Consider the following 115,343-nt stretch of genomic DNA (forward strand, 5'->3'; position numbering starts at 1 on the left):
AAAGCTCAACAGGATCACCCCATTGTGCTTCACCTGTGCGCACAAGATAAGGTGCTTTCACACCGGAGAAATCGAATTTGTTGCCTTTATTAGTCGTGATCGTACCTTTGATTCCATCTCCCGTTAATTCACCTTCGATCGTGAAGAATCCGTCTCCCCCTTCCCATTGCGGTGGAATCTGAAAAGAAAACTTGCCTTCTTTGAGTTGAATATGTGAAACCGGACGTGCGCTTCCAGCATCTGCCACAAATGATCCCACCAATACATTGAAGCCGGACAATTTGACTTCCAACCAAGATGGTGCCTCTTTTCCCTCTTTGTTTACCGTGAGGTCCCAGCGACCAATTAATCCTTCGGCTTCCTCCGGAACAACCTGGGTAGCAACATTATGTATCTCTTCTTCTTGCTTTTGTTCTGTGGTACCGTTATTACACGAAACCACACCTGCTGTTAATAAGCACATCAACGTGCTGTATCCTAGATATTTTTTTAGCATAGCTTTAGTTAGGGTTTTTAAAGGCACTAATCTACAAAAATTATTTATATAGATAATAAATCGATAATTTAGCCAAAAACAATGCGTAGCACATCATGGGCAAAGTCAATATAAAATCTATTGCAGCGGCACTTAATCTATCTCCGGCAACGGTTTCCAGAGCATTAAATGACAGCTATGAAATAAAAAAGGAGACTAAAGAACGTGTTCTTGCGTATGCGGCAGAGCATGACTATAGACCCAATCCTTTTGCAAAACATCTCAAAACAGGAAAAACCAATCTCATCGGTGTCGTGATCCCTTTCTTATCCAGTCCATTTTTTTTGGAATTTATTGATGAACTGTACAAAGCCGTTTTACCGCAACACTATACACTTATCCCATTTCAGACGCAGAACTGTGAGAAAATTGAAAAAGAAGCACTGGATTTTCTGATTCGTCAGCATGTGGCGGGAATTATCATTTCGCCCGCTCATGAAAACTCCAACACCGAATTACTGAAGCATATCCATCATCATACTTGTCCTGTCATTCTTTTTGACCGTATCCAACACGACTTGGACACTTATAAGATTGGTATCCACAATAGCTTAGAAACTTATAATGCTACAGAAGAGCTGATCAGGAAAGGGCGGACAAAGATAGCGCTGCTTTGTGGTAAAGATATTGGAAATACCAAAGACCGCATACGTGGTTATAAGAATGCGCTCCATAACTACGCTATTCCTTTTCGAGAGGAATACGTTATCCATGCAGACTATCAAGATCCCGCTGAAAACATTGACAATGAACTAAAAGAGGTTTTCAATAAACTAAATGATACCGATAAAATGCCCAATGCTATTGTCGGTGGAACGGATACACTTTCCATTAAGATATTAGGTGTGTTAACCAATCTAAACCTGACTGTTCCCGAGGACGTCGCCGTTATTGGTTTTACCAATACAAATCTCGCTAATTATTTAAACCCAGCACTATCCACGATTCGGCAGCCAACACAAGAAATGGCTGGACTAGCATTGGAATTGCTATTAGCATTAATTGATAAAGATCACGACAGACGTGATTTGACATATAAAAATTTCTTGCTTCAGGCGACCACTACTTATCGGAAATCAACGGATATTTAGTAAAAAGTACCGTTTCACTCCAAAAAACAAAATAAAATAAAATGAAAATCTTGCATACCGATATTTTTAGGCTAAGCATAAAAATGGAGCCCTTTAACATAGCAACTGGAACAATGGACTACGCCCAAAATGTGTTCATACGTATACATACGGATAGCGGTATATATGGTGTGGGTGAATGTTCTGCCTTTCCGGTGATTACAGGAGAAACACAGGAAACCTGTTTGGCGGTTGCAAAGGATTTTGCCAAATTATGGAAAAGTAAAGATCCCAGTGCAATAGAAGAGCGTTTAGCGGAATTGGATTTGTTTATAGCCGGTAATAGAACCATAAAAAGTGCTTTCGATATGGCCTTATATGATATTGCAGCAAAAGCTAACGGACAACCCTTATATCAATACCTTGGTGGAACGAAAAAAACAATAGAAACCGACATCACCATCGGAATTGGCGACATAGATAGTATGGCAGAAAAAGCATTGGCTTTCAAAAAAAGTGGTGCGACCTGCATTAAAGTGAAGCTAGGTAAAGAAGTTGAGCAGGATGTAGCAAGAATGCAAAAAATAAGAGCGGTCGTCGGCGACGCGACAAAGCTACGGATAGATGCCAATCAAGGATGGAGTTTTGAAGAGGCACAGTATGCATTAACAGCTATGAAGGATTTACAAATCCAATTTTGTGAGCAACCTATGCGGGCGTGGAATGATGACTATTTACCGGAACTCAGGAAGGTATCATCTGTTAAGATCATGGCAGACGAAAGCTGCTATACCCACCACGATGCAAGAAGGCTAATAAGAGCAGGAGCTTGCGATTATATCAATATCAAACTGGTGAAGTCGGGAGGAATTTGCGAAGCAATAAAGATCCAGGAACTAGCAAAACAGGCCGGTATCGCCTGTATGTTAGGAGGCATGCTAGAGAGTCGTTTGGCTTTAAGCGCCAAACTACATTTTGCTTATGCTGCAGACAATGTCATCTTTCATGATATGGATACCTGTTTAATTGGTCATCTTGAAGATCCGGTAATCAATGGAGCAAAGTATAATGGATATTTCCTAGATATAGATGATCTGCCGGGTATCGGAGCCGATATAGATGAAGATTTTTTAAAATCATGTGACCATTGGACCATATAAAGCGAAAAATCCAATAAATATGAAGGGTGAGCCTCGCCGTTAGTTAAACTGGCGGGGCTCGTCTTTCCTAAAACTTCTCGAACTCTGCATCAGAAGATGACTGTATATCCGCTTCGCTAATCATTTTTCCATTTATTAACACATTATCAAACTGCATTCCTTTGGTAAAATTAGCTTGGATAGGCACATCAACTCCTTCTATTGTCGAATTAATGATTTTTAAATTCTCAGCGGGAGATTCTTCATATGCATTGATTAAGATCCCAAACTTTCCACCCTTTTTCACATTTAGATTCTCGACAGTAATGTTGCGTACAGTAGGCATAAAATCACCTGGGTTTTCATAAAACATATCTACCAAAACTGCTGCTTCTTTATAGGTGCCAACCTCTACATTACGCATGTATATATTTTCGATGACACCTCCACGAAGCGAGCTCGTTTTAATTCGTAATATTCTATCCAATTCTGGACTGTCCATTTTAAGATTTTGTGCAAATATATTCTTCGCTCCGCCTGAGATTTCACTGCCAATCACGATGCCACCGTGGCCATCTTTCATCTCACAATTTTCAATGATGTGATTTTCGGCAGGGCGCCCAATCGAGCGGCCATCTTCATTACGACCGGATTTAATGGCTATACAGTCATCGCCTGTATCAAAATAGCAATCGGTTATCAGCACATTTTTACTGGACTCCGGATTACAACCATCGTTGTTCGGTCCGTGCGTAACCACGCTTACATTGCGTACCGTTACATTCTCGCACAACACCGGGTTGATATTCCAAAATGGAGCATTGATAATTTTAACATCGGCAATTAATATATTCGAAGAATTATATGGTTGGATGAAAGGCGGACGTAAGAAATATCCGTCGCCATGTACCCTGTCTTCTACAGAAACGCCGTCTTTCACTTCCTGTGTTAGTTTTTTTACTGCTGCTAGTTGACTATCCATGCCTTCTGTCCATCCATATTCTTTCTTCGCCTTCCATGGCCACCAATGCTCGCTATTCGCATTTCCATCGAGAATCCCCTTCCCTGTTATGGCGATATTTTCTTGTCCATACGCATAAATTAAAGGTGAGTAATTCATGCACTCCATGCCTTCCCAACGTGTTTTTACCAATGGTTTATAGTCTTCTGTATTTCTGCTGAACAACAGTTTGGCATCATCTTCCAAATGTAAATTGACATTGCTTTTCAGATGGATAGCGCCTGTCAAAAATGTTCCTTTGGGAATTATAACGCGTCCACCACCATCCAGATGACAAGCCTCGATAGCTTGATTGATAGCAGTAGTACTTAGCTTCGTACTATCAGAGCTCGCGCCGTAATCGGTAATTACAAAATCTTTCTTTGCAAAGCTGGGTTCTACAATTAGCGTACGAATACTATCTGCCACTTCCCATGCCCGATCATCGGTTTGCTCTTGTTTTTTTTGATTCTCTCCACAACCCGCCAACAAACTAAAGGGCAAAATTGCTGCGATCAACAAATTACGTATTACCTTCATATACCATTTATTTGGTTCAAAATTTAGTTATGTTCATAGTCCTAAAAACCGTGCCGCCATTGCATTGAATGCTTTTGGATTCTCTGCTTGCACCCAATGTCCTGCATTTGGGATCTTCTCGATTGACGAATGCGGAAACATCTCTTTTATCATCGGATAATCGGTGGGTAAGATATAGTTTGATTTTTCTCCCGCTATAAATAGCGTTTCTCCCTCATAAACGCCTGGCTCAACGCCGACGGTGATAAAATCTGTATATTTCTCCGTTAAAACTTTCAAATTGAACCGCCAATCCAACGTTCTGTCCTCCTTTATATAAACATTTTTGAGTAAAAACTGGATGACACCAACTTCATCTAAATACTGCCGCAATTGTTCTTCCACCTCTTTACGATTGCTCAATTTGCCGATCTTAACGGCGGCCAGTGCTTCCAATATCTTTTGATGGTGCGGGGGGTAGGCTTTTGGTGCGATATCAACGATAATAAGTTTTCGAATATTTGTCGACTTCGAAATAGCATATTGCATAGAAACTTTACCACCAAGCGAATGTCCAAGTATATCGACTTCTTGAAGCGCGTGGTGCTGTAAATAAGCTTCCAGATCTTCTACCATGACCGACAACGACATATCATCGTCGTGAAAACTATGTCCATGGTTGCGTAAATCAATTAAATGTAGCGGTGTTTTTTCTCCAAACTCCCGTCCGAAACTTCCCCAATTATCGGACATGCCAAATAAGCCATGCATAACCAATAAAGGTGTGCCCGGTTTGTCTTCTCCGTATATTCGTGAATGTAAAATCTCCATAAGGGGTAAAGATAAGGTTTATCTTCTTCTTTTTTTCCCTCAAAAAAAGAAGCAAAAAAAATCGCCACTTTAAAATTTTGAATGAGGGGATAGTACATTTATAACATTTCTACATATTTCAAAATTTCACATGTGGCATTAAAAGGTTAAGAATGAGACAATACAATTGCATAGTCCCCCCTTAATATTCAATGTCGCATCCGGATTTTTGACAACTGCAGAAACTCATCCTTAGTAGAATCCCTTATGTCAAAGATCCGAAGCGAGGAGCTTTTTGCTTCTTTTTCGCGGAGAAAAAGAAGATAAAATATATTATTCTTCGTTCTTTTGTATAATAGCTATAAGTTCGTATAATGTATAAAAACATGACGATATACATCAAAAACATGGTCTGTAATCGCTGTATCATGGTTGTTCAACAAGAGATAGAGAAACTTGGTTTCCATATACAGGCGATAAAATTAGGAGAAGTGGTGTTGACGGAGGCATCGGAGCAAGTGCAGTTAGACAAGATTGCAGACGTTCTGGAGCCACTCGGATTTGAGTTAATAGACGACAAAAAGAGCCAACTCATTGCGCAGATAAAAGCCATTGTAATACAATGGGTGCGCAATCAAAGTAGCGAAAGAAACAGCAATCTATCGGATTTCCTAGCGGCGGAGCTACAGCATGATTACAATTACCTATCTAATCTATTTTCTGAAGTAGAGGGGATTACGATTGAGAAATACCACATCGCTCAAAAAATTGAACGTGTAAAAGAACTATTGGTATATGATGAATTATCGCTGAGCGAGATTGCCTATCAACTCCATTATTCCAGTGTAGCCTATCTCAGCAATCAGTTCAAGAAAGTTACAGGACTTTCACCAAGTCATTTTAAGCAGATAAAAGAAGATAAGCGGAAGCCTTTGGACGAAGTTTAGAAAAGTAAATCTTACAACTCTTTCCTGAAATAGTGTAACAGATAACCAACCGTTTATGCCGAATTTTGTTCTTGTAACAACGAGAATAAAGATATGGCAAATGACAACAAACAAACTATAGCCCTTCCATTGGAGGGTGTACATAGCGAGCATTGTGCTATGATTGTCGATAAAGGTTTGGCACAAGTAGAAGGTGTCGAAAGTCATCGTGTGGAATTAAATAACGAACAGGCTAAAATCGTGGTAAACGATGTATCCGTTGTAGACAATGCCATCAAAACCATCAAAGATCTCGGTTATGATGTAACCACCGTAAAGCAATCATTTCCCGTACTCAATATGACCTGCGCCGGATGTGCTGTCAGTTCAGAAAGTGCGGTAAAAGCCTTGCCTGGCGTATTAAAAGCTTCAGTGAACTTTGCGAATGCAACCTTAACGGTGGAGTATCTTCCCAATATGACCAATGCATCGGCTATGCAAAAAGCGCTGCAAGATGTTGGTTATGATTTATTCCTGGAAAACGAAAACACTCAACAAGAAACGCTCGAAGCGATCCATGAGAAAAAATATAAAAAGCTAAAAAACAAAACTATCTGGGCGATTATCTTAGCACTGCCCGTTGTTGTTATCGGTATGTTTTTTATGCATATGCCTTATGGCAACGAAATCATGTGGCTGTTTTCAACTCCGGTTGTTTTGTGGTTAGGTAAAGACTTTTTTGTCAACGCGTGGAAACAGGCAAAACATCGCTCAGCAAATATGGATACCCTCGTTGCACTGAGTACCGGAATAGCTTATATATTTAGTGTATTCAATATGCTATTTCCAGAATTCTGGTTAGAAAGAAATCTGGAACCTCACGTGTATTTTGAAGCGGCAGCTGTTATCATCGCTTTTATTTTGTTAGGTAAATTATTAGAAGAAAAAGCAAAAGGGAATACATCTTCCGCTATTAAAAAGCTGATGGGATTACAACCGAAGACCGTCGTTATCGTGCAGCCAGATGGCGCAGAAGAGCAAGTTGCCATTGACGATGTAAATGTCGGAGATGTGATATTGGTTAAACCAGGCGAAAAGATTGCTGTCGACGGGATGGTTATATCCGGCAATTCTTATGTAGATGAAAGTATGCTTAGTGGCGAGCCTGTTCCGGTACAGAAAAAAGAAAATGAAAAAGTATTCGCCGGAACAATAAACCAAAAAGGTAGTTTCCAATTCAAAGCCACCAAAGTGGGGAAGGAAACGATGCTTGCCCAAATCATAAAAATGGTACAGGATGCACAAGGCAGTAAAGCTCCGGTACAAAAATTAGTGGATAAAATTGCGGGCATATTCGTTCCGATCGTTATCGGCATTGCCATCCTCACATTCATCCTTTGGTTAACCCTAGATGGTAATGAAGGGCTTATACACGGGCTTTTGGCTGCAGTCACCGTTTTAGTTATCGCCTGTCCATGTGCGCTGGGATTAGCAACTCCTACTGCGATTATGGTGGGCGTAGGGAAAGGTGCAGAACAGGGTATTCTTATTAAAGATGCCGAAAGCTTGGAACTGGCGAAAAAAGTTAACGCTATTATTTTGGACAAAACAGGAACGATTACCGAGGGAAAACCCCAAGTAACGGATATACAATGGTCACATGATGATCCAATCAGTCAACAGATCTTGCTCAGCCTGGAAAAACAATCCGAGCACCCTTTGGCGGATGCTGTGGTCAAACATATAGAAAACGTGCAAACAATTCCGCTCTCCTCTTTCGAGAGTATTACCGGAAAAGGCGCAAAAGCAACATATCAAGGTGCAGATTATTATGCAGGCAATAAAAAACTATTGTCGGAAAACGGTATTCGAATCGCTTCGCAACTTCAGCAGCATGCGGACACATGGAGTGCAGCATCCAAAACGGTAATCTGGTTTGCCAACAGTAAAGAAGCTCTTGCGGTATTGGCAATCTCCGATAAAATCAAAGAAACATCCGTGGAAGCTATCCAGCAGTTAAAAGAAATGGATATTGAGCTATATATGCTTACAGGTGATAATGAAGCCACTGCTAAGGCTATCGCAGAGCAAACGGGTATACAGCATTACAAAGCTGAAGTATTACCCCAGCAAAAAGCGGATTTCGTCAAGGAGTTGCATAAACAAGGCAAAGTGGTGGCCATGGTAGGCGACGGGATTAACGATAGTACAGCGTTAGCTACCGCCGATGTAAGCATCGCGATGGGTAAGGGAAGTGATATCGCCATGGATGTAGCTAAAATGACTATCATTTCTTCCGATCTGAAGAAAATACCGGCAGCCATTAAATTATCCAAACAAACGGTGGCCACCATCCGTCAAAATCTGTTTTGGGCATTTATCTATAATCTAATTGGCATTCCGATTGCAGCAGGTATATTGTATCCAATAAACGGATTCCTGCTCAACCCGATGATAGCGGGCGCAGCCATGGCACTCAGCAGCGTCAGTGTAGTAAGTAACAGTTTGCGGTTAAGACTGAAAAAGTGATGAACGATGAATCAGCCACAAGTAAAACATAAAGAAGTATTCATAAGACATAACATATAAATAATAGACATGGAAAATAAAACATTTAAATTCAAGACAAACATCAATTGTAGCGGTTGTGTATCCGGTGTCAGTTCTTTTCTGAATGGATTGAACGGTGTGACCGAATGGGAAGTAGATACCAACAATAAGGATAAAATCCTGACCGTTGTTACAGATACCGCAACCAAACAGGACGTGATCGACTCGGTACAAAAAGCGGGTTTTAAGATAGAATCCGTACAAGATTAATAAACTAAAAAACAGAAAAATGAGAACATTATCTTATATCATCACCACATGCCTAGTGCTTCTATCTACACTATCCTTCGCACAGATTAAAAATGCAAAAACAGAGACGGCGAAAGTTAACGGTAATTGCGGGATGTGCAAACGCACAATCGAAAAAGCGGGTAATGTGAAAAATGAAGCGCAGGTTGTTTGGGATGCCGATAACCAAAGAGCTTCCATTACTTACGACGCAGAAAAGACCACAATGGACACCGTCCTTAAGCGTATTGCACAGGTGGGTTATGATAATGAGAAATATCTAGCGCCTGATGAAGTTTACGCGAATTTACATGATTGCTGTCAATATGATCGTAAACTGAAGCAATCGAAAGTCAATAAAGCGACTGATGAACGTTCGCATCATCAATCCAATCAAGGTTCATCGCACCAAGGAAAACATCATTAAAAAGCGTAATATTTAAAAGAATATGTATAATCGGTATCTGTCCCTCCTATTCACGTTACTATTAGCTGTTTCCGTTACTTTTGCCCAAGACATAGTTCGGTACGACCTGTATGTTACCGATACCTTGGTTAACTATAGCGGAAAAGAAAAACACGCTATTGCGGTCAATGGACAGATCCCGATGCCTACATTAACATTTACGGAGGGCGACACCGCTGAAATCGTATTGCACAACCAGCTTAAAGAAAGCACCTCATTGCACTGGCACGGGGTTCAATTACCTAATCGGGAAGACGGCGTTCCTTTTCTGACACAAATGCCGATTCCCGCCGGCGAAACATATACCTATCGTTTTCCGGTTAAGCAGAACGGTACGTATTGGTATCACAGCCATTCTGGATTTCAAGAACAAATAGGTATGTACGGCTCTCTTATTTTTCTCAAACGAAAAGGAGATATAACATTTCGAAAGGGGATTGACGACGTCCCAACCGTCCCCATCGTATTGAGTGAATGGACAGATCTCCATCCCCACAACGTACAACGTATGTTAGCTAACGGTAACGATTGGTTTGGCATTAAAAAAAATACCGTCCAAAGTTATGCTGAAGCTATCAAGGCAGGACATTTTAAAACAAAAGTGACTAATGAGTGGAAACGCATGGAAGCCATGGATGTTAGCGATGTATATTACGAAAAGTTTCTGCTAAATGGGTCAAGCGAACAGCAACTTTCTCAGTTTAAAGCGGGTGACCGCGTACGTTTACGCCTTATCAACGGAGGAGCTTCTTCTTATTTTTGGATAACCTACGCAGGTGGCAAAATAACCGTTGTCGCCAACGATGGCAATGACGTTGTTCCTGTGGAAGTGGATAGGCTTATTATTGGTGTATCGGAAACATATGATATTATCGTCGATATTCCTGCTGCGCATACTGCTTATGAGTTGATGGCAACAGCAGAAGACCGTTCGGGATCCACTTCTATTTATATCGGAGAAGGTATCCGTCAACTCGTTAAGCCGTTACCTAGACTACGCTATTTTGAGGGCATGAAGATGATGAACGATATGATGAAAATGAATGGTGACATGGACGATATGGGCATGGACATGGGCCTTCAGAAGATGGATATGAATGCCGTGATGTACCCAGAAATCCCTGCGGAAGATGCGCATCAGCATCACGATGCTGTGCCATCGGACGATAGCTCACATGACATGCACCAGCAGGGACATCAGCAACATAGTGGTCATCAACGCAAACAGTCGCTAAAGAAAGACGAGCATCATCAAGAGCACAGATCTGCTCATGACCATGATCACCACCTTGACCACAAACAACATAACAAACATGAGCCATCGTCCCAGAAAATAGTAACTTTAAACTACGCGATGTTGAAGTCGCCTCACAAGACAACCTTGCCTAGTGATGCACCTGTTAAGGAACTTCGTTTTGAATTGACGGGGAACATGAATCGCTATGTATGGAGTATGGACAATAAGGTCTTATCGGAAACGGACAAAATCCCCGTGGATAAAGGCGAAATTTTGCGGATCATTATGTACAACAATTCTATGATGCGCCACCCCATGCACTTGCATGGTTTTGATTTCCGTGTCCTCAACGGCCAAGGCGAGCACGCGCCATTAAAGAATGTGCTCGACATTATGCCCATGGAAACGGATACCATCGAGTTTATGGCGAACACGGAAGGAGACTGGTTCTTCCATTGTCATATCCTATACCATATGATGGCCGGCATGAACCGTGTATTTGCTGTCGGTGATTACCAAAACGATTTACTTCCCGACAAGGAAAAGGCTTATAAAGTGCTACAGCGCGAGAGCAATATGCTACATTTTATGGCAGAAAATGATTTCGCAACCAACGGTAATGACGGACAGGCCATGTTGCAAAATACACGTTGGAGTTTAGGTACGGAATGGCGGTTAGGTTATCATGACACGCATGGTTATGAAGTCGAAACCCACTTTGGTCGATATATTGGCAAAATGCAATGGCTTATGCCCTTTGTTGGTTTCGATTGGCGGTATCGAAAAATGGGCGAGCATGAACAGGAAAAAAATATGTTCGGACAGACGAACAAGAAAAATAGCCGAAGTGCTTTTAGTCTAGGTGTAATGTATACTTTACCTATGCTCATCAATTTTCAGGCAGAGGTCTATCATGATGGGATCGTGCGATTAGCTTTGATGCGTGAGGACATACCCATTTCCAGACGGGTACGGGCAGGTTTTATGGTCAATACCGATAAGGAATATATGCTGGATCTGCGCTATATCATGACCCGAAATCTCGGTATCCGCACACACTACGATAGCGATATGGGTTTTGGTGTGGGATTGGCTGTGAATTACTGATTCTCGAAATGGGATTCGATGAATCCCATTATCTCTTCATAGTCTTTAGGATCATAGGAAACCCCTTCGTCCCTATAATAATAACCATCTTCAGTCCTGTCCGACATTTCCAGATTGGCTTGCAGGTTAATCTGAATGAGACTCTCGCTAATTTGTTTTAAGAAAATATTATAGGTGATTTTATTGCCGGCTCGTTTCGCAAATATACCTCGCTGTTTTACCAAAAAAAAATTAATTAAATAGGACAAATAAGTCCTAACAATTTTTATATTTTATGATGATTTTCAATTCACGGCCGAAAAGCAATATCGAGATCAAGAATATTTAGAAAAATTGGGGAAGCATCTAAAAGATGTTCGTGAGGATCGAGGGATGTCTCAAGAAGAATTTGCTGACTTCTGTGACCTTGATACACGTCAAATCGGTCGAATAGAAAGGGCAGAAACTAATTCTACTATTTCAATATTAAAGAAGATAGCCGACAAACTAAATATGCCTGTTTCCAAGTTATTAGATCTTTAGCCGTGTCCCTATTATAATCAGACGCCCTTTAACCTAACAACCAACAGACTTGCGACGTTAACAATAGCGAGGTTTTGTTCAGCAAAAAAGGTGCTTCCTTTATCGAAAACACCTTCAAGATTATGCTGTTTTAAAGCTATTTCAGCTTTTCAATTTCCTCTATGACTAGCCCCAAAATATCAAAAAATCATATCGACACGCTAAAGTGTGCCATTTTTGGGAACACTTTTTGGCTTTTCGTGAACTCTTTTTGAGCATACTATATCCCTGTTTTGCCAAACGGTGGTACGTTTTGCTGATATGGGAACACAAATCGCGAAATAGGGGGCACGTTTTACCAATAGGGGTCACAGGCAGCAAAATACCGTTCACTTGTTCTAAAGGTGTGATCACTTCTTCCTAAATGAGGATCACGTTTTAACCATAAGGGATCCCAAGTAGCAAAACGCCGTTCACTTGTCACAAAAGCGTCATCACTTTTTCCTAAAAGGGGATCACGTTTTAACCATAAGGGAACACATTCTGCAAAAAAGGGAACACATTTTCCCAAAATGTAATCACATCTTCTGAAAAAGGCAACACGTTTTACCCATAAGGGATCACGAAAAGATAAAAGGGGAACACCTATTTGTGTGTTGTAACACCTATTTAGCAAAAGGGTAACACACCTTCTGAAAGAGGCAACACATCTTTCCAATAAAGGATCACGTTTTTCAATAAGGGATCACAAGTTCGAAATAGGTGACGCCCTATATTCAACTTGTGATCCCATTTTCTGGAAAAGGGTTCACAGAACGCTAAAAACCGTTCCCATATTTGGGGGTTATCGGCGGGAACTGTTACGAGTTTCCGAACTACTTGTCACAGCCCTTTTAGCAGATTCGAAGATTTCCCTCACCTCGCTATCAACGGTATACACGACCCATCCGTTATATTTCTTGCGCTTGCCTTTCAAGTAATCGAAATAAGATTTGGTGAGATCGACATTGAACATCTCGACAGAATTGTGCTGATCGAAGTTAATATTCTCGTTGAGCATCGCGTTGGTCGCTTCCAAATACATTTGCAGGTTATTTCGGCGTTTATCGCTGCCGTAGATATTGTAAATCGACATATCTACCGTGTCGACATTAATATTTACAGATACCGTAAAATACATAGAGAAGTCAGATTTACTGACCCCCAATTTAAAATTGTATTTCCTAACCGACTTGCCAACCAATGTTCCGGTTTCCCGATCGTCGATCTGAATCACATTTTGTATGTCTGGAAAATTGTCTACAAACCACCGTTTTAAAGCAATGTAAGCTTTGTCCTTATCTCCTTGATATGTTATAACTTCACGGTATACGACTTTTCCATCTTTTAATGGGATGTAGGAGGCTACGCTGTCTATCTGGTGATAACTTGGCTTATACACTTTATCGAAAATACCCGCGTCCTGAGAAAAAGACCATAGAGGCAACAACCAGAGTAATAGAGAATATACGAATTTCATTTTTTTACATATTTTGGAATAAACTAGGCGATTTTTATCGACAGTAAAATAAGAGAAACACATTACCTGTAAATCAAAAAATCATTAATTTAATAATTCGTAAAACATTACGCTTACAGTTTTGGTCTTAATCGACTGTTGCAATAAAAAACCGGCTCCTTTATAAGAAACCGGTCTTTGAGAGGTATTATAGTTTTATTGTTCTGAAGCGTATCTGCTTTCTTCTTGCTTAGAAACCAATAGTCCAACCTTGTGCCCATGTTGGTTGGTCCACACCATTTCCAGCACCGGTAGCGTCATTATTCTCCGTAAACATACTGTTGATATCTACACTACCACCTGCAGTATTTGTACCTTTTGCTTTTGTAGGCACGTTGATAAAACGCACATTCGTTGCTTTCAACTGACCGGCAGTGATAAATGCCAAACTTTCATCGTGCTGAATATCAAAACCAGTAGCCCAGTTGCTTAAAACCACGTTATCAAAGTTACCATTCGTACCCACACGCATCTTGATCGCTTGCGGTTCTGAACCACCAGCACCGGCACCAACTAACGTCAAGTTTTTGATAGTTGGGTTAGAGATAGGAGTTCTCGTGTGCGTATTTGAGTTATTATCAGCCTCGATACCTCTATTACCGTTGTTCGTTCTTTTACCGTACCAGTTTTCACCTGTACCGCTCCAGCCCTCTGTCCAGTCAAAGATATCGTCTCCAACTGATGAATGTGTATTGATTGCCACCAAGAATTTTGCATTTACCGTTCCACCGAACCACTCGAAAGCATCATCAGAGCCTTCATAAGATTGGACGTACTCAATAGTCGTTCCACTTCCAACACCGAACAAAGAAAGTCCGTTAAATTCTTTCTCGCTATTGTATGAATAGCCCGAATACTCAATTCTCAAATATCTAAGGGATCCCGAGTTATCACTAGCATCGGTACCGCCGTATGCCAAATCAGATACTTCAGCTGATGCAGTTGCCCCTACGTTAATCGGAGCCCGTCCACAGATTACCAGACCACCCCACGCACCTGGAGTTTTTGTTGTTGAAGTCATAACAACAGGACTCTGTTGTGTACCCTCTACATTAATTTTTCCACCTTGTGCTACCGCTATATAGCGAATTTCCTTACGGTCACTAGCAGGATCAAGATTAGTCGCTTCAATTGTTACTCCTGGCTTAATTGTTAACGTAGCTCCATCCTTCACAACAATTTTCCCCGTGAGTTTATATGTACCTGAAGCTAAAATAACTTCGCCATCCGTGATTTCACCTTGAAAATCATCGCGCACTAACTCAAATGAAGAGTCTCCATCTGGTTCTGGATTATCGTCATCACTACATGAAGTGAATGCTAATGCAGTAGACAAAAGTCCTAAACAGAACATCTTAGCCAATTGAATAGTAGATTTTTTCATCATCTCTCTAATTATTAAAATTTAGTAATACAAATATCTATCGTTTAAATTTCTATTACATTAATGTAATATTACATTTTTGTTAAGTTGTATTATAATATGTATTTTACACCTAACGAAAAGCGAACACCTCTTTTGTAAGAAAGTACCGTAAGCGGTCCGTTAGCGCTTTCCTGAAACCTTTCGTAGGTTGGATCCAATAGATTTCTAGCTCCTAAATCGACACCAAAATGTCGATTGATTTTATACTTCAATATGAAATCCAATGTTCCTACGCCTTTATCAAGCTGATTGCCTCTTCCTTGTGACCCTAAAGAATACAGCCGATCGGAGAAGTGATTATACAAAACCGTCGCCATAATATCCGATTCGTTATTCCATTTTTTGATATAAGAAAGATCGGCGTTCATCAGAAAATCCGAAGCACCTGTAAAACTTGCCTGATCATGTGTTAAACTAACATTATAAGCCGATCCATTCTCTTTTCTTACTTTGTCGGCATCTAATTCCTGATCGGTTTTCATATAAGCCGCGTTTCCCCCTACCGACAGTTTGCTATCGCCATTATCAAAAGAGAACAAGTCTTTCTTCACTTCTATTTCCACACCGTAAACAGTTCCGTAATCGCCTGTATTTAGATAAGAAACATCATTGCTTGATGAAGCTAAAGTTACTTGGTTCATCGGATCTTTGATATACTTCCCGAAAGCGGTGACTGATAGTAGCTCCGACGAACGCGGAAACATTTCCCACTTAATGTCCAGGTTATAATCTTCCGACGCGTACAGATCCGGATTCCCTATACGGGTCTCTGTTACATCCATATATTCGAAACGGGCACGTTCTTTAAATTGAGGCATGGTGTAGGTTTTACTTGCACCGAAACGTAGGTTTTGCTTTTCATCCAACTCATACTTTAAGATTATATTAGGCAGAAAGCTGTTACGCTTGAACGTATTCGGCGTTCCACTATCTGCTAAGACAGTAGAATAATGGATCGATTGCATAATATTCTCATAGCGCAACCCCAGCATTCCCGTCAATTTATCCGTCAGCTTATATTCTCCATTCGCGAAAACAGCATGGATATTTTGCTTTCCTTCATAAGTTTGTGGAAGGGTACTCCTAAAGCCATGTATTTCAAAAAGATCTGGATGAAAATTATAGGGGTTGAAAAACGCATCGAGATTATTTGGATTGATTTCCCACTGCCGTCCCGGTTCTTTAATATTAAAGTTAAACTGAATATCCTCGAAATCCCGATCTTTTATTTTACCATTATAGCCCAGCGATATCCGACCTTGATTGTCATCTCCTAGTTTATAATGTGCCGCAACGTTAAATGCAACTTCGTTTTCGGTCAGATCTTGAAAATAATGGTGATTATCGGCTTGCTGATTCTGCGCTAGTACCCGATATTCTAACTGATCATCAATACGCGTAATATTTTGTGTACGATCGGGCATTCTACTGACCACATTATTGTAGGATATCCCCCAGTCTACATCTATTTTCTCCGTTAATACGTGGTTACCTAGAAGCTGATTAACGAATAATTTAGTTTGTCGAAAGGTGTTACGTTGCACCATTCCACTCCCGTTTTCCGCCATATCCCGAATAAAGCCGTAATAATGATCAGCAGATTGATCGGATGAATTGACAAACAAGAAGTTGTAGGAAAATCGATGACTTGGATTCAGTACATATTCTGCATTGAACATTCCCGTGGAGTTCGTAGTGTATTCATAGCGTATCTGATCAAAATCTTTCAGCTGCTCTCCTCCCGAGCTCAATTGTCTATTTACACCCTCTCTATAATTATAATCACCGGTAAAATTTGCTACCGCAAACAGGTTCAGACGACTTCCATCAAAAAAACTAAAGGACTTCCCGCCTCGTAAACCAATATTCCCAAAAAGTGGCGTTTGCTTTTTCGGATTCAAACTATTCTGGAAATTATACCCACCCAATGGATCGTTTGGAACACCGTAATTCACAAACCCACTGCGTGTCGGTCCTTGCTGCAGATAAAAATTATCCCATTGGCCGAGGACATTGGTATTCATATTGCTCCCCAGAGTCACTTCCAACATCCCGTCGCCAGAATATCTTTTTGATGCGATGTCCACATTTCCTCCGGCAAAATCGCCAGACATATAATTACTATATACTTTATCTACCGCTACATACTCTACAATATCTGTTGTAAAGAGATCCAAATCAATATTCTTTCGTTCGGGGTCATTCGATGGAATCGGTAAACCATTAAGCGAAGTCGTATTGTACCGATCGCCCAATCCACGCACATATACCTGGCTGGTGCCTTCTATTCTCGAAACCCCGCTCATTTTCGCTAAAGCTGAGGCGGCATCACCAACACCTTTCCTCGACAACTCCTGTGCACCAATCTTCTCGACCATCAAATTGGATGCTTTACGCTCTGCAAGCAACGCAGCTTCACTGATATGTTCCCGTCGCCTCGTAATAACTACCTCCTCCAAAGTTGAGTTGGCATTGACTAATACGACCGGTACAAACTCCCACTCTTTCTGTTCGAGGCTGAATGCCGTAGAGTCTGTGTTATATCCTACAAACGTACTCACAAGAGTGTATTCTCCTTGTTTCTCCGGCAAAGTAATAGAGAATTCCCCAGCGTTGTCAGTGGATGTAGCATACTGGGTGTTGGCGATTTTGATACTAACTCCGGAAATGGGTTGGTAGGTTTCGATATCCAAAACTTTACCTTTTACCCCAAATTGTTGTGCTTTAGCGCTCACAACTTGTATCGCAACCAACGCAACAACTAAAGCAACGTAATAACTAAACTTAATCATGGTGTGTTAATATTATGTTGCAATATTATGAGCATAATATTAGCTGACCGTTAACAATAGATTATTAAAACGTCACTTGTTTGTTAATAAATTATGAACCGCTATTCGTATGGATTGTATTTTTTTCGTTAAATCCCAGCCTTCGCCATTTGAATATTCGGAGTTGTCTATAATAGTTAGTAATTTGGCAGCTTAAAACAACAGACTATGGTAGATACGGTATTATCGTCCGTCCAGTTAAGTTACCAATACCCACAAGGCACCAAGCTGGAATTTCCGGATATCCATATAGCAAAAAACCAACATAGCTTGCTCTTAGGGGACTCAGGAACAGGTAAGACCACGCTTTTGCATTTACTGAGCGGCCTGTCTAAACCTACTACCGGGGAGGTTCACCTCATGAACCAGTCATTATACGCAATGAACGGAACTACGCTGGATGCCTTTCGAGCGAAGAATCTTGGCTTTATATTTCAAGAAGCACATCTTTTGCGAAACCTCACCGTAACAGAAAATATCAAGTTGGCACAGAGCCTAGCTAAAAATCCAGTAGACGAACAAGCTGTTGTCGAAATATTGGATTATTTGCAATTAAAAGATAAAGCCCATGTATTGCCGAGCCAATTGAGCCGGGGACAAAAGCAACGTGTCGCTATCGCCAGAGCGGTCATTAATCGTCCCGGTCTATTGTTAGCAGATGAGCCTACGGCATCGTTAGATGATAAGAACACGGATCTGGTATTACAACTGCTTTTCGGCATCGCTAACAATTACGGTTCTACCCTGCTCATCGCCACGCACGATAAGCGTATAAAAGATCAATTCACGAACTCCTATCAACTGTAGCCATGAATAATTTGCAACTCGTCTGGAAAAATATTACCCAACAGCTGGGTTCTACCCTACTCAGTATATTACTCACCGCCTTCGGTGTAGCCATATTATGTGTCATTTACATTACCGGCGATACCTTTGAGAAACAACTGACAAGCAATACAAAAAATATAGATCTAGTCGTTGGAGCAAAAGGAAGCCCACTACAGCTCATTCTGAGTTCACTTTACCATGTAGACAACCCTACCGGAAATATTGCTTTGGCACAAGCTAGGCAACTCGGCGAAAACCCTTTTATCGAAATGGCCGTTCCCATCTCGCTAGGGGATAACTTCAAAGGACATCGCGTTATTGGTACAGAACCATCCTATCTGGAGTTATATGACTTATCCATACAAAATGGTGAATTATGGAAAACTTCTTTTGAAGCTGTAATAGGAAGCGAGGTAGCACGTAAAAGAGGTTTGGGGATAGGAGATGAATTTTTCACCGCACACGGTCTTTCGGAAGATGGACATGTACACGATGATCATCCATTTAAAATAGTTGGTATTCTGGAAAAATCAGGGTCTATTGTGGACAATCTTATCCTATGTAATCTGGAAAGTGTATGGGATGTCCATGGACTCCACCATGGTGACCATGACCACAGCCACGATCATGATCACGAACATGAACATGGGGAACAGCATGCCCACGAGCACAGTCACGAAGACGGACACCAACATGATCACGACCACGATCACCATGCACATAAGCACGAACATGAGGAACACCATGCACATGAACATAAGCATGACGCTGAGGTAACCAACCCTGAAGAACTGGTTTCTGAAAAACCGAATGATATGTTTGTCAAAAGTATTGGAGCAGACATGTTAGAAGATCGTGGAGAGGAAGTGACCGCGTTGCTAATCAAATATAGTTCTCCGGCCGCATTAGGCGTAATCCCACGGTTAGTAAACGAATCGACAGATATGCAAGCCGCTTCTCCTGCAATCGAAAGTACACGACTGTTCTCGTTATTAGGTGTAGGGCTGGATTCACTTGCTATATTGGCTTATATTATCATGCTCATCGCGGGCTTAAGCGTATTCATTAGTCTTTATAACGCGTTGAAAGATCGAAAATACGATCTTGCTATCATGCGCTCGATGGGTGCATCCCAAACTAAACTTTTCGGTCTGGTATTAGTCGAAGGATTAGTGATTACATTGATAGGCGGTATAGTAGGATTATTACTTGGGCACGGGGCATTATATCTAATCGGTCAGCAAACCACGGAAAGTGCTGATTTTATAGAGGCATTTAACATTCGCGGACAAGAGCTGGTTTTAATCCTTGCTGCATGTCTATTGGGCATCTTAGCAGCGATCATTCCAGCTATTAAAGCCTACAAAACATCCATTTCAACAATTTTAGCAGATAGGTAATTAGAAAGTTAGATTAGTTAGTTAGACACCATGAAGAAGACCACGATATTAGCATGTATTATCACACTATTCACCTTCGGTATAGCGAAAGCTCAAATCGGGCAATTTCCAGAGATGAACGTGCCCGACCATACACCCATGATGAACAGCACATGGGAAGCCATCGACAAAATGATGTATAAAGTAACCACGGAGAACAATAAAAAAGTATACACCCCTCATTATCCTCCTGCTCTAAAATCGTTAGAGAATAAAGTGGTGGAACTTCCCGGCTACCTTGTACCGCTAAACAGTGGCCGCAACCACCAGACATTTATGCTTTCGGTGCTTCCCGTCATGCAGTGTGCTTTCTGCGGAAGCAACGGTATCCCACCCATGGTCGAAATCTTTATGAAGAGCGAATCTGTAAGATTTACGGAGGAACCTATTAAGATAAAAGGAAAAATGGTATTCAATCCGGAACCTCTAAAAGGGAATGCGGAGATTCAAATAGTAGATGCCGTGTTGATAAAGTAACATCAACGGTTTAAAACCGCAATCTCCAAACAGCAAGCTACGGCAGCAGTTTCGGTACGAAGGCGGCTATTACCCAACGAAACAGGTAGATATCCTAGCGATAACGCCTGTGCAATTTCGTTCTCGGAAAAATCACCTTCTGGACCTATCAAAACAAGATACTTACCTGCCGGAGAGCAAATATCTGCTAAATATTGTTTTTGGCCTTCCGCACAATGCGCAATAGTTTGCGTCGTATATTCTTCCGTCTTTATCTGTTCGAAAAACTGTCGAAGGGAAATTGTAGGATTTATTTTTGGGAGATAAGCTTTAAGAGATTGTTTCATTGCCGAAACTACGACTTTATTCAGACGCTCTAATTTTACGTCTTTACGTTCGGAATGATCTGAAATAACCGGTGTAATTTCCTGTATGCCAATTTCCGTGGCTTTCTCCAAAAACCACTCCATCCTATCCATATTTTTAGTTGGTGCTATGGCTACATGCAGGTAATAAGTTGGTTTTTTATAACCTTGCTCTACGTGACGTATAGATAAAGTCGTTCGCTTGGGATGCGCGTCTAGAATGTTGGCGGTATACCATCCACCGACGCCATCAATTAGGTATATCTCATCCCCCGCCCCTAAACGTAACACTCGGATAGCGTGTTTGCTTTCATCTTCGCTAAGTATAAATTCGCGGTAATGCGGCTCAATAGTAGGCGTGTAAAACAAATGCATGCTACAGGGAAATCTTACTCTTCATCAATATCGTCGTACGGTGTCTCCATCAACTCCAACTTCACAAATTCTATGTTTTGTTGGGTTTTCTTAATAATCGTGAATGAATATCCAGCTGCTTCCCGCACTTCTCCAACATCCGGAATCTTCTCAAAATAATGGCTAACTAAACCTGCCATGGTATCATAATCAGAACTTTCAGGTAGTTCTAGTGGCAGATATCCATTGACATCATGTACACTCGCTCCGGCATCCACCATATATTCAGTTTCCGAAATTTTCTCCACAACTGGTGTTTCCTCATCATATTCATCTTGAATCTCCCCAACCAATTCCTCTACGATGTCCTCTAGGGTCACCATTCCAGCCGTACCACCAAATTCATCCAAAACGATGGCAATCTGAATTCGCTTTTGCTGGAATTCAGCCATCAAATCGTTAATCTTCTTTGTCTCAGGAATGAAATAAGGTTTACGTATAATATTTTTCAGGATTACCTCCTTACCCTGTACGATAATTGGCAGTAAATCTTTGGTGTGTACAATACCTACAATTTGATCTATATTATCGTCATAAATTGGAATTCGGGAATAACCTTCTTCCGTAGCGGTAGTGATGAGCTCTTCTGGTGTGTCTGTAATTTCCACGGCAACAATTTTGGTACGTGGAACCATGATATTCTTTACGATCCGCTCGTTAAAATCAAAAACGTTCTTAATGAGCTCATGTTCGGCATTATTCAGTGCTCCACTCTCTTTTCCTTTTTCCAACAGATACTGTAGCTCTTCGGAAGAATGATGGGCTTCGTGGGCGTTCACTTCTATGCCGATTAAGCGTAACAAGAAATTAGCGAATCCATTCAATAACCAAATAATGGGTTTGAAAATATAGTAAAAAAATTGAAGCGGTGCAGCAATCCGCATAGTCGTTGCTACCGGTCGCTGTATGGCGATGGATTTCGGAGCCAGTTCACCAAAGACGATATGCAAAAAAGTAATAATACTAAATGCGAGGACATGTCCCAGGTTTTTTGCTACCGTTCCGGTCAGTTCAACATTGAACAATCCAAAAAACTCATGAACAATACGCGTCATTACAGCCTCTCCCACCCAACCGAGTGCAAGAGAGGCCAAGGTAATCCCTAACTGTGTAGCTGCTAAATAGCCATCTAAATGTTCGGTGATATTCTTGGCAATTTTGGCGACTTTACTTCCCGATTTTGCTTGAAGCTCAATCTGTGAAGCCCGAACTTTGACAATTGCAAATTCCGCAGCTACGAAAAAACCATTAGCCAAAACCAAAAATACCGTCCAAAAAACATCAAGAGCCATGCTACAGATTATTTGTTACCGAATTCTTTTTTATATAGTTCGATACTTTCCAATAAGATTTCTTGTGCACGTTCACGTCCGTGGATACCGTCTACACTCACTTTTTTCTTCTCCAATGCCTTATAGCTTTCGAAAAACTGCACGATCTCCTTCATGATATGTGGTGCCAAATCTTCCATCTCATTCAGATAGCTGTATTTCGGATCGTGTTTAGCTACAGCAATAATCTTATCATCCTGTTCTCCGCCATCGATCATATTCATTACACCAATTACTTTAGCCTCTACCAACGTCATGGGCAAGATATCTACCGAGCAGATAACTAAGATATCCAACGGATCTTTATCATCACAATAGGTTTGTGGAATAAAACCATAATTGGCAGGATATACAACAGACGAACTTAAAACACGGTCCAATAAAAGAAGACCAGTTTCTTTATCTAACTCATATTTTCCTTTTGAGCCATTTGTAATTTCAATGATTGCATTGACCGAATTTGGCACGTCGCTCCCAGGAGCTATCTGATGCCAAGGATGTTGTTTGTTCATTAATTAATTAACGTTACTGTTATTACTGTTTGTTTTATTTGTTTCTTTTTTTCTGTTCTTTAACCATCTCTTAAACAACGCAATTACAATAGGCAAAAATGCGATGGCAATTAATCCGACGATGATATACTCTACATAATTGATGATTTCAGGAAATTTAATGCCTAGGAAATAACCTGTTAATGTCAGTAAACTCACCCATAACAGAGCGCCTGCAACATTGTAGAAAACGAATTTCCGAAAGTTCAACTTGACTACGCCCGCAAATATAGGAGCAAAGGTACGAACGATTGGCACAAAACGACCGATAACAAGCGCCGTTCCGCCATATTTTTGGTAAAACTCCTCTGCCATGATCACGTATTTACGTTTAAAAAGAAGAGAATCTTTTCGTTTGAAGAGCATGGGCCCCGTTCGATAACCAAACCAATAGCCCGTAAAATTTCCTAAAATTCCGGCTCCGAGAATGCCGAAGTACATCGTTACGATGTCAACATCAATTTTTCCCAATGCGCAAAATAAGCCTGCGAGAAATAGCAAATAATCTCCTGGCAAAAAGAAGCCAAAGAAAAGGCCTGTCTCAGCAAAGACAATCAGCACTACGATATAGAACCCGCCATGGCTTAATAAATATTCCGGATCCATCAATTGCTGAAAGGACAGCCAAAAATCTTGCATAATTTCTATTTAGTATATCAGCAAAAACTGATCTAAAATCTTTCGTTTCTCAATTAGATATTATTAATTACGAGTTAGTCACCTCCGAAATGGCTTCCCTTATATCTTCTGCCATTTTCGTCATTTCATCATTTGGCAGACTCAATTTAGGGCGAGCAAAGTTCATGTCGTCCACCTCATTTAAAGGGATTAAATGAATATGAGCGTGCGCTACCTCTAAACCGACTACGGCAATTCCTATCTTGCGACAAGGGAACACCTTTTTTATACCTTGGGCCACAATTTTCGCAAACACCCACATGCCCATATATTCGTCGTCATTAATATCAAAGATATAGTCTGTTTCTTTTTTCGGAATAACCAATACATGGCCTTTCGCCAAAGGACTAATATCCAGAAAAGCTAAATAATCAATACTTTCAGCTACTTTATAAGCTGGAATCTCACCCGACACTATCTTTGAAAAAATTGTTGACATCTTTTATCTCTTTTAAAGAAAAACAAACAAATATAAAAAAACCCACACGAAATACGCACATCAATAGGGAGGATTTAGAAAAAAAACGGTTGCTGTATGTTGGCAACCGTTTCAAACTATATTTCTTAAACGATGTGCGGTTATGGCAGAAACCGCACATAACCGTTCATCTTATTACCTTGATATTTCCAAGATTTCGAACTCCAAGACACCTGCAGGAGCTTCTACTTGGGCTATCTCTCCTACCGATTTCCCAAGAAGCCCCTGTGCAATTGGCGATTTCACGGAAATCTTGCCCGCCTTTAAGTCAGCTTCCGTCTCCGAAACCAGCTGGTACGTCATCACGGCATTGTTTTTCTTATTCTTAATCTTCACGTAAGATAAAGCCAATACCTTGGACGTATCCAAATTAGATTCGTCAATTAGGCGTGCGCTAGCTAAGACGCCTTCTAACTTGGCTATCTTTGCTTCATGCAAACCTTGTGCTTCTTTTGCGGCATCATATTCCGCATTTTCGGATAAATCTCCCTTATCCCTTGCCTCTGCTATCGCTTTGGCGATATTCGCCCGGCCTTCTGTCTTTAGATACTGTAACTCCTGCTTCAGCTTATCTAATCCCTCTTGTGTGTAATAAGTTACTTCTGCCATATTTTTACTTTATTTATTCCAAAAAAAATTAAAAAAAGACAAGACCATACCGCCCTTTGTCAGGACAACATGGTCTTGCTCATTGTCTGCTAAGATAGCAAGCAACTTCTAAAAAAGCAAATTTCTTTTGCTATTCTTCTTCGTCTGTATCAACAAACTTATACCCTAATCCGCGGACAGTCTGTAAATAATGCGGTTTATCAGGGTTAGTTTCGATCTTCTTACGAAGACGTACCACGTGCATATCTAACGTCCGCGTATTTACATTGGAACTATACCCCCAAACAACTTCCATCAGCTCTTCCCGTGTAATCTCCTTACCTACATTTTGAAGAAAATAAAGCAATATCCGATTTTCCAAAATCGTCAATTCTATTTTTCGTCCGTCCCTTACCAAGGAATGTATAGTGGGATGATGTTCCGTTTTGCCAAAAGTGTAAACATCACTGTTTTTCGGCAAAAAGAATCGTACTTTGTTTTCAATCATGGCCACTAACACATCCATGTTAAAGGGCTTCGTAATATAGTCTGTCACACCATAGCTATAAGCATCGATTTTGTCTACATCCTGTGACTTCGCTGTCATCATAATAATGATATTCTCAAAACCAGATTTGCGTACAGATTCACAGACATCAATGCCTTCTTTTCCAGGAAGCATCCAATCCAAGAGAACGACATCGGGCTTCTCTTGTAGTATTTGCTGCTCAGCTTCCAAGCCATTAGCAGCTTGAATAACTTTATATCCTTCTGTTTGCAAACGGTGTGTTACCAAAAAACGTAAGTTTTCGTCGTCTTCTATTACAGCAATAGTGATATCTTTACTCATAATATTATTTAGTTCTTTTCGGTCCTAAGGGCAAAAACAAAGTAAAAGTGGTGCCTTGTCCTGGCATGCTATCCACTTTAATTTCTCCCCCCATGAAATCTACAATTTCCTTACAGAACGCTAAACCCAAACCAATACTTCCTTGCTGGTTGAACTGGTTCTTTACTCTATAAAATTTTTTAAAAATACTATTAAATTCCTTTTTATTTATGCCTATTCCTTTATCTTTAAATCTTATAACAAAATTTTTCTTACTTTGTTGCACATCAATATGTAGGAATTTCCGTTGCGGCTCCGAATATTTGTAGGCATTGTCAATCAGATTTTGAAACACGCTCAATAAAAGCGTTGTATCCACCATCATATTGTTTTGGACATCGATCGTATAGGAAAAGTTTAAATCAGGATATTTTAGTTTTACCGCTTCAAAAATAGGTTCGCAAAATTCCTCTACCCCTACCTCTTCTTTATTGGGTTTAATAGATTTGTTTTCGATTTGTGCAAATGACAATAATTTGTTCATCAAACTGTTCAGTTTATCCGCTTCTTGATCCAAAATCTTCCCATACATACGCTGTTCTTCTGTCGATAGCTTTTCACTGCTTTGAATATTGTTACCAGCAATCTTAATAACACTGACAGGTGTTTTAAACTCATGTGTCAGATTATTGATAAAGTCATATTGCAGTTGAAACAGCCTACTATTGATCGTGACATTCCGATAGATGAGATAAGCAATCAAAATCAATATGAGATATACGCCAGATATGCCTAGGCTGACTGGAAAGAATCGTCTATTAATTTCTTTACTGATAAACACCTCGGAACTTGTATACTGCAATTTGTAATCGGATAATGCTCCAGGAAGAGGGAGTTCCGTTTGCAAATAAAAACGCTGATCACTCACGCTACCGGATACAATAGGTAATATCTCTATTTTTTCATATAAATTTAAAGCGACATTCTTAATTTGAATCTTGCTCGGATCGATTAAGAACATGAACATATCTTGATCATACGACACCACGGTGGTATCTGGAGCGGACATCATACGCTTATAAATCAATAAATCGGAAATACGCGGGATATTCATGTAAGTCACCTTTCCCGGATTTAACGTATAAAAAACCCGATATATCTCGTCGTCTGACATACTGGTCGATTCATTCACACGATCTAAAAAGCCAACGAACTTCAACACCATGGTATTAAAGTCATCTATAAACGCACGTGTCTGTGTGTTTTCCGGACGTTGGGTAATAAGTCTATTATTTTGGTCCAGATGAAAGGAGGTAATACTTTTTGGATAAACAAGCAGGTGATTATATTTAATACCCGCTTCTATAGAATCGGAGTTCGTAATAGCGATATCATAAAAAAGAACACGATCGACAAAAGTATATTTCCGGATTACGTCGCTGACATAAGACGCCGCTTTTACGGAATCTAAATATCCTTGATAATATGATATTTCCGGGATTTTATCGTTAAAGAACTCGTGAAAAGGTTGTACTGACCTATCGAATACTTCTACTTTTCTGTTGTTAAATTCGGTTTCAATGAAATTGGCTATCATGGAACGTGCAGCGAGCATAGCGACACCAAATAACAACGTCACCAATATTACAAAAGCAATCAGCAACCCAAAGTTCTTTCGGTATTTAAGCTGGTTATACGCCATGCTGCTTATAGATATTGCTTCAAAAAAGCCTCTACTTCTTGATAATAGTTTATAATGTTTTCTTCACTTCTAAATCGTCGCCCCTCATCTTCTCTATATATATACTTAATCGGCACGTTATTGTTTTTCAATTTCTGTACAAATTGGTTGGCATCCGTCAACGAACTAAATTTATCTTTACCCCCTTGTGCAAAAAGCACTGGAATCTTTACTTTATCGGCATGGAAAACGGGAGAAATTGCTTTGAATAGCTCATATTCCTTACTTGGATTACCTATTATATTATAAAATAGGCGGACATATTGCTGATGATGAGGCGGTATCTCTCTAAAATACGTAAAGAGGTTTGTATACCCCGACATCGAGATAGCACATTTATAAAAGGACGAGTTATATGTGGCGGCATGTAGAGCCGAATAGCCCCCAAAACCACTCCCCATAATGGCTACCCTATTTTTGTCTACGATTCCCTGATGTATCAACCATGTAACCCCGTCAATCATATCAGCTTGTATCTTCCCTCCCCATTCTTTAAAACCAGCTGCCCAAAACTTCTTCCCATAACCAGCCGACCCTCTATAGTTTAATTGAAAAACCAGGTAGCCCCTGTTTGCAAGAAATTGCACCTCGGCATCGAAATTACTAGTTTCGCGTCGATATGGTCCATCATGCACTAACACGACCACCGGCAATTTTTCCTTTTTTTGGGTCAATGGATAAGTAAGATATCCGTGCAATGTTAAGCCATCCCGACTTTGAAAACTAACCGTTTCTTTCGGAGACAAGCTTGCGGTTGATAATTTGGGATTCATTTCCTCCAACAGTTCCGCTGTATCGGCTAATACATTATAATGATAAATTCCGCCTGCATGCACATCGGTATAGACTTTAACAATCCAATGGTGCATGCTTGTATCGGTATCTAAAATATCAATGGATTGGTTATCGAATTTAGCCGATAGCTTGTCGAAGTATTGCTGAAAGGTTCGGTGGAAGAAATGTCTTTTTACTTTATTAATAGTATACTGGCTAAAAATAAGTTCCTGCAAATGGTCGAAATAACCCACCGGTTCAAGGTCTACCTCCGAATTTTCGAATATTAACCGTTCTTCCTCTCCAGTAGAAACATTGTATTCCACTAACGAAAATCTATCTCTATTGTGATTAGACAGCGCATAAATATGAGTATGGGAATCCTTCACAAATCCTAAAGGTCTTATCGATGTTTGATAATCTGTATTGGCAATCTGCTGAAAAGGCATATTTTCATCGGCCCTGTACAAGATGTTTTCTTGCACGCTATCATTAGTCATCGCCAATCTCACTTTCCCGTCTGGCGAAGCAAACCATTTAGAGATATTACCAGGATTACGTGTCAACAATTGTGGAGCAGAACCATCTACAAAAATTTTATACAAATCAAATGCAGTTGAATCTCGGTCGTTCAAGGTGGCAAGCAAATAATTATCATGGAGAGTGTGCGGAGCCAACCACCGTAATCGTGCTTTCTTAACCGGCAACAATGGTATAGTCTTTTCAGAATCGACAAAAATGCTATAAATGCGCAGGCTGTCTTGTGGAGAATGGCTATTGGAATATACAATTAAGGAATCTGACGCCCAGAAAAAATACTGAACATTCATATCCGACTGATACGTAAGTTGCTTCGATTTGTTTTTATTTTGCAAATCCAAGACAAAAATATTCTTACAATGATCGTCTACGCCCAAGTAAGCGATCCGACGACCATCCGGTGATATTTTGAAGTTACTCTTTTCTGGTTTTACGAAAAAATCTTCAATGGGGATTAATTTGTTCGTATTTTGCTTATTTCCACACGAAACCGAAACGACAAACAAACACACCGCATATATCCAAAGCAAAAATCTAAACATATTCCAATCCTATTGCAGTTTCAAATATTGTTATTTTTTTATAAAATATGCCATGTGCAACCTTATTTTTACAAGCCTTATTCGTGATCTTTTCCAACTCGTAACGTATAACTTATAATTCCAATCTTGTATCTTTGTGCATGATTCTGTATAACATTTCCATTATTGTTGAGGACAGCAGCCATGAACAAGTGGTCAATTGGCTGAAGTCATACTTACGCACAAGTTCTTTCGAAACAAAGTTTTTGAAAATGTTGGATTCCCCACATGAAGGGAATACATATTGCGTACAATTTCTGGCTACAGATGACATTACGATCGTCAAGTTTCAAGAAGATGTGGTGGCCGAATTGCAAGCGTATCTCATTGCTCATCACTCCGAGAAAGCTTTTATTTTTGAAAGTAAGATGCAATACCTATCATTGGAATAACGGATCAATCAAAACGTTATTCTAGTCTTTTGTCCCGTGCCTCTTCGTAAGCTGGGTTATATACAATCTTGGGCGAAAGATAATGCAATAATACCAAGCGAGAATATCGAAGATTAAAAGGTGCAAAGATCAATATAGCCGCAAAAAGAACAGAAACATATACCCAGGGTGATTCGCTTTTTGTTAACATTGCGGTTGTCAAACCCAATGTGACCACCTCTGCAACAGAAAAAGCATAGCTCACATACATCGCCGCATAAAAATAACCTGGCTCTACTTCAAACTTTAGTCCGCAATGCGGGCAATGCTCATGCATCTTCTGCTTTTTAAAGCCGTATACCGGTCCCTCAAACACCTTTCCGACTCTACATTTCGGACATTTGGACTGCGCCATAGCAGTGAACCTAGATGTTGCCATGTAATTAGATTTGTTCTCCAAAGGGTGAGACTTTTTTAGCGTTGTTCTTACGGTATTTTTTATACCACAATATACCTATTCCTATGGCAATCAAATAAGGAATAGCCAACAGAAAGAGGATACCATCGTTTAATCCCTTCCCTTGTGTATTACCGTTGGCAGCACTATTTTCTGCATTTAAGGAACACATAGCGCATTGAGCGGATACGTCCGTATAACACAAGATACTCAACATGGCTACAGCCAGTATAACGAAAAAAGGAGTCCATTTTGAAATCATATACAAAAATACCAAAATTTTATGGTTTAGTACAATTTTGAAATGAATGAACAAACAAACATAGCATTACGCTGTAAACCATGTTATCACGAATAATCTATAATAGAATTTTTTACATGTATAATCTTATTTTTCAGAAACAACATCTGGTTGTTGTTTTATCAACCCAAAAGATGTAAATTAGTATCATACACCACATAAACAAATATTATGAAAGCCGTAGAATATAGATTACCAAAGGAGTTTGACAAATCATTTATTGTATTCAAAGAGCAAGGTCTATACTTTCCTTGTCCATGGCATTATCATCCGGAATATGAGTTTGTTCTGGTTAACAAAAGTAGCGGCCGTCGTATGGTTGGGGATCATATTGGCACCTTTGTAGAGGGAGACCTTGTGCTCATGGGACCTTCTCTCCCACATGTATGGGTAAACGATCAAAAATACTTTGAGAAAGAAAACACTGAAACTGCTGATGCCGTAGTTGTACACTTTTTGAAAGACTTCTTAGGCGAAAACTTTTTCAATTTACCCGAGAGTGGACCTTTAAAAAAAATACTTAACCTTTCTAATAGAGGATTGGTTATCTTGGGACATACACGTTATCGGATTGCAAAAATCATGAACGACATGCCCAGCCAAAATGGGTTGAAACGACTTTCCTCTCTTTTCGAAATATTTGATATTCTTGCTAATAGTTCGGAATACGAGCCTCTTGCCAGTCCATCCTATATGGAAAACACGAGAGATATGTATTCCGATAGGTTCAGTAAAATAACGGAATATATCCTGCGTAATTTCCATCGGGACATCACACTTAAAGAAGTCGCTGACCAAGCCAATATGGCGACTACAACGTTCTGCAATTTCTTCAAGGAACACTTTAGGATGACATTTGTAGAATATCTCAACGCTATACGTATTGGTCATGTGTGCAAGCTTTTGGCAGATAAGGATAAAACGATTATATCGGTAGCGTACGAGTGTGGATTTAATAACTTAGCAAATTTCAACCGACAGTTCAAACGGCTTAAAGATATGACACCAAAAGAATATAGGAAGGCACTGGAAGGCGAACCGATGATGGTTTAGGCATTCAACCCACCATCCAATAGTATATTTTCGCCATTGATGTATTCCCCTGCCTTTGACATGAGCAGTACCACCAACCCTTTAATATCATCTGCATTGGCCATTCTGCCTAACGGTACTTTTTTACAATAGTTTGCAACGAATTGTTCAGGTTGATTGTTAAACAATCCGCCTGGGCTGATGCAGTTGAATCGCATATTTTTACCAGCCACCATCTTCGCCATATAACGCGATAGATTAATCAATCCTGCATTATGAAAGAAGTAGTCTGCAGGCAAGTCCCCCATTCCTGTTGTTCCTTCATAATTGCTCAAGTCAGGTCCTTTCATGCCCATCATAGAAGCAATACTTACCACACTCCCTCCGCCCGATTGAATAATCAAATCGCTTAATTCACGCAGCAAAAAAAACATGCCAGTCGCATTAGAGCGCATAGACGCTTCAAACTGTTCGATAGGTGCACGGTATCCTTTAACAGGGCGGGAAACCGCATTGTTCACAAAACCATCCAATCTGCCGTAACGCGCCAAAATATTGTTCTTTAATGCCAACATCGATTCGTAATCATCCTGATCGACTGCCATAGCATGAACATCCAAGCCATGCTCTCTGAATCCCTTCGCCGTAACCTCTGCCCGTTGCAAATCACGGGATGTAGTAATTACTGTAGCGTCCGCTTCCGCAAGACCTTCGACAATGCACTTACCGTAGTTGCCCGATCCACCGGTAACAACAATAACCTTATCTTTTAAACTCAATAATTCTTTTACGTTCATCTTTTTACAATAAAATTGTTTTACCTCCTTGCAAAAAGCTCTCCTGTGCCCCAATGACAACCCGCATCAATCGATGTGTCTTTTTAAAATCCAACCGAGGTTTTCCTTCCTGAACCGAACGAATAAACTCGATCATATTGTCCCGAAACATGGAATAGGAATTGCGAATATCAATTAGTTTCCATCCTTGTCGCCCGAAAAATGTCACTTGAAAAGTTCCGGAAATATGCTGGTATAGATGTAACATAATGTCAGTCCCATTTGCTAACCGCACATGGACTATTTCTTTATCTAGTTCGCCAATATGCTTTATACTGACGGGAAGCGGATCATCTAAAACACTGAAAACAGCTTCCAGCAAATGGATACCATATTTCTTCCAATCTTTTTTGCCCACCGCCGTTACGAGTTCGATTTCACCTAATGTTGCCAGTTCTTGTTTCGCTATCCGGCATTCGTTAGCGTATCGCATAGAAGAACAGGACATAATAAAACGGCCTTGAGCAACGCCATCTGCAAACCAATCTAAATCATTTTGTGAATAAGCCAATGGTTTATCAATAAAAACCGGAACACCAGCCTCTACAAAAGGTTTTGCCATCTGCACATGATTTTCTGGATCGTCGCGTCCTAAAATAACCGCATCCACCTCTCCTATCATATCTACTATATTATCGACAACATGTGTAATGCCAGATGAATGGGCTATGCTTTCCGCAATCTTCCTTTCCTGACACCACACATGCGTGACTATCGCATCAGAAATACCTAATGTATCTTTATTTGCTTCTAAATAGGAGGCGACCGCAGGATAGCCTATCCTACTAATTTCATCCCCGTCAAACTGACCATTGATAATGGACGACCATGAATAAGGATGGGCATTCCCCTCACTCATACCAATTATTCCCAACTTTATCATAACCAACCCTTTCTATCCCATTCCGCGAGATTTAAAAATGAAGGATCGGGATATTGTATATTCTTTGATTGCACAAAAATTTCGGTTGAAAGTTCATCACCTTTAAGATTATCAATACTGGCATGCAAATATTCCTCTTTATCAATCCCGACTAATACACTAGATACTTGCGGGTGTTTCAAGGCAAACTTGGTAGCATATTCCGGAAAATTACGAAAATGTGTTTCGGCAATAGTACGATAAGCTTCTAAATGGTTATCTACCTCTTTCAATGCTTCATGCATCTTAAACTTGCGTTCTGTAAGCATACCCCGCATCAACACGGAGCGAACAATAATACCTACACCTTTCTCGCTAGCATCTTGAAAACAATTGCCGTGCGACTGATCCATGAGGTTAAACGGTAGCTGGACAGCATCCCAGATACCTGACTGTATCGCTTTAGCTGTCTCTTTTACTTTATAAACCGAAACTCCGATATTTTTAACATGACCTTCGTCTTGTATTTCCGAAAACACACGAACTACATCTTCATTTTGGAGGATATCCATATCCGCATAATGTACCATGAACAAATCAATGTAGTCCGTTTTCAAGTTTTTTAAACTCAAGTCCAAAGATTTTTCGATAATGTCTTTCAATTCCGAATAAACGGGGATATTTCCTTCTTCATCTTTAAGATGTACACATTTAGTCGCCAAAACCACTTGATCACGAATACCTTGAAATGCTTCGCCCATCAACCGCTCACTTTCACCATAATGTCTTGCGGTATCAAAGAAATTAATACCAGATTCCACCGCCTTCTGTAACAACTGGATAGCAGAATCTTCATCTGGCATCTCGTGTGCCCCCAAACCATAGGGCATTCCTATTTCCACCCCACCAAAAGCAATTTCGGAGACAGAAAGACCGGTTCGTCCTAAAATTCTTCTTTTCATCCTATCTATTCTTCTAAATAAGACTTTCCTTTATCACCCATTGTTTTACCAAATGTTTTCACCATATCCCTACAGTAATTCGTCAATCCAACCACATCAGCTCCCATACTCACAAAATGATACCCCATATCCAAAAGCTCCTGCAAATTTGCGGGCGAACCTACCGTTCCTGCAAATTTTCCATTTTTTCTTGCTACCGCCGCCACGCGCTTGCGTGTTTCTATTAACAACGGATGATCCCATTGTCCAGGTGCACCTATGCCTTGGCTGAAATCACCAGGTCCGAAAAAAAGCATATCAAAACCTTCGAGTTGCGCAATTTCTTCCAATTCAGCTAAAGGCTCTGGGTCTTCGATCTGTAAAACAACAAAACGCTCTCGATTGGCAGTTTCCAGATACGTATTGAAATCCATTGCCGTATACGCACCATCTGCGTTTCCACCATCAATAGGTCGCTTTCCTTGCGGATGAAACCGTACTGTATGGATTACTTTTTTCGCGTCTTCTACTCCCATAACATGGGGAACCATGATACCCGCAGCATCTAATTCCAACGGTTTAATATAATCACTGTAAGCTCCTCTCGGTACTCTTACCATCAAGTCTGTATCATGCGCCTTTGTCGCCCAAACATGGGAAGCAATAACTGACCAATCTTGCCCAATATGTTCCAAATCCACCCATATACAATCAAAGCCGCTGATTGCAGCTATTTCCACAGATTGTGTATCTTTTAGATTAATTTTAAAGCAACTTGCCGTCTCTCCGGCACGTAATTTTTGCAAAACCTTGCTTCTTCTCATCATTTTATTCGTTTCATTAATCAACCTCGGTTTTTGGTTTCAAACGGAACAACAGGAACGCACAAATAATCATGCTTAACGCCGCTACTTGAAAGATCACATTGAGATTAACCTGTCCATCTCGTAATGCACCCGCCACATAGATACCCACACCGCCAACGATACAACTACATAGATTTAAAAAACCATAACCTGTAGCAAGATACCGCTTATCGGATATTATTCCCAAGATAGGCATCATATTCGCATCGATAAACGGCCGTGTCAGCGCATATATTAAAAAACCTCCTACCGTAACCCATAAGATTGCTGTGTAACTTGCTATAAATACAGCCGGAACGGCAATCAAAAAACCAATAGCCGGCAACCATATCCGGGCTCTACCGTTTGTCTTCGACCACCAATCCGCTATCGCTCCGCCCAAAATCACACCGACTAGCATTACCGGAAAGAAATACGCCGTGGAATACAACCCCGCTTCTGTCTGTGACAGATTGAACTGCTCTTTATAATAAGTCGGCAGCCAGCCATTTATCATCCAACTGATAGCACCCGCCAGTCCCCATATCACGACAACTGCCACAAACGCTCGATTACGGAATAGGTTCTGTATAGCCAATTTAAAATCTATTTTTTCTGTTACTTCATCCGTAACAACATCTGTTTTAACAGGGACTTCCTTACGGTCTTTCAATAAGAAAATCAAACACACCGCGTAGATCACGCCAATAACTCCAAAAATGTGAAAAGCATAATGCCAAGTATGTGTTTCGGCAATCCAACCACCGATAAAGCCTAAACTTTGTCCAATCATAATCCCTCCTACATGCAATCCAACAGCTGTGGATTTTGTCCTATCCGAATGCCAATCCATAATTAATGCCATTGCTGCCGGTATATAAAAAGCTTCACTAATACCCATCAATGCCCTTGCTGCTAGCAAATATTCAAACGAAGTTGCTAAAGAAGTCAACCACGTCACTAATGACCAAACGAATAAACTACCGATAATGACAATGCTTCGATTAAAACGGTCAGCAATATAACCTGCTATTGGACTAGTAAAACCATATACCCATAAAAAAACGGAGGTCAACAATCCAAACTGTGCGTCTGTCATTGGTATCTCTTCAATTATACTGCTGCGCATCGTGACAATCATCATGCGGTCCAAATAATTGAGACAGCCAATGATACATAGCAAAGCAACAAGTAACCAGGGGTAATATTTTTTATTCGTCATCAATATGGTAAAGGCTTATACATAACTTAACAAATATAGCGGAAGCATCGTATTACGCTACATGTGATTTCACGAATTACTGGTATTATTTTACATCTTCTCCCCTTTTCAATACCATATACGCCGTCATAGCGTGAAAGTCGCTGTTATAATTCCCGCTTTTAATGTCACGCATCGTTTTATACATATCCGATACAATCTGCTGGTCGTTGTCATCCGATTTCTGTGCTAACGCCATTGTAACGTGAGGAATCGCCTCGGCATCCCGAAACATGGCAAACAATTCCTTTTTTAGCTCGCTTTGTTCGTTAGCAGGTTGATTTTCTGGATAGGCAATCAACAACGTCGCTAACAGATTACTCCGTAAAGCAGTTTCTAGATCCTTTGTCTGCATCCAAGTCTTCACCTGGACATATTCATTTTCTGCTAATGGACCGATATATCGGAGGATATAGGACGTCACATGCATTTCCAGTTCTGTTAGCTTATTACTTACCAAATCTCGGATAAGGATATTCTTTACTATTTGCTTTTTTTTCTCTGATCCTAACGCATAGTTCCAAAGCGAATACAACCGGAAGGAACTTTCTAGACCTGCTGGTAGATCCTGAACCACACCGACCTGTAGCTTTGCTAGTGTCTCGATGGCATGAAGCCTATCTTCGCCCTCGGGATTACGATAGGCCGCCATAATCTTATCTATCCAATATTGTTTGTTTTTCTCGTCTGTAGCTGCTTGAACCAACACCCGCCAAATACCTATACGATACTTGGGAACATGACCAAACTGTTCCTCTTCTTTTAAAAACTCAACCCTTACTTCATCCACATAACAATTCCTCCATAATAGAAATTCAGCTACATGAACCTTTATCCATTCCTTCTCGGAATATAAAAGTGATTTTAAGTCTGCTAAAGCCATTTGTTTAGTTTGTCCCTTGCTGCACAACGGAATACTAATTAATAGGAGTAACCCCATTTGGAATCCTTTCATATACTTTAAAAATCTAACGAAATTAGGGTTCTTTGCTAAAAATTTTCTTGATCTTCTCCATATCGAATTTGGTGGAACGATCGTAATTATAGATACCGTTCTGTTCCTGTTCTACGTCGGTCAACTGTGTATAACAATATCCCCAAATCTGTTCTGATAGTGACAGAAGTTGGTCTACCTGTCCTTCTAAACGTTGGTAAAACTCATCCAGCGTTCTGGGTGCGTCTCCATAGCCCCACGTCTGTGTTTTGGAATCCAACTGTTGCAGCTTCTCGTCACTAACCCATTTAATTCCACCAAACTCATCCACGAAATACGGCTTTTGTCCATCGTAGACAGGAAATATATAATTATTGCTGTTTTTGATCTCGTTGAAGCCGATATTCCTATGACCGGGATGTGCCTCATTCGGTGTTTGGAAATACTTACCATCGCTATAAAAGATATCTCGAAGTTTTTCGGGGTCCTGCTCATAATGATGTACCGTCCAAATGTCCGTGAGGATGTGCGCCCCTCCGCTTACACCATTCACCGGACGCGTCGGGTCTAGCAATTTGGTAAGCTGGTAAATGTCTCCTGCCAAACGGGGATAGTTCGTCTTATCAGGCCACCATTGTTCATTGAACGGTGTCCATATGACCAGCGAGGGGTGGTTTCGATCTCTCTCTACACATTCTATCCATTCAGAGATAAAATTACGGGCCGCCTCTATATTATTCGCGTCCATTCCCCAGCTAGCACTTTCACCCCATGTCAGGTAACCTAATTTATCGGCCCAATAATAATACCGCTCTTCAAAAACTTTCTGGTGCAGTCTAGCTCCGTTGAACCCGGCCTCTTTGCCCAACATAATATCCCGTTTAAGAGCTTCATCCGACGGTGATGTCCAGATACCGTCGGGGTAGAAACCCTGGTCCAGAACTAATCGTTGATAATAAGCTTGGTTATTCAGATATATCCTGTTCCCTTCGACATGTATTTTACGCATCCCGAAATAAGAGCTTATTTTATCTATTTCCTGTCCATCTAACGAAGTAACCAATAATTCGAGATCATATAAAAATGGACTCTCGGGAGACCATAGTTTTGGGTCTTTTATAGGGATCACGATAACGCTTGAATTATTGGCAGCAACCGTTCTGGTTGCGACCGTCTTCCCATTATCCCTAACATGTACAGTTAACCTGTGCGTACTTTGGTGATAATAAGTGGGCTGGATAGTAACCTGTTGCTGATCTATATCTGTCATCACATGGAGGCTTTTTAGTGCATACTCGTCGACACCTTCCATCCATACAGTCTGCCATATTCCTGTGGTTCTTGTGTAATTACAATTATGCGATGCCCATTGGAGAGATTGCTTTCCGGCCGTCTGTAACCCCGAACGAAGATCACTGGAAGCAACGACGACCAAATTGTGCATCTTTCCAGTCTTCACAAAACGAGTAATATCATAACTGAAGCTGGAGCTGCCCCCATGATGCCTACCAACAAATTTTCCGTCTATATAGACCTCCGACTCATAATAAACAGCTCCAAAGTGCAAAATTACGGATTTATCCGACCATGAAACAGGAACGGATATCGATCGATGATACCAAATACGGGGGATAAAATCTTTGTGTTGCACACCCGACAGCATACTCTCGGGAGCAAACGGAACGGTGATAAGGCTATCAAAACCGGTTGTATTTATATTGCCCCTTTCAAAACCTGATCTAACAGGGTCTAACTGGTATGTCCATGTCCCATTTAGGTTTATCCAATCATTACGCTCAAATTGAGGGCGGGGATATTCAGGTTTTGGGACACCGGCATACGCTAAGGATATGAATGAAGCGAATACCAATATATAATTTACAAACTTCATATGAGAGTATGTTTTTAAAATAATCCGTTCATTTCGTCTTAAACACCGGTGCCGGCCTTTCATTGACACTGGGTGAATTCCCTTCAATCACGGGCCAGCCATCCGTCCAGGTTATCCTGTCAAGCATCAGTACCCTCCGGGTAGCTCCGCTGGAGACTTTTTCCTTTTCTTTATCTATTGCATGGTATATAAACCAGTCGGTACCCTCATCATCGGCGATCAAGCGTGCATTGTGGCCGGGACCGGCATACACCTCGTTGCCCTGTAGAAATAACGTCCCATTTCCACGATCCCGGATATCCTTTCCGTTTTTGTCCAGATAGGGTCCTGTGAGTGTCGTAGACCGGGCGATCCTGACATGGTATGTACTGGCTGCTCCGTCACAGCAGTGCCCCCTTGATCCAAAGAAATAGTAATATCCATCCCGTTTATGCAGCACGACCGCTTCGAAATCTCCTGCGGCGATTTTAAACTTTTTGCTCAGATCAGGAACCGATCTACCGTCTGACGACAGTTCTATTCCGTACGTCCCCTGATTAGATGCGTTACTATAGCTCCCCCAAAACAGATATTTTTTCTCTCCTTCTTCCCAATACAGCGGATCGATGGAATTGGGCACACCAACCTCACTGGTAAAAAACAGTTTGCCCTGATCCGCAAACGGTACAGACGGACTGGGGGAGGTGGCCAAGCCTATTGCGGGATTGGCGTCTGCCCACGCAGAATAGGAATAATAAAGGTAGTACATACCATTGACCCTGGTGAGGTCCCCTGCCCAAAGAGAACTTTCCTTTTCCCTTTCTTTTTTCCATGTCGGCTTGGATATAAAGGCATCGCCCACGATCGTCCAGTTCACCAGATCCGTTGACTTCAGTACCGGCATCAGCCGGTGGCCTTTGCCGTCACCCCAATCGTCTGACGTACCAATGGCGTAAAAAATGCCGGTACTAGGATCCCGTGTAACCGTCGGATCAGCTAATATTGGCTCAAAAACCGGATTCGTATAATTGCCCGAAACCTCTTCCTTTGGTTTCTCTTCCGGCTCGGGCGGCTTTTCCTCCTTGTTATCCAGACTGGTGCCTTTTCCACATCCTATAAAGCAGACCGTTATGGCAAACAATATGCCATATTTCAAATGTCTATTTCTCATGGTATTTATTCAAATTAGTATAACACTTCTGGAATAGGTTTACTTACCTTTTTGAGGTTCCACTTCCAAAATACTACCTGCAATGTACCGTGGGCCATCGTCTTGATTATAATAATAAACGACCAAAACCCTGTTCTTGTCCAATTGTACAGACCAAGGATAACCGATATCCCAACTGCCACCGTCCTCCCGGATTACAAATTCCTCAGCCGTCGCAAAATCGGTACATTCCGCATTTAAAATCCGGGCACGAATGCCGAAGGGTTGGTGTCTGTATCCATAAACTACGAAAACTCTATCGTCTGGTAATCGGATCGCTTGTAAAGGATGTCCTTTAAATCCCATGCTTTCCCACGTAAAGGTTTTTCCACCATCTGTTGAACGTGCTATACAGGCCTGATCATCATACCTAGCCGTGCGCATAAATGCCACAATATCCCCTTTTGGCGTTTCATAAACCGATGTTTCGTTGAACGAGATCTTGTCATCTTTCGCCACCACACCCGAATATGTCCAAGTTAATCCCTTATCATGGGAGATCAATAAGTAGTTGGATGTTTTGCCCGGGCGATCATGCGCAGCCACGACCCACAAGACACGGCCATCTTTTGTTTCGTACAACGCTCCGCGATTATAGGCCGACATAGGCTGTCCGAAGGGGTCATAATGTATCTCATCTGGTACGTTGGGTGGATAATAAGGCCCTTGCCAGCTCTTTCCTTTATCTGTTGACCGCAAGAGATATCCACCGAGAAACGTAAAACCACCTGATTTAAAAAAGGGCTTTTCCGGATTTTCTATACGTTTATCAACGGTTGTCCAGCCATAGCTGGCCGAGAGCAATGTACCGTCTTTCAGTTGTATCAGGCAGGGATCCTGCGATCCACCAAATGCATGCGCATAGAGTAATTCCGGAGATATAGACCACTGCTCGCCATCTTTGGATTTCAACGTAACGAGATAGCTATTATGATCTACATGCGAAATCTTCTCTGTACCGAATATACGCCGATTGGGGGCCTGCCGGAACGCGACAAGGAATTCGCCATCTTTCTTTTTTATCACAGAAGGAAAAGCATTATAAAACAACGTATCTTGATAAACAATGATATCCTTAACTTTCTTTATGGTACTAGATTGTGCAAAACCTAATTGCGAAGAAAGCAACATGGCCAGGGCTAATCCGACTATTCTATTTCTTTTCGTCATGTTCAATATTATAATATTCAATAGATATTAATACCCATTAGTTTGTTCAACCAACGGTTCCAAACTTAATACTTGTTCCGAGATCGGGAAATATTCCAAGTGTTTCTGGTTAGCCTTTCCCTCTAAAGTAGGCACTAATTCAAATGCTTTATTGAAGCGAACCAAATCCCACCAGCGTTTACCCTCAAACATCAATTCCAATAACCGTTCTTGCAGTATAGCTTGATCGTTCTGTACTGTATTGCCATTCACAAATCTATTGGCTTCATAAGCAGTTCCGTAGGCTCTTTGTCTCACGAGATTTATTTCTGTGGAAGGGTCTTGACCTAATCCATTTTTTGCCTCTGCTTTCATCAACAGTACATCCGCATAACGGTAGATAACAAAATCACTCGTGAAATAACGCACGCCAGAAATTAATGTTCCCCTGCCTTTTAAGATTAAGGTCGGATAGAATCCAGGCGCTGGCATATCCAATACCGAAGCTGCTTTTCTTAAATCTCCATCTTTGAATTGATTCTTAACCAAATCTGTTACGGTCCAAACCATACCACCTGAAGTTTGGCCAATAATCTCATTGGTCGTTGGATCTATCTCATTTGGCAACCGGGAAGAATATAGATTTGCAAAGTAATTATTCCCAACTTCAAATTCCTTATTCCCAATAGCCATAATCACTTCTTTGTTGTTCTTATTTCCATATTTGAATAGATCAGCATAATTAGGCAGTAAAGAAACATCTGCTTTAGCTACTTCATCACAAGCTGTAAGCGCTGTTTGAAAGTCCGCATTCCCACCATTTAATCGCTTAGCTGTCCATAAGTATACATCAGCCTTCAATGCCTGGACAGCAGCCTTAGACCAATAGTTTCTACTTTTGATAAAACCATAACTGGAAAACAGGGAATTCGCTTTTTCCAAATCATCTTTGATAAGCGTGAAAACTTGTTCTTGAGACGATCTTGCCTTTTGGATTACTTCCGGTTCTGCACCTTCTACCGGTTCGGTGCGGACGGGGACTTCTCCCCAAGTTTTTGCGAGTACAAAGTAAAGGAATGCGCGCGAAACATAGGCTTGTGCTAAAATATTATTTTTGTTCGCTTCGTTTGCAAACGAAATATTCGGAACGTACTTTAAAACTAAATTTGCATCATTAATAGCCGAGTAAACGGTTTGCCAGGAAGGACCGGCAGACACACTGTTCAATGTATTCAGATAATAACGATCGTAATCCAGGGTACCACTTACTTTCCCCCATTCCATCACCTCACTGCGCGCCTCTCCCCAGATGAACAAATTTAAACTTGCTAAACTACGTTGTTTGACATATAAGCTTGTTAACCCACCTCTTGCATCATCTTCCGTTTTCCAGAAGGATTCATTGGTGATTACACTAGTAGGATCTAATTCTAAAGATGTATCACAGCCTGTTTGAAAAGAAAGTACAGCTGCTAAAAGGCCTAATTTTATGATTGATTTTTTCATAATCCTATTTGATTTACGTGTACTAATTAAAATGCTGCTTTCAGTCCAACGGAGAAATTACGAGGGATAGGATAACGACCTTGATCAGTACCTCCATCCTCGGGATTCATACCCGTATATTTTGTGAAATAATAGAGATTGCTACCCGTCACATTCACACGCACATTTTTTAGTTTAATACGTTCGGTCCACGCGGAAGGCACTTGATATGCTATGGTCACTTCACGTAGGGTCAGGAAATCCCCTTTCTCGTAGAATTCAGAGTTGGTTGAAGATAAATGATAAGCACTACCTCTCCAGTAACTATAATTCGCTGTTCCAGGTATATATTGTGGGCGTTCAGCAATATCTCCATCTTGCTTCCATCCCCTCTCAATCATTTCCTGAGGAATATTTAAGTTTGGAGCCCACAGGCCACTTAGGAAGATTTTCGCATAGTTATAGATCGTATGTCCTTTCGTGTAATCCATACGTGCATAAAAAGAGAAACCTTTATAGTTTACAGAAGTAGAAAAACCACCTGTTACTGTTGGATAAGGATTTCCTAGGTATGTTAAATCACGTGTATCTAGGGTATCATTACGATCTAAATCTGCGTAATTTACATCTCCTCCATATTTGGTTTTATCCGCAAAAGGCATTGTTAGATCCACAGGCGCGTTAGCAGCTTCGGCATCGGTTCTATAGATACCATCTTGTTGCCAACCGTAGAAGTCCCCTATACGGCCTCCCTCTTGCAATCCACCCATCCAAGCATAACCATTAGATGCTTCATTCCAAACATACACACCACCCACACGATTGTTCAATGTTCCATTGTCAGGTAGTTTCAAGATTTTGGTTTTGGTCGTTGAGATATTAAAACCAACATTCCAGCCTAATGCTGAGGTTCTTGGTAAGATATCTGCATTCAACTCCAATTCAATACCCTTGTTTTGAAGGCTCCCCAAATTGGTTGAAATGCTAGAGAATCCAGTCGACGGAGGTAAAGTCAAGTTTGTGATTAGATCATCTGTTCTTCTATTGTAGTAATCGAATAAGATGTTGAACCGATTATCCATAAAACCTAAATCTAGCCCGAAATCTAACGTTTTGGATTCTTCCCATTTCAAATTAGGGTTGGCCAAAACGGTATTCTGTACAGCAGATTCGTCCAGATATCGACTCCCGACAGCATAAGAGCCCTGCGCATGGAAATCTGACAATCCCGAAATATTACCATTCACACCATAACTAGCTCTTAATTTTAAAGTGGATAAGTAAGGTTGTGCATTCACAAAGAAATCTTCCTTATGCATATTCCATCCTACGGAAACTCCAGGGAAAAAACCCCAACGGTAGTTGGCACCTAGGTTAGATGCCCCATCATATCTTGCCGTTAAGGAAAGCAAATACTTTTGCGCATAATTATAGTTTAAGCGAGAGAAATACCCTACCATAGCAAATATGGTTTCATTTCCATTTACGGAAACAGGTGTAGAAGATGCGTTCAAAGTAGGGATCAAATCCGTTGCTGCTCCTTGTCCGGATGCATTAAAGCCATATATATATCTTTGGAAGTAAGAGAAACCTCCCATGGCCTCGAAAGCATGGTTCCCATAACTTTTCGTATAATTAGCAATTAGATCCGCTTGGGTCTGCATGTTTTTATTGTAGGCAGAGGATGCCGGTCGGGTTGTATTGATATTACCAACTCCATTCAAGTAAGCATGGGTAAAGACATAATTATCACCCGTTACTTTGTACAGGGAAACCTGGGGTGAAACTGTTAATCCTTCAATTGGCTTCCAATCTGCAGAAAGTGCTAATGTTAAATTCTCCGTAGCCGCTTTATTATCTCTTTTATTCAAATAATAAACCGGATTACCCGTGTTCCTAGCTTGTCCTGGAGCTAACGTGCCATCTTCAAAAGTGTACTTGGCGGTTGGCGCTAAATTAGCTGCTCTAAAGAACAACTCCGAATCGCTATAAACAACATTATTGGTCGAATAACTGTACATCATCTTGCCATTCACCGTCAATTTATCGTTAACCTTTAAGTCCGAATTCAGGTTCGCTGAAATACGGTCGTAGAAAGTTGTAATGGCGATACCATCGCTCTTCATGTAACCAATGCTCGCATTTACGGTAGCACGATCTGTACCGCCAGATACCGCCAGGTGATGATCATGGGATAAACTATTTTGAAATAAGACATCCTGCCAATTGGTTTCTTGGAAGATAATCGTTTTACTGGGATCGGTCGGATCCGCCATCGATTGCCATCCCTCATTCAATTTATGTTTATTCGCATCCGTTAAATATTGTGTTGTAAAACCGGTATTATTGGTCAAGTCATTACCTGTACCAAAACCACTTGGTTGTGTTAACAGATTGATGGAACCCGGCACTTTACGCTCCGCTACCTGCGCACCGACTCGAGAGTAATAGATATAATCTCTAGCAGAAGCCACATCATACAATTTGCCTACCTTCGAAGATGATAAATTATAAGAATATTCAATTTGAGTACGGTTAGCATTGCCAGATTTGGTTGTGATGATGACAACCCCGTTTGACCCTCTTGCTCCGTAAATGGACGTGGAGGCTGCATCTTTCAATACTTGCATGGAAGCAATATCATCAGCGTTGATATCGTTCATGTTGGAACGGATAACACCATCGATGATATATAAAGGACTAGCGCCGTTCGGATTGTTAATGGATGTACCACCGCGAATAATTACCCGTGGCGCAGCACCCGGTTGCCCTGAGGTGCTTTGAACCCGAACCCCCGATACCGTTCCTTGTAAAGCTGATGCCGGATTGGCAAAAGAAACATTCTCCAACACCTTTTCATCCATTTTGGAAATAGCTGTTGTTAAAGTTTCTCTGGATTGCGTACCATAACCTACGACCAATACTTCCTCAATATTAGTGTCGTCATTTTGAAGGGAGATAGCTGCAAGTGTAGCACTAGATGCAGGCACTTCGATGGCTTTCTTTCCTATAGCGCTAATGACCAAAATACTTTGGCTCGAGTTTACCGCTAAGCTAAAGGTTCCATCCTCTCCTGTTAACGTTCCGTTTTGTGTTCCCTTTTCTGTAACAGTCACACTTGATACAGGTTTTTTATCCTGATCTACTACCTTCCCTGTAACGATCGTTTGTGCATACGCTAAGAAACTGGAACAAACAAAAAATAACAGTAATGCTATCCGATTTAGGTAAATACTGGAACTCATGGTATCCTCTTTATCGGATGATGATTTGCTTAAATTCAATTGTATATTTTTAACCATAATTGTAAGGGAGCTGATTATAAGTATTATTACATTACCAAATTTAGACGTAAACTGCTCCCCCACCTACTACTTTTATGTAAATTACCGATACAATATTTCAGTTAAAAAAACTCGACATCGTATTTTTATTGCTTAAGTTTAAATGTAGTGATCGTAGCCAAAGAAATGATGGTTTCATTGTCCTTATCAAGATTACTTTTAGCGATGGGCTTTCGTTTGTCCTGTATCCAGGATATTATTCTTGTTTGCAAGCGTGCTTCCACAACATGACCCGTTATACCATCTACAAACTGCTCCCTTTTGAACAATATTTTGCCACCTCTTTTATTTAAATAATGATAATTAGATCCCCCAACGCGCTGAATCTCTTCCTTTGGAAGCAGGTCTTCTATTTTGATATCCCAATCCGAAAGCCACGCCTCACCCGAAGAAACCAGATAACGACACGACTGCCCTAAATACACGGTATCTTTTGCATAAAGGATATCGACATCTACCGTTTTCATACTCGGCAAATCGGTTGCACGCAAAGCTGGCACACGGAGACTTTCTTCCGATTGCCAGCTATCACCGGGTCGCAAACCATCAACAGGCGACAACGCAGAAATGATCGGTAAATCCGCTGACAGCCATTGCGCATACCAACCTTCCGAATGGACATTAGAAACTTTACCTTGTCTACTAATCACCATAGAAACAGATTGCTTTTTTCTATCCGATACCGATTGATCAAACCATTTGAAATCCTGTACGTCGATATCTGTATAAAAAGCATTTAAAACGGTATCTCTCTCTGCGGTCACTTTCAAATCCGCAGAAGCTTCGAAATAGGGCATGTCGGTGGTCGGTCTTGGCGAAAACATCCGGTACTTTGGATGGGATATTTTGGACAGCGAATTTCCGCCCGGGACAGCTTGTAGCCCCGTCACGGTAACTTCATAATAAAGAGGTCTATCTCGTTCATAGACAGCTGGACGGATTCCCCTGTCCGGCTTCATATATCGAAACAATTGCTGCAATATCTTTCCGTTGTCTGCCCACGGCCGGGATATATTTCCCGTCCAAGATCCTGCATCACCAACCAGTATTACCTTTCCTTTACCCGGGCGAACCAACACGATACCAGGCCCAGATACAGAACGATCCGTGTACGTGCTGTCCGAGTAGACATCCAATAAAACTTCTGGATTTTTAGCTTCCGGCAATATGTTAAGGGTACATCCTGCGCCATAATGAAATACCGGAACATCATAGAAATAGGGATGTCCTGTCGGTATGACATTGTCTGAATAATGGGTGTCGTCATTGTTCCATGCTAAACCAAACTTTCGTAGCAACTTTTTAACCTGGTTGGTTTCAAAAGATTCACTAAAACGATCCTCTACCATCGCATTCAACATCAGCATCAAACTTCCTCCCTCCTCCACGAACTTTTCTAACACAGAAATTTCTTGATCGCTGATCACTTTAGCGCCAGCTATTAAGTCCGGGTTATCTGCCGCAAAAATTACCACGCCATCAAAACCTTTCAAAAGCTGCTCACTATATGGAGACCGGCCCATGGAAATCGAATACTCTTTGGAAAGGATAGTATAAGCATGGTCAAGTGTATTGGTATGCACGAAATCATTCCAACCATACCGTCCATCCGAATCTAACCAGCTCCCCGTGACGATATGATTTCCTACCTTGGTCGAGGGAAGATTATGATGGTAGTAGTCAAAAAGCAGCTTTACATCCTTATCGTCATTATAATTGATGGTTCCGGCCTGCTGTGCAAAGAGACAGCAATAGTTCAGTAGAACTAAAATTCCTATAACAAAAAGTCTATTCATAATTATCTACAACGGTTTAACAGTTATTTCACGGACTTTAATAGCTTTCCGTACCTCTCCATTGGCACTCTTATATTGGAAATCTGAGTAAATCAATAAAAACTTATCGTTTCCTGTCTGTAATAACTCGGGATAACCACAAGTTAGCGTATTTCCATCCACTCCTTCTAGCCAGGGCAACATTTCAAAGGGATCGGACCATTCCTCTCCTTCTTCATCCAAAGCGATACGTATCTGTAACCCCGGCCGACCAGAGGCCAACACCAAGGCTCCATTATCCAATTGCTTTAATTTGGGCAAGACGCCGGCTTTGGTAAAGGCAGTAGGTTTACTCCAACTTTTTCCTTGGTCAGTCGATCGGCTATAATACATCGGGCTATTACCCAAACCGTCGGTTGTGCGTATCACGGACAGATACGAACCGTCCTGCAAGATCTCAAAAGCCGGCTCCGTCCACCCCAATGCATGCCTTTGTCCTCCTTTGGGATCTTTTATCGGATCATAGTGATAAGGGATACGCCCAATAAATGACCAACTTCTCCCAACATCCTGCGAACGGTAAAAAGCTACGTCCGAAGGCGGTACCGTTCCGTTTACAAATGTAAAGCCGGGATATACGCCTGCGATGATAGAACCATCTTTCTCCAGCTTCATATCACCCCACCACACGACCGGCAGTAAATCGTTGTCGGAATACCGGACCATATTCGGTTCGCTGATATCATTATGTTCCACTACCCATTCACCACGCTCCTTTGTTCGCCTTTGTATGTATACTCCCTGTAGTTCCTTAGGTAGATCTTCCGTTTTCCAAAATCTAAATGTACGTCCGTAAGCTTCCTTAACCGTGGCGATAGGCTCGGGTAGATGCAGGTCTTTCCTAGGAATAGCTGGTGGAGTATGAATATTTATATATTCACCGTTTCTTAATGCGAGTCCTCCTCCTACTGGCTGTCTATCCATTTGTGTCCAGGTTTTGCCCTTGTCGTTTGAAACGGCGAATCCATTTCCTCCTTTTCCATAGCTCTCGGCATCATCTTTTGCCATATTCCATCGGGCCACAATTTCACCTTGATCGGACCAGTATAATCCGGGGAACTGAAAGAAGCCCCACTTGTAAGGCTTATCAGCGACAGCGACCACGATAGGTTCGCCAAAATCTATTTTGAAACGGTTCCTTCCATCTTTCTGATAAACATATTCAGTTTTACCATACGCCGGGATACCCTCTTTTAGCGATGTTCCTTCAAAATCTATCCGATGATCCTGTACGTTGACAACGGCTTGTTGCGTAGTACACCCTGCTAATAAAAAGAACAATCCGTAAATAAATTTCATCCTCATGTTTTAATGTTTTCTAATATAACTACAACCTTTTCACCGTCACTTTCCTTACTTTGATTGCTTTACGTCTTTCACCTTCAGGCGTCCGGTGCCAGAAATCCGAATACACGACCAAAAAGCTATTGTCATCTACTTTCAGAAACTGCGTGTATCCACACGAAAACACTTCATTGGGTACCCAGGGTAGCATCTCGAAAGGTTCAGACCAGTCATCGGTATTATTATTCAGCATAAAACGCAACTGTACACCCGGCCTGCCAGAGGCTAATGCGACGATACCGTTATCCAGTTCCAAAAGTCTTGGCAATACACCCGCACCTGTAAATACCTTCGGTTTCGACCAGTTTATTCCCCTGTTCGTGGAGGTGCTTACATACATCGGGCTTTCACCAAAACCATCTTGCGTACGTAATACCGACAAAAATGTACCATTCTGCAGTGCGATAAATGCAGGCTCGGTCCATCCAAATGCATTACGCTTATTGCCGTTAGGGTCTAACATCAGGTCAGGTTGGTATGGAATGTTCCCTTGCTTAGTCCATGTTAACCCAAAATCTGTCGATTTATAAAACGTTACACCGGATGCATCTATCCCTCCACCTGGTTTCGTCTCGAAAGTCGGGTATGTCCCTCTGTATATTCCGTCAGACAATTCTTCCATATCACCCCACCATACTACTGGAAAAAGATTGCCATCCGCGTAGCGTGCTAAATTTGGATGTACCAACGTGCCCCGTTCAGCAACCCAGGAAGTCTGCCCTTTCTTGATTCGGGCTTGGTATGTACCTTGCAACTGCAAAGGCAATTCATCGTAGTTGTAAATTTGAAAAATGCGGTCATAGTTCGACCCATCCTGTAAGGTGGCCAAAGGAGCAGGAAGCTCAAGGTCTGCTAAGGGAATGGCTGTAGGGGTTGTTATCGTAATACGATCGCCGTTACTTAATACTATCCCTCCGCCGGTAGGAGCTCTTTCCGCACGTGTCCATGTTGCTCCTTCGTCACTGGATACCGCATTATTACCAGTCGTCGCCTGTCCATAACTCTCTGCATTGTCGTGACTCATGCTCCAGCTGATAGACATTTGACCCGACACTGCGCGTCGTATACTGGGAAAATTGAAAAACCCCCACGGCAATTCCCGATCTGCCACAGCGACAATAACCGGTTCACTCAATTCTACTTCTAACAATTGGTGCCCGTTACGGATATATTTCACCACCTGCTCGTTGTAAGCAGGTATACCGGCTCTAATAGCCGCTATATTGGGACTTTTATTTTCTGTCCATTCTAAGGTATCTTTTTCTGCTACGACAAGCTCTCCTATTTTTCGCACACGGAATGACTTTATGTTAGAGGTATGCCCCCCTACTAAGACAGATACATTGATCTTTGCCCCCTCAGCCAACTCCGGAACTTTCACCGAAATAACACCATCAGATAGATCCAATACTTCGCCCATGATCTCTCCAAATTTTACCTGTACACCTTCAGGACTGCTGCCAAATCCACTTCCCTGTATTTTTACCGTAGAGCCGGCCGCTGCTACATTCGGTAATATCAAATTAACCGATAACGCATTCCCTTCACCGTTTGTATCCGGCTCTTCTGTTTTCTTCGTGCATGATGTCACATCCAAAAGGACGAACATACATAGCAAGTTCAATAAAATAGTTTTCATCTGTATAATTTGTTTTTTTCAATTTATTTTACGGTCTGCTAAAGCCATGCAATACCGCCGGATGATTGCCTTTTATATCCTCAATCGTCAGATTAGTACCATTCCCCAGTACCTTTATCAGATCATAAGCGGCTAGTAACCCGGGTGTTTCCGCGGTAACCCGAGGTGACAACATATCCCCTACAATCTCTTCCGGACTGAGCGTCTTTTTATAGAAACGCAATCGCGCTATCTCACCAGTGAAAGACTGTCCAGCACTACTACCGGTCGGCGATGCTTTATGTCCCCCGACAGCTAGATCAGCGATATTCGTAGTTGACAACACCGTAGCAGGAAGTGTTCTTGAACCCAGAAGCACGCCATCCTTATACACGAGCATTTGTTTGTTTGCTATATCATAAACTGCAGCAATATGCATCCATGTATTTGTAGAGACAGCGGGCACATTTATGGCCTGAGTGCCGCCATTGTAGACCAAATCTGGATAAATATTTCCCGTGTTTCCTAAAAATGCTAATCCATAACCCGTATTGCCATAGTCTCCATAACCAGAGGTATAACGTTTTGCGAAAATTCGCTGCGTCGCGGCAATAGTGGGCGTCCGTGCCCAACAGGTCACCGTCATGGCCTCTCCGGCAGCGATGTCAAAGTCAGGATGATGAGGAATAAGCATATATTGACTGCTAGTACCGTTAAACACCAACCCCTCTATGACTTCAGAGAAGGGCAAATCGCTGTACTCCGTATAAAATGTATCCAGCGCATTCTGAACCGGAACATACCCTGTTCTATACTTTAGATTCCCGTCGAACCTGTTGAGATAGACTATAGATCTTTCTTCTATGGGGACTTCTATCACGCGGGTATCACCATCTGCCCCATCATATTCAAGCTCAATCTTAATCGCTCCCTCAAAAACACTTTTCCAGGTTATATCAAGCTGATTGGAAGATTCGACGTATGCGGCGACATCGATCAATCTATTATTTAGACTCTCCCGATAATTATCCCCATATACCCTACTGGAAAGTTCCGTAGCTAGTGATTTGTTCTTACCGTCTACGGTGGTGGTTACCAGCTCAAATGTCAAGAAGTCTTCAGGAAGATCAGGCAATTGTATTTTTAGTTCTTGCCCGACACTATTGTCCGGAATGGTATATACGACAGAGTCCGTTCTTGATCGCCAATACACCGTCATCGTCTTGGCTTTTGAATCATTATTCACAAACACGAGTTCTGCCCTTTTATCCCCCGGATAGACCTTGACTTCATTTATTCTGGACAAGTAGGTTGTTTCTCCTCTTTGCAGGTATTCGTCATGGAAGTCATTCATGTTGTCACAAGAAAAAAACAACGGGAGGATCAATGAAATCCTGAAAATATATTTAATAGTATTTTTCATATCTTGTTATATTTTAGTCCTGAACTTCTCCCCAAAAGGTCATCTCCATCACTTGTGTATTTTGGGACCCGCCCCAGGTATCGAGCACGTACCAACGTATATATTGTACAGGTGGAATACCTAGCGGAAAGTTCCATTCTTCCCCATTGTAATGCCCATAATTTCGATCATCGTCATTTAATTCGTTCAAAGGCAATCCGGAAGGCTTGATGGATTCAAATTCGCCCAAGAATATCCATGTACTGAAATTCTCGTTTACATTCGGAGTATTGGATCCCCACAGCTGAAACTTCTTAGGATGTGCAAAGTTATAGAGTAAATTAGGTTCTAGCCTGTTGTTAATTTTGAAACGACTGAGCTTGGCCACTTGCCCCATATTGAAGGTATTGTCGTGTGTATAGCTGGCATATCCTCCTGTTCCGGGTGCAATTGTACCATTCCACAGGTTTTCTATCGCCCACTCGCCGGCCTGATAAGCATTGTATGGTATTCCCGGTGGATTCCAGCGGGTAAACTTCGATTTGTCCAACTGTTCTTCAAACATCGGCGTCGCACTTACATACAGCGTATCGGACAAATTATCCCAGCGATCCCTAAAATATAACCCGAAAATGCGCTCTTCAGGACTGAACCCCCTTACATTGGCACTTCCCTCTACGGCACCCGAGTAAAATCGATCCGCTTCCGACCACTCTTCTACGCCATACTCATTCGTAGTCGTCAGCACCGTCAACACCACCTCCTCTTCATGAGGATTCTTCCAATTGACACGTATACCTCCAAAATCATCCCTAACGGTTACACCCTCGACCATGTCAAATACCGGTGCGTCTAAAGGTTGGATATCGACTGTTACAGGCGTAGAGGCATTATCGCTCTTGTCATACGCTATGAGTTCAATTTGCTGAGCTTGAGATTTGCCAAAGCCATCCAATGTTATTTTCCGATTAAAGACGGATGATTTTTGCTCTTTCGTTTGTCCATTGACGGTATACACCGCTTTGACGTAGGAAAAATCTTCATCAGTCGGTATAGTATAGTGGATGACACTACCGCCCGGGATATTCTCCACTGAAGTTCCCGACACCGGTCCCGGTGGGACATCGTCCATCGCATACTGGCCGATATAATCTTCTCCACATCCCCAAATCAGGAGCAGTAAGATCAGATATAATATATTTTTTTTCATCGTTATATAGTATTATATGATTTCTATTTTCCTATTTACCATCCTGGATTCTGCAGCAGGTTTGTATTCCGTAGCATCTCATCTTGCATGATTGGCCACAATATATCCCGTAAGGTGTACTGACTGCGGTTGTGTGTAATTACCTGATAAAATTCCTGCGGTGTTTCCCCTGCTATATTCCACCCCCGAACAGGTTGGTTCATATACTGGATTGATTTCTTCCACCTTCGCAGATCCCAAAAGCGTTGCCCTTCAAAGGCTAGTTCAATATTCCGTTCCTGATGGATAATCTCCCTCATTCCTTCTTTTGTAGTTGGCTTTTGCGGAAACTTCGAGTGCTGCGTCCAAGAGTCTACAACACCACTTAGACCGGCCCGTTGCCGAATAAGATCGATATAGTGGTATACATTTGCATCAGGTGACGACAAACTTTCGTTGAGTGCCTCTGCATGGAGTAAATACAAATCTGCCAGACGAAACAATGGGAAATCGAAACGCATACCGACATACGCATCCTTACCTGTATAGGCCGACCGATAATTCGACAGCTTTTTGATATAATAACCTGTGGTCGAATAACGCTGGTTACCGATCATCCCTCCGGTCATGGATTTGGCTCTGAGATTCAAAGGCCATTGTGCATTCTCATCTGTTCTTCCTAAACCAAACCACCAACCGCCATCGACACCCAAGGAACCATAAAACCGAGGTTCACGGTTCAAGTGCAAACCGATAGTACGGTAGCCCGGTTGCATATATGCTTCCTGATCTGCCGGAACAAACGTTAAGGTCATACGATCGTCATAGGCATAATCCACATCCTCTTCAATCGGCACCCCATTGTTCGAATAAAACAATTCGGCCATCTTCAGCGTGGGTATAAACCACTGATACACTATATTTTGATGATCAGCGTGCAGTCGGGGTATCGTGCGCAATTCCAATCCAAGATCTTGGAGATTTGGACTGCTGCTATTAAAATCAGATAAACTCCAGATCCGCTCCTCATTGAACTTATCGGCTATGATCTGCCCCACCTGTATGACGCCGAGCGTCTCATTACTGACATTAAAAGTCGTCTGATGATGATATAATCTAATCCCGGCCTCATGTGCAATGTCAATAGCTTCTTGGGCGGCCTCAGCCGCTAATGTCCATTTATTAGGATCTTCGACCGGATTAAACAGCACTATTCCACGCTTATCGATCATATTGGCATAATCCTGATTACCGTTGAAAAACGGACTCGCTGCCGTAACCAATACTTTGGTCTTAATCGCTGCCGCAACCGGTTTAGTGATACGCCCCGCATCAGATACCGTATTATCCACTTGCAAATCCAAATTTGGTATGGCTTCGTCCAATAGTTGTACGATGTATGCCACGACCTCATCTATGGGTTCCCTATAGACCATTAATTCTTCTGAAGGAGCAGTGGCCGGTATATTTTCCCTAGCAACAGGAATGGGTCCATATAGTTGCATGAGATAGAAATGATAGTAGGCTTTCAGCGTCTTTACCTCAGCAATCCATTTTTCCCGCTCATAGCTATCCAAATCCCTTGCCTTGTGTACATTGGCAATAAAGGTATTACAATCCCGAATAGCTTTCCATAGCGCAGACCCACCTTCAATATTATGCCAATAACTATACAAGGGTCTCGTCACATTATTTCCATTAATCGCCAGCTCCCGGTAATATTGTCTCCAACGTTCTTGGGAACCACCATCAATAAATTGGTGAATCCAAAGATCGTCACCTGCGGCAAAGCCGGGGTCATAACGTGTTCCATTTCTTGGAATTTGATTATAACAAGTCGCTAATGCCCTTTGGGCACTCACCCTGTCCTTATAAGCATCGTCCATTGTGGCTATATTATCCGGGACAACATCCAGATATTTTTGGCAACCATACAACGAAATGCTTACTATAATGGTTAAAACTATTTTTATTAATGATCTCATAACTGACACGTAATTATAGTGAACACTGAATTCCAAAATTGTACACCTGTTGCAGGGGATACCCTAAACCGTTACCTCCCATTTCCACATCCCAAAGCTTGAACTTGGAAAAATTATACAAATTGGTTCCGTTTATATACATTCTTATCTTCTCTATTCCAATTCTTTTGGTCAAGGTTTCTTTGAAAGTATACCCCAATTCAACCTGTTTGATACGCAAAAACGATCCATTACGCATAAACCAAGTACTCACTTTGGTGTTATTTGTACTGGCGATATCGCTCAATCGTGGCCAAAGTGCTTTCAAATTTCTATTATCTTCAGACCAATGATCATCCACATAGGCTTGGAGCAGCTGATTTTTTTGTCCGGTAGCTAATGAAACAAAAGGAGCTGTTGCATCTGCATCTATCCAAAAGGAAGATTTGGCAGACCCTTGAAAGAAAGAAGAGAAGTCTACACCATTGTAACCCAATGAGAATCCAAAACCATACGTCATCCGAGGAATGGTAGGATAACCGATAGGCACCATATCCAGATTCGTGATTACGCCATCCTGATCAATATCCTTATACTTGATGTCGCCGCCTAATACCTCGCCAAACTGCTGCGGCGAATTATAGGCCTCCTCATCATCGATAAACAAGCGTTCGGCCACAAAACCAAACTGTTGTCCGAGGGGTATGCCCACACGAGATCGCCACGGAAATGCGCTGTAATTGGGTTCTTCATATTTGATATATTTACCTTCCGCATAGGTAAAATTCCCCCGGCCCGAGATAAACCAACCATTGGCAAAGTTCTTATTCGCCTCCAAGGAAATGTCGATCCCTTTACTCTCTGCTTCGCCCACATTCGCTTGCGGCAAAACAGCCACACCCATTGTATTCGGCGTATGTGCTCGTGTCATTAAGATATTGTATCGATGCTCTTTGTACAGGTCAACAACAAGATTAGCCATATTGAAAAGTCCTATCTCCGCACTGAGGTTTAATTTCCGGGATGTCTCCCAAGTAATATCCCGGTTCTCCAGACGTCCTTCCGTCACGCCATTTATCCTGTTTCCAAATTCGGATCCAAAGGTATACCCCGCCGACGATACATTCGGATTGATTTCCGACAAATAGAAAAACCTGTCTTCCAGACTACCGATGGCATCATTCCCCACCAGGCCATAGGTTCCACGCAACTTCAGATTAGATATGATCCGCTGTATATTGCCATTCCAAAAAGGTTCTCTCGACACATACCAAGCGCCCCCCACGGATGGGAAGAAGCCAAAACGATGCTCTTTAGCAAAACGTTCGGAACCATTATAACCAAAGTTCCCTTCCAAAAAGTATTTATCTTGAAAGGCATACGTAAAACGCCCAGCTAATCCTAGGTTTCTTCTGGCTAGTGAATTTTGTAAGCTACCGGCATTCGCAGAAATTTTGTTCTGCATATTATAGACCAACATACCACTGACCGAATGGTCTGTCCCAATATCTGTGCTATAGCTCAAAATACCCTGAAAATAATCTTCGGAAGTGATCTGTTTGGAATCCTCTGTATAGGTCAGGTACTCGTGCGCAGTTGTCGGATTAAGATTGTTTAATATATATTCACCTGTCTGCTTGTCATAAGCTGATAAAATATAATAAAACGGAGTATACGTACGGGATACCTGATAATAATTGTACCGTGTGGTATTGTACATTCCACTGGCTTTCAATCCGGGTAATATGAAATCCAGATCCTGTTTGACTTCAAATTGTGCTAAAAACATGGCATTGGTATAATCGCGATATCCCCGCATGAGATTCGCATAAGGATTTAAATACTCTCCTGCGCCAGCATTTCCAAACAAGATATGTTCGGTTGTGAGATTCTTAGCATCCGGCTCATAATAGGCGGGAAATAATACCGGATCCGTACGGATAATCTGTCTATAAAAGTCTGCGCCTGTACCTAAGGGGCCTGTATAGTCTGTCCAGGTCGAATTGAGACGGACAATCGCTTCGGTCGTTTTGGTCAGATTGATATTCACATTGGAACGTAGTCCATACGTTTTCAGATCAATACCGTTGTTAAAGTTGTTGCGATTGTCTACTTTGAGCATACCGTTATCCTTATTGTATGTCGCAGCTACATAATAACGTGCGACCTTTCCACCACCATTCACATTTAAGTTGAGTCGATTATTAAAGGTCCGGTCTTTTAACAATAAAGATTGCCAATCTGTTGCCGGATAAATCATCGGATCTTCGCCAGCCATAGTGCGTTCTATTTTTTCCCATTGATACTGTCGTGTTCTTCCCCTCGTTAAACTCGACTCATTTGCCAGATTCATATACGTAATCGGATCGGCCAATTCAATATTTCGCGTAGGTTGTGAAGCCGATGTTTCATAACGTAAGGAAATACTTGCTTTTCCCTCACGGCCTTCTTTGGTAGTAATTAAAATCACACCATTAGCCCCTCTAGCACCATACAAAGACGTGGCTGTAGCGTCTTTCATAATCGAAAAACTCGCCAAATCATCAACTTGCAAGCGTGCCAACTCACTGGCCGGCACTTCTACCCCATCCACCAAGATCAAGGGACGATTGGAATACCCAAAACTGGTTACTCCACGAATAAAAAAGTCTGCGTTATCAGCACCCGGCTCTCCACTTTGCTGGAAAGCGATCAAACCAGCGACACGACCCGCCAAGGCAGTTGTCAGGTTACTCGATGGCACTTTCAACTCACTAGGTCTTACCGTCGTTATGGCCCCTACTACACTTTCCTTCTTCTGCTGGCCAAATGCGACTACTGTTACTTCGTCCAGTTCATCCGTGACAGGCTGTAACGTCACGTTGATTTCTGTCCGACCCGCTATTGGAATCACCTGTGTTGTATAGCCCACATAACTAAAGACAAGCTGTGCATCCCTGTCCACCATAATCTCATACTTTCCTTGTTCATCAGCCAGTACACCACGCGTGCTACCTTGCACGGTCACTGTAGCTCCCTGTATGGGCTCGTCTTTCTCATTCAAAATCTGTCCTCTTACAAGATGTTCTGTTTGCTGCGCGTGCAGCAATGTAGAAAACCCTAGCAAAACAAGGATGTTTAGCAGTATCCTAAGATATGCTAAAATAAATGTTGCTTTTTTTAATGATAGCATTGGTTAAATATTAGTAGTTCTGTATTCAAGTTTATTATATAGCTCGTTAGTCGATTCAGGTTTGCCTTCTAACGATCCCTTATACTATACAAAGATAGAATCGTGTGTTCCGCAGGACTACTATTATTATTCTCTTATATGATATTATATTTTAATCTCCGCTATAAAATCTCGGTTTCTCTCATGTGGAATAGCAAAACTTAGATCAATATATTAGGTTATGCTACTTGACAAGTCAATGAAAGTCTTATTTAATTGGTTACATATTATTTTAGTAGCGATTTTGAAAAAGAAAAAAGTCAATGCAGCTACATTGACTTTGTCCTCATGGCAGAAAAATAGATTATGCTTATCGTGTCGAAACACCAAAATTGATATATTTCACTTCCACGTATTCATCCAATCCGTAGCGTGAACCTTCTCTGCCAACACCAGATTCTTTGATCCCACCAAACGGGGCTCCAGCAAAGGAAATCCGTCCTTCATTCACGCCCACCATACCCGCTTCAAGCGCTTCAGCAACACGCCAGCAGCGATGCACATTACTACTATAAAAATAGGATGCTAATCCAAACTCCGTATCGTTCGCCATTTGGATAGCCTCTTCCTCCGTGGTAAATCTAAACAACGACGCCACCGGTCCAAATGTTTCCTCTTTGGCGATTAAAGCGTTTGATGGGACACCTGCAAGTACCGTAGGTTCGTAAAACAATTCTTTGATAACCTTCCCTCCCGTCAGTATACGAGCACCTTTGTCAACAGCATTGGCTACGTGTTCCTGTACTTTATCCAATCCTTTTTTATTGATCAAAGGTCCAATTTGTACGTCGTTGTCCAAGCCGTTGCCTACTTTCAACGCTTTTACGGCTTCTGTCAGCTGTTCTGAAAACGCTAGAAAAACCGAATCTTGTACCAAAAAGCGATTAACGGCCACACAAGTCTGTCCAGCATTACGAAACTTCGCAAACATAGCACCTTCAACAGCAGCCTCGATATCTGCATCTTCAAATACAATGAACGGCGCATTGCCACCAAGTTCCAAAGAAATCTTTTTCACATTTTCTGCGGCTTGCTTCATCAGTTGTTTTCCAACAGACGTTGATCCCGTAAAGGAAAGCTTTCTGATCAACGGATTTGTGCTTAATTCATACCCAATGCCCGAAGAATCTGTTCCCGTAACAACGTTTAATACACCGGCCGACCATCCCGCCTTTTCCGCGAGAACAGCAAGAGCCAATGCTGTTAAAGGTGTCTGTGACGCCGGACGGTGCACCACTGTGCAGCCTGCTGCAATAGCCGGGGCGATTTTTCTCGTGACCATCGCTAACGGGAAATTCCATGGTGTGATGGCAGCAACAACCCCCACGCCCTGTTTAATGGTCAGTATTCTATTTGACATCTTCGATGCAGGCACGGTCTCCCCATAAGCCCGCTTGCTCTCCTCCGCAAACCACAGCACAAAAGAAGCACCATAATCAACTTCCCCCAGGCTATCCGTCAATGCTTTTCCAGACTCCAATGTAATGATCTCCGCCAGCTCCTGCTTATGTTCCATGATCAATCGATACCACTCTTCTAACATAGCAGCACGCTGCCCCACATCACTCACCTTAAAAGAGCACCAAGCTTTATATGCTACGTCTACTGCTTCATGTACGTTGGATACCGTTAGATTCGTTACTTTTTCAATAACGGTACCCGTAGCTGGGTTTACGACATCAAATGTATCTGTTCCTGCTACCCATTGTCCGTTTATAAATGCTTTTCCGGTTATCAGTTCTTTGATGTTCATATGATGTATATTTTTAGCCCTCTCCGATATAGGGGAAAACTGTATTTCTTATAAAACCGTGGCTTGGATAATTTGTTTATCGTTTATTGAAAACAAATTTCAGTTTTTGTGCGGTATAATCTGCAAATTTACGATCGGAAGAAATAAGCGTGAGTTTCTCGGTAATGCCGTGGGAAATGATCGCGTGGTCGAAAGGGTCGTTGTGCCCATCAGTAATATCGAGTCTTGAAAGAGTTTTGGTATGCTCTTCTCCGAAAGCGAGTATCTTGATGTAAAAATCTTTTTCGATACGAGCTATTATCTCTTTTGCTTCTTTGATGCCTTTAGGCTTGACCTTACGAATACGATATAATTGTAACAGTTCGACGACAGAAACAGCACTCACATACAATTGGTTAGTATAATCTTCCATAATAGCCATTGTTTCGACAGAAAGATTATCGTACTCTCCCAAAACAATAAACGCCAAAATATTGGTATCCAGCAAATACCGTCCCATACGAACTATTTCAAAACTGCCCGCATATCGGTTATTTCTCCTGGATCTTTTGCCGCTTTAAGAAAAGCCAACCAAGTTTTAGAAACCTTTTTCCGTTTTACCAACTCTTCCGCCTCTGCGATGAGTTGATCGATATTTTCTTTGTCTATTTTCTTTTTAGTCGTTTTCATATGACCTCCTAGTTATCACAAAGATAGACAAAAAACCTCAAACAGCTATCTCCTCCTCGCCACAACCTCCCATTCCCCCACGACAGCATTATTTTCCACGACCAATAATTTATCATACAATGCCACCGTCGGACAAATGTGGATAGGCAAAGCATACAATACATCACCTACTTTAAATTGATGCCTTTCCCCAGCATCTAACACGAGATGTTCTTCGCTGTGGCTTACCGGTTTTAAATGAGGAGCATTTAGAAAAAACACCCTATTATCCAATGGATTTTCGGATGCTATGGCTTTATAGCCCAAATCGACACAAATCGTATTTTCCGAGGGTAAAGAAACTACACGTGTCATCAGTACAGCCGCCGGAAGAAAATTTTGCTCCGGCAACGTATTTGCATACCCTTTATCCCATAACACGAATGTACCTGGACTGCATTCAACCTCCGGATATTGTGCATAAATCGGAAAGGAGGGCGAGCCGCCGATAACCACGCGGGGTTTCGTAAAGCCTTCGTCCAACAATCGCTCTATTAACCTAGCAATAGGCTTATAATTCCGATCACAAATATTTTTACGCTCTGCTATATCTATTTCGCGCACATGACCATCATACGCGTGAAAACCTTTCACGTTCAACCCATCCACCCCACTGCAAAATCGGTATAGTTCGAGAGCAGCGTCATCATCCGGTAATATACCTGTACGCCCCATCCCTATATTCAGGTCTATGAATACATCTATCTGTATCTCGTTTTGAACAGCGATAGCCGATAGATTCTTTACAGCATCCACATAATCGACTATAGCGGAGAAACGCGTCTGGGGAAAATGTTGAACTAGTGTCACAAACCGCTGTAGTTTTGCTTCATACAACGGATAAGCCAACAATACGTCCGGCACACCACACTCTCCTAGCATTTCCGCTTCGGCAATTGTTGCACATTTAAACTTACTGATACCGGCGTTTAATAGCAGTTCGGTAATTTCTTTCGTTTTGTGCGTCTTGGCGTGAGGCCGCAATCTATTGATGTCATCAATCATGTCTTTAAGCACCTCGATATTGTGTTGGACACGATCCGGATAAACCAATAGTGCCGGTGTATCTACCTGATTTTCTATATAGAGATTATACCAGTTCATTTTTATGTTGCTCAATTTGTTTCAACAGTACATTCCTAATTTTAGCTTCTGCTGATTCCTCTAGAAAACTTGTCCGACAGCGCCAAGTCTCATAACCTCCCAAAGCAATTTCATGCTGTGGAGGTACGTATCCTACATAGTCATTGGCTAGACAAACGGTAAAATATTTCCCTTGCGGTGCCAATGCTTTTAACGCCAGCCCGGTCTCCGCAAAAAACTCTCCTCCCAAAGCACCTATTATGCCAGTACCTATACGAAAAGATTGGATGTAAAACGTTCTTTGTTTTGGAAACTCTGCCAATAAAACCTGCTCCCGGGCATAAATACGTCGATAACCGTCCTCATTTAATGTAATAGATTCGTAATCCGTATCGATGACCATTTGTTTCGCATTCTCTAATTCTTGTTCAGACAGCTTTCTGATGCCTACAGGCAGTTCATTGTACAATGCTTCCAAAGCGGGGTATTCTTCCCATTGGAGGTTCTGTAAGTCCCGCAACACTTTATCCGATAAACCCCGTCCGATAAACTCACTTTTACGGTGTGATCCAGTTGGATAACGACCAGTATCTATAAAATCCCAGATATTTATTTCGCCGCTGGTACCATTACTCATCATCGCCACGAAGCTATTATCGCCTTCTGACAGAACTTCTTCGAGCCGTTTCGCGAAACAACCGAAATAATCCGCACTGATAGTGCCACGTTCGAGATCACCTACATAATGCAATGAATAATTCGCCAAGAGTGCTATCCATTGATCATCCAATCCTTTAACGCCCAGATAAGCTAATTGCGTATCCGGGGTAGAATTTCTTTCTAAAATGTGTTCTTCAGCTCCAAACGGATTGGTCTTCACCAAATCATATCCGCCTGTCACCGGATTAAATGCTTTATATTCGGGAGCCATCTTGTACCTTCGGCACAATACATGTTCCGGTGCATCTACAGTGCCAAAAGCTATTTTCGCTTCACGAAGATTAGGGAGGGTTTCAATAACAAGATCGACCAAAATCCTATGAAGATTTTTTCTGTAAGTGAGATCAGCATGCCCCATCAACAACTCTGTAATCGCCCCCGCCGAGTGGGTATGTGTACTGGAAATTAGCATATGGGATTGGGGTATTCCCGTAGCCTTATGGATATCGGCCTTTACTTCATCTAAAAAATCCTGTTGCATAGCGCAGATATCCACTACGACAAACATTAATATCGTATCGCTCTGCTTTAACACTACAGATTTTGCATACAATCGATCATGTATTTTATTGGCATACCTCGTTTGGAACTCTCCGTTGATTAATGTGCCTAACGGTGGTGTAATGTCTTTTTGTAAAGCCGCAGCTTGAAATGAATTATTAGCCATTTTTGTTAATATTACATTGGGCGAATGTAATCACCCTACCTTAACGCATTTCTCAAAAAACGCAACCAATTTCCATGAAATATATTATCTATATCCTGCTCAGTATAACCTTTGTTGGACAAAAGATACGTATATTTTTGTAAATCCGCGATGGAGTTCATGTCCCATGGAGACTGCTCAGTACCAAAGATGCCATCCAGATCACTTCCGATACCGATATGCAACGAATTTCCAGCTATTTGGCAGATATGATCCCAATGGTCAATGAGCATTTCCAATCGGATATCCAGTTGCCAGGGATCGGAAACCGTATCGATGAACCGTATATCCATTGCCCAACAATCCAGCATACCGCCGATAACCGCATCCCGTTCGATCAATTGCTTAATTTGCGCATCGTTCAATTGCCTTTGATTGGGAACGATTTTACGAACATTATGATGACTGGCCCAGATTGGTCCTGCATACCGTTCCATAGCTTGAGTAAAGCCTTCGTCCGTTAAGTGTGTCACGTCCAATATCATGCGCAACTCACCCATAATCTTCATTAATTCCAACCCTTCCGGATGGATCCGTCCGGCTGTTTTTGTGCCATCCGCATATCGTCCTGGACCAAAATGCGACAATCCTATAGCTCGAAGTCCATATTCATAAGCCTCATACAAATAGTCCGGTGTAACCAGCGAATCCGCACCCTCTAAGCTCAATAAAAAGCCTACCGGTTTGGTCTCATCTGCAATCGTTTCGTCGTTCCAAAGCTTAATATGGGCGTCCATGCCTCTTTTGTCCACAATCTGCACCATTTCCCCCTGCTTCTCCATTTCCCTGTACCAAGTCAATTGTGCTTGTGTCATCGCCCATGCCTGTGCAGGTGAATTCCACCCCGTCAATGCGCTGTTGAAAGGATTGACACGAGCCAACTGTGTTGCTACTACAAAACCAACTTTCCCCTTTCTTAACTCCGGTAGACAAACGGTACCTTTCCCTCGATCCGGTTTATCTTTCATATTCATTTCTTTCAAACGTATATGTTCTAAAGGCATAGCCAGATCGCGGTTCCACTCGATGGCGTTCATAGCCAGATCCAAATGGGCATCAACGATCAAACGACTCATGAGGGTATTTCGTAATTAATTGCTGTATTTCTTCACTAAACTCCTTGAAAATTTCCTGCCAATGTTCCTTTTCTTTTAGATCATAGGTATAAAACCCTTTACCGTTATCCATTCCCGTTTCTTCTTTATCTCTCTTTTCCTGTAAAATTTTGGGTAGTGTCACTATGTTGGATAATTCGCGGTTCAAATCTTTCATCACCATGCCATAGGCATACGTTCCCATCAAATCCATGTATCTAAAATTTCCAACAAATGGCAGATAAAATCCGGCATCATTCCGACAGGCTCTATCCACACTTTCGACGGATGCAAAATCATTCTCCACCAAATAGATTCCTTCACGCAGCATAGCTGCCATCAATCTGGCTCGGATACTAAACCCATGCTGCACTACATAAGGATCTTTCTTCCAATATGTTTTCAGCCACTTTTCTACATCTGCCAAGCTGGCAGGATCAGTATACTGATTGGCAATGACTTCTGCAAAAAAGGTTCGGGGAACGGGATACGTCCAGTTTAACCCCAATAGCCTTGTCTTATTGCGCATGTGCGTTTGTATCTCATCCAAACAGAGTCGCTCTAGATTGACGGCTATGATAGCATCATCGGCACACCTTTCCTCTACTTGCCTAATAAGTTCCTGTTTTTCTGCCAGTTGGTCAAGCGTGACCAGTACCACCAATTGGCTGCATATCTTTTCCGGCCAATCTGTGACAATATTTAGGTTTTTGCTTTCCGGCAAATACGCACTAATAGCTTCTCCTGCCTTTTGCCGATTTTCGGTCAATAGCGTTGCCGCATATCCCGAAAGCAATAAATCAGATACGATACTGTATGCCAGTTTATCCTGACCGATGACCATGATCGGGTATACCATTCCATTCTTTGCAGCCATATTATTCCATTTCTTTTAAAACTGCCTCACTTACCTCAATAGCGTGATCGATATCATTCTCTGTATGTACTGCAGATATATACCAAAGTCCCCGACCAATCACCCGAACGCCGCGGTCATGTAATCCCGCGATAAACTGTCTGAGCTTTACTTTATCCGTCTGGAATGTTTCCCTATAATTTTTTATGGTAGGCAATGAGGTAAACGCGGTATTGAACATGGGACCCGGTCCTTGTACCTGTAAGTTTTGTCCTGCTTGCTGTGCAGCCGCTTGCAAACCTGCTATCAAACGATTTCCCAAGCGGAACATCCGGTTATGCGTATCTGAATCCTGTTCCAACACCGCAATGGTCGCCAATGCCGCCGCTACAGTTGGATTACTGGTATTCATCGTACCCGCGTGGATTACCCTTGCCGATACAATCTCGTCCATCCATTCCCTCTTGCCTACAACAGCGCTAATCGGGTATCCGCTAGCAATGGCTTTAGCAAAAATGGATAGATCTGGTGTAACATCGTAATATTGCTGTGCCCCTCCTAATCCCAATCGAAATCCGGTAATAACCTCATCAAATATCAAGGCTATACCATAACGATCGCAAATAGTACGCAATCCTTGCAAAAAGCCTTCATGAGGCACGATACAGCCATTATTGCACATGATCGGCTCTGTAATAATCGCCGCCAATTCGTTATGCTTTTCTGCTACGACACGTTCCACTAAAGCCAAATCGTTCCACGGCAGAACAACAAAATCATCCTTACTATTGGGAGATAATCCGGCGGACCACGGAAACACATTTGGGCTATCTTCATCCCCCAATGCATCAGCAGACGCCGTGCTGATACCCCAGGCAACATTATCCAACCAACCATGATAATGCCCTTCGAAACGCAGAAACTTATTCTTCCCCGTCTTCGACCTAGCAACACGGAATGCCGTTTGAACCGCTTCGGAACCATCTAAGCAAAAACGCATCAGCTCTGCCGAAGGAATCAATTGGTTTAATTTCTCCGCTAATTCAATCTCTTTGATATGTTGTCCGGCAAACAATTGTCCTTCTCGGGAATATTTTTCGACTGCCTCCAACACTTTCGGATGGGAATGCCCAACAATTAACGGCCCTTGGCTTAATGTGAAGTCCAAGTAGTCGTTACCATCTACATCATATATATGTGTCCCTTCACCATGTGTATAAAAGATAGCATGAGGATGGTTGTATTTCCTAAATTCGGATGACACGCCCCCTGCTAAGACCTGACTGGCTCTATCCAATAGATCCTTAGATTTTTGATAACTTCTTCTCTTCATTATATGCCTTTTCCCTAATATATTTCTCTGTATAACGTGTCGCTAAATCATAAATTTCCTTGTTGAATCGCGCGAAAGCTTCTTCCCAAGCCTTAGCCTGTTTTTCATCATAATGATAAAATCCTTTGCCATTGTGTATACCTCTCGCCCGTTCTGTTACCAAAGGCCGCATCAGATCCGGTACATCTGTACGATTGCTCAATTTTGGGAGGATACCCTCAAAAGAATCAATGTAATCAGCAAATCCCATAAAGTCCAGTCGTCTGAAAATCCCCATCAAGGTTATCCATGACCCCACATCATATCGAAAAACCTTATCGGCGTCTTCCATCGTGGCATCACCATTTTCAACTAACGTCAATGCTTCACGATAAACCGCATACATCAGCCGGTTAGTAATAAAGCCTCGTATATCTTTTCTCAAAAGCGTAGGCTCCTTGCCCCAACTTTTCCCCAATTCCATCACCCGCTTGGCTATATCTAGATCTGTCTTTGCTCCACATGTGACTTCCAAAAAACGGGTCATATAAGCCGGTTCTGCCCAATGTATGCCGATAAATCGACTGGGATTGGAAACGAACTGCTGCAGATCGCTGATTGGAATAGCTGAAGTATTCGAGGCTATAATGGCTTCTGGAGATACATGATCTGTAATTTGATGATAAACCTTATTTTTGATTTCCATATCTTCAATTACACATTCCTGTACAAAGCTGCAATCCTTTATTTCTCGGTAATCTTCCGTCACCATGAGGTTATGCACGCAATAATCCAAACCTTTGGGCAGTAGATTAGCTTTGTCTGCATGTCGTAGCAAGGTCACAATATGCTGAATGGCGGGATTCTTTTCTCCTGGTATGGGAGCTAAGGCCACAACACGATATCCGGAAGCCAGTAAGGAAACCACGATACTACTCCCCATCAACCCAAGCCCTACAACAGCAATTTGTGTGTTTAAGCGATCATTCGTCTTCATGGGTACCGGGAAGCTTTACAATACAATCTATCTCTACACAAATTCCCTCTCCCAACACGGACTGTACCGTTGTTCTCGCAGGTTTTACGTCTCCAAAAAAGCGTGCGTATACATTATTAAATCGATTAAAATCGTCGATATTAGATAAATGAACGGTACTTTTGACCACATCATCCATCGTGGCACCCGCAGCTTGAACAATGGATTTTATATTTTCCATCGTGCGGGCTGTTTCTTCCTCTATGCTCCCCAGGATAAAAGTAGAGGTTTTGAAATCCACCGAAGCCTGTCCGCTGATAAAAAGAAATCCGCCTGCAATAACACCATCAGAATATGCTCCGGTAACGAAAGCCGCTTCTCTATCGGGGTGTACAATTTTCCGCTTACTCATATACAATGTTTTTGGTTTATTTTATGTGTATACTGTTATAGCAAAAGTACATTTACGGCATTCTCAGGTCTATTACATTTGTTCTTAATTGTAGTACTATTTTTCATTCGATTAAATCTGTTTTTTTAATCGAATGAAGCTTGCATAAATTATTTATATATTTTGTTTATGCGATTTATGCAGGTTTCAATAGGGTTTGATGGGATAGAATATCGAAGGAGGGGAGTAGGAATTACAACAAACTATTAAACCGCTCCCAAAAGCCGTCTACAGGTAGTTTTGCAGTGAGTTTTAGCTTTTCATCCCTTATGGGGTGGACGAATTCCAGCGAACGGGAATGCAAGCAAATTGTACGGCGAAGGCTTCCCCGTGGGTATCCATATTTGTTATCTCCTACAATAGGACACCCCATATACGCCAATTGGGCACGAATCTGGTGTGTACGCCCCGTTATTGGCGTTACCTTTAACAGATAATAGCCATCAAGAACGCCCAGAACCTCGTAATCCAATTGCGCAAAGCTCCCTCCCTTTATTTCTCGGTCGTAGGCTTTAGTGATCATTTTCTTGCGGTCCCGTAGGAGCCAATTTTTCAATGTATCTGTATCTTTTGGCGGACGGTTACGCACGACGGCTAAATAAGTCTTCGATACTTTTCGGTCGTGGAACAAACGGTTCATCCGATCCAGACCTTTGCTCGTTTTTGCAAAAAGAATCATCCCACTCACCGGCCTATCTAATCGATGGATGACTCCTACAAACGCACCGTTTGGTTTTTGGTATTTATTGGTAAGATAAGTATTGACCATATCTTCCAATGATCTATCTCCCGTATCATCTACCTGTACAATATCACCAGCTCTCTTATTGATCGCTATATAGTGATTGTCTTCGTAGATCACATCTTTATCCGTGATGTTCATCCGAATAACTATAAAGAATCTTTATCCGCCTTTTCCTGTTCTTTCTGTTGTTTCCGGAAATAGCCTCTAAATAAGAAATTGCTCTGCAACGCCTTCATATTGTCGTCAAGCTTCTCGGTGCTCATATTCAAGTTCCGCAATATTTGCCGGATTTCCTCGGCAGCATTCGGATCATTGGTCAATACACCGAGGGCATTATCTTTATCGTTTAAACGTGCTGAAGTCGCGTTCAGATTTTCCATCAGCGTCGATGCTGTTTCTGTTACACCTTGTAGTTGTGTTGCGGACTCCCGTAAACTCGCAAAAACGACTGTATCGGTTGTCAGCTCATGGATTAAGCCTTGATTACTGTTTAATTTGTTCATCAAAACAACCAAGTTAGCAGAAGCTTTGTTGACATCACCCATTACTCTATCTAGCCCCTGGACGGTACTTTTTAGGGAAAGTGCAATGGTAGAATCGGTCATTAACGCACCTACCGTACCCTTTCCTTCCACCATTTGTTTGGAAAGAACGGCAAAGTTCTTCGTTATTTCGACCAGATTCTCGTTATTTGTCTGTAATGTTGCAAACATAGCATCGGTATCCGTGCCACCTACAGATTTAATGACATCTCCGTCTTGTATCGGCGGAACCTGATCCGATCCGCCCACCAAGTTAACGATAGCATTTCCAATCAATCCGTCGGAACCTAGTTTTGCGACAACATCCTCCCGAATAAACTGGCTAGATTTCTCCTCGATGTGCATAACAACTTTCACATCGTTGATACTTTGGAATTTTATTTCCTTGACAATCCCCACCTTAACGCCCGAAAACCAGACATTATTTCCCACTTTCAATCCTTTCACGTCATGGAAATAGGTCGTCACGACCAGATTCTTACTGAATTTATTCTGTTGCGTACCCAATACCAGAATACCCGCTACCAAAATAATTAAGCCAATCAGGACGAATAATCCAACTGTAAGCGAACGCTTCCTTTCGTTTGTACTCATATATCTTTAATCAATAAAATTATAATCATAAAAGGGTTTCACACGCTCATCATCCGTATTAAAAATCTCCTCGAACGTTCCCTGTCTTTCAAATTTACCATCCAATAGCATCACCATTCTATCGCCTACCATCTTCGCGCACGACAAATCATGTGTAATAATAATGGATGAAGTTCGATATTGTTCCTGCACTTGATTTATTAATGAATTTATATCTAGACAAGTCAATGGATCAAGGCCGGCAGTAGGCTCATCATACAACATAATATCCGGGCGCAATATCAACGTACGGGCAATCCCGATACGCTTGCGTTGTCCGCCGGACAATTCCGAAGGCATCTGGTTAATCGCTTGCGACAATCCTACACCTTCCAATACTTCTTCTACCTCTTTATCAATTTCCGCCCTTGTCAAATTACGCTTGTTTCTGACCAGCGGAAATTCCAGATTCTCCCGTACGGTCATACTATCGTATAGCGCACTATTCTGAAAAGAAAAACCAATACGTTGGCGCAAAGCACGCAATTCCCGTTCGTCTAACTGGTTAACAATTTCTCCCAACACATGAATATCACCTTTATCTGGTTTTAACAAACCCGATATCAGCTTAATCAATACAGATTTACCTGTACCGGAGCGTCCTAAAACAACTAAGTTTTCGCCGTTAAATAATTGGAGATTAACATCACGCAATACATGTAAGTCACCAAACGATTTACTGACGTTATCTACGTGGATAACCACGTCATCATGATTGATATTTACTTTCTTCTTTTCCATACTTTTTAGCCAATCAAGGAAAGTAATTGAACGATAAGCAGTTCTTCAATAAACACGAGGAACATGGACGATACCACAGCAGCATTGGCTGCCTTACCGACACCTTCTGTTCCTTTGGAAGAATAATACCCTACATAGGTACTTGCGAATCCAATGGTGAATCCAAAGACTACCGCCCGTAATACCATGGCGAAAACATCTTTGGCTGCAATAGATTCGAAAACTTGGGTAAAAAAGGCTAAAATACTTAAATCATCTTTGGTAGCGATACTCAAATATCCCCCCAATAAACCAATGCCTGCTACATAAAAACATAGCACTGGGATCATCGTCGTCGTGGCAATGATACGGCTGGATATCAAGAATTTCGTAGGATTTGTGCCTGACACTTCCATTGCATCAATCTGCTCAGTCACATTCATCGAACTCAACTCTGCCCCAATCTGGGAACCTACCTTGCCCGAAGCAATCAATGCCGTAACTAAAGGGGCTAATGCCCGGACGATAGCAATGGATATTAAGTTCGGAAGCCAGGAAGTAGCCCCAAAGTCTTCGAGAGAAGGTCGCGATTGTTTGGTAAAGACAAAGCCTACGATAAATCCCGTCAAACTAATCAATGGGAACGATTTCCACCCAATCTCGTAACACTGCCGGACAATCTCTTTAAATTCATAAGGAGGAGATACTGCTTCCCGCAGGAAACTCATCATAAAACGATGGATTCTGGCGAATTCGATAAGTAGTTTTTCTATTTTGCGTCCCATTCCGAAAAAATCATCCGACAAATGTACAAACTTTTATTTTTAGTAAGAAGCTGAATTCAATATGCCGTATGCCGCCGGATGGAAGACCATCGTCTATCACAGTCATATATAAAATTAAACCTTAACAATACTATGCAGTCATAATAATACAACAATAAAGAAAGCAGAAGGTTTCACTACAAAAGATGAAGATCATGAGAAGCATAAAAACTCCCACACTACTTATCGCACTAATTGCATTTGTGTTTAGTGTCTTTTCAAATAAACAGGTGTCTGCTCAACCTCAGGGTTCGGTTTCATTTGATTTATTTTACGACGAATTATCTCCTTATGGCCATTGGGATCGTGATGCTAGTTATGGTGATATTTGGTTTCCAAATGTAGAAAATAATTTTCGTCCGTATGGTACAAACGGTTATTGGACAATGACGGAATATGGCAATACATGGGTATCGAACTATGACTGGGGATGGGCCCCGTTCCATTACGGACGTTGGGTGTATACCAACTATCGTGGTTGGGGATGGATTCCAGGTTATGAATGGGGACCTGCTTGGGTAGACTGGAGAAGTGGTGGCGGATATTACGGATGGGCTCCTATGGCGCCATCGGTAGGCGTAACCGTTTCTGTTGGTGTGCCACTTAACTTATGGGTATTTCTTCCCGCACGTCGTATTTACGACCCGTATATCCACCGTCATTGGTCATATGGTCAACGTGCTATTTATAACCGCACGACGATTATCAACAATACGTATATCGTGAACAATAATCGTTACTATGGTGGCCCTGCTCGTCGTGATATAGAGCGTAATATAGGACGTCGCGTAGCAGTTCGGAATATCCGTACAACAGAACGCCCAGGACGCTCTCATGTAGACCGTCGTTCGGTGTCGATTTACCGTCCGGATAGAGCTACCAGTTCCCGTAGTAACCAAAATGCAGTACGTTCAACGGAGTCAAACCGAAATACACGTGCAACGACTACCCGTTCGAATAATGGCAGAACAGAGCGCTATATTGGAAATAATCCTAACCGTAATAGTCAACGTACGACAGAAAATCGCGCTACACGTAGCAACACGGCATCGAATTCGGGCACTCGTTCTACTTCCAGCAATCGCGAAGGTAGTACAACGACCCAACGTCAAACACGTTCTAACGAACAACGGACAAATGTTAACCGCAGTTCAACACAGCGGAACCAGAATGCTACACAACCGCGGACGCAGCAATCTACCAGCCGCTCCCAACAACGTAGTGAGGTAAACCGCAGCACGACAACACAACCACAACAAAATCGCGGTAGTGTACAACGGTCGACACCTAGCCGTACACAGGCTCCTTCGCGCAACAGCAGCCCAGCTCGTCAGAGCGCACCTTCGGGTAATGTGTATCAGACGAGTCAACGAAGCAGTTCACCGGCACAGGTTAACCGTTCGCGTAGCAGCTCTTCGAACAGTGTAAACCGTTCGAACAGATCCAGCGTACAACGTAGTAGCAATTCTTCTTCGCGCGGATCAGCGACGTCAAGCAGCAGAAGCAGTAGTAACAGCCGCTCTTCTTCTACACGAGGAAGCCGATAAAAATTTTCTATCTATTTTATATTGAAGCAATGATAGCCCCAATTTTGCAAATGCAAAGTTGGGACTTCTTTTTATGTAATTAATTAATTCCTTAACTTCACCTAATTTTACATAAAAGGCTTGACATGGCAACACTTTCCTCCATTCTCGATAACGACTTCTACAAGTTTACCATGCAATTTGCTGCCAGCAAATTGTTTCCCAAAGCGCAGGCTAGATATCAGTTTATCAATAGGGGGAAACACAGCTTTCCGGCTGGTTTTGACAAACTACTGAAAGATGCTATAAACGATATGGCCAGCCTGAAGCTTACCAAAGCGGAAAAAGAATTTCTACGTGCCAAATGTCCTTATATCGACCCCACTTACCTGGATTTCCTGCAAGGTTATCGTTATGATCCTGAGGAAGTCCATGTGACGCAAACCGGCGGGGAACTATCAGTTACCATTGCCGGTTATTGGTACCGTACCATTCTTTGGGAAGTACCGATCATGTCGTTAATCTGCGAATTATATTATGAAGTAAGTGGCGAACCACGTATTCCCAACAATGAGGTTTGCCAAGTGGTAGAAGATAAGATGGAGAAATACGACAAATTGAACATCACCATTGCCGATTTCGGTACCAGACGTCGCCATTCATATGAAGTACACGATCTGGTCATCCGTTCACTTAAGAGTCACCCATCCGAAACCTTTATCGGTACATCCAACGTACACTTTGCCATGAAATACGAGACAACGCCCATTGGCACCCATGCCCATGAATGGTTTATGTTTCATGCCGCTAAATATGGGTACAAGATGGCGAATCTGCTCGGACTTGAACACTGGTCGGATGTGTATCGAGGAGACTTAGGTATCGCGCTTTCAGACACGTATACGACCGAAGCGTTTTTCAAGCAATTCGATAAGAAATTGTCCAAACTGTTCGATGGAGTGCGCCATGACAGTGGTGATCCCATTATCTTTGCGGAGATGACCATTGAACATTATAAAAAACAGGGAATAGATCCCCAGTCTAAGACCATCATTTTCTCCGACGGACTCGATTACAACAAAGTCGAAAATATCGTCGGTTTTTGCGAGGGGAAAATCGGTCATTCTTTCGGTATTGGAACGGATTTCACGAACGATGTAGGCTTGCCGCGCATGAATATTGTGTTGAAGATGGTAGAGGCCAAACCTGAAGACGGTAATTGGACAGCGGTCATTAAACTTTCCGATGAACCGGGCAAACATACCGGAAGCCCAGAAGAAATTGCCATTGCTAAACAAATATTGAAAATAGAAAATTAATGGAGCGCGATGTATATGGAGAAGCTTTGTATGATTTTCACATACTTGGCGACTTGAAAGACACCTTATTGCTGCACAGCAGCTATGGCGATATAGAAGAGATGCCGGTGGAGGTCTTCTATAGAGATCCAGAGGATTTTCCCGAATTGGAACATATAGCCCTTGCGCTTTGCGACGGCTATATATTGGATGTGGGAGCCGGTGTAGGCAGCCATGCACTGTATCTACAAAATAAGGGATTTCAAGTGGATGCACTGGAAATATCGGAATCCGCCTGTAGCATCATGAAGCAACGCGGGGTGCAGCACATCATCCGAGAGGATTTTTTTGCTTTGGAGACGGGAAATTATGATACGCTTCTCTTCCTTATGAACGGGATTGGTCTTGCCGGCACTATTGCGGGGCTACGGAAACTACTCCGCCACAGCAAAATGCTGTTATCTGAGAGAGGGCAACTGCTCTTTGATTCATCAGACATTTCCTATCTATACGACGAATACCGTATCCCCAAACCAGAACATTACTTAGGTGAGATCCGTTTTCAATATGAATATAAAGGGAACCTTGGGAAGCCTTTTCATTGGCTGTATATCGATCAACAGGAGTTGATTAAAATTGCACACGAAGAAGGTTGGGTGGTACAGATTCTTTTTGAAGATGACAATGATCAATATCTGGTGAGGATGGAGCCGAGGCGTGGAGAATAACATTAGCTACCGCACCATAAACATGACGGCGGGTGTCCAAGGGCTACAACCATGTTTATTTCTCGCACGAACTCGGAAATAGGTATATTTCCCTGGCTTAAAACCATCTTGATAGGCTTTAAAAGAGCGTGACGTCGTTTGTTCTTCTCCCCAGATAGGAATATTATTATCATCTACTTCTGTAGCAAAACAATAATCATAAAACATATCCCGTCCAACAGGCTGGAAACCAAACGCCACCTCTCCGCTCCTCCTCCCATCCTGCAAATAAGGCGATGCTGGTGTATCGGGCGGCTGTCCCTTGCTCTTCCCTGCCAATACAGGAAACCCGGAACTATATAGTTTCGCCAGATTACCATCACTTACTACGTTTACATAGAATACCAACGCTTGGAGTAAGTCACTGAGTTTTTTCTTACTTTCCCGCTTTTGTGCTTTCACTAAACGGCTACCTCCCTTTGACTCTACTGCTTTTTGATAATATTCTGCATATGCTTCCTCTATTTCGTGTATAGGCGGTGTCGGATCGACAAAAATATCCGATTCTTTCATACGCTGAATGATCCAGGAAGCGGTCACGACCAGTTTGTCATCTGCGTAACGGAAAAAATTAGCTTTTGCACGTATATACTTCATAGGAGCATGAACAAGATTTGTAAATAAGATTAGCGCTTCACCCAAAGATAAGAATTACGGAGAGATTTTACAATGAAACAAAGTTACCTGACTTCGTTTCGATAACGAATAAATATAAACCAAACGCATGTGAAGGTGAAGTAAAGTTAAGCGGCTTAAAGCTAAAGACAAACGATTATAAGCCAAACGCAGACCAAGATAAAGCAAAGACGATCGTCTCCGAGCCTAAAACAAACATCTATAAACCAAATGTAAACGAAGATGAAGCAAAGGCGAACAACTTTGTTAAAAAGAACTCCGTCAACTTACTCATGCTACGTAACATGCGTTTAACGAAACACAAATTAACCTTAAACACAGTATTCTTTAACATAAAGAATAATAGGGATAGCATACATCCAATGGTGTTCCACAACAATTCGAAAGACTTCGACGCAAAGACAATGCATTTTCTATATTTTCCATAGGAGTTTATGTCAAATCGCTATGCGTTCCTTAAAAACTTATATGGGTTTGTTAAAAATCCTTCTATGTTCGACAAAAACCTAACTGTCTTACTCAAGAATTATACGGCATATATCATAAATACAAATGAGTTTGTTACAGATTCATTTGTTTTTGTATCCATGTTACGTAGCAAAAATTAACAAAAAATCAATTAATCCACTCAAAACCGGTATACGGAACCAAAACGGCAGGGATACGTATACCTTTTTCGGTTTGGTTATTTTCCAGGATAGACGCTACGATTCTCGGCAGCGCCAATGCCGAACCATTTAAGGTATGGGCTAATTGCATTTTGCCATTTTCATTCTTGAAGCGCACCTTTAACCGATTGGATTGATACGTTTCAAAGTTCGATACCGAGGAGACTTCCAACCAACGTTGTTGGGCGGCACTGAACACCTCCATATCATACGTCAGTGCGGAAGTAAAGCTCATATCCCCCCCACACAAGCGCAATACGCGATACGGCAATTCCAATAGCTGCAACAATCCCTGGATATAGGTACTCATCTCCTCCAATACTTCGTAAGACTTATCCGGATGGACAATCTGTACGGTTTCCACTTTATCGAACTGGTGCAATCTATTCAAACCACGCACATGCGCGCCATACGAACCTGCTTCGCGACGAAAACAAGGGGTGTATGCACAGTGTTTAATGGGAAACTGCTCTTCTTTCACAATCGTATCACGATATAAGTTCGTTACAGGAACTTCAGCTGTCGGAATCAAATAAAAATCGTCACCACCAACATGGTACATCTGCCCTTCTTTATCCGGTAGTTGCCCCGTTGCAAAAGCAGAATCTTCATTTACGAGAATTGGTACTTGAACTTCATTATAGCCAGCCTCAACCGCCTGGTCTAAAAAGAAATTAATAAGTGCACGCTGCAAACGAGCACCTTTTCCTTTGTAAACCGGAAATCCCGCTCCCGTCACTTTTACGCCCAATTCCAAATCCACGATATCATATTTGCTCAACAATTCCCAGTGCGACAGCGCTCCGTCCGCTAATGTGGGTACTACACCGTGTTCCAAAACCACCTCATTATCTTCAGCAGCAACACCCATTGGGACGGACGTATGTGGCAAATTGGGCAATTGCACAATTTTGTCCTGCAACGTTTGTTCAACTTCCGCCAGCTTTTCTGTTAGCTCTTTTACTTGTTCTTTATATCCGGACGACTTTGACTTCACCGCTTCGGCTTCTTCTTTCTTTCCCTGGCGCATCAAGTCTCCAATCTGCTTGGCAGCAGTATTGGCCTCCGCAGCTATTGCATCCGATTCGTTCTGAATTTTGCGACGCGATTCGTCCAATTGGATGACTTCATCTACCAATTCCACATCTTTAAAATTCTTGACAGCTAATCGTTCGATCACTGCATCCCTGTTTTCACGGATATAATTTATCTGTAACATAAATGAATAAGTAATTTAGATGGACAAACTTAGATAAATTCATTTTTATGTGCAATTTAATAGTCGCATATAAAATGAATTTGTTCTAATTACCTTCGGTGAGCTCGCAAGCTCGGTTCTCCTCAGCCATTAAAAAATTATTTAATTGAGGAGACATAAGAAGTGTAATCGAAATACACTATTCCAATCAACATTACAATAAAAAAGACATTTTAATATCATTTTTTCATAAAAAATTTTAAATCATTAAAAACATTATATAATTTAGAGCCAATATCAATCATATTAACAATTATTTGATGTATGCATCATTATTAGTTCACATAGCAACACTAAGTTTGTAGTATGATTAAAATATAATAAACATGTTAAAAGATTTAGAAATTTTCGAACAAGACGTCTACCCGGACTTACAGGAGTTCGCGTATGATGGCGACGACTTCATCGATTTTGAAGATTAATCCCCCTCACCCCGAGGGGGATATTTTTTTATAACTTATCACTCACAACTATTTCTTACCTTTGGTCATGCTATATCTAGTACCTACGCCTATTGGTAATCTGGAAGATATGACCTTTCGGGCTATACGTATTTTGAAAGAGGTTGATTTAATATTGGCAGAGGACACCCGCACGAGTGCTCCACTTCTCAAACATTTTGGTATTGAAAAGAAAGTATTTGCGCACCATCAGCATAACGAGCATAAGGCGGTAGCCGAGATTATCCGGTTTCTGAAGGAAGGACAACATATAGCGTTAATCTCCGATGCCGGAACACCTGCGATCTCCGACCCGGGTTTTCTATTGGTAAGAGAGGCGATTAAAGAGGGGTTGGAAGTGCAATGCTTGCCCGGTGCCACTGCTTTTGTACCTGCATTGGTCAACTCCGGTTTACCCAATGACAGATTCTGTTTTGAGGGATTTCTCCCGGTTAAAAAAGGACGCCAAACACGCTTAAAACAACTTAGCGAGGAGAAGCGCACGATGATTTTTTATGAATCACCCCACCGCATCCTCAAAACTATAGAAGAGTTTATTACCTATTTTGGTGAAGATCGAGAAGCTTCTATTTCGCGGGAACTTAGTAAATTGTACGAGGAAACGATTAGAGGAACACTTGCAACGCTAAAATTACACTTTGAACAGCATCCTATTAAAGGAGAATTTGTATTTTGTGTAGGTGGGAAGGAGTGACGAGTAAAAGTTAGTTAATTATAGATTTACTGACTACTGACTACTAAAAAAATAAAAACATGAGTGTAGATAAATTTATTCAAGATGGACAGGACGCCAAAGTGGTGGAAAGAATCCATACGAAGATAGTCGATATGCTAACAGCCGGTGAGTATATACAATATATCTCCCTGCAAAAGAAACCCGCGGTGACGTTATTACCCGATAGCATCACCATCAGCAACAAGCGTATTTTCCTTTGCGAATTCACGAAACTGGGACTAGCGACCAACTTTGAAATTTTTTCATGGAACGATATTAAAGACATCGCTTTCAAAGAGGAAATTTTCGGATCGAAGGTAACGGTCATACCTTTTACAGGGGAGAACTTGACCATCGATTATATTCCAAAGGTGCAGGCGCGCAAATTGTATCAACTGATCAAAACGGCATTGGAAAATCCATCAGGCAATAAAAGCGAAGAGTCTACTCCGGTTGTTCTCGAGCAAAAACCGACCGAGCATTTCACATTACCCGTACAACCTGTCGTTGATGAGCCAGCTACACCGTCGATCACGGAAGAAAATAAGGACGAGGAAATAGTAATAAAACAATCCCACATATCCGCTGTAGAAGATGATGAGCTTACACAAAAACTAAAGAAACTTAAAACACTTTATGATCGGCAATTGATCACACAATCTGAATACGAAAACAAAAAGACAGAACTCTTATCACAACTCTAATTCGTGCGACAAAATTACCTTTTAGCGCTGTTAAGCGCCGTTATCTTATGGTTAGCTTGGCCACCGATCCCCTACAGCAGTCCGTTGTTGTTTGTTGGTTTCGTACCTTTGCTGATTGCTATTGAAAAGGTGATCAGGGGGAATTATACCCGCAAAGGCAAAAAGATTTTCTGGTTGAGTTTTCTTACGGGGTTCGTGTGGAATACCGCTTCCATCTATTGGGTATATAATGCGATGAGCGCCTATTTACCGTCGTATGTAGCAATGCTCATCTCCCTCATTCCTTTTGGACTGGCTCCCCTATTGATGGCTCTTGTTTTTCGCGTTTACTATCAGTTGCGTAAAAAAACAGCTATAGGCTACAGTTTTATTGGGTTGGTTTCTTTTTGGGTTGGATACGAGTTTCTTCACCAATGGTGGGATTTAGCTTTCCCTTGGATGACATTAGGAAATGGTTTTTCTAATTTCCATCAACTTATCCAGTGGTATAGCGTTACCGGTGTTTTTGGTGGTACCGTATGGATTTGGGGCATCAACCTATTATTGTTTCTTTTGATTTGGCAGAAACGCGAAAAGATAGAAGCCTATAACACGAAGAAGCTAGCTATTGCTATTACGGTTGCTTTAGTCGTGCCAGCAACCATTTCTGTTATAAAATATAATGCTTATACCGAGCACATTAATCCATCAGAGGTTGTCGTGGTTCAGCCGAATATCGACCCTTATGGAAAATTTGGTTTTATTCATCCGGCGGAGCAGCTATCCACCCTATTGGAACTATCGGAGCGCGTTGCCAAACCGAACACTGAGTTTTTCTTATGGCCGGAAACAGCAATTTCGGCAGAGGGATGGGGTATTGATGAAGAACAGTTTAGGAGCTATCCAGCTTACGAACGTGTTATTCATTTCCTTGATAAATACAAAAATGGCAACGTGCTATCGGGTATCGAAAGCTACCAAATTTACAACTATCCGAAAACCACCACTGCCAGAGATTTTGGGAATGGTACTTTCCGCGATCCTTTTAACGCCGCGGTGTTGATCGACCAATCGAGTAAACTTCAATTCTATCACAAATCCAAGTTAGTTCCCGGCGTGGAACAGCTTCCGTTCGGAGAATCACTTAGTTTCATGAAACCGCTTTTCGCACATTTTGGCGGATCTACGGGAGGATATGGTAGTCAGGAAGAACCTTCGGTGTTCTATTCGCAAAGCGGTATTGGAGCTGCCCCGGTTATTTGCTATGAATCCATATGGGGTGATTATGTTGCTAAATATATCCGGGAAGGTGCACAGTTTATTGCCATCGTAACCAACGACGGATGGTGGGGCAATACCTCGGGAAAAGACCAGCACCTACTCTATGCCAAACTACGGGCAATAGAAAACCGACGTTGGGTAGCCCGCTCGGCCAATACCGGTATTTCAGGCTTTATTAACCAACGCGGAGATATTGTTCAAAAAACATCTTGGTGGACACCGGACGCCTTAACACAAGAAATTAACTTGAACGAGGAATTGACTTTTTACACCAGAAATGGTGATTTGGTGCTGTATCTGGCATTAGTCGGCAGCTTGCTTAGCGTATTTATGCTTTTTAGAAACCGAAGAAGGGTATAATAATAGCGGAGGTATTATACAATTGTATTATCCCTTCCTTGACCTTGAAGGTCGCATCCAGATATTTGAGGTCTGTACAAATCCTTTCTTAGCATTATCCACTGTCTCAAATATCTGAAGCGACGATTTTTTACGTACTTTTTTCTAAAAAAAGTACACATAATACTTACTTTTGCTGCATGCAAGTATATTTTGATAATGCCGCTACGACTCCATTAGATCCGGAAGTGATAAAGGTCATGACAGAAACCATGCAGGAGCATTTTGGAAACCCTTCTTCTATCCATGCACACGGTCGTCAAGCAAGAACCATCATTGAAAAGGCTAGAAAAACCGTAGCCAGTTTATTAAAAGCTTCTCCGTCCGAAATATTCTTTACCTCCGGCGGTACCGAAGCAGATAACATGGCTATTGTGAGATCAATCACCGATTTAGGGATTACACATGCTATTACTTCCCCTTTGGAACATCACGCCGTTTTGCATACATTGGAAGATTTAGCAAAAAGGAACATTATACAATTGGATTTTGTCACAGTTGATGAACGTGGCAATGTCGATTTTGATTATTTACGAGACCTGTTATCTCAAAATCCGCGTACCTTCGTATCGCTGATGCATGCTAACAATGAAATCGGTACATTAACCGACATTTATAAAGTTTCTGAAATATGCCAGGAATTTAACGCGGTCTTCCATTCCGATACCGTGCAGACCATGGGCCATTACGAGCACGACCTCTCCACATTACATATTGATTTCCTTACAGGTGCTGCTCATAAATTCCATGGCCCAAAAGGAGTAGGTTTTATCTACATCAACGGAAAAAACAAAATCCGTCCGCTCATCTATGGAGGTGCTCAAGAACGTAACATGCGTGGAGGGACAGAGAATGTCTACGGCATCGTGGGACTAGCCAAAGCATTGGAATTGTGCTATCAAAATATGGAGACTCATAGGAATTATATTCAAGGGTTAAAAGATTATATGCGTTCGGAACTGCAAAAGAACATCCCTCAGGTTACATTTAATGGAAATATAAATGCCGAGGATTCACTATACACCGTTTTAAATGTATCACTTCCTTGCACAGAAATTGCGGACATGTTACTGTTTAGTCTGGATATTGCCGGTATCTCTGCCTCGGGAGGAAGTGCATGCAGTTCCGGTTCTCAGTTGGGTAGCCATGTACTTCAAGCATTGGATAGCGACCCAGACAAACCTGCTGTCCGTTTTTCCTTTAGCAAATACAATACAAAGGAAGAAATTGATTTTGTGGTGAAAAAGCTGAAAGATATTTGTGTAGAACAAGGGCAAAGTAAGGGGCATCAATTAGCATAATGGAGTATATAGCGCTCCGCCAATTCACCCCGAATCTCTTTTCCTGACAAATCTAATTGTCTTAATTGGTCGGGTTCTACTTTATATTTGTAGTCTAACCCCTCCAAATTAAGTTCTCCGTCTCTTAATTCCCATGTGCCCGTTTTGGAAAAGGGTTCTACACTTTTGCCTACATAGGTATACTCCAGCGTGTATGCTTTGTCGTTCGCTAACGTTAAAGAAGTCGCTATGGCATCACAATCCGTACATGGGAGATTGCCTCTGTATGTTCCCACCAAGCGCCCTTCGGTTACTTTACCAAACTTATTATTTTCGATACTTGCATTTGTTCGAGTATTTACACAACCAACGACGACAAAGAGTCCTAACAATAATCCATTTATATATATCACGAAACGCATCACTCCAGATTTTTGTTATTGACAACAAAAAAAGTACCACAAAGCCTTCGTTACGTTTTATTTAACGTTTTTAATCGTCCCATTCATCTTCCTCTATCCCCATGGCCAAATTATAGGCGCTTAACAGTTCTCCATAGGCATGACGATTCCGTAGTCGCTGTGCTACCTCCATTCCCACTCTGTATACATCCAACGCTTCCTCTTTCCTCCCCTGCTCTTCCATAAATTTAGCGAAATGATAATATGTTCCAATGTAGTCCGGATGGTTTGTCTGCAAATCTTGAAAACCAGCAAACGCGTTTTCGTTATCGCCTGTTTTTTTATACTCCATCGTTATAGCGTATTTTAAAAAAGGGTCATTCGGGCTTTCTTTTAAAAACTCCTGTAATTCTTCTAGTCTATTACTCATGGTAAAGACAAAAATAGGAAAAGTACATCAATAAAAATACTATGCATGCATAGAAAAATGACAATTTGCTGACGGCTTATCAAACATCGTTTCTTGTTTTTGGTTTTTGAAATTGATAGGTTTGTGTGAAGGCTAAAAAAATATACTCCCATGAAGATACTTGTATGTATAAGCAACGTGCCCGACACGACATCCAAAATCACTTTTACGGATAATAACACAGCATTCAATACCGCTGGCATTCAATATATCATTAATCCGTATGATGAAATTGCTCTGGCCAAGGCTGTTGAACTTGCCGGCAATGGCCAAGGCGCGATAACGGTAATCCATGTAGGCGAAGCATCCGCGGACCCCACTATTAGAAAGGCCTTGGCGATCGGTGCAGATAATGCTATCCGCATAGATGCCCGTCCACGTGATGCTTGGTTTGTAGCCAACCAAATCGCTTCTTACGCCAAGACACAGGGCTTTGACCTTATCTTGACCGGGCGTGAATCTATAGATTATAATGGTAGCTTGGTACAGGGGTATATCGCCGAACTCTTAGGTATACCATCCATCTCCATTGCTAAAAAGCTAGATATCGACGGCACAAGCGCTACAGTAGAACGGGAAATAGAGGGCGGTAAAGAAGTGGTACAAATTCCGCTACCGGCCGTTGTCGGAACAGCAGAGGGCGTGGCAGAACCCAAAATACCGAATATGCGTGGGATTATGAGTGCTCGTTCAAAACCGCTCGAAGTTATCGCAGCCGTTGATGTGCCGGCATTATCCCATATTACCCATTTTGACACACCGCCTCCGCGGGGTAACGTTAAACTTGTTGACAAAGACAACGTCACCCAACTGGTTGAGTTGTTACACAGCGAGGCAAAAGTTATATAAATCTTCATTAAAGCGCTTATTATGGCAATTTTAGTATATATCGAAAATATAGCGGGAGCATTTAAAAAATCCGGATATGAGGCGGTGTCCTACGCGAAAGCTATTGGAGACGCTACCGGTCAGCCTGTCACTGCACTCAGTATCGGAAAAGTAGATGCCGCATCCTTAGAAAATATCGGTCGCTACGGTGTAAACAAAGTGATAGAGGTGAATACCGAACAGCTACACCAATTCGTCAATCAGGCGTATGCTGCGGTTATCGCGGAAGTGGCAAAAAGTATACAGGCAACGACCATCATACTATCTAATTCCTTCAGCGGAAAAGGACTAGCTCCACGCATTGCTGCCAAATTGGACGCAGCACTTGCTGACGGGGCGATTATATTACCTATCATCAAGGGAGACGCTTGGGAAATAAAAAAATCTGCTTTCTCGGGCAAGGCCATCGCAACACAAGAGCTCACTGCTCCTGTCAAAGTGATCGCTTTGACACCGAATACCATTGAGGCGGTGGAAGCACCTACGACAGTCGAAATCGAAACTTTCCAACCACAAGTTGCCGCTGCAGATTTATCTACGGTTGTTAAAGATATTGTGCAGGCGACAGACAAAATACCATTACCCGAAGCGAATATTGTCGTGTCTGCCGGACGCGGATTAAAAGGCCCCGAAAACTGGGGAATCATAGAGGAATTGGCTAACGTATTGGGTGCTGCTACAGCTTGCTCCAAACCAGTATCGGATGCGGGTTGGCGCCCACATGAGGAACACGTAGGACAAACGGGATTGGCGGTAAGCCCAAACCTATATATTGCTATTGGCATCTCCGGAGCGATCCAGCATCTTGCCGGTGTAAGTTCTTCGAAAACCATTGTCGTGATCAACAACGATCCTGAAGCGCCATTCTTTAAAGTCGCCGATTATGGCATCGTAGGGGATGCTTTTGATATCGTCCCTAAACTCATTGATGCCTTCAAAGCATATAAGAATCACTAAACAAACAATTGAAACAAAGTAAAATGGTCGGGTTGTAATATAATCTGGCCATTTTTTAATTACGATGGTTTTTATTTTGTCCCGAATATTTACATATTTGTAATATAGTTTAGGCATTAAGGATGAAGAAAATCAAATTAGATATAGTGGGGTTATCGTACAGTCAAACACAATCTGGTGCTTATGCACTGGTTTTGGGCGAGATGGGAGGTAATCGTCGGTTGCCCATTATCATTGGAGGTTTTGAGGCGCAGGCCATTGCGGTAGAAATTGAAAAAATGCAACCCAGCCGTCCATTGACTCACGATCTCTTCAAGACTTTTGCCGACAATTTCCAAATCAATATCCAGGAAGTGCTGATCTACAATTTGATAGATGGTATCTTCTTCGCAAAACTGGTCTGCTCTAATGGCGACAAAACTTTCGATATCGACTCCCGCACTTCCGATGCGGTTGCGTTAGCGGTACGTTTTGGTGCACCGATATACGTATATGATTTTATTATGGATGCAGCGGGTATCGTTATTGAAAGTAATGATTTTGCTTTTCTGGAAAACCTGGAAGGTCTCCCAAAAGAAAACACCATGACGAGTGCAACTTCCACACCCGCGGAAAAAGAGCACGCGCCCAAATCACCTTATTTTAATATGAGCGACGATCAACTGGAGATAAATCTCAAAAAAGCAATCGAAGCGGAGCAATACGAGACGGCGGCTAAAATACGTGATGAAATCGACAGGAGAAAAAAGGATTAAATTACGGTTAACTGTCGTAAGCTTCTTTCAATTTTTTGTTTGGGGTGCTTGGCTCATTACCATCGCCAACTATTGGTTCGGTACAAAACAATGGGATGGCACACAATTTGGCGCGATTTTTTCCACGATGGGCATTGCAGCGATCTTTATGCCAACACTTATGGGCATCATTGCTGACCGATGGATAAATGCAGAAAAATTATACAGCATTCTACATTTGCTATATGCCGTAACCCTCTTTTATCTGCCACAGGTAGATAATCCACAGACATTTTTTTATATTATGCTGTTGGCTATGGGTTTCTATATGCCTACACTGGCGTTATCAAATTCTATTTCCTACACGACACTGGTAGCGAAGGAATATGATGTGGTCAAGGTTTTTCCGCCTATACGGGTATGGGGCACGATCGGTTTTATTACCGCCATGTGGGTAGTCAATCTAACAGGTAATAAAGCGACAGCATATCAGTTTTATATCGCCGGAATTGCTGCAATGGGTTTAGGGCTGTATGCGCTGACGCTTCCTAAATGTCCACCAAAAAACAGGCGACATCAAGAAAAGCAATCGTGGACAAAAACACTCGGGCTAGATTCATTTAAGTTGTTTGCAGACTACAAGATGGCTGTTTTTTTTATCTTCTGTATGTTTCTGGGAGGGGCATTACAACTAACCAATGCTTACGGCGACGTATTTCTGGATGAATTCAAGTTTTACCCAAAGTACGCCGATTCTTTCGCCATTAAGTACTCTACACTCATCATGTCCATTTCACAGATTTCGGAAACACTCTTTATTTTAGCTATCCCATTTTTCTTGAAAAGGTTTGGTATCAAAAAGGTGATGCTCATCGCAATGTGGGCGTGGGTGGCTCGATTTGGATTATTCGCATTTGGCGACCCACAAACGGGTTTATGGATGATCATCCTTTCTTGCATTGTATATGGAATGGCATTTGATTTCTTCAATATATCCGGATCTTTATTTGTCGAAAAATCTACCACAGCGTCCATACGCAGTGCTGCACAGGGCCTTTTTATGATGATGACCAACGGCTTTGGAGCCATATTGGGAAGCCTGATCTCCGGTTGGGTAATAGACCATTATTTCACGCTGGAATTTTCCTCCTTGGAAAAGCTGTCAACTTATCTACAAACCGAAACGATGAATAGCTCACTGCTTCAATTTATACATTCCCGAGGGATATCGGTATTGCCTGATGGCCTGCTCAGTGAACATGTTTTGTTAAAGGATTGGCGAGGAATATGGCTGGCTTTTGCTGGTTATACACTTATAATCGCCATTTTATTTAGCTTTTTATTTAAACATAAACACGACAGAAACACCGCTTAAACAGGTAAAAACCGCCTAAAACTTCGTTTTTCCCTCGCATTTTACCTATATTTGTCTGTTAATATGGAAAAAACAGACATTATTAACATTGCCGCACAGCAAACCAGTGCACTTTACGATTGGACATTTAACGTCATCCAAAACGCTGGAGTATCCGACAAACTTGCCCATATCGTTACCTCCGCCAGTCTACTTGTCGTCGCTTTTGGAATACTGTATATAGTCAACTTTATCATCAGCGCTATCTTCAATTCCGTTTTAACAAAGATTATCAAGAAAACAAAGACAAACTGGGACGATTTTCTACTGAAAAACAAAGTATTAAATAAACTTAGCTTATTAATTCTCGTTATTATTGCACAACAAATGATACCATTCATCTTTGTTGGGTTTCCAAATTTTACAACGGGTCTTAATAAATTTCTAAATATTGTTGTTATTTTATCCGTATACGCATTTATCAACAGCTTATTGAAGACCGGGCGGGATATTTTGCGTACATCGAAAGCTTTTGTAGACAAACCACTTGATAGTTATCTGCAAGTTGTACAGATATTTTTGATTTTTGTTATCGGTACGCTCATCGTTTCCATACTGACAGGTAATTCACCGTGGTCATTCCTCGTTTCGTTAGGTGCTGCATCTGCTATCCTCATGTTGGTGTTTAAGGACACTATCCTCGGTTTTGTAGCGAGTATACAAGTATCGGCTAATGATTCCGTTCGTGTCGGCGATTGGATTGAGATGTCGAAATACGGAGTAGATGGTGATATACTGGAGATCAACTTAAACAATGTCAAAATTCAAAATTTTGATAAGACGATAGTAACAATCCCTACCTATACACTGCTGAGTGATTCGTTTAAGAATTACAGAGGCATGCAAGATTCGGGCGGTCGACGTATTAAGCGTTCAATCCATATTAAGATATCTACCATCAGATATCTAACAGAACAAGAGATCGATGAATTGAAAAAAATTAAACTCTTGTTACCATATATCGATAAGCGACAAAAGGAAATAGACGAATACAATAGTCAGGAACAGGTAGACAGTTCTGTGTTAGTGAACGGCCGGCGGATGACTAATGTGGGTTTATTTAGAGCTTATATTTTAGCCTATGCCAAACATAATCCGAACATACATCAAGCCATGACCCTTATGGTTCGTCAACTAGACCCTAAGGAACACGGCTTACCACTGGAGCTTTATATGTTTACCAACGGCACAAATTGGGGATTTTTTGAGGATGTCATGTCCGATTTGTTTGATCATTTATTCGCAGCAATTAAATACTTCCACCTCGAGGTCTTTGAACTTCCAGCTTCTGATGATCTGCGCCATCTCCTTGCAGAAGGAAATCTTATATCGGCCGGACAAAGATCAGCGGATAATTAACTTTGTAAAATATTTGAAAGCAAAAAGGGTTGTCTTGACAGGACAACCCTTTTGCTTTCGGCATATTTCACAACAAGCCTGAACATAAACACTAACCATTAATTACACATTAATGACGAACAAAAATTACTCATCACAAAGGTGAACTTTTAATGTGAAGTGATAATTAGCTTTATGTTAAAAAAGTAATATTGTTGCTTTTTTTCTACCGTGCATTCGCGATATTTATCCGCTCCAAAACTGTTTCGATCGTTGTTTTAGCAGCGTCCATCATTTTTGGATTTCCGGGGTAATCTGCATCCATCGTAACGGTCTTTCCTTTTTCCTTGTATTTATATTCAAGGCTGTAACGCGGTACCATACGTCCTTCGAGCGAATCTGCTCTAGGTGTTGTCATATCATTATCTACATTCCAAAATCCCATTTCCATCGCTTTCCGGTGTAGGAAAAGTAAATCATCGCTCGTCAGCTTCAATTTCTTTTTAACGATTTCATTATCACGATTGAGATATTGATAATCCTGCGTTGCCGAATGGTAGCTGTTCAGCATCGAATCTCGTAAACCGTATTGAATGGAAATATATTCGAAATCTGAATAACGAAAAGGTGCATTCTTTACCATGTTGGAATAATAATAAACACAATAGATAAAAAAAGAACCGATAATACACAGTGCCAAAAAGATGGTCTTCGATCTTCTACTCATGACAAATCAATTTGTCGCAAAAATACACATTACGACTGAACTTAAACAGGAAAGTATATGGGTTATTAAAAGGTATTGTAATTTGAATGTTAGATTTTTGGCGTACCGGCACGTACAAAGTATTTGTAATACCAATTGTCTTTGATGTCGGAAATAATTACGCCTCTCCGTGTCGACACATGTACAAATTTATTATTATGCAGATACACACCTACATGGTCTATGTTTCTTCCTCCAAAGGAGAAAAATACTAAATCCCCCTCCTTTAATTGTCTTTCATATTTTCTTTTCACATGGTCGCCCATATCCCGCGAACTCCGCGGTAAATTTTTACCATATACCTCTCTGTATAAAATTCCCACAAAGCCAGAACAATCTATTCCTGAAGGTTGCGTACCGCCGAGGCGATGCGGACTACCCAACCATTTATCGATGAAAGAATAAAGCGATTTGTTATCCAAATCATGTGCAGAAACGCCTAATATAGCAGCATAATTATCTATTCCAGAACCAGATACCGATTTACCACGTGCATCACTTGCATCTGTAGGGATGCCGGTATTGGTTGTGCCATGATGTGAGCGATTTCCATGGAGCACTTTTCTTTTAGCCCCGCAAGACGCCAATAGAAAAACGGCCATAACCCATGATAATAGCGTGATATACTTATATGATCGGTGTTGCATAGCACAAAAATAAACATCAGAATGCGTTTAACAAAGTTTGGAGAAATGATTTTGTATCTTGCGCGCCAGAATGGACAGGGAACAAGTAAAAGGCATTATTGCTGTTGTATTAGGCGCCGCCAGTTTCGGCATATTATCGACCTTTGTGAAAAAAGCCTATGCACAAGGTTTCACGCTGGGCGAAGTGACAGGTATCCAGGCGCTTTTTGGCATGTTGTTCTTGTGGATAGTCGTCGGAATCATATTCATCGCCAATAAAAGCTACTTTTCCAAATATCCTTCTATCTCACCGAAATGGCACATCATCGTCAGCGGGCTATCCACCGGTGCAGTCAGTATTTTGTATTACAAAAGTGTACAACTCGTACCCGCCTCCTTGGCTATCATTCTCTTAATGCAATATATCTGGATTGGACAACTGATCGAATTTATTTTCTTCAAAACAAAGCTTACGCGACGGCAAACCATTGGTGTTGTTGCCATCTTAGCAAGTACGGTTCTTGCGACAGGTTTGTTAGAAAATGACGTCAAATCGATTAACATCGTAGGTATTGGCTATGGACTTCTTGCTGCAACCGCATACGCTATATTTATTATCGTGAGTGGCCGTGTTGGCAACGATCATCCCCCTCTCCAAAAAAGTGCCTACATGATTATCGGGGCGTTTCTCTTGGTTTTTATTGTGTTACAACCGTTTAGCCTTTTTAAGCCTTCAGTTTTTTCTTCCCTATGGCGTTATGGATTGTTACTTTCGGTTTTTGGGACAGTCCTACCTCCTCTTTTATTCTCTTATGGAATCCCCAAAACAGGCGTATCGCTCGGAAATATATTGAGTTACATTGAACTGCCTGTAGCCGTATGTATGTCCTATATTGTATTAAAGGAACATGTGTCTATATGGCAATTTATAGGGGTAGCCGGTATATTGGTGGTGGTCATTCTACTCAATATCCGTAAACGTTAGGTAATCTTATGAATGTACCAAAAATTCAGGTAATTCTTCGATTTCCACCTCGCATTGTTCCGTGATAGCTGTGAATTTGACCGGTACCATTTCGTTGACGAGTAACGGGTCATACAATGAGCGTACTTTCACATAATTTTTCGAGAAGCCATGCATATAACCGTCTTTAACATCGCTCTCAAAAAGCACTTCGCCGATTTTACCGAGCTGCTTTTCATAAAACGCGCGCCTCTTTTTCTCCGAAAGGATATGTAACATTTTACTTCTGTCGCTACGTTGTGCTCCTGGAACCGCTCCTTCCATCTGTGCAGCAATCGTATTTTCCCTTTCTGAATATGTAAAGACATGCAAATAGGAAATATCCATTTCATTTAAGAAATTATACGTATCGAGAAAATCTTCACGCGTCTCGCCGGGAAACCCCACGATAACATCGACACCTATACAACAATCGGGCATCAACGATTTTATCTTCGCTACACGTTCTGCGTAAAGCTCACGTTTGTAACGCCGGCGCATTTTCCCCAATACTTTATTACTTCCCGACTGTAACGGCATGTGGAAATGCGGCACAAATCTTTTAGATTGTGCAACAAATTCTATGATTTCATTCGCAAGCAGGTTCGGCTCAATAGAGGAAATACGTATGCGATCTATACCCTCGACTTCGTCCAACGCTTTCACCAAATCTAAGAAACGGTCTTGCCTTTTGCCATCCCGTATCCCAAAGTCGCCAATATTAACGCCTGTCAACACAATCTCTTTAACGCCCGACACCGCAATCTCTTCCGCTTGCCTTACGATATCTTCAATCTTTCCTGAACGGCTTGCTCCCCGTGCTAATGGAATCGTACAGAATGTACACGAGTAATCGCAGCCATCCTGTACTTTCAAGAAGGTACGGGTGCGATCGCCTATGGAATAAGCAGAAACAAACTGATGTGTTTCGTCTATGGGTGCGTTATGAACAACAGCTTTTTCCTGTTTCGTTAGGTCGTTGATATGTTCGATAATATTAAACTTCTCCGCAGCCCCCAATACCATATCCACGCCCGGGATTTCAGCTATCTCCCTTGGCTTTAACTGGGCATAGCATCCCACGATGGTAATATAGGCATTTGGAGAATGCTTTAGTGCTTCTTTCACGACCTTACGGCACTTCTTATCCGCATGGTCAGTCACCGAACAGGTATTGATAACATATACATCTGCCTGGCTATTAAACGGAGTGGTTTCATAGCCTGCTTCTTTGAAAATCCTGCCGATAGAAGATGTTTCTGAATAATTCAGTTTACATCCTAACGTATAAAAAGCTACTTTTTTGTTCATGATAATCTTGCAAAAGTACAAAAAATTATATTGTTCTTTTTATCCAAGAATGCTTCTAATTTAATGGAATCGATAAGCGATTTTCGTTATTTTTAGTTACAAACTGCTAATGTTCGTTGAAAAAGGCAACCGTATTCGACAGCACTTCGTCCCATTTTCCGGGTTCGCTGAATCCATGTGACGCACCTGAAACTATTACATACTTGCTTACAACCTCTTTTCCGTTCAGCATATCTGTCATTTTTTTGTATTGTACGTCGCTCACATCGGGTAAATCACCGACGGTGTTATCGTCCGGCCTGATGTTAATAGTAGGTATTCCCTCGTTATTGTAAGCCACCCAATATGGACTTGCAGCCATGTAAGCCAATTTATTTTCATTTGTGGCTTCTGCCCCAATCAACCGAAAGAACAATTCGCGAAACCGAGGGTCGAGCTGATCGGTTTCGGATTCGTCATTAAAAGCAAACGTTGTTGCGCCGGCCCAGTTTGCTACCGCTTTTATCAGACCATCTTCATTATTTTCCCCATAGGCATAAAGCATTGCCAATGTCGCCCCGGCACTGTGTCCGGCAATGTACCACTTGCTATTGCCCGTAGCGAATTCTTCGCTTCTGGCCAAAGCCACTTGAATGGCTGCATGTACATCTTCCACTTGGTGATGGATGGTGATCGCGCTTGGTTGATGTTTTGGCGGATTGTCCAATAACCCTGTGATATCTACGAAGCGATAGTTTATATTAGCAATGGCAAATCCTTTTTCAGCCAGTTTCGTTGATACTTCGCTGAAATAGGATTTATCTCCTGCCACGAATCCTCCGCCGTGAATGACTACCACGACATTTGTATTGGCCGAAGACCTTCCTTTTGGTAGATACAAGTCCATCACTTGACGTTCATGATTTCCGTAAGAGATATTTGTCAATACCTCTACCTCATATTTTTCGTGTTCGCCGGGTTCTTTTTCACAGGCAACCATTGCAATGGTAAGGAACAACAATATTACTTTCTCTAATAATTTCCGCGACATGGGTCCTCCTTTCTGTACAGGTTAGTACATAAGTCTCAAGAATCGAGCCACCAAGATGTTATTGGTTTCGTTTTATTTTTTGTCATATACATAGAAACAAGTATCTTCGTAGCTGCACTTTTTAGGCATTTCTTTTATGAAACAATATCTGGATTTACTGACGCATGTTTATGAAAATGGGGTTGATAAGATGGATCGCACAGGTACAGGCACACGCAGTGTATTTGGTTACCAGATGCGTTTCAACCTAAACGATGGTTTTCCATTGGTTACTACGAAAAAACTACATCTTCGTTCTATCATACACGAACTGATCTGGTTCTTAAAAGGTGATACAAATATCAAATATTTAAAAGAGAACGGAGTGAGTATTTGGGATGAATGGGCTGATGAAAATGGTAATTTAGGCCCTGTATATGGTTCGCAATGGCGTTCTTGGCCGACACCGGATGGCCGCAATATCGACCAGATAACGCAGGTTATGGAGCAGCTTAAAAAATCACCCGACTCTCGCCGGATTATCGTGTCTGCATGGAATGTTGCGGAAATAGAGAACATGGCACTTCCGCCCTGTCACGCTTTTTTCCAATTTTATGTTGCGCCTGCGCAACCTGAAAAGGGTATAATGAAACCACAGCTTTCTTGCCAACTTTACCAGCGAAGTGCTGATATTTTCTTAGGTGTACCTTTCAATATCGCATCATACGCCTTACTAACCATGATGGTTGCCCAAGTATGTGACATGGGGGTTGGCGATTTTGTCCACACACTAGGAGACGCCCATATATACAGTAATCATTTTGAGCAAACGGAATTGCAGTTAAGCAGGGAACCGAAACCGCTGCCTACCATGAAAATAAATCCGGATGTAAAAAATATTTTCGATTTTAAGTTTGAAGATTTTGAATTGGAAAATTACGAGTTTCACCCTCATATCAAAGCACCGGTGGCCGTTTAATTTGTAATTATCTAAAGATGAGCAATCTAAAAATAACACTAGTTGTAGCTGCAGCCGAGAATAATGCTATTGGTAAAAACAATCAGATGTTGTGGCATCTCCCCGATGATTTTAAATATTTCAAACAGCATACGTTAGACCATTCTGTTGTAATGGGCCGGAAAACGTATGAATCCATTGGAAAGCCGCTACCACAACGACGCAACATTGTTCTGACAAGAGATTTGAACTGGTCAGCGGAAGATGTTGATGTGGCCAACTCGATCGACGAGGTACTCACGTATTGTCGTGATGAAAGAGAAATCTTCATCATTGGCGGTGCCAAAATATATCAACAGGCGCTTCCGTTCGCTCAAGAGATATTATTAACACGGGTACACACCACGTTGGATGGAGATGCCTATTTCCCGGAGCTTCCTGCAAACGAATGGAAGAAGGTCAGCGAAGACAGGCATGCACAGGATGACCGACATGCCTACGATTTCACCTTTGAAGTTTGGGAGCGGGCAATATAGCCGCCTCAATTAACTCTGCATAAAAATCGCTTTCTTTCATGCCCGCAGCACGGACTTGCTGCGGAATAAAACTTTGTGGTGTCTGCCCCGGGATAGTGTTGATTTCAATAAAGTAAAACTTATCTGTACCGGTTTCTAAAAAGAAGTCGACGCGTACCATACCCTTGCAATCCAAACGGACATAGATATCCCGAATAATCCCGGAAGCTCTTTCTTTCTGCTCCTCTGTTAAGTCCGCAGGTGTGATCTCTTCCGTTAAGCCTGCCACATACTTTGCCTCGAAATCAAAAAACTCACGCGTAGTACGAACCTCCGTAGCGGGCAATACCACCAGCTCTCCTTTTGCATTTCGAAAAATGCCCTGAGAAAATTCACGACCTGTTACAAATTCTTCGACAAGAACCTGACAGCCCGTATTTGCAGCATCAAAAGCTTTATCCAATGCTTCTTGTAGTTCTGATAACGCTTTCACTTTTGACATTCCTATACTACTTCCACCGGCGTTGGGTTTTACAAAATAAGGCAAAGTTAGATTTTGTTGCACGATCTCCGCAGCTTCTTTTCGATCCGCTCCAAATAGCAAAACAGATTTTGCCACGTAGAGATCCTGGATACCGGCTATAACGGCTTTGGTGTATTCCTTATTCATGGTTAACGCAGATGTCAATGCGCCGCAGGAAGTATACGGTATCCCAATCATATCGAGATATCCCTGCAACCGCCCGTCTTCGCCCGGCGAACCATGTAAAATGATAAAGGCGACATCAAACGTCAAAATATGGCCATCGATATCCAACGAAAAATTCTCTCTATTTACTGGAATTTTAATACCTGTCTCCGTCACGTGAAACCAAGTATCCAACGTAATCGTTATTGGGTATATATCGTATTTTTGCTTGTCGAGTTGTTCCTGTACAAATGCAGCACTCTTAAAGGAAACCTCTGCCTCTCCGGTGTAACCTCCGGTAATTAAAGCTATTTTTTTTTTCATATGGTGTTATCGTTAATAAGGCTCATATACGTTGATATCGTTATAGGGTTCACTTTATCAACCCTATTAACTTCTTAATTAATGTTAAACGAGAACAAATATAACTTGTGTTACGGCGAAAAAAGAATAATTTTGTCTATTATATAGAAAGTTCGGAGGGCGTCCGACTAGTACATTGCTTTGCAAAGACTTTTCGCCCCCTGGTTATTATTATAAAAACAATAGATGTCGAAATTATTGCTGTATCTGCGAACAGATACGTTTAGAAAAAACTTAATTGGTGCCTTGATCGCACTTGCGCTGTTATTTTTAGGTGTTTTCTTCGGACTCAAATGGTATACAAAGCATGGTGTTTCGATCGAAGTACCACAGGTAAAGGGTCTACACATTGATGATGCGGTTAAGACGCTCGAGAAAGCGGATTTAGAATATTCAATCGACTATGTGTATCAGATGGACGCACAACCGGGACTGGTCATCGAACAAGATCCAGATCCTAAATCACAGGTAAAAACCGGAAGGACAATTTATCTGACCATTATCACTGAAACGCCACCGGAGGTAGCCTTCCCAGACATCATTGAAAAAACGTGGATAGAAGCATCTGCAATTTTGAGAAACCAATCTCTTAAAATAGCTGACACCATATATATCGCGGATATTGCACGAGATGTTGTATTAGATGTCAAATTTGGCGGCCAGCCGTTAAAGGCCGGAAGACTTATTCCAAAAGGGTCGCAGATAACACTTGTATTGGGTAATGGACAGGGAGCAGACGATGTTGAAGTGCCTAATCTTATTGGATTATCACTGAGAGAAGCTCGTTTTGCGCTTTCTGGTGTAGGGTTGAACTTAGGTGATATCACGTATTCTGGAACGATTACCGACTCATTATCGACAACAATCATTTCCCAGCAGCCGGATAGTACAGCAGGATTTATAAGCTTAGGTAGCTCAGTAAACGTAACGTTATCTAATTCTTTACCCACTTCGTTACCTAATTAAAGAAACATGACGGAAAAAAGAAGAAGTTTTCGGAAAGTATTCAAAATTATACTCCTCCTATTATTGGTTTTAGGTGCCGTAGCCGCATGGATAGGTTACCAAGCTTTTATGGGACCAAGCGTCACAGACAAACAGGAATATCTCTATATAAAAACAGATGATACCTTCGAAGATGTTATACGTACAGTTACCGAACAACAGATCGTCAAGAATCCGGCTTTTTTCCGTTACATAGCAGAAGCTATGGAATATCCGGAAAGTGTGAAACCCGGACGTTACAAGCTTACCGAAGGCATGTCCAACAGGCGCTTGATAGGCAATCTTAGAGGAGGTTATCAAGAGGCAGTCAAATTCAGGTTTGAAAATCTTCGTCTTAAAGAGAACTTCGCAGCTTTGCTTGGTAAAAACTTTGAAGCGGATTCGACCACTTTTATCGAGATCCTCGATAACGAAGAGGTTGCCGAATCGTATGGTTTTACGGAGGACAACTTCTTTACCATGTTTATCCCGAACACCTATGAGATATATTGGAATACCCCGCCAAACAAAATCGTCGCACGTTTTCATGACGAATACAACAAGTTTTGGACAACCGAACGCAAGGAGAAAGCTGCAGCTCTTAATCTAACACCTCAGGAAGTCAGTGTGCTAGCTTCTATTGTTAAAGGAGAAGCATTACACACCGATGAGATGCCGGATATCGCCGGGCTATATCTCAATCGTCTGGAAAAAGGAATGTTATTACAAGCAGATCCGACAGTAATCTTTGCCAATAATGATTTTACCATTCGACGCGTATTAAATAGGCATCTCACCATCGACAATCCATACAATACGTATCGGTATAAAGGACTGCCCCCGGGACCGATTATGCTTCCCAGCATCGCATCTATCGATGCGGTCCTTGATCACAAGAAGCATGATTACATTTATATGTGTGCCAAGGATGATTTTTCCGGTTACCATAATTTTGCCAGAACACAGGCAGAACATTTAGTAAATGCACGAAAGTTTCAACGGGCGCTGACTGAACGGAATATTATGAGATAGAAGAAACGAACATGTTTACACACGAAACCACATTACGTATACGCTATGCCGAGACCGACCAAATGGGGTATGTATATTATGGAAATTATGCATCATTTTATGAAGTAGCCCGTACGGAAATGCTGCGTAGCACTGGAATTTCCTATAAAGAATTAGAGGATATCGGTGTTATGCTACCTGTTACCGATTTGGTTTGTAAATATTATCAACCCGCTCGATATGACGACTTGATTACGGTCAAAACCTATATTAAAGAAAAACCGGTGATACGTATTAAGTTTGAGTACGAGATATATAACCAGGATGGGGTACTGCTGAATACGGGTTATACCCAACTTGTATTTGTGGATATGGAAAAGAACAGGCCATGTCGAGCCCCCAAAATTTTCCAGGACAAGATGGAGGCTTTTTTTTCAATATAATCTATTGTAAATAAAAGTTTTTCGTATCTTTGCAGTCCCTGCAACGCAGGGAAAAGGAGAATTAATAATTAATGGCAAAAAAACAAGAAGCAGAAAAAGAGTTAGCGGCGAAAAACGCAGAGCTACAAGGTGCTGACACTAAAGTAGTGAAAGACACTGAACAAATCGAGTCTGAAGCAGATTCAAAATTAATCGACGACATCAAATCTACTACATGGAACACACCGGAAGGTGACTTCGACTGGGATTTAGATGAAAAAGCGTTCGGTAACTACAGTGACACAGAGCGTGCTAAATTAGAAGAGCAGTACGCTGGAACGTTCAATCAGATCAACCAGGGTGAAATTATTGAAGGTACTGTAGTATCTATCAATAATAAAGATGTTGTATTGAACGTAGGCTTCAAATCAGACGGTCTTGTAGCATCATCTGAGTTCCGCGACTTACCTGACTTGAAAGTTGGTGACAAAGTTGACGTATTTGTAGAATCACAAGAGGATGCAAATGGTCAGTTGGTATTGTCACGCAAACGTGCTAAAACACAAAAATCTTGGGAAGCTATCAATGAAGCATTGGAAAATGATGCTATTATCGATGGTTTCGTTAAATCACGTACGAAAGGTGGTTTAATTGTGGACATCAAAGGTGTAGAAGCTTTCTTACCTGGTTCACAAATCGACATCAAGCCTATCCGTGATTACGACGTGTACGTTGGTAAAACAATGGAATTTAAAGTGGTTAAGATTAACCACGAATTTAAAAACGTCGTTGTATCACACAAAGTACTAATTGAAGACGATTTAGAAAACCAAAAATCTGAAATCGTTGCGAAATTGGAAAAAGGACAAGTATTGGAAGGTACTGTTAAAAACATCACAGACTTCGGTGTATTTATCGATTTAGGTGGTGTTGACGGTTTACTTCACATTACAGATATTTCTTGGGGCCGTATTGAGCACCCGAAAGAAGTATTGGCTTTAGACCAAACAATTAACGTTGTTGTATTAGACTTTGACGATGAGAAAAAACGTATTGCTTTAGGTCTTAAACAATTATCAGAGCATCCTTGGGAATCTTTAGACAAAGACCTAGCAGTAGGTTCTAAAGTAAAAGGAAAAATCGTTACTGTAGCTGACTACGGTGCATTCCTTGAAATTATCCCTGGTGTAGAAGGTTTAATTCACGTATCGGAAATGTCTTGGTCTCAAAACCTACGTTCTCCACAAGAATTCTTGAAAGTAGGAGACGAAATTGAGGCTGAAATCTTAACATTAGACCGTGAAGAGCGTAAAATGAGTCTAGGTATCAAACAATTGACTCCTGACCCATGGAAAAACATCACCGAGCGTTATCCAATTGGTTCCAAACAATCTGCTGTTGTTAAAAACATGACAAACTTCGGTGTGTTTGTTGAATTGGAAGACGGTATCGATGGATTGATCCATATCTCTGACCTTTCTTGGTCTAAGAAAATCAACCATCCTAACGAATTCACTAAAGTAGGTGAAACATTAGAGGTTGTTGTTTTGGAACTTGACGAAGAAAACCGCAAACTTTCTTTAGGACACAAACAATTGGAAGAAAACCCGTGGGATACTTTTGAAACCATCTTTACAGAAGGTTCTATCCACGAAGGTACTGTAATCAAAGTTGGTGACAAAGGTGATATCGTTGCATTACAATATGGTGTTGAAGGCTTCTGCCCTAACAAACACTCTATCAAAGAAGACGGTAACCCATTGAAAGTTGACGAAGTTGCTGAGTTCAAAATTATTGAGTTCAACAAAGAGAACAAGCGTTTGGTTATCTCTCACTCACGTATCTGGGAAGACAAAAAATCAGAAGCTCGTATCGAAGAATTCAATAACCGTAAAAAAGAAGCAAAAGCCGCTAATTCCGCTGTGAAAAAAGTAAAAGACTCTGTTGAGAAATCTACTTTAGGTGATTTAGATGTTCTTGCTCAATTGAAAGAGCAAATGGAAGGTGACGAAAAGAAATCTAAATAATTTTAGGTTTTGCTAAATACCATAAAGCCCCGATGGACATCCATCGGGGCTTTTGCTTTTGTATTGTTGCCTTCTAAAATTTGAACGTTAAACCAGCATTCAACACAGACACGCCATATCCTAATTCGGCATAGGCTCCCATGCTATCACTGAAGAACCACCGACTACCTAAAAATCCGCTAAACCCCATACCACTTCCATAACTGTTCGCCATATTCATATCATCACCATCGGATGAATATTTAACGATATTATAGCCGAGCATCGCACCACCATATACATCTAACTTAGGAACCGAGGTAAAGCCGTTATAATGATAGGCTCCGCGTGCACCCACCACGATGTAATTCCATTTAGAAGTATAGCTTCCGCTCGTATACTTGTAGCCGGTATTACCGACATAACCGCCTAAACTGATAATCCCCGGTCCGCCGACGTCCCAAACCCCGTGGTCAATGGATGCACTGATGGCCGGACGCGCCTTACCAAGCCCGCCGAGTGCAGTTCCTAAACCGACACCGACATTAGCCGTGGTTGTCCCTTTTTGAAAAGGCTGCGCTTGGGCAGCTGCGGCAGTAAAAATTGCCAGAAGAATAAAGATTGATTTTTTCATCATTGTAATTATTATTTGTGTTAATTATCTGTCTCTATGTGGGTTTGTTTTTTTATGCCCTGAATTATGTTATGCTTAGAACTTCAATGCGGCTTTAACCTGGTTATAATCGGTAAGATCTACTCCACTCGATGCTATTTTCGTAACATCGCTAGCTTCGATGAAAACGATCCGCGTAAGCGGAAAAACCATCTGATTAGGATGTAGTGCATAAGTACTTGGGTTTCTTACATAGAGACTGACCCGAAACTTACCATTGTATGGATAGGTTGAATATACCACCATAAAATTTGGCTGCCTAAAGGGAACTTGATATATTGGGTTTCCGTATTGTGCATAGACCAGCATATTTAGTTTTATGGCATCATTATAGTCGATAGGCAGATCAATATCAAACGACCCCGTAAAAACTCTCCTACCAATTTCATAAACTTTTACATTCGCATTTCCAGTATCGCCTTTGTCTCCTTTATCGCCCTTATCTCCTTTCGGACCTTTCAAGCTTGTGCCGGTTCCCCAGCCACCGCTGGTTTTAGGGCCAAACAATACCCCGGTGGAGGTTTGGAAGTAAAAATCGCCATTTACCCCCTGAGACGTAGTCGGAGCAGCCGTCCCACTGAGAAGCTTTGTACCATCGGCTCCTTTTGGTCCGGTTGCGCCGTTTGTACCTTTCAAGGAGACTCCCGCGCCCCAACCATCGTTTGCCTTAGGACCATAAAGCACGGAATTACTCGTGCGCAGATAGAAATCACCGATTGCACCCAGATTCGCAGCAGGAACGGCCGTTCCAGAAAGAATCTTTGTCCCGTCAACACCTGCTATACCCTGCTCTCCTCTTTCGCCCTGTGGCCCCGCTTCTCCGTCTCCCCCTTTTTCACAAGCTGATAAACCGAGGATAAACACGCTCATCAGCATAAAAATTGATTTTTTCATTTCGTTATTATTTGTTATAAATCCTTATTGCTTCTTCTATTTCTTTAAAAACCGTAAGTCCGAGTTTAACCTAACAGGCAGTTTAATTTTAACTAATCGATGAAGAACGACTCGAAACTTACGGCTTACTGCCTGTTTTTCTAATTAGCTGCTTTATAGCTGTATGTATGTGTTTCTACCAGCGCATTGTCTTCTCGGTTATAGATTTCCATTTTTGTAGGATAACCATCGTCGTTATATGTATATTTTAGTATCCTGTCTCTATTACCGGCGTCATAAGATGCTGTTGTCTTTTCCGATTGATGGTTATTTGGACTATTGAATTTCCAATTATAGGGATTTCCTATCCTACCTGCGGCATGCTTATTATCATAATCTCCGAACAACGTAGTCGATGCCCACTGCCCTTGGGAAGAAGTTTCTATAGATAATAGATTTCCTTTATCATCTGTTGTATATGTTATTTCTGACGTATATCCACCGGGAATATTGGCCGTTTCTACCACTTTATTTTCGGCATACGTATAAGTTGTGATGATCGCGTTTTCTATATCCTGTCCAAATACGGTTTTCGAAGAAACCGGGCGGTTACCGTTTTCATACGTATAGGCCTCATTATATTCAATCTCCCCATCCGAATTGACCATCTCCATCCAGGTTAAATGACTGTTATTATCATAGATATATGTTATGGTCGTTTGGAGAGTACCTACATCATTGTGTGTAAACAGTTTAACGAGCCTGTTCCGCGCATCGTAATCATAACGCGCCCGCAATTTGCCGTCTACTTTCGATTCGGTGAGGAGCAGTTTATCTCCATCTAACATTCCGTCATTGTTGCTGTCTTTGGAGCAGGAGGTCAAAACTGATGCTATAACGAGTAACCCTATTAGGATAACCGCTACCAATAACGTCACCAATAATTTTCCGATTATTTTTTGAATTATCATTTTCATCACGTATAAATTTTAAAATATATAATTAGGATCATAACCGACGACAATAGCTGTTGCCGTTCTCGGCCGGAAATCTGAATTGTCCGGTATAAAATCCAATTGAAATTCTGACAAGAAATCTCCTTTAGTGTACCAGTTCTGAATGGCGAGTGGGACTTCGCCACTTGATTTTTTTAATACGGCTGTCACGATATAGCGTCCTACTGGAATATCTTCTATATAGCCGTATTTTTCCCAATAACGTTCACCGTACCTTAATACGAGTTTTTTACCCTCGGAACCGTCAATCATCGGGCCGCTTGGCGTAAAAGTCAGCTCAATATCTTCGTCATTCTCCCAAAAATCATTGGCCGAGTGTACCGTCACCCGCCCGCCATAGAAATAATCATCATCGGGATCAATACCCTCCAATTTCCAGGTGAAGTTGCGCACGCCACCATCTTCTGTTAAAGCATCCGTGTTGTCGGGATACGCCTGTATAGAATACGTTTTTCCATTGTATTCTTTTTTGAAATTGGCATACGCTACCCAAGCGCCTTGATGTACCTTAATCTTATACATACCCTTCTCATCGGTAGTGCCGTTGATATAAGAATCGTGGAAAGCTGCATTATCCAGGTATATCTTTGCCCCCGCAATGGGATTTCCCTGTGTATCCACTATCTTGCCGGTAGCATAGCCTTTCTCTGCTTTCGGTTCTCCATTGCCATTTTCGCCGTCTTTGGAGCAGGATAAAATGGCAAACAATACCATGCCGATAATGAGAAATTTCTTTATTGCTTTCATTGTTTTAATGTTTTAGGTAAGCCTGTCTGTTATTGATACACGACACGAAAAGGTACCTTGATTTCACCACCGAAAGGAAAGCTAATCGTTATTTCATGGGCTATTTCTCCATTCCCTTGGAAAAAGTCCTTTGCATCTGCACTGCTTATTGTCCATTCGGTTTGATAATACGTTGCAGTATTCGCCAATAGCTTACCCAGATTACCAAAAATGCTGATCAGTTGCCGGGCGTCTTTCGCATACATAAAGGCACCATTCGTGGCTATCGCCTGTTGCTGTAAATGTGCCGTATTCACGTCTCCTAATCCTATATTATACAAGGTCACGCCATTGTTCAGCGCATGCGATACAACATTATCAGAAGAACCGCTTCCTTGTCCATCTGTAAATGTTAAAACGGCTTTATTGGATTTCGTAGAATTATTTTTTGTGTAGGTGATAGCTTCGTACTGGGATGGGTACAGCGGCGTCCCTCCTCCCTCCCCTCCACGCAATTTCTCTATCTCCTGGATTACTTTTGCGGTATCCGTTGTAAAATCGACTAAAGAAGTATACGTAGAACCGGCAAAAGACCATAAGGCTACATCATTGCCGGCCCCTAAATTTAAGGTAAAAATCTTGGATGCCTCCAAACGGTAATCATCCCGGTCAGTCGAACTGATACTGCCACTCTGGTCCATCAGCATCAAGGCGGAATAAGGACGAGCTCCTGTTCCTTTTATCAAGTTGGCGAGATTGTTAGAAAAACCGAAATCAAAGCCGCGAAACGCTAAGCTATCGATGCGGAAATGCTCGACTTTCAGATTGTCCTCGATGTTCTCGGAATCCCTGAACACGGCCAGATCCATCCGGAATTTTAACCGTTCGTTGGTTTTTTCCACGACAGCAACACGAAGGATAGCCGCCGAAGGTAGTGAATTGTCGTCTAAAGGTTCGATAATTGGTGGCGTATCATCCCCTTTTTTACAGCCGAAGAGGAATAGTCCCATCAAGGCTACCATCGATAAAATTTTAATACTTGTTTTCATTTTCTTTATTATTTAGTTTATAATGCTGTTTTGTTTTTCATGAAGCGTGTAGCAACACACTTACATTTTCTTCATATTGTAAAAGCAAAGTTACAGTTGCCTTCCCTTCGGCCTTACCCCCAAAAGGGGGTTTTTATTGGAAATAAATGCATTACCTTTGTTATCGTAATAACTAACACAGATTGATAAATCTTTATAGATAGCGTTATGAAAAGACATGTATATAAAAAGACATACGGATTGTGGTCGTTTCTATCTCTCTTAATAGCGCTTAGCGTTCCCTACAATTTACGTGCACAGACGGTAGATTCCTTAATATTGAAATACACGGACAAAAGCGGAAAAGTCAATATAGATTCTCTCATTCGTAGCAGCAAGACAGCTATATTTAGCGATCCGGATCAAGCTTTCAATGCGGCGAAACAAGCGGTCTACTTTTCAAAAAAACAACGAGATCCCTTACGGTTAGGAAATAGTTATCGTCTTTTAGGAGCTTATTATAACGATGCCAGGCATCACTTTGACTCTGCATACTACTATTATGGTCTTGCAGACAGTATATATACGGCATTAAATACCAAAGAAGCCGTGGATGAAAGCAGTATCCTCCGTCTGAATTACGGAGCTATCAAACAAAAACAAGGAGATTATCTGGGCGCTGTAGAAGAATATACTGAAGCGCTACGTTTATTTGATCAAACAGGGAATGAAGTAAGCCGCTCCAAGACATTGAATAATCTAGCGGGAATATTATATGGCGAGGATAATAAACGGGCAGAAATGTACGCTCGCGAGTGTGTGAAGATAGCCCGAAAGAATAAGGATGAATTTATGATTGCTACGGGCATTCTGTCTTTGGTAAGTGTGCTGGTTGACTATGCGAGAACAGATCAAGCAGATCCGGAGGAAATCGTTACTCTCCTCAACGAAATGCAACAGATCGCGGAGAAAAACAACTATAAACATCACCAATTGCTGTATTATTACAATTATGGTGTTCTCCATACTTATCAAGGCGAGTTTGAGCAAGCTATTCCCGTAATAAAAATTGCTATCGATTTAGCTAGACAAGCTGGAAATGAATGGGTAGTGATGCAATCCACAAATATCATTGCCGAAGCGTATTATGCGAATGGACAGTTTAATAAAGCGCATAAAGCTGCCGAAGAATCTTTGGGTTTAGCAAAAAAACTACAGGCGCGGAGTTATGAAGAGCTCGGCTGGTCACTTCTTGCAAGGACAAACGCTCATCAGACAAATTATCAAATGGCCTACCATTATCTCGATTCTGCGTATTGGCTACGGGATACACTGTTTAACGAAAACAACCAACAGCATCTCGCATTTCTCGAAATGGAGTATCAAACCGAAAAAAAAGAACTCAAGATAGCCGCATTGGAAAAGCAACATCAACTTTATATCTGGCTGGGTATTGCTGGTGCCATTATTTTACTCATTGCCCTCGCCTTTGCCTATATCCGTTACCGACTAGCTGTAAATAAGCGAAAACTTGCCGAAGAAGAAGCGCAACGGTTGGAGCAGGAAAAACAATTGGTAGCAGTGCAGGCTACTTTAGATGGCGAAACCGCCGAGCGAACGCGTTTGGCAAAAGACCTGCATGATGGATTGGGCAGCATGTTGTCGCTGGTGAAATTCAACTTACCCCAGATGAAGGGCGAAGCAGCCATATTGGAAACCATTGATGTATCCCGTTTCCAGAAAGCCATCGGCATGTTAGACGATTCCATACAGGAGCTGCGTCGTGTGGCGCATCACATGATGCCGGAGTCGTTGCTACGTTATGGATTAAAAGCTTCGCTAACTGATTTCTGTTCCGCGACCCCCATTGCCGACTTTCATTATTTTGGTGATGAAACCCGCCTGTCGGAAAAAATGGAGATCATGATCTATCGTTGTATCCATGAATTGGTCAACAACGCGCTCAAACACGCCCAAGCAAAACATATTAATGTACAATTGGTGCAGGAGGAAGACCGCATATCCTTCACCGTGCAGGATGACGGGATCGGGTTTGATCAAGAATGGGTTACAGAAGGTATGGGGTTACAGAATGTGCGGCAACGTGTGGATGCTTTCCAAGGCAAGATGAATATATATTCGTCCCAACAAGGTACCGAAATCCACGTGGAAATTGATTTCAAAAAAGAAGATAAAAATGATTAACGTAGCTATCGTAGATGATCACAAAATCTTAACGGAAGGATTACGGAGCCTCATCGCCGAATCAACCATAGCAACCGTAGTTGGCGTAGCACATAGTGCGGCGGAGTGTCGACTTTCCCTCGGCTTCTGGAAACCAGATGTTTTATTGTTGGATGTCGGACTACCTGATATTAGCGGACTAGATTTTTGCAAGGAGATAAAAGAACAATTTCCCGAAATCAGCGTCCTGGCTCTAACTACGCACAATGAGTATGCTATTGTTCGGCAAATGCTAGATAACGGCGCTTCCGGCTATCTGATTAAGAATGCTATGGCGGATGAAGTTATGGCAGGAATAGAAGCCGTTGCCGCCGGAGAAACGTTTTTATGTCACGAAGTAGATCTGTTGATGAAGCGTCCTGCTGAAAAAAACATCTGGTTAAGCCCCCGCGAGCGCGAACTACTTCTTCTCATTTCGGAAGGTCTGACCAATACGGAGATTGCAGAGCAGATTTTCCTAAGTCCCGAAACGATCCGAGGTTATAGAAAAAATCTCCTGTTGAAGCTAGGTGCAAAAAATACAGCTGTATTAGTAAAAATGGCTATCGAACAGAAATTAATATAGTATCTTTAGCGTAATCTTGTTTCGGGCAACGGCACATAACCATCATCCCCAGTCACTTTCGGAAAACGATGGTTTCGCCAATCATCTTTTGCTTTTTCTATAATGTCTTTGCTCGTCGCCACAAAATTCCAAAATATAAATCGCTCCTCTGGAAAGGGTTCTCCCCCAAAGATATAAACTGTTGTATTCGGCTTCATCGTAAAGGAGCATAGATGGGCGTCCTTGGTAATTAAAATCTGCTTAGCTCCATACGTATGTCCTTGGTTCTCTATCTCACCTTCCAGTATGTAAAGACCACTTTCTCCAAACAAATGTGTACCAATATCGATAAGTTTTTCTTCTTTAGTTTTTATCTCGATCATATACAATGGAGAGTAAATGGGAACAGTAGACTTCTTTCCGAAAGCTTCACCGGCAATTAGCTTATATTGTACGCCGTCCTCCTCCCAATCCGGGATGTCGGTTACTTCGATGTGAAAAAACTCCGGTTCCATAAATTCTAATGATTTAGGCAATGCCACCCATATCTGTAATCCGTGCAACGATTTATCCCGCCGTCGCAAATATTCCGGTGTACGCTCCGAATGCGCCACGCCTTTTCCCGCTGTCATCCAGTTTACTGCGCCGGGCTGTATTTCTACTTCTGTCCCCATACTATCACGATGCATAATAGCCCCCTCAAACAAATAGGTCAAGGTGGATAGCCCGATATGCGGATGTGGTGGAACATCTAGATTTTCGTAATCAGCGAGGCATGCTGGTCCCATATGGTCGATAAACACAAAAGGACCGATAGAACGTTTCTGACGAAAAGGCAATAATCTGCCGACTAAAAAATTCCCGATATCTGCGGCCTTCTCTTCGTGGATAAAATCAATGTTTGACATAGCGGATAATTAAAGTTGGAAACAAGTTACAAAAAAATCCCGACCTGTAACAAGCCGGGATTTTTTATATTGCATCAATTCATATTAGACATCAATCTTCGCATATTTTGCGTTTCGCTCAATAAATTCTCTACGTGGCGCAACTTCATCTCCCATTAACATAGAAAAGATACGATCACATTCTGCAGCATTTTCAATAGTTACCTGGCGCAATGTACGATGTTCCGGATCCATCGTTGTTTGCCACAACTGCTCCGCATTCATCTCCCCAAGACCTTTGTAACGCTGTACATGGACAGAGTCTTCCTTTCCTGCACCTTTTAAACGCTGGATTGCAGCAAGACGCTGATCTTCGTTCCACGCGTATTCAAACTCCTTCCCTTTCTTCACTTGATAAAGCGGTGGCGTTGCAATATATACGTAACCTTTCTCTATCAGTTCTTTCATGTAACGGAAATAGAACGTCAAAATCAACGTAGCAATGTGCGAACCGTCCACATCGGCATCCGTCATAATGATAATTTTGTGATAACGTAATTTCTCTAGATTCAGCGCTTTGGAGTCTTCTGCTGTTCCTACGCTGACGCCCAATGCCGTAAACATATTTTTTATTTCCTCGTTTTCATAAATTTTATGCTCCATTGCCTTCTCCACATTCAATATCTTTCCTCTCAATGGCATAATGGCTTGAAAACGGCGGTCACGTCCTTGTTTGGCCGTTCCACCCGCAGAATCTCCCTCTACGAAGAAAATCTCACAGCTCTTTGGGTCATTGTCTGAACAATCTGCCAATTTTCCCGGAAGCCCCGACCCCCCCATTACTGTTTTCCGTTGTACAAGTTCCCGTGCTTTACGTGCTGCTGCCCGCGCTTGAGCAGCAATGATAACTTTCTGTACAATCGTTTTTGCCTCTTTCGGGTTTTCTTCCAGATAAATACCTAAGATCTCACCTACGGCCATATCTACGGCCCCCATTACCTCATTGTTACCCAATTTAGTTTTGGTCTGCCCTTCAAACTGTGGTTCAGCCACCTTAACCGATACAACGGCTGTCAATCCCTCACGGAAGTCATCTCCTGTAATGTCAACTTTTAAGTTTTTCAACAAACCGGATTTATCGGCATATGCCTTTAATGTACGCGTCAACCCACGACGAAAACCAGCCACATGGGTACCGCCTTCGATGGTGTTGATATTGTTAACGTACGAGTGCACATTTTCCGAATAAGTATCATTATATTGCAAAGCAAGCTCTACGGGCACACCTTGTTTAATCCCTTCGACATAAATAGGTTCAGGAATAAGTGGTTGACGGGTGCCATCTAAGAATTTAACAAATTCACGCAATCCACCTTCCGAAAAAAATTCATCCGACTTGCGTGAACCATCTTCATTGATCTCCCGTTCATCTATCAACGACAAACGCACACCTTTATTTAGGAACGCCAATTCACGCAAACGATTTGCCAGCGTATCATAATTGTACGTGGTTGTCATCGTAAAAATCTCCGGATCCGGACGGAAAGTGACTATAGTACCTGTGATATCACTTTCACCAATTTCCTTTACGTCATACTGAGGCTTACCTTTTTCATATTCTTGCTGGAAAATCTTTCCTTCGCGATGCACGACGGCAGATAAGTGCGTAGATAAGGCATTCACACAAGAAACCCCCACACCATGCAAACCACCAGATACTTTATAAGTATCTTTATCGAATTTACCACCCGCATGGAGTATCGTCATGACCAACTCCAAAGCCGATTTGTTTTCTTTCTTATTAATACCTGTTGGGATACCACGTCCGTTGTCCTTAACAGAGATAGAATTATCGCTGTGAATCGTAACAACGATATCGGAACAATACCCCGCTACGGCTTCGTCAATGGAGTTATCAACCACCTCATAAACCAAATGGTGTAAACCTTTAACACCCGTATCACCAATGTACATGGAAGGTCTCTTACGTACCGCTTCCAGACCTTCTAACACTTGAATATTATCCGCCGAGTACGTTGATGGATTCTTATTTTCTTCGCTCATGAAATTAAATTAAAATGAGTATCGTTTAACATTCAAAAATACGATTTTTTTCCCTAAAAATCAAGAGCTGATATACACGAGATACGCTGTAGCTTAAACCGCGGTTTACTGAAAAATATGCTGAAATCAGCAGCTTTAAATACTATAATTTACAAAGAACTTCTAAAATTTAATTTTTTATCTTAGGTTTGTTTTCTGAAAACTATATTAGAATGAATAAACTATTTAAAACTGTATCACAAGTATCTTTAGGGTTAGTTGCCGTCCTGGCTGTTGCCTCTTGTAATCAAAACGCCAACACCGGAGCTACCAATACGACCAATGATTCGACTGCATCCGTAGCGAATGCCAACAAAGAAGAAAAAATCGTTTATATAAACTCGGACACCTTATCAGAAAAATACGAATATTATAAAGACGTTAGAACTAAATTAGAGGCAAAAGTAAAAAAAGCACAAAGTGATTTACAAAGCAAAGGGCAAGCTTTCCAACGTGAAGTAGCGGACTATCAACAAAAAGCAGGTACCATGAGTGCTTCTGAGCGCCAAGCTACAGAAGAAAGACTTGCTCGCAAACAAGATGAACTTGGCCGTTTAGACCAAAATGCGTCTGCATCTATCGCGCAAGACGAATCGACCGAATTTACCAATGTGTATAATACGATTACCGAGTATCTGAAAAAACATGCCGAAGAGAAAGGTTATGAATTGGTATTGACGTACTCCGTTTCTAATCCTACCGTATTATATGCCGAAAAGAAAATGGACATTACGGCGGAAGTAGTGGAAGCGCTGAATAAGGAATACAAAGACAAGAAAGCCAAAGAAAAGAAATAAGAAAATTCACACAAATAAGGCTATTCTAAGAATAGCCTTATTTGTTTTTGTGATTTCATGAATATATTATTATCTCACTATGGTACGCACCATCTTAGATTCTAGCAACGCTTCCTTTGATTGGATTGATATATCCGAGCCTACACTTGAAGATTTCGAAACACTTAGAACAAAATATCAATTACACGAAGCCTCTATCAAAGATTGTCTGCAGATCGGCCAGCTACCCAAGATAGAAGAATTCGAAAATTATCATTTTCTCATTATCCGCTCTATTCCTGCAAGGTTTGACAATTTCTCCGATACCCTAACCGAAATTACAGAACGCATATCGGTATTTTTTAGCGATAAGTTTGTTATAACTGTCCATCGCGGAAATATCGAATACCTGGAAAAACTCGCTGATAACTTCCCTTTTAACAAACTCAATTCCAGCAAGCTTTTTATCAACCATCTGACCTCCGAGGCACTGAAGACGTTTGAAAATTTAGTTATCAACAAACTAAATACGCAGCTGGACAGCTATGAAGAGATGGTGTTTTTAAACCGACGGAAAAAAGACTTCCTACGCCAGCTTTATTACATTAAACGCCAAATCGATCTTATCCGTATTATATTAACACTTTACAAGGATATCGTAGATTTCTTCCACCTGTCGGCATTCAAAAACATTTATACACAGGACTTAAAAGATATTTATGCCCGCTCGTCCACCCTATATCGAAACATCTCAGAAAATACAGCTCAGCTTCTCTCTGTTTATTTCAATATAGAATCTAACCATACCAATGATATTATGCGTACATTGACCATCATATCGGTATTTTTCATGCCGCTCACATTCATCGTCGGCGTATATGGGATGAACTTCAAAAATATGCCCGAACTAGAATGGTACTACGGTTATCCGGCGGTCATGTTAGCGATGGCAGTTCTTGCCGCACTTATTTATTATTGGTTCAAAAAACGCAGATGGTTATAATTAACGCTTCTTTGGTGTAGTAGCGATAAAATCTTTGAGGTAGTAAGGTTCAAAATAAACTACATCCTCAAACCTACCCTGTTGGAACTTCCGGAAAACCAATTTATCAAAAAATGACGCTGAGTTGCAGAATCCTGTTTCTACCTGCACGGTATGACTATTTTCAAATAGCGTTTCAAATTTGTCGGCGCCACTCCCAAAGAGGACATAGCAGTTATTTTCATCTTCGTCCGCAAAAGAATTCTCATCAATAATACGAGCGGCTGTTTCTTCTATACACTGTAACTGAGAATCGTATTTGGCCATGTATACCTCCATCCGACGAGCATCAATCATCGGCACGAATATACGGGTTGCATCTACACTATGCTCTTGCGGAACAAATCCATAGACCATCGCCTCCAACGTATTCACCGCGATCAACGGAATGTCCAGCGCATAGCATAAGCCCTTGGCAGTCGAAACACCGATCCTCAATCCGGTATAGGATCCCGGCCCCATGCTGATCGCGACAGCGGTCAAATCGTTCCTTGTAACAGCAGCTTTATCTAACACCTGCTCAATGAATAGTGTTAGGTGACTCGCATGTAAATTTGGAGCGTCCGCTTCTGCCTTAGCGATGGTTTCACCATTTTTACTGATAGCGACCGAGCATACCGGTGTCGCTGTTTCTATTTGTAAGATGTACGTATTCTCGATCATAAACGTTATGGAACAGGGTCGTGCCCATGCCCTCCCCAAGGATGGCATCTCAAAATTCGTCGAATAGCCAGATATCCACCTTTGAAAGGGCCATATTTTAGAATGGCTTCCTTACCATATTGTGAACAGGTAGGCGTGTACCGACAATTGGCACCCAAAAACGGCGAAATGAAAAGTTGATAAAAGCGGATGACAAGTATAAAAAACCATTGTAATGGCTTTTTAATCAGCTTCTCCCATATAAATTTGAGTATGCTCATCTTTCAGCTTGGTTAATACTTTTCCCATACGTTGATAGAGCATTGTATAGGGTTCCTTTTCCTTTCCCACATATTGGAATGCCAAGAGCAAATGTAGGGAATGTTCCTGAAGAAAGTTATATAATTCTGATTTTTGCAGGCGATAAGCCTCGCGTATGCGACGTTTGATAGCATTCCGATCTACTGCTTTCCGAAAGCGGCGCTTGGATACGGAGATGATACATTGTGCAGGAACAGCATCTTGTTGTACCAGCGGGCGGTACAGAAATACGATACGGTAAGGGTAAACAACAAAAGAAGAACCATTACGGAAAAGACTTTCGATAAGCCTTTTACTACATAATCGCTCTTCCTTTGTAAATGTATAGCTCATGGTGACTATTTGCCGGAACACAAGCCCGCAGGAGTCACCGGCTCGTATGTATTATCCTTTATGACGGTATTCGTCTGATACGGAAAGACGTCTTCTTCCTTTAGCTCTACGAGCAGCCAATACTCTTCTACCGTTAGCTGTACTCATACGCTCACGGAAACCGTGTTTATTTCTTCTTTTTCTTAACGAAGGCTGAAATGTTCTTTTCATGACACTATTATGCTTGTTTTTATATCTTAATCAATCCTCCCCTATACAAGGGAATGCAAAAGTACTGTTATTTTAGAAAAGAAGCAAATTTTTCATCCGAATAAAATTGCACTTACGACTTACTTCTTAGGATATCGCGAATCTCGGCCAATAACACCTCTTCTTTAGTCGGTGCCGGAGGAACTTCTGGTGCAGCCTCTTCCTTGCGTTTTAAAGAGTTTATTCCTTTAATAACTAGAAATATACAAAAAGCAATAATGAGGAACTGAATAATAACGTTGATAAAATTACCGTAAGTAATAGCAACTTCGGTAGTACCTGCAGCTTCATTTGCTTCGGTGATAACATACTTCATATTGCTGAAATCGACCCCACCTGTAATGTAGCCAATAGGTGGCATGATAATATCATCCACCATGGAAGTAACAATTTTACCAAAAGCACCTCCAATTACCACACCGACAGCAAGGTCTATGACGCTTCCGCGCATGGCAAATTCCTTAAATTCTTTTAGAAATCCCATAATTTTAAATTTAAAAACAATCAATAAACAAAAATGACAATTAAATCTACAATATTCAAAAATTTCGTTATATTTTAATGCTCTTTAAACACTGCCGTTTAGGCATTATGACATTTACTTAATAGACTTTTTTCTATATTTGCTGTGTAAAAGCAGAAACTGCTTCACGTATTGAACTGTTAAACACCAACATAAGTAACCCGTAAATGAAGAAAATACTAATAGCGGATGATCATAGCATTGTGAGACTAGGGGCATCCATGATTATCAAGGAGTGCATTCCCGATGCCGATATTCAACAAGCACAAACATACGATGAGGTCTATGACCAATTACGCGCAGAATCTTTCGATTTACTCCTGTTGGACATCAACATGCCCGGCGGCAACAACATCAAAGTTATCCGGGAACTACTGGACATCCGACC

At 41.6% G+C, this 115,343-nt stretch carries 108 protein-coding genes (2 of these 108 cut by a window edge); 37 read left to right on the forward strand and 71 right to left on the reverse strand.

Features of this window, described 5'->3' with window-relative positions; translation table 11 throughout:
* On the reverse strand, nucleotides 1–496 hold the start of the coding sequence (locus H8B21_RS00240; RefSeq protein WP_190311795.1) for a 3-keto-disaccharide hydrolase. 506 nt of this gene lie to the left of the window's left edge; 496 of the gene's 1,002 nt are visible here — the first part of the coding sequence; its start codon is at nucleotides 494–496; its stop codon lies beyond the left edge, outside the window.
* A 95-nt stretch (nucleotides 497–591) separates the two neighbouring features.
* Here H8B21_RS00240 and H8B21_RS00245 point away from each other — a divergent pair, with 95 nt between their 5' ends.
* Both H8B21_RS00245 and H8B21_RS00250 read left to right on the forward strand, forming a co-directional pair.
* Nucleotides 592–1,626, forward strand: coding sequence for a LacI family DNA-binding transcriptional regulator (locus H8B21_RS00245; RefSeq protein ID WP_190311796.1), 1,035 nt, complete (start codon nucleotides 592–594; stop codon nucleotides 1,624–1,626).
* Nucleotides 1,627–1,667: 41 nt separating this feature from the next.
* Nucleotides 1,668–2,765, forward strand: coding sequence for a mandelate racemase/muconate lactonizing enzyme family protein (locus tag H8B21_RS00250; protein WP_190311797.1), 1,098 nt, complete (start codon nucleotides 1,668–1,670; stop codon nucleotides 2,763–2,765).
* A 67-nt stretch (nucleotides 2,766–2,832) separates the two neighbouring features.
* On the opposite strand, the gene H8B21_RS00255 is transcribed toward H8B21_RS00250, so the two are convergent.
* Nucleotides 2,833–4,284 (reverse strand): glycoside hydrolase family 28 protein, encoded by a 1,452-nt coding sequence (locus tag H8B21_RS00255; RefSeq protein WP_190311798.1) that lies wholly within the window; start codon nucleotides 4,282–4,284, stop codon nucleotides 2,833–2,835.
* Nucleotides 4,285–4,317: 33 nt separating this feature from the next.
* Complete coding sequence (locus tag H8B21_RS00260; RefSeq protein WP_190311799.1) at nucleotides 4,318–5,094, reverse strand: alpha/beta fold hydrolase; 777 nt, start codon at nucleotides 5,092–5,094, stop codon at nucleotides 4,318–4,320.
* Between the two features lie 365 nt (nucleotides 5,095–5,459).
* Here H8B21_RS00260 and H8B21_RS00265 point away from each other — a divergent pair, with 365 nt between their 5' ends.
* The 5 genes from H8B21_RS00265 (at nucleotide 5,460) to H8B21_RS00285 (ending at nucleotide 11,647) form a co-directional block, all read left to right on the forward strand.
* Nucleotides 5,460–6,020 carry a helix-turn-helix domain-containing protein gene (locus H8B21_RS00265; RefSeq protein WP_223814757.1) on the forward strand — a complete coding sequence of 187 codons (561 nt, stop codon included), beginning with the start codon at nucleotides 5,460–5,462 and terminating at the stop codon, nucleotides 6,018–6,020.
* Between the two features lie 93 nt (nucleotides 6,021–6,113).
* Nucleotides 6,114–8,528: a heavy metal translocating P-type ATPase gene (locus H8B21_RS00270; RefSeq protein WP_190311801.1), complete on the forward strand. Its 2,415-nt coding sequence runs from the start codon at nucleotides 6,114–6,116 to the stop codon at nucleotides 8,526–8,528.
* 69 nt (nucleotides 8,529–8,597) lie between these two features.
* Nucleotides 8,598–8,819 (forward strand): heavy-metal-associated domain-containing protein, encoded by a 222-nt coding sequence (locus H8B21_RS00275; RefSeq protein ID WP_190311802.1) that lies wholly within the window; start codon nucleotides 8,598–8,600, stop codon nucleotides 8,817–8,819.
* Nucleotides 8,820–8,838: 19 nt separating this feature from the next.
* Complete coding sequence (locus tag H8B21_RS00280; protein WP_190311803.1) at nucleotides 8,839–9,264, forward strand: heavy-metal-associated domain-containing protein; 426 nt, start codon at nucleotides 8,839–8,841, stop codon at nucleotides 9,262–9,264.
* A 22-nt stretch (nucleotides 9,265–9,286) separates the two neighbouring features.
* On the forward strand, nucleotides 9,287–11,647 hold the full coding sequence (locus H8B21_RS00285; protein ID WP_190311804.1) for a multicopper oxidase domain-containing protein: 2,361 nt from the start codon (nucleotides 9,287–9,289) through the stop codon (nucleotides 11,645–11,647).
* On the opposite strand, the gene H8B21_RS00290 is transcribed toward H8B21_RS00285, so the two are convergent.
* A complete protein-coding gene (locus tag H8B21_RS00290) occupies nucleotides 11,641–11,895 on the reverse strand; it encodes a hypothetical protein (RefSeq protein ID WP_190311805.1) in 255 nt (84 codons plus the stop codon). The genes H8B21_RS00285 and H8B21_RS00290 overlap by 7 nt on opposite strands.
* Before the next feature lie 85 nt (nucleotides 11,896–11,980).
* Here H8B21_RS00290 and H8B21_RS00295 point away from each other — a divergent pair, with 85 nt between their 5' ends.
* Nucleotides 11,981–12,169: a helix-turn-helix domain-containing protein gene (locus H8B21_RS00295; protein WP_223814758.1), complete on the forward strand. Its 189-nt coding sequence runs from the start codon at nucleotides 11,981–11,983 to the stop codon at nucleotides 12,167–12,169.
* An 823-nt stretch (nucleotides 12,170–12,992) separates the two neighbouring features.
* Here the strand turns inward: H8B21_RS00295 and H8B21_RS00300 are convergent.
* From H8B21_RS00300 to H8B21_RS00310, 3 genes are all read right to left on the reverse strand, one after another.
* On the reverse strand, nucleotides 12,993–13,667 hold the full coding sequence (locus H8B21_RS00300; RefSeq protein WP_190311806.1) for a DUF4468 domain-containing protein: 675 nt from the start codon (nucleotides 13,665–13,667) through the stop codon (nucleotides 12,993–12,995).
* 229 nt (nucleotides 13,668–13,896) lie between these two features.
* Nucleotides 13,897–15,093 (reverse strand): hypothetical protein, encoded by a 1,197-nt coding sequence (locus H8B21_RS00305; RefSeq protein ID WP_223814759.1) that lies wholly within the window; start codon nucleotides 15,091–15,093, stop codon nucleotides 13,897–13,899.
* Between the two features lie 89 nt (nucleotides 15,094–15,182).
* Nucleotides 15,183–17,924 carry a TonB-dependent receptor gene (locus H8B21_RS00310; protein ID WP_190311807.1) on the reverse strand — a complete coding sequence of 914 codons (2,742 nt, stop codon included), beginning with the start codon at nucleotides 17,922–17,924 and terminating at the stop codon, nucleotides 15,183–15,185.
* Nucleotides 17,925–18,131: 207 nt separating this feature from the next.
* Here H8B21_RS00310 and H8B21_RS00315 point away from each other — a divergent pair, with 207 nt between their 5' ends.
* The 3 genes from H8B21_RS00315 to H8B21_RS00325 are packed head-to-tail and all read left to right on the forward strand — an operon-like array spanning nucleotide 18,132 to nucleotide 20,707.
* Entirely contained in the window at nucleotides 18,132–18,770 is a 639-nt protein-coding gene (locus H8B21_RS00315) for an ABC transporter ATP-binding protein (RefSeq protein ID WP_190311808.1), read from the forward strand.
* Nucleotides 18,771–18,772: 2 nt separating this feature from the next.
* Nucleotides 18,773–20,191 (forward strand): ABC transporter permease, encoded by a 1,419-nt coding sequence (locus H8B21_RS00320; protein ID WP_190311809.1) that lies wholly within the window; start codon nucleotides 18,773–18,775, stop codon nucleotides 20,189–20,191.
* Between the two features lie 30 nt (nucleotides 20,192–20,221).
* On the forward strand, nucleotides 20,222–20,707 hold the full coding sequence (locus tag H8B21_RS00325) for a hypothetical protein (protein WP_148919598.1): 486 nt from the start codon (nucleotides 20,222–20,224) through the stop codon (nucleotides 20,705–20,707).
* A gap of 2 nt (nucleotides 20,708–20,709) precedes the next feature.
* Here H8B21_RS00325 and H8B21_RS00330 read toward each other — a convergent pair whose 3' ends face one another.
* From H8B21_RS00330 to H8B21_RS00370, 9 genes are all read right to left on the reverse strand, one after another.
* Entirely contained in the window at nucleotides 20,710–21,426 is a 717-nt protein-coding gene (locus tag H8B21_RS00330; RefSeq protein ID WP_190311810.1) for a 16S rRNA (uracil(1498)-N(3))-methyltransferase, read from the reverse strand.
* A 14-nt stretch (nucleotides 21,427–21,440) separates the two neighbouring features.
* The gene (locus tag H8B21_RS00335; protein WP_190311811.1) at nucleotides 21,441–22,757 is read right to left on the reverse strand and encodes a hemolysin family protein; all 1,317 of its coding nucleotides are present in this window, start codon (nucleotides 22,755–22,757) and stop codon (nucleotides 21,441–21,443) included.
* A gap of 8 nt (nucleotides 22,758–22,765) precedes the next feature.
* A complete protein-coding gene (locus H8B21_RS00340) occupies nucleotides 22,766–23,308 on the reverse strand; it encodes an inorganic diphosphatase (RefSeq protein ID WP_190311812.1) in 543 nt (180 codons plus the stop codon).
* 3 nt (nucleotides 23,309–23,311) lie between these two features.
* Nucleotides 23,312–23,986 (reverse strand): DedA family protein, encoded by a 675-nt coding sequence (locus tag H8B21_RS00345; RefSeq protein ID WP_190311813.1) that lies wholly within the window; start codon nucleotides 23,984–23,986, stop codon nucleotides 23,312–23,314.
* 67 nt (nucleotides 23,987–24,053) lie between these two features.
* A complete protein-coding gene (locus H8B21_RS00350; RefSeq protein ID WP_190311814.1) occupies nucleotides 24,054–24,464 on the reverse strand; it encodes an HIT family protein in 411 nt (136 codons plus the stop codon).
* A 174-nt stretch (nucleotides 24,465–24,638) separates the two neighbouring features.
* Nucleotides 24,639–25,112, reverse strand: a complete 474-nt coding sequence (greA, locus tag H8B21_RS00355; RefSeq protein WP_190311815.1) for a transcription elongation factor GreA — start codon at nucleotides 25,110–25,112, stop codon at nucleotides 24,639–24,641.
* 130 nt (nucleotides 25,113–25,242) lie between these two features.
* Nucleotides 25,243–25,941 carry a response regulator transcription factor gene (locus tag H8B21_RS00360; RefSeq protein WP_190311816.1) on the reverse strand — a complete coding sequence of 233 codons (699 nt, stop codon included), beginning with the start codon at nucleotides 25,939–25,941 and terminating at the stop codon, nucleotides 25,243–25,245.
* Between the two features lie 4 nt (nucleotides 25,942–25,945).
* Complete coding sequence (locus H8B21_RS00365; RefSeq protein ID WP_190311817.1) at nucleotides 25,946–27,622, reverse strand: sensor histidine kinase; 1,677 nt, start codon at nucleotides 27,620–27,622, stop codon at nucleotides 25,946–25,948.
* A gap of 5 nt (nucleotides 27,623–27,627) precedes the next feature.
* Nucleotides 27,628–29,517, reverse strand: coding sequence for a S9 family peptidase (locus H8B21_RS00370; protein ID WP_190311818.1), 1,890 nt, complete (start codon nucleotides 29,515–29,517; stop codon nucleotides 27,628–27,630).
* A 140-nt stretch (nucleotides 29,518–29,657) separates the two neighbouring features.
* Here H8B21_RS00370 and H8B21_RS00375 point away from each other — a divergent pair, with 140 nt between their 5' ends.
* Complete coding sequence (locus H8B21_RS00375; RefSeq protein ID WP_190311819.1) at nucleotides 29,658–29,948, forward strand: DUF4286 family protein; 291 nt, start codon at nucleotides 29,658–29,660, stop codon at nucleotides 29,946–29,948.
* A 16-nt stretch (nucleotides 29,949–29,964) separates the two neighbouring features.
* Here H8B21_RS00375 and H8B21_RS00380 read toward each other — a convergent pair whose 3' ends face one another.
* Both H8B21_RS00380 and H8B21_RS00385 read right to left on the reverse strand, forming a co-directional pair.
* Nucleotides 29,965–30,366, reverse strand: a complete 402-nt coding sequence (locus H8B21_RS00380) for a DUF983 domain-containing protein (RefSeq protein ID WP_190311820.1) — start codon at nucleotides 30,364–30,366, stop codon at nucleotides 29,965–29,967.
* A 4-nt stretch (nucleotides 30,367–30,370) separates the two neighbouring features.
* Nucleotides 30,371–30,646, reverse strand: a complete 276-nt coding sequence (locus H8B21_RS00385) for a hypothetical protein (RefSeq protein ID WP_317170349.1) — start codon at nucleotides 30,644–30,646, stop codon at nucleotides 30,371–30,373.
* A 210-nt stretch (nucleotides 30,647–30,856) separates the two neighbouring features.
* On the opposite strand from H8B21_RS00385, the gene H8B21_RS00390 reads away from it, so the two are divergent.
* The gene (locus H8B21_RS00390) at nucleotides 30,857–31,738 is read left to right on the forward strand and encodes an AraC family transcriptional regulator (RefSeq protein ID WP_190311822.1); all 882 of its coding nucleotides are present in this window, start codon (nucleotides 30,857–30,859) and stop codon (nucleotides 31,736–31,738) included.
* On the opposite strand, the gene H8B21_RS00395 is transcribed toward H8B21_RS00390, so the two are convergent.
* From H8B21_RS00395 to H8B21_RS00550, 32 genes are all read right to left on the reverse strand, one after another.
* Nucleotides 31,735–32,514, reverse strand: a complete 780-nt coding sequence (locus tag H8B21_RS00395; RefSeq protein WP_190311823.1) for an SDR family oxidoreductase — start codon at nucleotides 32,512–32,514, stop codon at nucleotides 31,735–31,737. The genes H8B21_RS00390 and H8B21_RS00395 overlap by 4 nt on opposite strands.
* 4 nt (nucleotides 32,515–32,518) lie before the next feature.
* Nucleotides 32,519–33,436 (reverse strand): Gfo/Idh/MocA family oxidoreductase, encoded by a 918-nt coding sequence (locus tag H8B21_RS00400; RefSeq protein WP_190311824.1) that lies wholly within the window; start codon nucleotides 33,434–33,436, stop codon nucleotides 32,519–32,521.
* Nucleotides 33,433–34,377: an aldo/keto reductase gene (locus tag H8B21_RS00405; RefSeq protein WP_190311825.1), complete on the reverse strand. Its 945-nt coding sequence runs from the start codon at nucleotides 34,375–34,377 to the stop codon at nucleotides 33,433–33,435. Before H8B21_RS00405 ends, H8B21_RS00400 begins: the two co-directional genes overlap by 4 nt.
* Before the next feature lie 5 nt (nucleotides 34,378–34,382).
* Nucleotides 34,383–35,183 carry an HpcH/HpaI aldolase family protein gene (locus H8B21_RS00410; protein ID WP_190311826.1) on the reverse strand — a complete coding sequence of 267 codons (801 nt, stop codon included), beginning with the start codon at nucleotides 35,181–35,183 and terminating at the stop codon, nucleotides 34,383–34,385.
* 13 nt (nucleotides 35,184–35,196) lie between these two features.
* A complete protein-coding gene (locus H8B21_RS00415) occupies nucleotides 35,197–36,423 on the reverse strand; it encodes an MFS transporter (RefSeq protein WP_190311827.1) in 1,227 nt (408 codons plus the stop codon).
* 85 nt (nucleotides 36,424–36,508) lie between these two features.
* Nucleotides 36,509–37,345 carry a hypothetical protein gene (locus tag H8B21_RS00420; RefSeq protein WP_190311828.1) on the reverse strand — a complete coding sequence of 279 codons (837 nt, stop codon included), beginning with the start codon at nucleotides 37,343–37,345 and terminating at the stop codon, nucleotides 36,509–36,511.
* Between the two features lie 94 nt (nucleotides 37,346–37,439).
* Entirely contained in the window at nucleotides 37,440–39,287 is a 1,848-nt protein-coding gene (locus H8B21_RS00425) for a glycoside hydrolase family 2 protein (RefSeq protein ID WP_190311829.1), read from the reverse strand.
* Between the two features lie 28 nt (nucleotides 39,288–39,315).
* Nucleotides 39,316–40,437 (reverse strand): family 43 glycosylhydrolase, encoded by a 1,122-nt coding sequence (locus H8B21_RS00430; protein ID WP_190311830.1) that lies wholly within the window; start codon nucleotides 40,435–40,437, stop codon nucleotides 39,316–39,318.
* A 39-nt stretch (nucleotides 40,438–40,476) separates the two neighbouring features.
* Nucleotides 40,477–41,646: a sialidase family protein gene (locus tag H8B21_RS00435; RefSeq protein WP_190311831.1), complete on the reverse strand. Its 1,170-nt coding sequence runs from the start codon at nucleotides 41,644–41,646 to the stop codon at nucleotides 40,477–40,479.
* 27 nt (nucleotides 41,647–41,673) lie between these two features.
* A complete protein-coding gene (locus H8B21_RS00440) occupies nucleotides 41,674–43,131 on the reverse strand; it encodes a RagB/SusD family nutrient uptake outer membrane protein (protein WP_190311832.1) in 1,458 nt (485 codons plus the stop codon).
* Nucleotides 43,132–43,157: 26 nt separating this feature from the next.
* On the reverse strand, nucleotides 43,158–46,412 hold the full coding sequence (locus tag H8B21_RS00445; protein WP_223814760.1) for a SusC/RagA family TonB-linked outer membrane protein: 3,255 nt from the start codon (nucleotides 46,410–46,412) through the stop codon (nucleotides 43,158–43,160).
* Between the two features lie 128 nt (nucleotides 46,413–46,540).
* Entirely contained in the window at nucleotides 46,541–48,250 is a 1,710-nt protein-coding gene (locus H8B21_RS00450; protein ID WP_190311833.1) for a hypothetical protein, read from the reverse strand.
* A 6-nt stretch (nucleotides 48,251–48,256) separates the two neighbouring features.
* Nucleotides 48,257–49,594, reverse strand: a complete 1,338-nt coding sequence (locus H8B21_RS00455) for a sialidase family protein (RefSeq protein ID WP_190311834.1) — start codon at nucleotides 49,592–49,594, stop codon at nucleotides 48,257–48,259.
* A 22-nt stretch (nucleotides 49,595–49,616) separates the two neighbouring features.
* A complete protein-coding gene (locus H8B21_RS00460; RefSeq protein ID WP_190311835.1) occupies nucleotides 49,617–51,272 on the reverse strand; it encodes an IPT/TIG domain-containing protein in 1,656 nt (551 codons plus the stop codon).
* 28 nt (nucleotides 51,273–51,300) lie between these two features.
* Complete coding sequence (locus tag H8B21_RS00465) at nucleotides 51,301–52,674, reverse strand: DUF4998 domain-containing protein (protein WP_190311836.1); 1,374 nt, start codon at nucleotides 52,672–52,674, stop codon at nucleotides 51,301–51,303.
* A 13-nt stretch (nucleotides 52,675–52,687) separates the two neighbouring features.
* Nucleotides 52,688–53,863: a DUF5000 domain-containing lipoprotein gene (locus H8B21_RS00470; protein WP_190311837.1), complete on the reverse strand. Its 1,176-nt coding sequence runs from the start codon at nucleotides 53,861–53,863 to the stop codon at nucleotides 52,688–52,690.
* Between the two features lie 35 nt (nucleotides 53,864–53,898).
* A complete protein-coding gene (locus H8B21_RS00475; RefSeq protein WP_190311838.1) occupies nucleotides 53,899–55,827 on the reverse strand; it encodes a RagB/SusD family nutrient uptake outer membrane protein in 1,929 nt (642 codons plus the stop codon).
* Between the two features lie 13 nt (nucleotides 55,828–55,840).
* A complete protein-coding gene (locus tag H8B21_RS00480) occupies nucleotides 55,841–58,978 on the reverse strand; it encodes a SusC/RagA family TonB-linked outer membrane protein (RefSeq protein WP_190311839.1) in 3,138 nt (1,045 codons plus the stop codon).
* 349 nt (nucleotides 58,979–59,327) lie between these two features.
* On the reverse strand, nucleotides 59,328–60,770 hold the full coding sequence (locus H8B21_RS00485) for an NAD-dependent succinate-semialdehyde dehydrogenase (RefSeq protein WP_190311840.1): 1,443 nt from the start codon (nucleotides 60,768–60,770) through the stop codon (nucleotides 59,328–59,330).
* 76 nt (nucleotides 60,771–60,846) lie between these two features.
* Nucleotides 60,847–61,269, reverse strand: a complete 423-nt coding sequence (locus H8B21_RS00490) for a type II toxin-antitoxin system VapC family toxin (RefSeq protein WP_190311841.1) — start codon at nucleotides 61,267–61,269, stop codon at nucleotides 60,847–60,849.
* A 5-nt stretch (nucleotides 61,270–61,274) separates the two neighbouring features.
* Nucleotides 61,275–61,439 carry a hypothetical protein gene (locus H8B21_RS00495; RefSeq protein ID WP_190311842.1) on the reverse strand — a complete coding sequence of 55 codons (165 nt, stop codon included), beginning with the start codon at nucleotides 61,437–61,439 and terminating at the stop codon, nucleotides 61,275–61,277.
* A gap of 45 nt (nucleotides 61,440–61,484) precedes the next feature.
* Complete coding sequence (locus H8B21_RS00500) at nucleotides 61,485–62,582, reverse strand: D-TA family PLP-dependent enzyme (RefSeq protein ID WP_190311843.1); 1,098 nt, start codon at nucleotides 62,580–62,582, stop codon at nucleotides 61,485–61,487.
* Nucleotides 62,569–63,948 carry a neutral/alkaline non-lysosomal ceramidase N-terminal domain-containing protein gene (locus H8B21_RS00505; RefSeq protein ID WP_190311844.1) on the reverse strand — a complete coding sequence of 460 codons (1,380 nt, stop codon included), beginning with the start codon at nucleotides 63,946–63,948 and terminating at the stop codon, nucleotides 62,569–62,571. The genes H8B21_RS00500 and H8B21_RS00505 overlap by 14 nt, the downstream gene beginning before the upstream one ends.
* Nucleotides 63,949–63,983: 35 nt before the next feature.
* The gene (locus H8B21_RS00510; protein ID WP_190311845.1) at nucleotides 63,984–65,063 is read right to left on the reverse strand and encodes a dipeptidase; all 1,080 of its coding nucleotides are present in this window, start codon (nucleotides 65,061–65,063) and stop codon (nucleotides 63,984–63,986) included.
* Entirely contained in the window at nucleotides 65,044–65,958 is a 915-nt protein-coding gene (locus H8B21_RS00515; RefSeq protein WP_190311846.1) for a 3-hydroxyacyl-CoA dehydrogenase NAD-binding domain-containing protein, read from the reverse strand. Before H8B21_RS00515 ends, H8B21_RS00510 begins: the two co-directional genes overlap by 20 nt.
* Before the next feature lies 1 nt (nucleotide 65,959).
* Nucleotides 65,960–67,270, reverse strand: a complete 1,311-nt coding sequence (locus H8B21_RS00520; RefSeq protein ID WP_190311847.1) for an aspartate aminotransferase family protein — start codon at nucleotides 67,268–67,270, stop codon at nucleotides 65,960–65,962.
* Nucleotides 67,242–68,246 carry a 3-hydroxyacyl-CoA dehydrogenase family protein gene (locus H8B21_RS00525; RefSeq protein WP_190311848.1) on the reverse strand — a complete coding sequence of 335 codons (1,005 nt, stop codon included), beginning with the start codon at nucleotides 68,244–68,246 and terminating at the stop codon, nucleotides 67,242–67,244. The genes H8B21_RS00520 and H8B21_RS00525 overlap by 29 nt, the downstream gene beginning before the upstream one ends.
* Nucleotides 68,233–68,637 (reverse strand): RidA family protein, encoded by a 405-nt coding sequence (locus tag H8B21_RS00530; protein WP_190311849.1) that lies wholly within the window; start codon nucleotides 68,635–68,637, stop codon nucleotides 68,233–68,235. The genes H8B21_RS00525 and H8B21_RS00530 overlap by 14 nt, the downstream gene beginning before the upstream one ends.
* A 232-nt stretch (nucleotides 68,638–68,869) precedes the next feature.
* A complete protein-coding gene (locus H8B21_RS00535) occupies nucleotides 68,870–69,559 on the reverse strand; it encodes an RluA family pseudouridine synthase (RefSeq protein ID WP_190311850.1) in 690 nt (229 codons plus the stop codon).
* A gap of 8 nt (nucleotides 69,560–69,567) precedes the next feature.
* Nucleotides 69,568–70,557, reverse strand: coding sequence for an MlaD family protein (locus tag H8B21_RS00540; RefSeq protein ID WP_190311851.1), 990 nt, complete (start codon nucleotides 70,555–70,557; stop codon nucleotides 69,568–69,570).
* A 6-nt stretch (nucleotides 70,558–70,563) separates the two neighbouring features.
* On the reverse strand, nucleotides 70,564–71,337 hold the full coding sequence (locus H8B21_RS00545; RefSeq protein ID WP_190311852.1) for an ABC transporter ATP-binding protein: 774 nt from the start codon (nucleotides 71,335–71,337) through the stop codon (nucleotides 70,564–70,566).
* Between the two features lie 5 nt (nucleotides 71,338–71,342).
* Nucleotides 71,343–72,101, reverse strand: coding sequence for an MlaE family ABC transporter permease (locus tag H8B21_RS00550; protein ID WP_190311853.1), 759 nt, complete (start codon nucleotides 72,099–72,101; stop codon nucleotides 71,343–71,345).
* Between the two features lie 194 nt (nucleotides 72,102–72,295).
* Here H8B21_RS00550 and H8B21_RS00555 point away from each other — a divergent pair, with 194 nt between their 5' ends.
* The 3 genes from H8B21_RS00555 (at nucleotide 72,296) to H8B21_RS00565 (ending at nucleotide 75,692) form a co-directional block, all read left to right on the forward strand.
* Nucleotides 72,296–73,687 (forward strand): DUF6600 domain-containing protein, encoded by a 1,392-nt coding sequence (locus H8B21_RS00555; protein ID WP_190311854.1) that lies wholly within the window; start codon nucleotides 72,296–72,298, stop codon nucleotides 73,685–73,687.
* A 125-nt stretch (nucleotides 73,688–73,812) separates the two neighbouring features.
* Entirely contained in the window at nucleotides 73,813–74,985 is a 1,173-nt protein-coding gene (pncB, locus tag H8B21_RS00560) for a nicotinate phosphoribosyltransferase (RefSeq protein WP_190311855.1), read from the forward strand.
* Nucleotides 74,985–75,692, forward strand: coding sequence for a class I SAM-dependent methyltransferase (locus H8B21_RS00565; protein ID WP_190311856.1), 708 nt, complete (start codon nucleotides 74,985–74,987; stop codon nucleotides 75,690–75,692). Before pncB ends, H8B21_RS00565 begins: the two co-directional genes overlap by 1 nt.
* Nucleotides 75,693–75,698: 6 nt before the next feature.
* Here the strand turns inward: H8B21_RS00565 and H8B21_RS00570 are convergent, their stop codons facing one another.
* Both H8B21_RS00570 and serS read right to left on the reverse strand, forming a co-directional pair.
* Nucleotides 75,699–76,328, reverse strand: coding sequence for a fibronectin type III domain-containing protein (locus tag H8B21_RS00570; RefSeq protein ID WP_190311857.1), 630 nt, complete (start codon nucleotides 76,326–76,328; stop codon nucleotides 75,699–75,701).
* Between the two features lie 654 nt (nucleotides 76,329–76,982).
* A complete protein-coding gene (gene serS / locus H8B21_RS00575; RefSeq protein WP_190311858.1) occupies nucleotides 76,983–78,254 on the reverse strand; it encodes a serine--tRNA ligase in 1,272 nt (423 codons plus the stop codon).
* A gap of 528 nt (nucleotides 78,255–78,782) precedes the next feature.
* On the opposite strand from serS, the gene rsmI reads away from it, so the two are divergent.
* From rsmI to H8B21_RS00595, 4 genes are all read left to right on the forward strand, one after another.
* Nucleotides 78,783–79,448 carry a 16S rRNA (cytidine(1402)-2'-O)-methyltransferase gene (gene rsmI / locus H8B21_RS00580; RefSeq protein ID WP_190311859.1) on the forward strand — a complete coding sequence of 222 codons (666 nt, stop codon included), beginning with the start codon at nucleotides 78,783–78,785 and terminating at the stop codon, nucleotides 79,446–79,448.
* 59 nt (nucleotides 79,449–79,507) lie between these two features.
* Nucleotides 79,508–80,173, forward strand: coding sequence for a PH domain-containing protein (locus H8B21_RS00585; RefSeq protein ID WP_190311860.1), 666 nt, complete (start codon nucleotides 79,508–79,510; stop codon nucleotides 80,171–80,173).
* A gap of 3 nt (nucleotides 80,174–80,176) precedes the next feature.
* Nucleotides 80,177–81,793: an apolipoprotein N-acyltransferase gene (gene lnt, locus H8B21_RS00590; RefSeq protein ID WP_190311861.1), complete on the forward strand. Its 1,617-nt coding sequence runs from the start codon at nucleotides 80,177–80,179 to the stop codon at nucleotides 81,791–81,793.
* 179 nt (nucleotides 81,794–81,972) lie between these two features.
* On the forward strand, nucleotides 81,973–83,133 hold the full coding sequence (locus H8B21_RS00595; protein WP_190311862.1) for a cysteine desulfurase family protein: 1,161 nt from the start codon (nucleotides 81,973–81,975) through the stop codon (nucleotides 83,131–83,133).
* Here H8B21_RS00595 and H8B21_RS00600 read toward each other — a convergent pair.
* Nucleotides 83,121–83,534 (reverse strand): copper resistance protein NlpE, encoded by a 414-nt coding sequence (locus tag H8B21_RS00600; RefSeq protein ID WP_190311863.1) that lies wholly within the window; start codon nucleotides 83,532–83,534, stop codon nucleotides 83,121–83,123. The two genes, H8B21_RS00595 and H8B21_RS00600, sit on opposite strands and share 13 nt — an antisense overlap.
* Before the next feature lie 70 nt (nucleotides 83,535–83,604).
* Nucleotides 83,605–83,943, reverse strand: coding sequence for a tetratricopeptide repeat protein (locus H8B21_RS00605; RefSeq protein WP_190311864.1), 339 nt, complete (start codon nucleotides 83,941–83,943; stop codon nucleotides 83,605–83,607).
* A 150-nt stretch (nucleotides 83,944–84,093) separates the two neighbouring features.
* On the opposite strand from H8B21_RS00605, the gene H8B21_RS00610 reads away from it, so the two are divergent.
* From H8B21_RS00610 to H8B21_RS00630, 5 genes are all read left to right on the forward strand, one after another.
* Nucleotides 84,094–84,831: an electron transfer flavoprotein subunit beta/FixA family protein gene (locus H8B21_RS00610; RefSeq protein ID WP_190311865.1), complete on the forward strand. Its 738-nt coding sequence runs from the start codon at nucleotides 84,094–84,096 to the stop codon at nucleotides 84,829–84,831.
* A 21-nt stretch (nucleotides 84,832–84,852) separates the two neighbouring features.
* Entirely contained in the window at nucleotides 84,853–85,827 is a 975-nt protein-coding gene (locus H8B21_RS00615; protein ID WP_190311866.1) for an electron transfer flavoprotein subunit alpha/FixB family protein, read from the forward strand.
* Between the two features lie 122 nt (nucleotides 85,828–85,949).
* Nucleotides 85,950–86,582 carry a bifunctional nuclease family protein gene (locus H8B21_RS00620; RefSeq protein ID WP_190311867.1) on the forward strand — a complete coding sequence of 211 codons (633 nt, stop codon included), beginning with the start codon at nucleotides 85,950–85,952 and terminating at the stop codon, nucleotides 86,580–86,582.
* A complete protein-coding gene (locus H8B21_RS00625) occupies nucleotides 86,554–87,936 on the forward strand; it encodes a nucleoside permease (RefSeq protein ID WP_190312898.1) in 1,383 nt (460 codons plus the stop codon). The genes H8B21_RS00620 and H8B21_RS00625 overlap by 29 nt, the downstream gene beginning before the upstream one ends.
* Before the next feature lie 63 nt (nucleotides 87,937–87,999).
* Nucleotides 88,000–89,334 (forward strand): mechanosensitive ion channel family protein, encoded by a 1,335-nt coding sequence (locus H8B21_RS00630; RefSeq protein ID WP_190311868.1) that lies wholly within the window; start codon nucleotides 88,000–88,002, stop codon nucleotides 89,332–89,334.
* A 205-nt stretch (nucleotides 89,335–89,539) separates the two neighbouring features.
* On the opposite strand, the gene H8B21_RS00635 is transcribed toward H8B21_RS00630, so the two are convergent.
* Together H8B21_RS00635 and H8B21_RS00640 are read right to left on the reverse strand one after the other, a co-directional pair.
* Nucleotides 89,540–90,040, reverse strand: coding sequence for a hypothetical protein (locus H8B21_RS00635; protein WP_223814761.1), 501 nt, complete (start codon nucleotides 90,038–90,040; stop codon nucleotides 89,540–89,542).
* A gap of 89 nt (nucleotides 90,041–90,129) precedes the next feature.
* Entirely contained in the window at nucleotides 90,130–90,726 is a 597-nt protein-coding gene (locus tag H8B21_RS00640; protein ID WP_223814762.1) for a C40 family peptidase, read from the reverse strand.
* A gap of 70 nt (nucleotides 90,727–90,796) precedes the next feature.
* Here H8B21_RS00640 and H8B21_RS00645 point away from each other — a divergent pair, with 70 nt between their 5' ends.
* Nucleotides 90,797–91,690 (forward strand): EamA family transporter, encoded by an 894-nt coding sequence (locus tag H8B21_RS00645; protein ID WP_190311869.1) that lies wholly within the window; start codon nucleotides 90,797–90,799, stop codon nucleotides 91,688–91,690.
* Between the two features lie 6 nt (nucleotides 91,691–91,696).
* Here the strand turns inward: H8B21_RS00645 and mtaB are convergent, their stop codons facing one another.
* Both mtaB and H8B21_RS00655 read right to left on the reverse strand, forming a co-directional pair.
* Entirely contained in the window at nucleotides 91,697–93,019 is a 1,323-nt protein-coding gene (gene mtaB / locus H8B21_RS00650) for a tRNA (N(6)-L-threonylcarbamoyladenosine(37)-C(2))-methylthiotransferase MtaB (RefSeq protein ID WP_190311870.1), read from the reverse strand.
* Nucleotides 93,020–93,125: 106 nt separating this feature from the next.
* Nucleotides 93,126–94,049, reverse strand: coding sequence for an alpha/beta hydrolase (locus H8B21_RS00655; protein WP_190311871.1), 924 nt, complete (start codon nucleotides 94,047–94,049; stop codon nucleotides 93,126–93,128).
* 136 nt (nucleotides 94,050–94,185) lie between these two features.
* On the opposite strand from H8B21_RS00655, the gene H8B21_RS00660 reads away from it, so the two are divergent.
* The gene (locus H8B21_RS00660; RefSeq protein WP_190311872.1) at nucleotides 94,186–95,007 is read left to right on the forward strand and encodes a thymidylate synthase; all 822 of its coding nucleotides are present in this window, start codon (nucleotides 94,186–94,188) and stop codon (nucleotides 95,005–95,007) included.
* Nucleotides 95,008–95,024: 17 nt separating this feature from the next.
* Nucleotides 95,025–95,522, forward strand: coding sequence for a dihydrofolate reductase (locus H8B21_RS00665; protein ID WP_190311873.1), 498 nt, complete (start codon nucleotides 95,025–95,027; stop codon nucleotides 95,520–95,522).
* Here H8B21_RS00665 and H8B21_RS00670 read toward each other — a convergent pair.
* Complete coding sequence (locus H8B21_RS00670; RefSeq protein WP_190311874.1) at nucleotides 95,491–96,513, reverse strand: D-alanine--D-alanine ligase family protein; 1,023 nt, start codon at nucleotides 96,511–96,513, stop codon at nucleotides 95,491–95,493. The genes H8B21_RS00665 and H8B21_RS00670 overlap by 32 nt on opposite strands.
* 225 nt (nucleotides 96,514–96,738) lie before the next feature.
* Here H8B21_RS00670 and H8B21_RS00675 point away from each other — a divergent pair, with 225 nt between their 5' ends.
* From H8B21_RS00675 to rpsA, 4 genes are all read left to right on the forward strand, one after another.
* Complete coding sequence (locus H8B21_RS00675) at nucleotides 96,739–97,518, forward strand: PASTA domain-containing protein (RefSeq protein ID WP_190311875.1); 780 nt, start codon at nucleotides 96,739–96,741, stop codon at nucleotides 97,516–97,518.
* A 6-nt stretch (nucleotides 97,519–97,524) separates the two neighbouring features.
* Nucleotides 97,525–98,568 (forward strand): endolytic transglycosylase MltG, encoded by a 1,044-nt coding sequence (mltG, locus tag H8B21_RS00680; protein WP_190311876.1) that lies wholly within the window; start codon nucleotides 97,525–97,527, stop codon nucleotides 98,566–98,568.
* A gap of 11 nt (nucleotides 98,569–98,579) precedes the next feature.
* Nucleotides 98,580–98,990, forward strand: coding sequence for an acyl-CoA thioesterase (locus H8B21_RS00685; protein WP_190311877.1), 411 nt, complete (start codon nucleotides 98,580–98,582; stop codon nucleotides 98,988–98,990).
* Between the two features lie 71 nt (nucleotides 98,991–99,061).
* Entirely contained in the window at nucleotides 99,062–100,996 is a 1,935-nt protein-coding gene (gene rpsA / locus H8B21_RS00690; protein ID WP_190311878.1) for a 30S ribosomal protein S1, read from the forward strand.
* Nucleotides 100,997–101,069: 73 nt separating this feature from the next.
* On the opposite strand, the gene H8B21_RS00695 is transcribed toward rpsA, so the two are convergent.
* The 5 genes from H8B21_RS00695 to H8B21_RS00715 form a co-directional block, all read right to left on the reverse strand.
* The gene (locus H8B21_RS00695; protein ID WP_190311879.1) at nucleotides 101,070–101,612 is read right to left on the reverse strand and encodes a hypothetical protein; all 543 of its coding nucleotides are present in this window, start codon (nucleotides 101,610–101,612) and stop codon (nucleotides 101,070–101,072) included.
* A 72-nt stretch (nucleotides 101,613–101,684) separates the two neighbouring features.
* A complete protein-coding gene (locus H8B21_RS00700; RefSeq protein ID WP_190311880.1) occupies nucleotides 101,685–102,542 on the reverse strand; it encodes a collagen-like domain-containing protein in 858 nt (285 codons plus the stop codon).
* Nucleotides 102,543–102,682: 140 nt separating this feature from the next.
* Nucleotides 102,683–103,498 carry a hypothetical protein gene (locus tag H8B21_RS00705; RefSeq protein WP_190311881.1) on the reverse strand — a complete coding sequence of 272 codons (816 nt, stop codon included), beginning with the start codon at nucleotides 103,496–103,498 and terminating at the stop codon, nucleotides 102,683–102,685.
* A 12-nt stretch (nucleotides 103,499–103,510) separates the two neighbouring features.
* Nucleotides 103,511–104,284, reverse strand: a complete 774-nt coding sequence (locus tag H8B21_RS00710; RefSeq protein ID WP_190311882.1) for a carboxypeptidase-like regulatory domain-containing protein — start codon at nucleotides 104,282–104,284, stop codon at nucleotides 103,511–103,513.
* Between the two features lie 29 nt (nucleotides 104,285–104,313).
* On the reverse strand, nucleotides 104,314–105,312 hold the full coding sequence (locus H8B21_RS00715; protein WP_190311883.1) for a vWA domain-containing protein: 999 nt from the start codon (nucleotides 105,310–105,312) through the stop codon (nucleotides 104,314–104,316).
* A gap of 207 nt (nucleotides 105,313–105,519) precedes the next feature.
* Here H8B21_RS00715 and H8B21_RS00720 point away from each other — a divergent pair, with 207 nt between their 5' ends.
* Nucleotides 105,520–107,496, forward strand: coding sequence for a tetratricopeptide repeat protein (locus H8B21_RS00720; RefSeq protein WP_190311884.1), 1,977 nt, complete (start codon nucleotides 105,520–105,522; stop codon nucleotides 107,494–107,496).
* On the forward strand, nucleotides 107,489–108,100 hold the full coding sequence (locus tag H8B21_RS00725) for a response regulator (RefSeq protein ID WP_190311885.1): 612 nt from the start codon (nucleotides 107,489–107,491) through the stop codon (nucleotides 108,098–108,100). The genes H8B21_RS00720 and H8B21_RS00725 overlap by 8 nt, the downstream gene beginning before the upstream one ends.
* Nucleotides 108,101–108,105: 5 nt before the next feature.
* Here H8B21_RS00725 and H8B21_RS00730 read toward each other — a convergent pair whose 3' ends face one another.
* Both H8B21_RS00730 and gyrB read right to left on the reverse strand, forming a co-directional pair.
* A complete protein-coding gene (locus tag H8B21_RS00730) occupies nucleotides 108,106–108,987 on the reverse strand; it encodes a pirin family protein (RefSeq protein WP_190311886.1) in 882 nt (293 codons plus the stop codon).
* Nucleotides 108,988–109,071: 84 nt separating this feature from the next.
* Nucleotides 109,072–111,030: a DNA topoisomerase (ATP-hydrolyzing) subunit B gene (gene gyrB, locus H8B21_RS00735; RefSeq protein WP_190311887.1), complete on the reverse strand. Its 1,959-nt coding sequence runs from the start codon at nucleotides 111,028–111,030 to the stop codon at nucleotides 109,072–109,074.
* Nucleotides 111,031–111,242: 212 nt separating this feature from the next.
* On the opposite strand from gyrB, the gene H8B21_RS00740 reads away from it, so the two are divergent.
* Nucleotides 111,243–111,866 carry an OmpH family outer membrane protein gene (locus H8B21_RS00740; RefSeq protein ID WP_190311888.1) on the forward strand — a complete coding sequence of 208 codons (624 nt, stop codon included), beginning with the start codon at nucleotides 111,243–111,245 and terminating at the stop codon, nucleotides 111,864–111,866.
* A 79-nt stretch (nucleotides 111,867–111,945) separates the two neighbouring features.
* Nucleotides 111,946–112,848, forward strand: a complete 903-nt coding sequence (locus H8B21_RS00745) for a CorA family divalent cation transporter (protein ID WP_190311889.1) — start codon at nucleotides 111,946–111,948, stop codon at nucleotides 112,846–112,848.
* On the opposite strand, the gene tsaB is transcribed toward H8B21_RS00745, so the two are convergent.
* From tsaB to mscL, 5 genes are all read right to left on the reverse strand, one after another.
* Nucleotides 112,849–113,550 (reverse strand): tRNA (adenosine(37)-N6)-threonylcarbamoyltransferase complex dimerization subunit type 1 TsaB, encoded by a 702-nt coding sequence (gene tsaB / locus H8B21_RS00750; RefSeq protein WP_190311890.1) that lies wholly within the window; start codon nucleotides 113,548–113,550, stop codon nucleotides 112,849–112,851.
* Between the two features lie 5 nt (nucleotides 113,551–113,555).
* A complete protein-coding gene (gene yidD / locus H8B21_RS00755; RefSeq protein WP_190311891.1) occupies nucleotides 113,556–113,810 on the reverse strand; it encodes a membrane protein insertion efficiency factor YidD in 255 nt (84 codons plus the stop codon).
* Nucleotides 113,773–114,183: a ribonuclease P protein component gene (locus H8B21_RS00760; RefSeq protein ID WP_190311892.1), complete on the reverse strand. Its 411-nt coding sequence runs from the start codon at nucleotides 114,181–114,183 to the stop codon at nucleotides 113,773–113,775. Before H8B21_RS00760 ends, yidD begins: the two co-directional genes overlap by 38 nt.
* Before the next feature lie 51 nt (nucleotides 114,184–114,234).
* Nucleotides 114,235–114,393 (reverse strand): 50S ribosomal protein L34, encoded by a 159-nt coding sequence (rpmH, locus tag H8B21_RS00765; RefSeq protein ID WP_105716541.1) that lies wholly within the window; start codon nucleotides 114,391–114,393, stop codon nucleotides 114,235–114,237.
* A 112-nt stretch (nucleotides 114,394–114,505) separates the two neighbouring features.
* Complete coding sequence (mscL, locus tag H8B21_RS00770) at nucleotides 114,506–114,916, reverse strand: large-conductance mechanosensitive channel protein MscL (protein WP_190311893.1); 411 nt, start codon at nucleotides 114,914–114,916, stop codon at nucleotides 114,506–114,508.
* 206 nt (nucleotides 114,917–115,122) lie between these two features.
* Here mscL and H8B21_RS00775 point away from each other — a divergent pair, with 206 nt between their 5' ends.
* A protein-coding gene (locus H8B21_RS00775; RefSeq protein ID WP_190311894.1) for a response regulator transcription factor crosses the window boundary here: on the forward strand, nucleotides 115,123–115,343 show its 5' end (the start). 421 nt of this gene lie beyond the right edge of the window; 221 of the gene's 642 nt are visible here — the first part of the coding sequence; it begins with the start codon at nucleotides 115,123–115,125; the stop codon falls past the right edge of the window.

The organism is Sphingobacterium chuzhouense (assembly GCF_014692525.1).
In the GTDB taxonomy this organism is placed as follows: Bacteria; Bacteroidota; Bacteroidia; order Sphingobacteriales; family Sphingobacteriaceae; genus Sphingobacterium; species Sphingobacterium chuzhouense.

Bases quoted from the DNA above. Each gene is read 5' to 3' on its own strand.
- H8B21_RS00445 (WP_223814760.1), bottom strand. From the start codon at position 46,412: ATGGTTAAAAATATACAATTGAATTTAAGCAAATCATCATCCGATAAA.
- H8B21_RS00330 (WP_190311810.1), bottom strand. From the start codon at position 21,426: ATGCATTTGTTTTACACGCCTACTATTGAGCCGCATTACCGCGAATTT.
- H8B21_RS00685 (WP_190311877.1), top strand. From the start codon at position 98,580: ATGTTTACACACGAAACCACATTACGTATACGCTATGCCGAGACCGAC.
- H8B21_RS00595 (WP_190311862.1), top strand. From the start codon at position 81,973: ATGCAAGTATATTTTGATAATGCCGCTACGACTCCATTAGATCCGGAA.
- H8B21_RS00395 (WP_190311823.1), bottom strand. From the start codon at position 32,514: ATGAACGTAAAAGAATTATTGAGTTTAAAAGATAAGGTTATTGTTGTT.
- H8B21_RS00360 (WP_190311816.1), bottom strand. From the start codon at position 25,941: ATGAGTAAAGATATCACTATTGCTGTAATAGAAGACGACGAAAACTTA.
- H8B21_RS00675 (WP_190311875.1), top strand. From the start codon at position 96,739: ATGTCGAAATTATTGCTGTATCTGCGAACAGATACGTTTAGAAAAAAC.
- rsmI (WP_190311859.1), top strand. From the start codon at position 78,783: ATGCTATATCTAGTACCTACGCCTATTGGTAATCTGGAAGATATGACC.
- H8B21_RS00670 (WP_190311874.1), bottom strand. From the start codon at position 96,513: ATGAAAAAAAAAATAGCTTTAATTACCGGAGGTTACACCGGAGAGGCA.
- H8B21_RS00555 (WP_190311854.1), top strand. From the start codon at position 72,296: ATGAGAAGCATAAAAACTCCCACACTACTTATCGCACTAATTGCATTT.
- H8B21_RS00475 (WP_190311838.1), bottom strand. From the start codon at position 55,827: ATGAGATCATTAATAAAAATAGTTTTAACCATTATAGTAAGCATTTCG.
- H8B21_RS00725 (WP_190311885.1), top strand. From the start codon at position 107,489: ATGATTAACGTAGCTATCGTAGATGATCACAAAATCTTAACGGAAGGA.
- H8B21_RS00730 (WP_190311886.1), bottom strand. From the start codon at position 108,987: ATGTCAAACATTGATTTTATCCACGAAGAGAAGGCCGCAGATATCGGG.
- H8B21_RS00255 (WP_190311798.1), bottom strand. From the start codon at position 4,284: ATGAAGGTAATACGTAATTTGTTGATCGCAGCAATTTTGCCCTTTAGT.
- H8B21_RS00375 (WP_190311819.1), top strand. From the start codon at position 29,658: ATGATTCTGTATAACATTTCCATTATTGTTGAGGACAGCAGCCATGAA.
- H8B21_RS00520 (WP_190311847.1), bottom strand. From the start codon at position 67,270: ATGAAGAGAAGAAGTTATCAAAAATCTAAGGATCTATTGGATAGAGCC.
- H8B21_RS00480 (WP_190311839.1), bottom strand. From the start codon at position 58,978: ATGCTATCATTAAAAAAAGCAACATTTATTTTAGCATATCTTAGGATA.
- H8B21_RS00350 (WP_190311814.1), bottom strand. From the start codon at position 24,464: ATGTCAACAATTTTTTCAAAGATAGTGTCGGGTGAGATTCCAGCTTAT.
- H8B21_RS00655 (WP_190311871.1), bottom strand. From the start codon at position 94,049: ATGTCGCGGAAATTATTAGAGAAAGTAATATTGTTGTTCCTTACCATT.
- H8B21_RS00550 (WP_190311853.1), bottom strand. From the start codon at position 72,101: ATGGGACGCAAAATAGAAAAACTACTTATCGAATTCGCCAGAATCCAT.
- H8B21_RS00645 (WP_190311869.1), top strand. From the start codon at position 90,797: ATGGACAGGGAACAAGTAAAAGGCATTATTGCTGTTGTATTAGGCGCC.
- H8B21_RS00365 (WP_190311817.1), bottom strand. From the start codon at position 27,622: ATGGCGTATAACCAGCTTAAATACCGAAAGAACTTTGGGTTGCTGATT.
- yidD (WP_190311891.1), bottom strand. From the start codon at position 113,810: ATGAGCATACTCAAATTTATATGGGAGAAGCTGATTAAAAAGCCATTA.
- H8B21_RS00510 (WP_190311845.1), bottom strand. From the start codon at position 65,063: ATGAGTCGTTTGATCGTTGATGCCCATTTGGATCTGGCTATGAACGCC.
- H8B21_RS00625 (WP_190312898.1), top strand. From the start codon at position 86,554: ATGAAATCGACAGGAGAAAAAAGGATTAAATTACGGTTAACTGTCGTA.
- H8B21_RS00340 (WP_190311812.1), bottom strand. From the start codon at position 23,308: ATGAACAAACAACATCCTTGGCATCAGATAGCTCCTGGGAGCGACGTG.
- H8B21_RS00610 (WP_190311865.1), top strand. From the start codon at position 84,094: ATGAAGATACTTGTATGTATAAGCAACGTGCCCGACACGACATCCAAA.
- H8B21_RS00465 (WP_190311836.1), bottom strand. From the start codon at position 52,674: ATGAAAAATACTATTAAATATATTTTCAGGATTTCATTGATCCTCCCG.
- H8B21_RS00455 (WP_190311834.1), bottom strand. From the start codon at position 49,594: ATGAGGATGAAATTTATTTACGGATTGTTCTTTTTATTAGCAGGGTGT.
- H8B21_RS00640 (WP_223814762.1), bottom strand. From the start codon at position 90,726: ATGCAACACCGATCATATAAGTATATCACGCTATTATCATGGGTTATG.
- mtaB (WP_190311870.1), bottom strand. From the start codon at position 93,019: ATGAACAAAAAAGTAGCTTTTTATACGTTAGGATGTAAACTGAATTAT.
- H8B21_RS00435 (WP_190311831.1), bottom strand. From the start codon at position 41,646: ATGACGAAAAGAAATAGAATAGTCGGATTAGCCCTGGCCATGTTGCTT.
- H8B21_RS00390 (WP_190311822.1), top strand. From the start codon at position 30,857: ATGAAAGCCGTAGAATATAGATTACCAAAGGAGTTTGACAAATCATTT.
- H8B21_RS00565 (WP_190311856.1), top strand. From the start codon at position 74,985: ATGGAGCGCGATGTATATGGAGAAGCTTTGTATGATTTTCACATACTT.
- H8B21_RS00545 (WP_190311852.1), bottom strand. From the start codon at position 71,337: ATGGAAAAGAAGAAAGTAAATATCAATCATGATGACGTGGTTATCCAC.
- H8B21_RS00490 (WP_190311841.1), bottom strand. From the start codon at position 61,269: ATGGGACGGTATTTGCTGGATACCAATATTTTGGCGTTTATTGTTTTG.
- H8B21_RS00335 (WP_190311811.1), bottom strand. From the start codon at position 22,757: ATGGCTCTTGATGTTTTTTGGACGGTATTTTTGGTTTTGGCTAATGGT.
- H8B21_RS00250 (WP_190311797.1), top strand. From the start codon at position 1,668: ATGAAAATCTTGCATACCGATATTTTTAGGCTAAGCATAAAAATGGAG.
- H8B21_RS00665 (WP_190311873.1), top strand. From the start codon at position 95,025: ATGAGCAATCTAAAAATAACACTAGTTGTAGCTGCAGCCGAGAATAAT.
- H8B21_RS00415 (WP_190311827.1), bottom strand. From the start codon at position 36,423: ATGACGAATAAAAAATATTACCCCTGGTTACTTGTTGCTTTGCTATGT.
- H8B21_RS00485 (WP_190311840.1), bottom strand. From the start codon at position 60,770: ATGAACATCAAAGAACTGATAACCGGAAAAGCATTTATAAACGGACAA.
- tsaB (WP_190311890.1), bottom strand. From the start codon at position 113,550: ATGATCGAGAATACGTACATCTTACAAATAGAAACAGCGACACCGGTA.
- H8B21_RS00600 (WP_190311863.1), bottom strand. From the start codon at position 83,534: ATGCGTTTCGTGATATATATAAATGGATTATTGTTAGGACTCTTTGTC.
- H8B21_RS00570 (WP_190311857.1), bottom strand. From the start codon at position 76,328: ATGAAGTATATACGTGCAAAAGCTAATTTTTTCCGTTACGCAGATGAC.
- rpsA (WP_190311878.1), top strand. From the start codon at position 99,062: ATGGCAAAAAAACAAGAAGCAGAAAAAGAGTTAGCGGCGAAAAACGCA.
- H8B21_RS00305 (WP_223814759.1), bottom strand. From the start codon at position 15,093: ATGATGAAAAAATCTACTATTCAATTGGCTAAGATGTTCTGTTTAGGA.
- H8B21_RS00420 (WP_190311828.1), bottom strand. From the start codon at position 37,345: ATGGCTTTAGCAGACTTAAAATCACTTTTATATTCCGAGAAGGAATGG.
- H8B21_RS00525 (WP_190311848.1), bottom strand. From the start codon at position 68,246: ATGAAGACGAATGATCGCTTAAACACACAAATTGCTGTTGTAGGGCTT.
- H8B21_RS00260 (WP_190311799.1), bottom strand. From the start codon at position 5,094: ATGGAGATTTTACATTCACGAATATACGGAGAAGACAAACCGGGCACA.
- H8B21_RS00635 (WP_223814761.1), bottom strand. From the start codon at position 90,040: ATGAGTAGAAGATCGAAGACCATCTTTTTGGCACTGTGTATTATCGGT.
- H8B21_RS00410 (WP_190311826.1), bottom strand. From the start codon at position 35,183: ATGATGAGAAGAAGCAAGGTTTTGCAAAAATTACGTGCCGGAGAGACG.
- H8B21_RS00310 (WP_190311807.1), bottom strand. From the start codon at position 17,924: ATGATTAAGTTTAGTTATTACGTTGCTTTAGTTGTTGCGTTGGTTGCG.
- H8B21_RS00720 (WP_190311884.1), top strand. From the start codon at position 105,520: ATGAAAAGACATGTATATAAAAAGACATACGGATTGTGGTCGTTTCTA.
- H8B21_RS00400 (WP_190311824.1), bottom strand. From the start codon at position 33,436: ATGATAAAGTTGGGAATAATTGGTATGAGTGAGGGGAATGCCCATCCT.
- rpmH (WP_105716541.1), bottom strand. From the start codon at position 114,393: ATGAAAAGAACATTTCAGCCTTCGTTAAGAAAAAGAAGAAATAAACAC.
- H8B21_RS00245 (WP_190311796.1), top strand. From the start codon at position 592: ATGGGCAAAGTCAATATAAAATCTATTGCAGCGGCACTTAATCTATCT.
- H8B21_RS00500 (WP_190311843.1), bottom strand. From the start codon at position 62,582: ATGAACTGGTATAATCTCTATATAGAAAATCAGGTAGATACACCGGCA.
- H8B21_RS00325 (WP_148919598.1), top strand. From the start codon at position 20,222: ATGAAGAAGACCACGATATTAGCATGTATTATCACACTATTCACCTTC.
- H8B21_RS00605 (WP_190311864.1), bottom strand. From the start codon at position 83,943: ATGAGTAATAGACTAGAAGAATTACAGGAGTTTTTAAAAGAAAGCCCG.
- H8B21_RS00380 (WP_190311820.1), bottom strand. From the start codon at position 30,366: ATGGCAACATCTAGGTTCACTGCTATGGCGCAGTCCAAATGTCCGAAA.
- H8B21_RS00315 (WP_190311808.1), top strand. From the start codon at position 18,132: ATGGTAGATACGGTATTATCGTCCGTCCAGTTAAGTTACCAATACCCA.
- H8B21_RS00430 (WP_190311830.1), bottom strand. From the start codon at position 40,437: ATGAGAAATAGACATTTGAAATATGGCATATTGTTTGCCATAACGGTC.
- gyrB (WP_190311887.1), bottom strand. From the start codon at position 111,030: ATGAGCGAAGAAAATAAGAATCCATCAACGTACTCGGCGGATAATATT.
- H8B21_RS00630 (WP_190311868.1), top strand. From the start codon at position 88,000: ATGGAAAAAACAGACATTATTAACATTGCCGCACAGCAAACCAGTGCA.
- H8B21_RS00280 (WP_190311803.1), top strand. From the start codon at position 8,839: ATGAGAACATTATCTTATATCATCACCACATGCCTAGTGCTTCTATCT.
- H8B21_RS00710 (WP_190311882.1), bottom strand. From the start codon at position 104,284: ATGAAAGCAATAAAGAAATTTCTCATTATCGGCATGGTATTGTTTGCC.
- H8B21_RS00425 (WP_190311829.1), bottom strand. From the start codon at position 39,287: ATGAAGTTTGTAAATTATATATTGGTATTCGCTTCATTCATATCCTTA.
- H8B21_RS00370 (WP_190311818.1), bottom strand. From the start codon at position 29,517: ATGTTTAGATTTTTGCTTTGGATATATGCGGTGTGTTTGTTTGTCGTT.
- H8B21_RS00540 (WP_190311851.1), bottom strand. From the start codon at position 70,557: ATGAGTACAAACGAAAGGAAGCGTTCGCTTACAGTTGGATTATTCGTC.
- H8B21_RS00620 (WP_190311867.1), top strand. From the start codon at position 85,950: ATGAAGAAAATCAAATTAGATATAGTGGGGTTATCGTACAGTCAAACA.
- H8B21_RS00265 (WP_223814757.1), top strand. From the start codon at position 5,460: ATGACGATATACATCAAAAACATGGTCTGTAATCGCTGTATCATGGTT.
- H8B21_RS00505 (WP_190311844.1), bottom strand. From the start codon at position 63,948: ATGGCTAATAATTCATTTCAAGCTGCGGCTTTACAAAAAGACATTACA.
- H8B21_RS00660 (WP_190311872.1), top strand. From the start codon at position 94,186: ATGAAACAATATCTGGATTTACTGACGCATGTTTATGAAAATGGGGTT.
- H8B21_RS00440 (WP_190311832.1), bottom strand. From the start codon at position 43,131: ATGAAAAAATCAATCATAAAATTAGGCCTTTTAGCAGCTGTACTTTCT.
- H8B21_RS00705 (WP_190311881.1), bottom strand. From the start codon at position 103,498: ATGAAAATGATAATTCAAAAAATAATCGGAAAATTATTGGTGACGTTA.
- mscL (WP_190311893.1), bottom strand. From the start codon at position 114,916: ATGGGATTTCTAAAAGAATTTAAGGAATTTGCCATGCGCGGAAGCGTC.
- H8B21_RS00495 (WP_190311842.1), bottom strand. From the start codon at position 61,439: ATGAAAACGACTAAAAAGAAAATAGACAAAGAAAATATCGATCAACTC.
- serS (WP_190311858.1), bottom strand. From the start codon at position 78,254: ATGTTACAGATAAATTATATCCGTGAAAACAGGGATGCAGTGATCGAA.
- H8B21_RS00695 (WP_190311879.1), bottom strand. From the start codon at position 101,612: ATGATGAAAAAATCAATCTTTATTCTTCTGGCAATTTTTACTGCCGCA.
- H8B21_RS00700 (WP_190311880.1), bottom strand. From the start codon at position 102,542: ATGAAAAAATCAATTTTTATGCTGATGAGCGTGTTTATCCTCGGTTTA.
- H8B21_RS00450 (WP_190311833.1), bottom strand. From the start codon at position 48,250: ATGAATAGACTTTTTGTTATAGGAATTTTAGTTCTACTGAACTATTGC.
- pncB (WP_190311855.1), top strand. From the start codon at position 73,813: ATGGCAACACTTTCCTCCATTCTCGATAACGACTTCTACAAGTTTACC.
- mltG (WP_190311876.1), top strand. From the start codon at position 97,525: ATGACGGAAAAAAGAAGAAGTTTTCGGAAAGTATTCAAAATTATACTC.
- H8B21_RS00285 (WP_190311804.1), top strand. From the start codon at position 9,287: ATGTATAATCGGTATCTGTCCCTCCTATTCACGTTACTATTAGCTGTT.
- H8B21_RS00535 (WP_190311850.1), bottom strand. From the start codon at position 69,559: ATGAACATCACGGATAAAGATGTGATCTACGAAGACAATCACTATATA.
- H8B21_RS00715 (WP_190311883.1), bottom strand. From the start codon at position 105,312: ATGAAAACAAGTATTAAAATTTTATCGATGGTAGCCTTGATGGGACTA.
- H8B21_RS00515 (WP_190311846.1), bottom strand. From the start codon at position 65,958: ATGGCTGCAAAGAATGGAATGGTATACCCGATCATGGTCATCGGTCAG.
- H8B21_RS00585 (WP_190311860.1), top strand. From the start codon at position 79,508: ATGAGTGTAGATAAATTTATTCAAGATGGACAGGACGCCAAAGTGGTG.
- greA (WP_190311815.1), bottom strand. From the start codon at position 25,112: ATGGCAGAAGTAACTTATTACACACAAGAGGGATTAGATAAGCTGAAG.
- H8B21_RS00345 (WP_190311813.1), bottom strand. From the start codon at position 23,986: ATGCAAGATTTTTGGCTGTCCTTTCAGCAATTGATGGATCCGGAATAT.
- H8B21_RS00460 (WP_190311835.1), bottom strand. From the start codon at position 51,272: ATGAAAACTATTTTATTGAACTTGCTATGTATGTTCGTCCTTTTGGAT.
- H8B21_RS00740 (WP_190311888.1), top strand. From the start codon at position 111,243: ATGAATAAACTATTTAAAACTGTATCACAAGTATCTTTAGGGTTAGTT.
- H8B21_RS00405 (WP_190311825.1), bottom strand. From the start codon at position 34,377: ATGAAAAGAAGAATTTTAGGACGAACCGGTCTTTCTGTCTCCGAAATT.
- H8B21_RS00270 (WP_190311801.1), top strand. From the start codon at position 6,114: ATGGCAAATGACAACAAACAAACTATAGCCCTTCCATTGGAGGGTGTA.
- H8B21_RS00530 (WP_190311849.1), bottom strand. From the start codon at position 68,637: ATGAGTAAGCGGAAAATTGTACACCCCGATAGAGAAGCGGCTTTCGTT.
- H8B21_RS00745 (WP_190311889.1), top strand. From the start codon at position 111,946: ATGGTACGCACCATCTTAGATTCTAGCAACGCTTCCTTTGATTGGATT.
- H8B21_RS00385 (WP_317170349.1), bottom strand. From the start codon at position 30,646: ATGATTTCAAAATGGACTCCTTTTTTCGTTATACTGGCTGTAGCCATG.
- H8B21_RS00470 (WP_190311837.1), bottom strand. From the start codon at position 53,863: ATGAAAAAAAATATATTATATCTGATCTTACTGCTCCTGATTTGGGGA.
- H8B21_RS00300 (WP_190311806.1), bottom strand. From the start codon at position 13,667: ATGAAATTCGTATATTCTCTATTACTCTGGTTGTTGCCTCTATGGTCT.
- H8B21_RS00320 (WP_190311809.1), top strand. From the start codon at position 18,773: ATGAATAATTTGCAACTCGTCTGGAAAAATATTACCCAACAGCTGGGT.
- H8B21_RS00760 (WP_190311892.1), bottom strand. From the start codon at position 114,183: ATGAGCTATACATTTACAAAGGAAGAGCGATTATGTAGTAAAAGGCTT.
- H8B21_RS00275 (WP_190311802.1), top strand. From the start codon at position 8,598: ATGGAAAATAAAACATTTAAATTCAAGACAAACATCAATTGTAGCGGT.
- H8B21_RS00615 (WP_190311866.1), top strand. From the start codon at position 84,853: ATGGCAATTTTAGTATATATCGAAAATATAGCGGGAGCATTTAAAAAA.